Annotated in this window: 110 protein-coding genes and 6 pseudogenes (1 of these 116 running past the window's edge); 19 read left to right on the top strand and 97 right to left on the bottom strand. The window is 33.8% G+C overall.

Annotation, left to right across the window (positions count from 1 at the left end):
• The 6 genes from ACHUFV_RS20200 to ACHUFV_RS20225 form a co-directional block, all read right to left on the bottom strand.
• Positions 1 to 393: twin-arginine translocation signal domain-containing protein (locus ACHUFV_RS20200; RefSeq protein ID WP_394237283.1), on the bottom strand; the 393-nt coding region annotated here is incomplete at its 3' end.
• 957 nt (positions 394 to 1,350) lie between these two features.
• Complete coding sequence (locus ACHUFV_RS20205; RefSeq protein WP_394237285.1) at positions 1,351 to 1,467, bottom strand: FeoB-associated Cys-rich membrane protein; 117 nt, start codon at positions 1,465 to 1,467, stop codon at positions 1,351 to 1,353.
• 19 nt (positions 1,468 to 1,486) lie between these two features.
• On the bottom strand, positions 1,487 to 3,493 hold the full coding sequence (feoB, locus tag ACHUFV_RS20210) for a ferrous iron transport protein B (RefSeq protein ID WP_394237286.1): 2,007 nt from the start codon (positions 3,491 to 3,493) through the stop codon (positions 1,487 to 1,489).
• A 113-nt stretch (positions 3,494 to 3,606) separates the two neighbouring features.
• Positions 3,607 to 4,371, bottom strand: a complete 765-nt coding sequence (gene fdhD / locus ACHUFV_RS20215) for a formate dehydrogenase accessory sulfurtransferase FdhD (RefSeq protein ID WP_394237288.1) — start codon at positions 4,369 to 4,371, stop codon at positions 3,607 to 3,609.
• 166 nt (positions 4,372 to 4,537) lie between these two features.
• A complete protein-coding gene (locus ACHUFV_RS20220; RefSeq protein ID WP_394237290.1) occupies positions 4,538 to 5,275 on the bottom strand; it encodes an urease accessory protein UreH domain-containing protein in 738 nt (245 codons plus the stop codon).
• Between the two features lie 78 nt (positions 5,276 to 5,353).
• Positions 5,354 to 6,220 carry a C39 family peptidase gene (locus ACHUFV_RS20225; protein WP_394237292.1) on the bottom strand — a complete coding sequence of 289 codons (867 nt, stop codon included), beginning with the start codon at positions 6,218 to 6,220 and terminating at the stop codon, positions 5,354 to 5,356.
• A gap of 444 nt (positions 6,221 to 6,664) precedes the next feature.
• Between ACHUFV_RS20225 and ACHUFV_RS20230 the strand changes: the two genes are divergently transcribed.
• On the top strand, positions 6,665 to 6,982 hold the full coding sequence (locus ACHUFV_RS20230; RefSeq protein WP_394237293.1) for an AbrB/MazE/SpoVT family DNA-binding domain-containing protein: 318 nt from the start codon (positions 6,665 to 6,667) through the stop codon (positions 6,980 to 6,982).
• A 210-nt stretch (positions 6,983 to 7,192) separates the two neighbouring features.
• On the top strand, positions 7,193 to 8,440 hold the full coding sequence (locus ACHUFV_RS20235; RefSeq protein WP_394237295.1) for a hypothetical protein: 1,248 nt from the start codon (positions 7,193 to 7,195) through the stop codon (positions 8,438 to 8,440).
• 57 nt (positions 8,441 to 8,497) lie between these two features.
• Here ACHUFV_RS20235 and ACHUFV_RS20240 read toward each other — a convergent pair whose 3' ends face one another.
• From ACHUFV_RS20240 to ACHUFV_RS20260, 5 genes are all read right to left on the bottom strand, one after another.
• The gene (locus tag ACHUFV_RS20240) at positions 8,498 to 8,689 is read right to left on the bottom strand and encodes a DUF2933 domain-containing protein (RefSeq protein WP_394237297.1); all 192 of its coding nucleotides are present in this window, start codon (positions 8,687 to 8,689) and stop codon (positions 8,498 to 8,500) included.
• A gap of 169 nt (positions 8,690 to 8,858) precedes the next feature.
• A complete protein-coding gene (lgt, locus tag ACHUFV_RS20245) occupies positions 8,859 to 9,668 on the bottom strand; it encodes a prolipoprotein diacylglyceryl transferase (protein ID WP_394237299.1) in 810 nt (269 codons plus the stop codon).
• Between the two features lie 171 nt (positions 9,669 to 9,839).
• Positions 9,840 to 10,049 (bottom strand): DUF2933 domain-containing protein, encoded by a 210-nt coding sequence (locus ACHUFV_RS20250; protein WP_394237300.1) that lies wholly within the window; start codon positions 10,047 to 10,049, stop codon positions 9,840 to 9,842.
• Between the two features lie 67 nt (positions 10,050 to 10,116).
• Positions 10,117 to 11,217 carry a YncE family protein gene (locus ACHUFV_RS20255; RefSeq protein WP_394237302.1) on the bottom strand — a complete coding sequence of 367 codons (1,101 nt, stop codon included), beginning with the start codon at positions 11,215 to 11,217 and terminating at the stop codon, positions 10,117 to 10,119.
• Positions 11,218 to 11,557: 340 nt separating this feature from the next.
• Positions 11,558 to 12,859, bottom strand: a complete 1,302-nt coding sequence (locus ACHUFV_RS20260) for a methyl-accepting chemotaxis protein (protein WP_394237304.1) — start codon at positions 12,857 to 12,859, stop codon at positions 11,558 to 11,560.
• 249 nt (positions 12,860 to 13,108) lie between these two features.
• Here ACHUFV_RS20260 and ACHUFV_RS20265 point away from each other — a divergent pair, with 249 nt between their 5' ends.
• The gene (locus ACHUFV_RS20265) at positions 13,109 to 14,713 is read left to right on the top strand and encodes a multicopper oxidase family protein (RefSeq protein ID WP_394237306.1); all 1,605 of its coding nucleotides are present in this window, start codon (positions 13,109 to 13,111) and stop codon (positions 14,711 to 14,713) included.
• Between the two features lie 283 nt (positions 14,714 to 14,996).
• Positions 14,997 to 15,521: a thiol-disulfide oxidoreductase ResA gene (gene resA / locus ACHUFV_RS20270; protein ID WP_394237307.1), complete on the top strand. Its 525-nt coding sequence runs from the start codon at positions 14,997 to 14,999 to the stop codon at positions 15,519 to 15,521.
• A 451-nt stretch (positions 15,522 to 15,972) separates the two neighbouring features.
• Here the strand turns inward: resA (ACHUFV_RS20270) and tnpB are convergent, their stop codons facing one another.
• The 3 genes from tnpB to ACHUFV_RS20285 all read right to left on the bottom strand — a co-directional run bounded on the left by tnpB (position 15,973) and on the right by ACHUFV_RS20285 (position 19,962).
• On the bottom strand, positions 15,973 to 17,151 hold the full coding sequence (gene tnpB, locus ACHUFV_RS20275; RefSeq protein ID WP_394237309.1) for an IS200/IS605 family element RNA-guided endonuclease TnpB: 1,179 nt from the start codon (positions 17,149 to 17,151) through the stop codon (positions 15,973 to 15,975).
• 207 nt (positions 17,152 to 17,358) lie between these two features.
• Positions 17,359 to 18,522 (bottom strand): murein hydrolase activator EnvC family protein, encoded by a 1,164-nt coding sequence (locus ACHUFV_RS20280; RefSeq protein WP_394237311.1) that lies wholly within the window; start codon positions 18,520 to 18,522, stop codon positions 17,359 to 17,361.
• Between the two features lie 906 nt (positions 18,523 to 19,428).
• Positions 19,429 to 19,962, bottom strand: a complete 534-nt coding sequence (locus tag ACHUFV_RS20285; protein ID WP_394237312.1) for a hypothetical protein — start codon at positions 19,960 to 19,962, stop codon at positions 19,429 to 19,431.
• 363 nt (positions 19,963 to 20,325) lie between these two features.
• On the opposite strand from ACHUFV_RS20285, the gene ACHUFV_RS20290 reads away from it, so the two are divergent.
• Complete coding sequence (locus ACHUFV_RS20290) at positions 20,326 to 21,318, top strand: DoxX family membrane protein (RefSeq protein ID WP_394237314.1); 993 nt, start codon at positions 20,326 to 20,328, stop codon at positions 21,316 to 21,318.
• Between the two features lie 482 nt (positions 21,319 to 21,800).
• Here ACHUFV_RS20290 and ACHUFV_RS20295 read toward each other — a convergent pair whose 3' ends face one another.
• The 12 genes and pseudogenes from ACHUFV_RS20295 to ACHUFV_RS20350 form a co-directional block, all read right to left on the bottom strand.
• Positions 21,801 to 22,739: a F510_1955 family glycosylhydrolase gene (locus tag ACHUFV_RS20295; RefSeq protein WP_394237316.1), complete on the bottom strand. Its 939-nt coding sequence runs from the start codon at positions 22,737 to 22,739 to the stop codon at positions 21,801 to 21,803.
• Positions 22,740 to 23,290: 551 nt separating this feature from the next.
• Positions 23,291 to 24,544, bottom strand: a complete 1,254-nt coding sequence (locus tag ACHUFV_RS20300; RefSeq protein ID WP_394237317.1) for a murein hydrolase activator EnvC family protein — start codon at positions 24,542 to 24,544, stop codon at positions 23,291 to 23,293.
• Between the two features lie 444 nt (positions 24,545 to 24,988).
• Positions 24,989 to 25,585: a lipoprotein heptaprenylglyceryl N-acetyltransferase LhaT gene (gene lhaT, locus ACHUFV_RS20305; protein ID WP_394237319.1), complete on the bottom strand. Its 597-nt coding sequence runs from the start codon at positions 25,583 to 25,585 to the stop codon at positions 24,989 to 24,991.
• Between the two features lie 170 nt (positions 25,586 to 25,755).
• Positions 25,756 to 25,953, bottom strand: a complete 198-nt coding sequence (locus ACHUFV_RS20310; RefSeq protein WP_394237321.1) for a hypothetical protein — start codon at positions 25,951 to 25,953, stop codon at positions 25,756 to 25,758.
• A 94-nt stretch (positions 25,954 to 26,047) separates the two neighbouring features.
• Positions 26,048 to 26,290 (bottom strand): spermine/spermidine synthase domain-containing protein, encoded by a 243-nt coding sequence (locus ACHUFV_RS20315; RefSeq protein ID WP_394237617.1) that lies wholly within the window; start codon positions 26,288 to 26,290, stop codon positions 26,048 to 26,050.
• A 641-nt stretch (positions 26,291 to 26,931) separates the two neighbouring features.
• Positions 26,932 to 27,057, bottom strand: a complete 126-nt coding sequence (locus ACHUFV_RS20320; protein WP_394237323.1) for a hypothetical protein — start codon at positions 27,055 to 27,057, stop codon at positions 26,932 to 26,934.
• 443 nt (positions 27,058 to 27,500) lie between these two features.
• Entirely contained in the window at positions 27,501 to 29,474 is a 1,974-nt protein-coding gene (gene ltaS, locus ACHUFV_RS20325) for a lipoteichoic acid synthase (protein ID WP_394237325.1), read from the bottom strand.
• A 672-nt stretch (positions 29,475 to 30,146) separates the two neighbouring features.
• A complete protein-coding gene (gene ccsB / locus ACHUFV_RS20330; RefSeq protein WP_394237327.1) occupies positions 30,147 to 31,340 on the bottom strand; it encodes a c-type cytochrome biogenesis protein CcsB in 1,194 nt (397 codons plus the stop codon).
• On the bottom strand, positions 31,341 to 32,978 hold the full coding sequence (gene resB, locus ACHUFV_RS20335) for a cytochrome c biogenesis protein ResB (protein WP_394237329.1): 1,638 nt from the start codon (positions 32,976 to 32,978) through the stop codon (positions 31,341 to 31,343).
• A gap of 15 nt (positions 32,979 to 32,993) precedes the next feature.
• Positions 32,994 to 33,518 (bottom strand): thiol-disulfide oxidoreductase ResA, encoded by a 525-nt coding sequence (resA, locus tag ACHUFV_RS20340; RefSeq protein WP_394237331.1) that lies wholly within the window; start codon positions 33,516 to 33,518, stop codon positions 32,994 to 32,996.
• A gap of 61 nt (positions 33,519 to 33,579) precedes the next feature.
• Positions 33,580 to 34,287 carry a cytochrome c biogenesis CcdA family protein gene (locus ACHUFV_RS20345; RefSeq protein ID WP_394237333.1) on the bottom strand — a complete coding sequence of 236 codons (708 nt, stop codon included), beginning with the start codon at positions 34,285 to 34,287 and terminating at the stop codon, positions 33,580 to 33,582.
• Positions 34,288 to 34,765: 478 nt separating this feature from the next.
• A pseudogene (locus ACHUFV_RS20350) lies at positions 34,766 to 35,062 on the bottom strand (zinc ribbon domain-containing protein); the annotation flags it as partial.
• Positions 35,063 to 35,485: 423 nt separating this feature from the next.
• Between ACHUFV_RS20350 and ACHUFV_RS20355 the strand changes: the two are divergent.
• A complete protein-coding gene (locus tag ACHUFV_RS20355) occupies positions 35,486 to 35,725 on the top strand; it encodes a hypothetical protein (RefSeq protein ID WP_394237335.1) in 240 nt (79 codons plus the stop codon).
• 100 nt (positions 35,726 to 35,825) lie between these two features.
• The gene (locus ACHUFV_RS20360; RefSeq protein WP_394237337.1) at positions 35,826 to 36,386 is read left to right on the top strand and encodes a TVP38/TMEM64 family protein; all 561 of its coding nucleotides are present in this window, start codon (positions 35,826 to 35,828) and stop codon (positions 36,384 to 36,386) included.
• Between the two features lie 213 nt (positions 36,387 to 36,599).
• On the opposite strand, the gene ACHUFV_RS20365 is transcribed toward ACHUFV_RS20360, so the two are convergent.
• Positions 36,600 to 37,544, bottom strand: a complete 945-nt coding sequence (locus ACHUFV_RS20365) for a metal ABC transporter solute-binding protein, Zn/Mn family (RefSeq protein ID WP_394237338.1) — start codon at positions 37,542 to 37,544, stop codon at positions 36,600 to 36,602.
• Positions 37,545 to 37,914: 370 nt separating this feature from the next.
• Between ACHUFV_RS20365 and ACHUFV_RS20370 the strand changes: the two are divergent.
• Positions 37,915 to 38,058: pseudogene (locus ACHUFV_RS20370) on the top strand (hypothetical protein); the annotation flags it as partial.
• A 29-nt stretch (positions 38,059 to 38,087) separates the two neighbouring features.
• On the opposite strand, the gene ACHUFV_RS20375 reads toward ACHUFV_RS20370, so the two are convergent.
• The 8 genes and pseudogenes from ACHUFV_RS20375 to ACHUFV_RS20410 all read right to left on the bottom strand — a co-directional run bounded on the left by ACHUFV_RS20375 (position 38,088) and on the right by ACHUFV_RS20410 (position 43,799).
• Positions 38,088 to 38,225, bottom strand: coding sequence for a hypothetical protein (locus ACHUFV_RS20375; protein ID WP_394237340.1), 138 nt, complete (start codon positions 38,223 to 38,225; stop codon positions 38,088 to 38,090).
• A 201-nt stretch (positions 38,226 to 38,426) separates the two neighbouring features.
• Complete coding sequence (locus ACHUFV_RS20380; protein ID WP_394237342.1) at positions 38,427 to 39,158, bottom strand: YwmB family TATA-box binding protein; 732 nt, start codon at positions 39,156 to 39,158, stop codon at positions 38,427 to 38,429.
• Between the two features lie 271 nt (positions 39,159 to 39,429).
• A complete protein-coding gene (locus ACHUFV_RS20385; protein WP_394237344.1) occupies positions 39,430 to 40,059 on the bottom strand; it encodes a nitrite reductase in 630 nt (209 codons plus the stop codon).
• A 243-nt stretch (positions 40,060 to 40,302) separates the two neighbouring features.
• Complete coding sequence (locus ACHUFV_RS20390; RefSeq protein WP_394237346.1) at positions 40,303 to 40,620, bottom strand: GNAT family N-acetyltransferase; 318 nt, start codon at positions 40,618 to 40,620, stop codon at positions 40,303 to 40,305.
• Positions 40,621 to 41,078: 458 nt separating this feature from the next.
• A complete protein-coding gene (locus ACHUFV_RS20395) occupies positions 41,079 to 42,167 on the bottom strand; it encodes a C40 family peptidase (protein ID WP_394237619.1) in 1,089 nt (362 codons plus the stop codon).
• Between the two features lie 285 nt (positions 42,168 to 42,452).
• Positions 42,453 to 42,664: pseudogene (locus tag ACHUFV_RS20400) on the bottom strand (hypothetical protein); the annotation flags it as partial.
• A gap of 554 nt (positions 42,665 to 43,218) precedes the next feature.
• Entirely contained in the window at positions 43,219 to 43,608 is a 390-nt protein-coding gene (locus ACHUFV_RS20405) for a DUF302 domain-containing protein (RefSeq protein ID WP_394237348.1), read from the bottom strand.
• Positions 43,609 to 43,667: 59 nt separating this feature from the next.
• A complete protein-coding gene (locus ACHUFV_RS20410) occupies positions 43,668 to 43,799 on the bottom strand; it encodes a hypothetical protein (RefSeq protein ID WP_394237350.1) in 132 nt (43 codons plus the stop codon).
• Between the two features lie 207 nt (positions 43,800 to 44,006).
• Between ACHUFV_RS20410 and ACHUFV_RS20415 the strand changes: the two genes are divergently transcribed.
• Together ACHUFV_RS20415 and ACHUFV_RS20420 are read left to right on the top strand one after the other, a co-directional pair.
• Positions 44,007 to 45,479: a multicopper oxidase family protein gene (locus tag ACHUFV_RS20415; protein WP_394237352.1), complete on the top strand. Its 1,473-nt coding sequence runs from the start codon at positions 44,007 to 44,009 to the stop codon at positions 45,477 to 45,479.
• 182 nt (positions 45,480 to 45,661) lie between these two features.
• Complete coding sequence (locus ACHUFV_RS20420) at positions 45,662 to 45,991, top strand: four-helix bundle copper-binding protein (RefSeq protein WP_394237353.1); 330 nt, start codon at positions 45,662 to 45,664, stop codon at positions 45,989 to 45,991.
• A 153-nt stretch (positions 45,992 to 46,144) separates the two neighbouring features.
• Here the strand turns inward: ACHUFV_RS20420 and ACHUFV_RS20425 are convergent, their stop codons facing one another.
• The 10 genes from ACHUFV_RS20425 to ACHUFV_RS20470 form a co-directional block, all read right to left on the bottom strand.
• Positions 46,145 to 46,375 carry an SHOCT domain-containing protein gene (locus tag ACHUFV_RS20425; protein ID WP_394237355.1) on the bottom strand — a complete coding sequence of 77 codons (231 nt, stop codon included), beginning with the start codon at positions 46,373 to 46,375 and terminating at the stop codon, positions 46,145 to 46,147.
• 9 nt (positions 46,376 to 46,384) lie between these two features.
• Positions 46,385 to 46,699, bottom strand: a complete 315-nt coding sequence (locus ACHUFV_RS20430) for an SHOCT domain-containing protein (protein WP_394237357.1) — start codon at positions 46,697 to 46,699, stop codon at positions 46,385 to 46,387.
• A 40-nt stretch (positions 46,700 to 46,739) separates the two neighbouring features.
• The gene (locus ACHUFV_RS20435) at positions 46,740 to 46,928 is read right to left on the bottom strand and encodes an SHOCT domain-containing protein (protein WP_394237359.1); all 189 of its coding nucleotides are present in this window, start codon (positions 46,926 to 46,928) and stop codon (positions 46,740 to 46,742) included.
• Between the two features lie 71 nt (positions 46,929 to 46,999).
• Entirely contained in the window at positions 47,000 to 47,380 is a 381-nt protein-coding gene (locus ACHUFV_RS20440) for a hypothetical protein (RefSeq protein WP_394237361.1), read from the bottom strand.
• A gap of 50 nt (positions 47,381 to 47,430) precedes the next feature.
• Positions 47,431 to 47,673, bottom strand: a complete 243-nt coding sequence (locus ACHUFV_RS20445; protein WP_394237363.1) for an SHOCT domain-containing protein — start codon at positions 47,671 to 47,673, stop codon at positions 47,431 to 47,433.
• Positions 47,674 to 47,841: 168 nt separating this feature from the next.
• Positions 47,842 to 48,036 (bottom strand): hypothetical protein, encoded by a 195-nt coding sequence (locus tag ACHUFV_RS20450; RefSeq protein WP_394237365.1) that lies wholly within the window; start codon positions 48,034 to 48,036, stop codon positions 47,842 to 47,844.
• 328 nt (positions 48,037 to 48,364) lie between these two features.
• Positions 48,365 to 49,732, bottom strand: coding sequence for a sensor histidine kinase (locus tag ACHUFV_RS20455; protein WP_394237367.1), 1,368 nt, complete (start codon positions 49,730 to 49,732; stop codon positions 48,365 to 48,367).
• Positions 49,716 to 50,423 carry a response regulator transcription factor gene (locus ACHUFV_RS20460; RefSeq protein WP_394237369.1) on the bottom strand — a complete coding sequence of 236 codons (708 nt, stop codon included), beginning with the start codon at positions 50,421 to 50,423 and terminating at the stop codon, positions 49,716 to 49,718. The genes ACHUFV_RS20455 and ACHUFV_RS20460 overlap by 17 nt, the downstream gene beginning before the upstream one ends.
• A gap of 147 nt (positions 50,424 to 50,570) precedes the next feature.
• The gene (locus ACHUFV_RS20465) at positions 50,571 to 50,981 is read right to left on the bottom strand and encodes a helix-turn-helix domain-containing protein (RefSeq protein WP_394237371.1); all 411 of its coding nucleotides are present in this window, start codon (positions 50,979 to 50,981) and stop codon (positions 50,571 to 50,573) included.
• Between the two features lie 3,934 nt (positions 50,982 to 54,915).
• Positions 54,916 to 56,004, bottom strand: a complete 1,089-nt coding sequence (locus tag ACHUFV_RS20470) for a PIN/TRAM domain-containing protein (RefSeq protein WP_394237372.1) — start codon at positions 56,002 to 56,004, stop codon at positions 54,916 to 54,918.
• Positions 56,005 to 56,854: 850 nt separating this feature from the next.
• Here ACHUFV_RS20470 and ACHUFV_RS20475 point away from each other — a divergent pair.
• The gene (locus ACHUFV_RS20475; protein WP_394237374.1) at positions 56,855 to 57,967 is read left to right on the top strand and encodes a D-alanyl-D-alanine carboxypeptidase family protein; all 1,113 of its coding nucleotides are present in this window, start codon (positions 56,855 to 56,857) and stop codon (positions 57,965 to 57,967) included.
• A gap of 416 nt (positions 57,968 to 58,383) precedes the next feature.
• On the top strand, positions 58,384 to 58,521 hold the full coding sequence (locus ACHUFV_RS20480) for a hypothetical protein (RefSeq protein ID WP_394237376.1): 138 nt from the start codon (positions 58,384 to 58,386) through the stop codon (positions 58,519 to 58,521).
• Between the two features lie 940 nt (positions 58,522 to 59,461).
• Here ACHUFV_RS20480 and ACHUFV_RS20485 read toward each other — a convergent pair.
• From ACHUFV_RS20485 to ACHUFV_RS20495, 3 genes are read right to left on the bottom strand one after another with little or no spacing between them, the layout of a single operon-like run.
• Positions 59,462 to 60,760 (bottom strand): acetyl-CoA hydrolase/transferase family protein, encoded by a 1,299-nt coding sequence (locus tag ACHUFV_RS20485; protein WP_394237378.1) that lies wholly within the window; start codon positions 60,758 to 60,760, stop codon positions 59,462 to 59,464.
• Between the two features lies 1 nt (position 60,761).
• Positions 60,762 to 61,202, bottom strand: a complete 441-nt coding sequence (locus ACHUFV_RS20490; protein ID WP_394237380.1) for a MaoC family dehydratase — start codon at positions 61,200 to 61,202, stop codon at positions 60,762 to 60,764.
• A gap of 17 nt (positions 61,203 to 61,219) precedes the next feature.
• Positions 61,220 to 62,014, bottom strand: a complete 795-nt coding sequence (locus tag ACHUFV_RS20495; protein WP_394237382.1) for an enoyl-ACP reductase FabI — start codon at positions 62,012 to 62,014, stop codon at positions 61,220 to 61,222.
• A 977-nt stretch (positions 62,015 to 62,991) separates the two neighbouring features.
• Between ACHUFV_RS20495 and ACHUFV_RS20500 the strand changes: the two genes are divergently transcribed.
• The gene (locus tag ACHUFV_RS20500; RefSeq protein WP_394237383.1) at positions 62,992 to 63,219 is read left to right on the top strand and encodes a hypothetical protein; all 228 of its coding nucleotides are present in this window, start codon (positions 62,992 to 62,994) and stop codon (positions 63,217 to 63,219) included.
• Between the two features lie 112 nt (positions 63,220 to 63,331).
• Here the strand turns inward: ACHUFV_RS20500 and ACHUFV_RS20505 are convergent, their stop codons facing one another.
• The 3 genes and pseudogenes from ACHUFV_RS20505 to ACHUFV_RS20515 all read right to left on the bottom strand — a co-directional run bounded on the left by ACHUFV_RS20505 (position 63,332) and on the right by ACHUFV_RS20515 (position 64,780).
• Positions 63,332 to 63,829, bottom strand: coding sequence for a DoxX family protein (locus tag ACHUFV_RS20505; protein WP_394237621.1), 498 nt, complete (start codon positions 63,827 to 63,829; stop codon positions 63,332 to 63,334).
• 195 nt (positions 63,830 to 64,024) lie between these two features.
• Positions 64,025 to 64,186: pseudogene (locus ACHUFV_RS20510) on the bottom strand (IS5/IS1182 family transposase); the annotation flags it as partial.
• 231 nt (positions 64,187 to 64,417) lie between these two features.
• Positions 64,418 to 64,780: a response regulator transcription factor gene (locus tag ACHUFV_RS20515; RefSeq protein WP_394237385.1), complete on the bottom strand. Its 363-nt coding sequence runs from the start codon at positions 64,778 to 64,780 to the stop codon at positions 64,418 to 64,420.
• Between the two features lie 1,181 nt (positions 64,781 to 65,961).
• Here ACHUFV_RS20515 and ACHUFV_RS20520 point away from each other — a divergent pair.
• Positions 65,962 to 67,437 (top strand): YVTN family beta-propeller repeat protein, encoded by a 1,476-nt coding sequence (locus tag ACHUFV_RS20520; protein WP_394237387.1) that lies wholly within the window; start codon positions 65,962 to 65,964, stop codon positions 67,435 to 67,437.
• A gap of 455 nt (positions 67,438 to 67,892) precedes the next feature.
• On the opposite strand, the gene ACHUFV_RS20525 is transcribed toward ACHUFV_RS20520, so the two are convergent.
• From ACHUFV_RS20525 to ACHUFV_RS20545, 5 genes and pseudogenes are all read right to left on the bottom strand, one after another.
• Complete coding sequence (locus ACHUFV_RS20525) at positions 67,893 to 68,906, bottom strand: polymer-forming cytoskeletal protein (protein ID WP_394237388.1); 1,014 nt, start codon at positions 68,904 to 68,906, stop codon at positions 67,893 to 67,895.
• 508 nt (positions 68,907 to 69,414) lie between these two features.
• A complete protein-coding gene (locus tag ACHUFV_RS20530; protein ID WP_394237389.1) occupies positions 69,415 to 69,555 on the bottom strand; it encodes a hypothetical protein in 141 nt (46 codons plus the stop codon).
• Between the two features lie 233 nt (positions 69,556 to 69,788).
• Positions 69,789 to 70,004: a hypothetical protein gene (locus ACHUFV_RS20535; RefSeq protein WP_394237391.1), complete on the bottom strand. Its 216-nt coding sequence runs from the start codon at positions 70,002 to 70,004 to the stop codon at positions 69,789 to 69,791.
• Between the two features lie 9 nt (positions 70,005 to 70,013).
• Positions 70,014 to 70,414 (bottom strand): annotated as a pseudogene (merR, locus tag ACHUFV_RS20540) (Hg(II)-responsive transcriptional regulator).
• Between the two features lie 466 nt (positions 70,415 to 70,880).
• Positions 70,881 to 71,873, bottom strand: coding sequence for a helix-turn-helix domain-containing protein (locus ACHUFV_RS20545; protein ID WP_394237393.1), 993 nt, complete (start codon positions 71,871 to 71,873; stop codon positions 70,881 to 70,883).
• A 403-nt stretch (positions 71,874 to 72,276) separates the two neighbouring features.
• On the opposite strand from ACHUFV_RS20545, the gene ACHUFV_RS20550 reads away from it, so the two are divergent.
• On the top strand, positions 72,277 to 73,425 hold the full coding sequence (locus tag ACHUFV_RS20550; RefSeq protein WP_394237395.1) for a tyrosine-type recombinase/integrase: 1,149 nt from the start codon (positions 72,277 to 72,279) through the stop codon (positions 73,423 to 73,425).
• 148 nt (positions 73,426 to 73,573) lie between these two features.
• On the opposite strand, the pseudogene ACHUFV_RS20555 reads toward ACHUFV_RS20550, so the two are convergent.
• Together ACHUFV_RS20555 and ACHUFV_RS20560 are read right to left on the bottom strand one after the other, a co-directional pair.
• Positions 73,574 to 73,732 (bottom strand): annotated as a pseudogene (locus ACHUFV_RS20555) (tyrosine-type recombinase/integrase); the annotation flags it as partial.
• A 59-nt stretch (positions 73,733 to 73,791) separates the two neighbouring features.
• Positions 73,792 to 74,067: a hypothetical protein gene (locus ACHUFV_RS20560; protein WP_394237397.1), complete on the bottom strand. Its 276-nt coding sequence runs from the start codon at positions 74,065 to 74,067 to the stop codon at positions 73,792 to 73,794.
• A gap of 532 nt (positions 74,068 to 74,599) precedes the next feature.
• On the opposite strand from ACHUFV_RS20560, the gene ACHUFV_RS20565 reads away from it, so the two are divergent.
• Both ACHUFV_RS20565 and ACHUFV_RS20570 read left to right on the top strand, forming a co-directional pair.
• Positions 74,600 to 74,959 carry a hypothetical protein gene (locus tag ACHUFV_RS20565; RefSeq protein WP_394237399.1) on the top strand — a complete coding sequence of 120 codons (360 nt, stop codon included), beginning with the start codon at positions 74,600 to 74,602 and terminating at the stop codon, positions 74,957 to 74,959.
• Entirely contained in the window at positions 74,952 to 75,521 is a 570-nt protein-coding gene (locus ACHUFV_RS20570) for a hypothetical protein (protein WP_394237401.1), read from the top strand. The genes ACHUFV_RS20565 and ACHUFV_RS20570 overlap by 8 nt, the downstream gene beginning before the upstream one ends.
• A gap of 677 nt (positions 75,522 to 76,198) precedes the next feature.
• Here ACHUFV_RS20570 and ACHUFV_RS20575 read toward each other — a convergent pair.
• The 4 genes from ACHUFV_RS20575 to ACHUFV_RS20590 form a co-directional block, all read right to left on the bottom strand.
• Positions 76,199 to 77,683 carry a VWA domain-containing protein gene (locus ACHUFV_RS20575; RefSeq protein WP_394237403.1) on the bottom strand — a complete coding sequence of 495 codons (1,485 nt, stop codon included), beginning with the start codon at positions 77,681 to 77,683 and terminating at the stop codon, positions 76,199 to 76,201.
• Between the two features lie 75 nt (positions 77,684 to 77,758).
• A complete protein-coding gene (locus ACHUFV_RS20580) occupies positions 77,759 to 78,856 on the bottom strand; it encodes an AAA family ATPase (protein ID WP_394237405.1) in 1,098 nt (365 codons plus the stop codon).
• Between the two features lie 121 nt (positions 78,857 to 78,977).
• Positions 78,978 to 79,922, bottom strand: a complete 945-nt coding sequence (locus tag ACHUFV_RS20585; RefSeq protein ID WP_394237407.1) for a DUF6744 family protein — start codon at positions 79,920 to 79,922, stop codon at positions 78,978 to 78,980.
• A 469-nt stretch (positions 79,923 to 80,391) separates the two neighbouring features.
• Positions 80,392 to 82,167, bottom strand: a complete 1,776-nt coding sequence (locus ACHUFV_RS20590) for a competence protein CoiA family protein (protein WP_394237409.1) — start codon at positions 82,165 to 82,167, stop codon at positions 80,392 to 80,394.
• Between the two features lie 491 nt (positions 82,168 to 82,658).
• On the opposite strand from ACHUFV_RS20590, the gene ACHUFV_RS20595 reads away from it, so the two are divergent.
• Complete coding sequence (locus ACHUFV_RS20595) at positions 82,659 to 83,522, top strand: J domain-containing protein (protein WP_394237411.1); 864 nt, start codon at positions 82,659 to 82,661, stop codon at positions 83,520 to 83,522.
• A 232-nt stretch (positions 83,523 to 83,754) separates the two neighbouring features.
• On the opposite strand, the gene ACHUFV_RS20600 is transcribed toward ACHUFV_RS20595, so the two are convergent.
• From ACHUFV_RS20600 to ACHUFV_RS20640, 9 genes are all read right to left on the bottom strand, one after another.
• Positions 83,755 to 84,192: a JAB domain-containing protein gene (locus tag ACHUFV_RS20600; protein ID WP_394237413.1), complete on the bottom strand. Its 438-nt coding sequence runs from the start codon at positions 84,190 to 84,192 to the stop codon at positions 83,755 to 83,757.
• 87 nt (positions 84,193 to 84,279) lie between these two features.
• Positions 84,280 to 84,648 carry a hypothetical protein gene (locus ACHUFV_RS20605; protein ID WP_394237414.1) on the bottom strand — a complete coding sequence of 123 codons (369 nt, stop codon included), beginning with the start codon at positions 84,646 to 84,648 and terminating at the stop codon, positions 84,280 to 84,282.
• A gap of 18 nt (positions 84,649 to 84,666) precedes the next feature.
• On the bottom strand, positions 84,667 to 84,999 hold the full coding sequence (locus ACHUFV_RS20610) for a hypothetical protein (RefSeq protein ID WP_394237416.1): 333 nt from the start codon (positions 84,997 to 84,999) through the stop codon (positions 84,667 to 84,669).
• A 16-nt stretch (positions 85,000 to 85,015) separates the two neighbouring features.
• Positions 85,016 to 85,711, bottom strand: a complete 696-nt coding sequence (locus ACHUFV_RS20615) for a PD-(D/E)XK nuclease family protein (RefSeq protein ID WP_394237418.1) — start codon at positions 85,709 to 85,711, stop codon at positions 85,016 to 85,018.
• Positions 85,712 to 85,723: 12 nt separating this feature from the next.
• Entirely contained in the window at positions 85,724 to 86,218 is a 495-nt protein-coding gene (locus tag ACHUFV_RS20620) for a single-stranded DNA-binding protein (RefSeq protein WP_394237420.1), read from the bottom strand.
• Positions 86,219 to 86,932, bottom strand: coding sequence for a CHC2 zinc finger domain-containing protein (locus ACHUFV_RS20625; RefSeq protein ID WP_394237422.1), 714 nt, complete (start codon positions 86,930 to 86,932; stop codon positions 86,219 to 86,221).
• 11 nt (positions 86,933 to 86,943) lie between these two features.
• On the bottom strand, positions 86,944 to 87,267 hold the full coding sequence (locus ACHUFV_RS20630; RefSeq protein WP_394237424.1) for a hypothetical protein: 324 nt from the start codon (positions 87,265 to 87,267) through the stop codon (positions 86,944 to 86,946).
• The gene (locus ACHUFV_RS20635) at positions 87,260 to 88,345 is read right to left on the bottom strand and encodes a RecT family recombinase (protein ID WP_394237425.1); all 1,086 of its coding nucleotides are present in this window, start codon (positions 88,343 to 88,345) and stop codon (positions 87,260 to 87,262) included. The genes ACHUFV_RS20630 and ACHUFV_RS20635 overlap by 8 nt, the downstream gene beginning before the upstream one ends.
• A gap of 105 nt (positions 88,346 to 88,450) precedes the next feature.
• Entirely contained in the window at positions 88,451 to 88,666 is a 216-nt protein-coding gene (locus ACHUFV_RS20640; RefSeq protein WP_394237427.1) for a hypothetical protein, read from the bottom strand.
• 919 nt (positions 88,667 to 89,585) lie between these two features.
• Here ACHUFV_RS20640 and ACHUFV_RS20645 point away from each other — a divergent pair.
• On the top strand, positions 89,586 to 90,224 hold the full coding sequence (locus ACHUFV_RS20645; protein WP_394237428.1) for an RsfA family transcriptional regulator: 639 nt from the start codon (positions 89,586 to 89,588) through the stop codon (positions 90,222 to 90,224).
• 497 nt (positions 90,225 to 90,721) lie between these two features.
• On the opposite strand, the gene ACHUFV_RS20650 is transcribed toward ACHUFV_RS20645, so the two are convergent.
• From ACHUFV_RS20650 to ACHUFV_RS20775, 26 genes are all read right to left on the bottom strand, one after another.
• The gene (locus ACHUFV_RS20650; protein ID WP_394237430.1) at positions 90,722 to 91,615 is read right to left on the bottom strand and encodes an IS200/IS605 family accessory protein TnpB-related protein; all 894 of its coding nucleotides are present in this window, start codon (positions 91,613 to 91,615) and stop codon (positions 90,722 to 90,724) included.
• A 297-nt stretch (positions 91,616 to 91,912) separates the two neighbouring features.
• Entirely contained in the window at positions 91,913 to 92,023 is a 111-nt protein-coding gene (locus ACHUFV_RS20655; protein ID WP_463516479.1) for a zinc ribbon domain-containing protein, read from the bottom strand.
• Positions 92,024 to 92,076: 53 nt separating this feature from the next.
• Positions 92,077 to 92,667 (bottom strand): RNA-guided endonuclease InsQ/TnpB family protein, encoded by a 591-nt coding sequence (locus ACHUFV_RS20660; RefSeq protein ID WP_394237432.1) that lies wholly within the window; start codon positions 92,665 to 92,667, stop codon positions 92,077 to 92,079.
• A gap of 6 nt (positions 92,668 to 92,673) precedes the next feature.
• Positions 92,674 to 93,141: a helix-turn-helix domain-containing protein gene (locus tag ACHUFV_RS20665; RefSeq protein WP_394237434.1), complete on the bottom strand. Its 468-nt coding sequence runs from the start codon at positions 93,139 to 93,141 to the stop codon at positions 92,674 to 92,676.
• A 433-nt stretch (positions 93,142 to 93,574) separates the two neighbouring features.
• Positions 93,575 to 93,850: an iron-sulfur cluster assembly accessory protein gene (locus tag ACHUFV_RS20670; RefSeq protein WP_394237435.1), complete on the bottom strand. Its 276-nt coding sequence runs from the start codon at positions 93,848 to 93,850 to the stop codon at positions 93,575 to 93,577.
• Between the two features lie 23 nt (positions 93,851 to 93,873).
• Entirely contained in the window at positions 93,874 to 94,302 is a 429-nt protein-coding gene (locus ACHUFV_RS20675; RefSeq protein ID WP_394237437.1) for a protein-tyrosine phosphatase family protein, read from the bottom strand.
• Positions 94,303 to 94,320: 18 nt separating this feature from the next.
• Positions 94,321 to 96,087, bottom strand: coding sequence for an arsenical pump-driving ATPase (arsA, locus tag ACHUFV_RS20680; protein WP_394237439.1), 1,767 nt, complete (start codon positions 96,085 to 96,087; stop codon positions 94,321 to 94,323).
• Between the two features lie 20 nt (positions 96,088 to 96,107).
• The gene (gene arsD / locus ACHUFV_RS20685; protein WP_394237441.1) at positions 96,108 to 96,467 is read right to left on the bottom strand and encodes an arsenite efflux transporter metallochaperone ArsD; all 360 of its coding nucleotides are present in this window, start codon (positions 96,465 to 96,467) and stop codon (positions 96,108 to 96,110) included.
• 93 nt (positions 96,468 to 96,560) lie between these two features.
• Entirely contained in the window at positions 96,561 to 96,980 is a 420-nt protein-coding gene (gene arsC / locus ACHUFV_RS20690) for an arsenate reductase (thioredoxin) (RefSeq protein WP_394237443.1), read from the bottom strand.
• Between the two features lie 15 nt (positions 96,981 to 96,995).
• On the bottom strand, positions 96,996 to 98,291 hold the full coding sequence (locus ACHUFV_RS20695; protein ID WP_394237445.1) for an arsenic transporter: 1,296 nt from the start codon (positions 98,289 to 98,291) through the stop codon (positions 96,996 to 96,998).
• A 14-nt stretch (positions 98,292 to 98,305) separates the two neighbouring features.
• A complete protein-coding gene (locus ACHUFV_RS20700; RefSeq protein WP_394237446.1) occupies positions 98,306 to 98,650 on the bottom strand; it encodes an ArsR/SmtB family transcription factor in 345 nt (114 codons plus the stop codon).
• 405 nt (positions 98,651 to 99,055) lie between these two features.
• Positions 99,056 to 99,811 (bottom strand): hypothetical protein, encoded by a 756-nt coding sequence (locus ACHUFV_RS20705; RefSeq protein ID WP_394237448.1) that lies wholly within the window; start codon positions 99,809 to 99,811, stop codon positions 99,056 to 99,058.
• Positions 99,808 to 100,674 (bottom strand): 30S ribosomal protein S1, encoded by an 867-nt coding sequence (locus ACHUFV_RS20710; protein ID WP_394237450.1) that lies wholly within the window; start codon positions 100,672 to 100,674, stop codon positions 99,808 to 99,810. Before ACHUFV_RS20710 ends, ACHUFV_RS20705 begins: the two co-directional genes overlap by 4 nt.
• Before the next feature lie 105 nt (positions 100,675 to 100,779).
• Positions 100,780 to 102,738: a type IV secretory system conjugative DNA transfer family protein gene (locus ACHUFV_RS20715; RefSeq protein ID WP_394237452.1), complete on the bottom strand. Its 1,959-nt coding sequence runs from the start codon at positions 102,736 to 102,738 to the stop codon at positions 100,780 to 100,782.
• A gap of 494 nt (positions 102,739 to 103,232) precedes the next feature.
• Positions 103,233 to 103,652: a hypothetical protein gene (locus ACHUFV_RS20720; RefSeq protein ID WP_394237454.1), complete on the bottom strand. Its 420-nt coding sequence runs from the start codon at positions 103,650 to 103,652 to the stop codon at positions 103,233 to 103,235.
• A 788-nt stretch (positions 103,653 to 104,440) separates the two neighbouring features.
• Positions 104,441 to 104,614, bottom strand: coding sequence for a hypothetical protein (locus ACHUFV_RS20725; RefSeq protein WP_394237456.1), 174 nt, complete (start codon positions 104,612 to 104,614; stop codon positions 104,441 to 104,443).
• A 196-nt stretch (positions 104,615 to 104,810) separates the two neighbouring features.
• A complete protein-coding gene (locus tag ACHUFV_RS20730; protein WP_394237458.1) occupies positions 104,811 to 105,308 on the bottom strand; it encodes a hypothetical protein in 498 nt (165 codons plus the stop codon).
• Positions 105,309 to 105,533: 225 nt separating this feature from the next.
• Complete coding sequence (locus ACHUFV_RS20735; RefSeq protein ID WP_394237460.1) at positions 105,534 to 106,619, bottom strand: replication-relaxation family protein; 1,086 nt, start codon at positions 106,617 to 106,619, stop codon at positions 105,534 to 105,536.
• Positions 106,620 to 106,930: 311 nt separating this feature from the next.
• Positions 106,931 to 107,467 carry a RusA family crossover junction endodeoxyribonuclease gene (locus ACHUFV_RS20740; protein ID WP_394237461.1) on the bottom strand — a complete coding sequence of 179 codons (537 nt, stop codon included), beginning with the start codon at positions 107,465 to 107,467 and terminating at the stop codon, positions 106,931 to 106,933.
• A 173-nt stretch (positions 107,468 to 107,640) separates the two neighbouring features.
• Positions 107,641 to 108,741, bottom strand: a complete 1,101-nt coding sequence (locus ACHUFV_RS20745) for a peptidoglycan DD-metalloendopeptidase family protein (protein WP_394237463.1) — start codon at positions 108,739 to 108,741, stop codon at positions 107,641 to 107,643.
• A 12-nt stretch (positions 108,742 to 108,753) separates the two neighbouring features.
• Positions 108,754 to 109,443: a hypothetical protein gene (locus tag ACHUFV_RS20750; protein ID WP_394237464.1), complete on the bottom strand. Its 690-nt coding sequence runs from the start codon at positions 109,441 to 109,443 to the stop codon at positions 108,754 to 108,756.
• 28 nt (positions 109,444 to 109,471) lie between these two features.
• Positions 109,472 to 111,574 (bottom strand): glycine zipper family protein, encoded by a 2,103-nt coding sequence (locus ACHUFV_RS20755; protein WP_394237468.1) that lies wholly within the window; start codon positions 111,572 to 111,574, stop codon positions 109,472 to 109,474.
• 19 nt (positions 111,575 to 111,593) lie between these two features.
• Positions 111,594 to 112,082, bottom strand: coding sequence for a hypothetical protein (locus ACHUFV_RS20760; RefSeq protein WP_394237470.1), 489 nt, complete (start codon positions 112,080 to 112,082; stop codon positions 111,594 to 111,596).
• Between the two features lie 25 nt (positions 112,083 to 112,107).
• The gene (locus tag ACHUFV_RS20765; RefSeq protein WP_394237472.1) at positions 112,108 to 114,771 is read right to left on the bottom strand and encodes an ATP-binding protein; all 2,664 of its coding nucleotides are present in this window, start codon (positions 114,769 to 114,771) and stop codon (positions 112,108 to 112,110) included.
• Positions 114,755 to 115,270, bottom strand: a complete 516-nt coding sequence (locus ACHUFV_RS20770) for a TcpE family conjugal transfer membrane protein (protein WP_394237474.1) — start codon at positions 115,268 to 115,270, stop codon at positions 114,755 to 114,757. Before ACHUFV_RS20770 ends, ACHUFV_RS20765 begins: the two co-directional genes overlap by 17 nt.
• A gap of 28 nt (positions 115,271 to 115,298) precedes the next feature.
• Positions 115,299 to 115,343, bottom strand: partial view of a hypothetical protein gene (locus ACHUFV_RS20775; protein WP_394237476.1) — the final stretch only. Its footprint extends 177 nt past the window's final position; 45 of the gene's 222 nt are visible here — the last part of the coding sequence; the start codon falls outside the window, past its right edge; the stop codon is at positions 115,299 to 115,301.

Below are 115,343 nucleotides of genomic sequence, written 5' to 3' on the forward strand. Positions count from 1 at the left end.
CTTCATATTTTTTGCAATTTTTTCTATCGCCCAATCCCACTCGACATCTTCCCATTTATCACTTCCAGGAGCACGATACTTCGGTGTTTCTACCCGTTTTTCAGATGTATAGATTTGTCTAATCGTTGTTCCTTTACTACAAAGCGTTCCTTCGTTAATGGGATGATCAGGATCTCCCTCCGAGTAAATGACATCACTGTTACTTGCATACACTAAAACTCCACAGCCAACAGCACAAAAAGGACAAATGGTTGGTGTAGGAGTTAATTCGGAAATTTTAAATCCACTTGATTTTGCCTTTGCGGTTTTATCATCAAAACCAAGTTCAACTACTGCTAAAGTTGCTGCCATAGCACCAGAAATTTTCAAAAACTGTCTTCTGGTCACTCCCATGTTGCTTTCCCCCTTAACTTAAGATAAATTCTTTTAAACATTAACTTTTGGATGTGTATCCATATGGTAATCCTAAAAAGGTTGTACCATTAGTGATTATTGAAAACGCTTTTATCACTGTTTTTCATAATTCTTTTAACAATCATTTATTAAAATAGTAACTATTACTTTCATAATAAATAAGTATTCTTAGAAGTAGATGAAATGAAGATGAGATTAACATAAGAATTATCGAATATACGTTCGCTTTTGCTCAGCTTCCTCAAAAAGAAAAATCCCATCAGTTTCAACCGAGGGATTAGTCATCTTCCGTATTAATTAATTTAATCTAAAACACATAAGCAGGACCACTATTGTTACTCTTTGAACGAATAAATCTATCTTTCTTCGTTATAAATCCTTAAGTTCTGCAAATTTATTTATTAATATACTTTTGTAACATATGCTATATGTTACCCCTAACTTGATGATAGGCGCTTCCCCAAGCGCCTATTTATTAACTGCACACACATTTAGGTATATACTGTTATATTATGTAATGTTATTTTCATTTATGGACTAAATGCTCTATTCATTTTTTATATTTTTTGGAGAAAATCCTTAATTTCTGCAAATATCTTTCTTATTCTTAGATAAGAAGTTAATTACCCTTTGAAATTAATCTATTCTTAACTGGAGAGGCGCCTATTTTAGGCGCTTTTTTTGTTCTTTATTAAATTTCTTGTTAGTAATTACAGGTTAGATGTAATCCCTTTCCTCCAAATTGTTTTATTTGGAATTATGGGTTTGAAAGATGCTAATACATTTCCCGGTTTAAAGTATAGTAATGACTTTTCCATGTAAACGTGATATTTATACAAAAGTATCACTCAACTCTGTATATTAAGGTATCTAGATTTACATAAAATAAGGTGGGTTTACTTTTTCTCAATTATTGGTTTTATAATTACCAGTTCCTTAAGATTCTTTATTACACGCAGCACACTTACCCTTTTTAGATTTTTTTATGTATCGAATGAATGCCCATCCCGCATAGCCAAAAATAGCTAAACCTATTAAAATATTTGTCATCATTACACTATACCTCTTTCCTCTATGTTAATCCTAATAATCTTCCACCTTGATACACAATCAGTGATAATATATAGGCCAATGTGAGTGAATACACGATTGTAAAAACAGTCCACTTTTTTGATCCCGTTTCTTTATAAATCGTGGCGGTTGTTGCTAAACAGGGGATATACAATAAAATAAAAACGATAAAGCTATATGCAGCTAGTGGTGTATATTGAGAAGCAAGTAAACCCTGCAACGTAGCTTCATCTGGTACAAAATAAACAATATTCATCGTTGAAATAATAGCTTCTTTAGCTAGGAATCCAGTTAATAATGAAGAGGCTGCTTGCCATGTACCAAATCCAAGGGGAGCAAAAAGTGGTGCTATGATACCACTAATAGCAGCTAAAAAACTTTGATCCATCTCTACGTTCAAACCAGCAGTCCCCATGTAAGATAATATCCAAATAAGGACTGAACCAGCAAAAATGAATGTACTTGCTTTTTTTAGAAACCCCTTTCCTTTTTCCCAAGTACTTCTCCATAATGTTTGTCCTTGTGGTAAACGATAAGGTGGCAGTTCAATAACAAAAAGCGAATGTTCTCCTTTTAAAATGGTTGTTGAGAATATTTTTGCTAACACTAATGCAAGAACAATTCCAAGTACATATAACGACAAAACGATCAATGCTTTATTTTTAGTAAAAAATGCGCCTACAAACAATGTATATACAGGAAGTCGTGCAGAGCAGGACATTAATGGGGTCAAAAGGATTGTTAACAATCTTTCTTTTGGTGTTTCAATTGTTCTAGCCGCCATTATTCCTGGAACATTACAGCCGAACCCGATAATCATTGGAATAAATGCTTTACCGTTTAAGCCAACACCTTCCATAATTCGATCCATAACAAGTGCTACTCTAGCCATATAACCTGAGTCCTCTAAAAGCGAAATAAAAAAAAATAAAATAATCATTTGGGGAATAAACACTAATACGCCGCCAACACCGGCAATTATTCCATCTATGATTAAGTCATGTATAAAATCTGAAACATTTAAAATAGATAATAAAGATTTAACACCTGCTGTAATAGGACCTGAAATAATACCATTCAATAAATCCGATAACGGAAATCCAATCCAATCAAACGTTAACATAAACATGATATACATCATGAATAAAAAGATTGGAATTCCTAATATGCGGTTTGTTACAATTTGATCGATTTTATCAGTTAACGTTACCTTTCTATGTTCCAATCCTATAACTGAATTTCGGAGCAAATCATCTATAAATTCCTGTCTTTTTTGATAAATAAATTGATCAACTGATTTGACCCCATATATTTGCTTTATTTTAACCTCAACTTCATGATAAAAGTGATTTAGAACCTCTTCTTCTATAAAATCTGTTAAATATGTCTTAACATATTGATTTCCTTCCAACAATTGGATTGTCAGCCATTCAATCGAAAAAGCACTATTTTTTTGAAGCAACCTTTTCATCTTAATTGTGGCTTCCTCTATTACTTTTCCATATTTAATAAGATTTTCATGAGAATAATTATCATATTCATTCGTAATCAGACCTGATAACTGGTCACATCCCTTTCCTGATCTAGCAATTACAGGTATTACTTTAACACCAAGAAGTGACGAAAGTTTCTCAACATCAATTTGAATTCCCCTTTGCTCTGCAACATCTATCATGTTCAAACCGACAGCAACCGGCTTTCCATATTCTATAATTTGAATGGTTAAGTGCAAATTCCTTTTTAATTGTGATGCATCGAGAATATTTAAAATTTTATCTACATTGTCATATAGAAAAAAGTGAGAGACAATCCCTTCATCTCTTGAAAGCGGGCTTAAAGTATAAATACCTGGTAAATCTATAAGTTTATCAATTTTATTTTTTAACAAGCCCACTTTCTTTTCAACTGTAACACCACTCCAATTACCTACATATTCATATGAACCTGTTAAATAATTAAATAACGATGTTTTTCCTGTGTTTGGATTCCCAAGAAGCGCTATTTCCATTATTTTCTCTCCACTTCTGTCTTTAAAGGCACCCTTAAACGAATACCCATATTATTAGACATTGGATATAATCATGTTAGAATCTGCATGATCCACTTATTATTGTGAAACACTTATAATCGTTGAATTTCAAATTCGGAGTCGCCTATATCATTGATAATCCTTCCTTTGCCTGTATAATTAACAGCCATTTTTCCCCGTAAATATCCAACCATCTCTATGTTTAAATATTTTGCTAGTTGGATAGCTTGCTTCGTTGCAGCTGTCCTCGATCCAATAACTGAAAAACCAAATTTAGCTGCCTTTGAAAGCATCTCATATGAAATTCTTCCTGTAGTCAACAGTAAGAGAGAATTTGGATTTAACCCTTGTCGCACAGCATGGCCAATTACTTTATCAACTGCATTATGTCGACCAATATCTTCTCGTATCACTATATCGCCTGATTCCTTGACAATACATGCTCCATGCATTCCTCCAGTTTCCAGGTACAATGGGGAGTTTTTAGCAAACTCCGAACGTTTTTCCAATAAATAGCTAAGCCTATAAGTCTTTTGATTTTCAACTTTATTAAATTGTTTTACATCTGTCATAGAAAAGAAGGTAATCCCTCTTCCGCACCCTGCAGTATAATACTTTTTTTGTGAAAATGTTCTTTGAATGTCTATTTCATTATTTATAATGGATTGAATTTCCCCACATTCAGGATCAAAATGAACCGATTGAATTTCTTCTTTTTTTGTTATCAGTCCTTCAGAAAACATATAACCATAGGTCCAGTCCGTCAAATCTTGATTTGTTAACTGAAATACTGCAACTTCATACCCATTCACTTTCAGTGTGATTGGGTACTCTTCCGGACAACTTTTTCTCTTCATTTAAATCAACACCCCTTCATTTTGGTTTGAATGACTTCACCCGTATAAATTTCAGCTCTCCTAATCATTTAAATGAAAGAATGATTAAAGAAACTTATACATATAAAACAGTTATCTTACACCCTCATAATAATCAATAAAACTCAAGTTAGCGAAAGGATTGATTTCAAATTTCCCAATAAGTGATTGTATCTAAAATTCCCAAAATAACCATAATAATTCCAGCCGACCTTTGTACAAATAACCCTATCTTTCTACCCTTCTTTTTCATCAACTTTCCACTTAGCCCAAAATACCATAGAAGACATATAGCAAGTAGAAGTGGTAAAGAAGTCCCGATTGCAAAAACGCCAGGAAGAACTGCTCCATAGGAAACAGACAATGCCATCGGCATCAGGGTAATAAAAAATAATACAAACATGGTAGGACAAAATCCTAATGTAAAACTCACACCCATAAGCAAGGCCCCTAGATTCCCTTTCTTTAATAAACGTTCAGGGATGCTGCCAAAGGATATAGACTTATAGAATTTGATAATATTAAGCATAAAAAGTCCAATTACTATTAATATTGGTCCTACTATTTTTCTAATCCAAGGAAAATACAGAGTAAGAATTGATTTTACTTCGCTTCCCAACATCCAGACAATCAAGCCAAGGAAAGAAAAAACAATGATTTTACCAAGAATGAAAAATAATATTTCAGTCCATGCCATTTGTTTTTGTACCGACTTATTTCCATAGACCATCAAGGCACCTAAATTCCCTGTAAATTGACATGGTGCCAATGCACCAACAATACCCAGCACTAAGGCAAATAAAATAGGAACCCCTTCCGCACTACTGACCATATTTAAGAACGGTAAGCTCAGAAAATTGCTAATTCGGCTAAAGAATTCATACATTTTTTTATTACCCCTTTTATTTCATTAGCTCCTAATTTATATTAGTGTTGTTTCTATTAATAAACTATCTATTAAATTCTACTCAGGTAAATATGTAACTGCTTGGTTACCCATTTGCTTCCACGCCTCAATAAAATCTTCTTTAATCACTTTTTTATTTTTCTCTCCACTTATGGGATCATTAAAATAGATATTTTGTTCATCATAACCAGTAATTAATACAGAGTGTTCTTTATACGTAATCTTTAATTCTCCATCTGGTGTTTGCCACGTTTCGAAAAGGTTGTCCGGAAGTTTTTTATATGTAGTATTTATTATGATCCATACGGGAATATCTTGTGAGAGAAATATCTTCAACTCTTCAAAATCTTTTCCTGTAAGATCAACAATTTGCCCTGGAAGAAATTTCTCTGCCAATTCTTTTATTGGGTTATGATACACACCATAACCTGGATTACTGTACGAATACATATCCCCAATAAAACCATTATTAGGACTTCCCCAATAAATCATTCCATTTTCTTTTTTTAAAGGCGTAGAATCCTTTTTTACTTTTTCTGCAAGTTCCATCTTATCTGTCTGTATCCCTTTATATTGTAATAACATTGCTAAACTCGTTACTTCACAGCCTCGCGGCAGTTCAGGGAATTGATTTATAATAGGAGCATCTAATAAAACTCTATCCTTAATTGGAATAACGTTTACTATCCTCTTACTTATTTTTTCTGCATATGCTTTCTCAATTTTCGTATTGCTGTCCAAAAACCGTTGCTGAATAAATTTTAGGCCTCCTTCATTGAGAACCATGTAAATTAAAAAGGAATAGATAATAAAGTTAATGAATAGCACAATATATATCCATTTTTTCAATGATCGGAACTTATATAATGAAAAAATAAAAAAGCACAACATGACAGTTCCAAGTAAAATAAAAACAGCTATCATATTGCAAAATACTCCCTCTCAAAATTATTCTTTATAAACATTACTATTTATTTTAATACTCAAATTTGAAGAAGATGTGCAGATGTGTAAAAAATTCCAATAATTTATAGATGGGGTAATCAGAGTGGAATTCCGGATAGGTTTCCTGATTCCGGACGTTTTATATTTGTTATTTTATACTTGTTACTATAATTCATTTTTAAGGCCTAACCTCACATTTCCAATTAAATTATCCATCAAATTTCATATTATCTGCATACTATTACTTTACAATTAAATCATTCTTCAAGTTATTTATTAAAAAAGTTATTATTCTGGATTAAACTACTTTTTATATAATATAAATTATTTTATTTTTTTCGGTTTATTTTATAAAATATCTATTTTCGTTCATTTAATTACTGGAATGTTATATAACAAACAAGAAAAAGGTGGAAACCATAGATGGTATTTATTAATAAATTACTAAAAACAGGCCAAGTAAGAATTCCTATAAAGGCTCAAAGAATTTTAGGTTTTAAGGAAGGACAGAATCTTTTTATTTACCATTCTCAAGGAAAAATCTTTATTGTTAGAAAGCATGATAATTACACGCTAAATCAATGCATTTTTCGAAATGGACGAATTTCTATTCCTGCTGAGATTCGTAGACTTTTAAGAATATCTCCTGACGCACTGTTAGAAATGCAAGTTAATCATGGGAAAGATAAACTAATCATAAAAAATGTAGAACAAGGATTCCTTAAAAAAGTATCCATCTAATTTAATAATTTTTAAAAGTTTTATTAAACTCCTTAAAATCTGCAAATCTTTATTTTATTATATGTATAAAGTAAAGTAGCTTGACCTCTCCTTACTTTTATATGGGACGCCTTATTGGGCGTCTTTTTTGTTTTTATAAACTGCACAAAAATTGCAAACTTTTGATTTAAGATATATATATAACTTTGTATCCATTAAGGAGAATTTATCATGCAAAACTTTTTCCAAAAACTAATTGAAAACTATCGAGCTGATGTTGAGTCGGTTTACCAGACTTGGTTTATAAATAATGATGAACGTTTAAAGGCATTTCGTACAATTCGCAAGGGTATTATGGAGGTAATTGAGGAAATTGAAAATAACCATTTTGGTAATGATTTTAAAGGATCTTCATTGGAGGTGGTTGTCACGGCAATTGCTGAACAAAAGCAGGTCTTTCAAGGGGCTGCTCATGCTTTTTTCTGGAAACCGAAACTTCGAATTCCTGATATATATGAGAATGAAGAAAACAAAAAATCATTTGCCCGGTTCCTTAATAACTGCCTTCAAACTACAAATGAAAATCAATTAATAGAGGAAGTTATAAAACTTCACGAAAAGAACATTAAAGGACTAGGTCCAGCTGTGGGCAATATACTATATTTTCTTCATCCCACTATTTTCCCACCATTCAATACAGCAATTGTAAATGGCTTTAACGCTCTTTTTAACGAAAAAGTAAAGCTTGGATCATGGATGGAATATCTACGGATGCGAGAAATCATTTTGGATTATAATAAAGATTATAGCCCCTTACTTTCAAAAGATCTTGGTGCTATTGGCGGCTTATTCTTTGAAATCGGTATTGGAAGACTTGTTATCAAGGAAAATCACGAGTTAATCCTTAAACAAATAGATAAGCGTGAAAAAACCAATCAGAAGAGACATTTAGAAGTCATTAATGATGTAATTGAAAACAATGATCACACAGAAATGCAATACCATTTATCTAAATTAGGCCGTTCTCTTGGCTACCATGTTTGGATTGCAAGAAATGACCATAAACGAGAATGGAATAATCAGAAACTTGGTGAATCTTCACTTCGTCAATTAGAACTACATGATATTCCGCCCCAAGTAAAAGATACAATATCCCTAATCGATGTTTTATGGCTAGATAAAGATGGTAAGATTATATGTGCCTTTGAAGTAGAAAAGAGCACTTCCATTTACTCAGGTATTTTAAGACTCTATGATTTAGCACTAACAATGAATGGGCAGGATTGTAGGTTTTATTTAGTTGCTCCTAATAAAAGAGAAAAAGAGATTAAAGCACAGCTGTTAAGACCTTCCTTTCAACACAACCAGATGTGTAGAATTTCCTATATACTTTTCTCCGATCTCCGATGTGATTGCGATGCTATGTGTAAATTTGGAACAGATTCCAGTGTATTGGACAAAATTTCAATTGGTATCTAAGAGCTATAATAAGACAATCAAAAGCCGTTACCTTATTAAAGGAAACGGCTTTTGATTTTATGATTCTTTTTTTACCAAAGCTGATAGAGTATCTAATTCATTTCTTAGTTTTTTATTTTCTAGCTCCAAATTGGACATTTTTAAATCCATACCTTTTGAAGAATTTTGCTCCTTATGACCATGTCCCTTCATTCCAAACATCATAAAAATCATCATAAGAGGGCATATTAGCAACAATAACCATTCCATTTCATTCACTCCTTGAAATATATATTAATAATAAGAATAAAGTTTTTTAGGATAACAAAAGCTACTTTTATTATCTTATAGCATTTGTTATTTGATATATTTTGATAATATCAATTGCTTGATGTTGTTCAGGACTAAAAAATGGCTTTTTCCTAGCCAAGAAAATCTCTTAGCTTTCTGCATATCGATATTTTGCGTAGCCTTTCGAACGTCTAAACCAAATTAGAAGTATTGATACTCCAATTAATAGTAATGAAATGACCTGAGCTATTCTTAAGGAGTCTGTCAACATCAAACTATCTGTTCTAAAACCTTCTACAAAGAATCTTCCAATTGAATACCAAATCACATAGAAAAGGAAGAGTTCTCCACGCTTCATATTCAATTTTCTTAAAATAAGTAACAATACAAATCCCGCTAAATTCCAAAGTGATTCATATAAGAAGGTAGGATGGTAATAAGCTCCATCTATATACATTTGATTGATAATAAAGTCCGGTAGTTTTAGTTTTTCTAAGAAAGACCTTGTTACTTCAGTTCCGTGAGCCTCTTGATTCATGAAGTTTCCCCAGCGACCAATTGCTTGACCAAGAATAATACTTGGCGCAACAATATCAGCTAGTTTCCAAAATGAAATTCCTTTCTTTTTTACAAATAAAATCGCGGTTATCGTTCCTCCAATTAAAGCACCATGTATAGCGATTCCACCTTCCCATATAGCAATAATTTCTCCTGGATTTTGAGAATAATAACCCCATTTAAAAAATACATAATATATTCTAGCACTAATAATTGAAATCGGGATCGCCCAAAGCAACAGATCTGAAATAGTATCTTGGGGAAGTCCTAATCTCTTTGACTCTCTTGTTGCTAGTATCCATCCTAATAATATTCCCATCCCAATAATAATACCGTACCAATATACTGTGAATGGTCCTATTTCAATGGCCACTCTATTTAAAGGTTGTATATTCTCCATTTAATACCCTCACCTCTTTACATTTCTGAATAAATAGTTCAACAACTATAACTTACACCAATAATATCGAGATTTTATGCAGAACTAGTTAATTTAAATAAATTATTTATAATTACTTGCTCTTTATTAAGATAAAAGCCGCTGCCTTTTCAATAGGCAACGGCTTTTGTTTTAGGATCCCTTTTTCACCATTGATGAAAGAGCCTCTATTTCATTTCGAAGCTTTTCATTCTCAAACTCCAGTTTGGACATTTTTGTATTCGTATCCTCTGAACAATGTGATTCGTGATCCTTATGCTTATGACCGTGTCCATGACCTTTCATACAGAAAATCATCATCAATGGACAAATCAACAACACCAAATATTGTAACCATTCCAAGAATATCACTCCTTATCATTTTCTATATCATACTAAGAAAAAATGGAGATTTTATGGAGATACAAAATTATTTATTACTTTTCATTATGGTAATTCCATTTGGTGTTTCACCCACATCAATGGTATTAATTACTTTTGTTTGTGCTATATCAATAACAGAGACTGTATTTTCAAACATATTCGTTACATATAACCATTTGTTATCAGGGCTCGTCACCACTCCGTGTGAACCTTTCCCTGTTTCAATCGTTGAAGTTACCTTTCCTGAAGCTAACTCAACAACTGAAACTGAATTGGATGGTGATTCTTCAGTACCTTGATTCGCCACAAACGCAAATTGATTTTTAGCATCAATATACACTTGAGCAGGCCCAATGCCAACTGGCACCTTCTCTACTTGATCAGTCTCTAAGTCAACGATTGCAAGCATATTTTCTGCATTTAAAGTAACAACAAGTGTTTTACCATCTGATGTAATCGCTGTAGTAACTGGAGTAGAACCAACTGTTATTTTCTTTTCTTCCTTCATTGCTTTTAAATCTAATACACTGACAGTATCTTCACCCATATTTGCAATATAAGCCTTTTGACTATCTGCAGAAATCCTAAAACCATGTGGTCCTTTTCCTGTATTAATTGTTTGAGTTACCTCAAAGTTTTCCGTATCTATAACAGTAACATTGTTATCTTCATTGTTTGTAACTAAAGAATATTTTCCATCTTCTGTAAACACTATATGTGCTGGATGATTACCAACTTCAACAGTTTTTAAAAGTTCATTTGAATTACTGTCATAGAACAATGCTAGTCCTTTCATTTCCATTGAATCACTGCCATGATTCATTTCTGGTACAACGGTTGCACCAAGGATTTTCCCATCAGGGGATACCTGAACATTGTGAACAGCACCTTCTACGTCAATTTGATCAACTACTGCATTAGAAGTTGCATCGATTTTCGAGATGCTTCCTCCCTCATTAGCTGTGAAATAATACTGAATACTTGGATTCTCTGATTGTTTATCCTCTGTCGCTTCGGTTGAAGGGGAATTTTCTTCTTTTTTATTTTCCGTTGATTCAGAGTCCTGATTCGAACCAGTGCTGCAACCTGCTAGAAATACCCCCAGTATGATAAATAATGTAACTAAGTTTAATTTCAGTTTTTTCATTTTTTGTTCCTCCTTTTAGATTAATTCTTATCATAAGGACTCAAATGGATTATTTGTGTGAGCTACTTCACATCTAAAAAAAAGAAAAAGCATCTCGCAACATTTTGTGACAATCCATAAAAACTGCATAATTTACTATTAGAATATAATACATTTATGAACTTAAAAGACAAACAAACAGACCTAATTATAAGTTTAGTCTGTTTGTTATACACTTATGGTATTTATCATTTCCTCATTTTATTTCTTGATACATAACAAACCGCCTTTTTCTAAAGGAAAAAGGCATGAAATTTGTAATATACATATTAAAAGTAATTAGATATCTCAATAATAGCTTTTATTCTATAATGAAATTTTGAGTTAACATTTTTAAATCATTTGCAATTGAAGATAATGACTTTGTCGATAAATGAACTTCTTCAATTGATGCCAGTTGTTCTTGGGTAGAAGCAGAAACAACGAGGGATGCTTGATTATTTTCTTTTGCAATTGAAGTGATATGTGCAATGGAATCTGAAACTTCTCCAGCATTTAGAGATATTTTCTTTGTAGCTGACATAATATTTTTCATTTCATCATCATTTTCAGTTGTTGATTTTGAAATCACTGAAAATTTTTCTTTTGTATCACGAGCAATAAATATCCCTTTTTTAACCTCTTCTATTACTGTTCGCATCATTAATACAGAACTATCTGTTGCTTTTTGAATATGGTCTACTAGTAGGGAAATTTGTTCGGTAGAGTGGTTAGATTGTTCAGCCAACTTCCTAACCTCAGTTGCTACAACAGCAAATCCTTTCCCAGCTTCACCAGCTCTAGCTGCTTCAATCGCTGCATTTAAAGCAAGCAAGTTTGTTTGATTAGCTATATTGGAGATAACATTCAATATTTGTTCAATTTCACGAGAACGTTCATAAAGCAGCTGAATAGCTTGATCAGACCCGCGTACTGAATTTTGTATTAGAATCATTTGCTCTACAGTCTTTTCTACAGCTTCCTCCCCCGCTCCGGCATAACCAATAGTTTGTTGTGAAAGTCTAGATACCTTTTCAGTGTTAACAGCAATTTTATTAATTTCATGATGCATATCAGCTATTGCACCAACTATTTTATCTAATCCACTAGTTTGATCTTCCGTCCCAACCGCAACTTCCTGAATTGAGCTTGAAATTTGAGCAGAAACTAAATTAGCTTCATTAGCATTAAGCGCAAGTTGCTCAGCCGATAACGCCACTTTAGAAGACGTATCATTAATCTTTCCTACCAAATCCTTGAGATTTCTAATCATTATCTCAAAGGAATTTATCAATTGGCCAATCTCATCATTCGTTTTCTTTGGTATTTTCACGTTTAAATTTCCATTAGCTACGTCCATTGTTGCAGTAAGTAGTGACTTTAGTGGTGAAATGACGATCAAACGAATAAAGATTGAAACAATCATTGTTGTAATAATAAGACTTATTGCTGTATTTACGTAAAGGGCATAATCTTCGTGGATATTATGACTAATCAATGAGTTTAGATAATTTGTTAGTGGCATACTAATCGAAAGAGATAGCGCTATTACAAAAATCATTTTAACTGTTAGGCTATAATATTTAGATTTTTTCAATAAATTTAATTCCTTATTTATTCCCATTTATTATCTCCTTTTCATATTCATTCATTTGATTCTAATTAATATAGTCCATAAGTATGCAGATTTAATGAAACTCTTGTTTGTATAGAGTTGCATAAATGAGCAATTTTGAACTTTTTATGAATCAAACCTTCTCCCCAAAGATAAGTGATATTAATCATTTATTTTTTATTTTCGCCATAAAATCCATCATTTCTGCAAATTTGCCAACTATAATGATTTTTGAAAATAATTTTTGGGGGTATTATAATGAAGCTCAAATTTACAGCATTATTAGTATTTATGGTTCTTTTATTGGCAGCTTGTTCCTCAAATGAAAGTAAGAAAGTGAATAATGAGGAAAGCACCCAAGAAAAAACGAAAGTTACTGAAGAGGCATCAAACTTAAATGGGATTCAAACAGTTGATACTAAAATATTGACAGGCAATGAATTTACAATTGTAGCAAAAGAAGCTAAACATCAAATAAACAGCAAGGTAACAGTTAATGCATGGACATTTAACGGTTCTGTTCCAGGCTCACAAATCCGTGTCAAAGAGGGAGAAAAGGTTAAGATTAATTTTAAAAATGAATTACCTGAACCTACATCCATTCACTGGCACGGCATAACTGTACCGAATGAAATGGATGGAATACCAGGTGTGACACAAAATGCTGTTCAACCAGGGGAAACCTTTACGTATGAATTTACTGCTTCCGTTCCTGGAACCTATATGTATCATACCCATCAAAACGCAGTGAATCAGTTGGATAAGGGGCTTTACGGTTCAGTTATTGTCGAACCCAAAGAAAAAACATATGACCGGGATTACACTCTTATGCTGGATGAGTGGATGAGTAATCCAGAAAAATCCATGAGCAATATGGAAGGCATGGACCAAAGTAATATGGGAAATATGGAAGGTATGGACCATAGTAATATGAGTACCACCGATGCTGACACAAGTGCAGAAGACCAAGAAAACAGTAATAATAACATGGGACATAACATGAGTAATTATGACATTTTTACCATAAACGGCAGGAGCGGAGATGCTATTGAACCTTTAAAAGTAAAAGAGGGCGAAACTGTTCGGATACGCTTAGCCAATATTGGATATTTATCTCACAATATTCACCTTCATGGACATAACTTTAAAGTAGTAGCTATAGACGGCCAAGAATTGAATGCACCACAGGAAATCAAAGATCAGTTAATCTCTATTGCTCCCGGCGAACGCTATGACATAGAGTTTACAGCAAATAATCCTGGAGAATGGTACCTTGAGTGTCACGGAGATATGGAAGGCTCAGACGGAATGAAAACAAAAATTCAATATGAAGGAAATAATGATTCAAAAGATGAATCTAACCAGAACGAAAGTTTACCTATTTTTAATTATACTAACTATGGAAGTACACAAAACGAAGGATTTACTCTTGACCAAGACTATGATGTTGAGTACACAATGGATCTTAACGGGAATAATACGGATAATATTTGGACCATCAATGGGAAATCATTCCCAGATATTGACGGCCTTACTATCAAAAAGGGTGATTTGGTCAAAGTAAAATTGGTCAATAACTCTCCTACAGGAGTTAATCACCCAATGCATTTACACGGCCACTCATTCCAAATATTAAGTAAAAATGGAAGGCCATTAGATGGTTCTCCAATTGTGAAAGATACAATTAATTTAGAGCCTGGTGATGAATACGTTGTTGCATTTGAAGCAGATAATCCTGGTAATTGGTTATTCCACTGCCATGATTTACATCATGCAACAGCAGGTATGGTCGATATTATCAAGTATGATGGGTTTCAACCAAATTTTACAGTTGACCCAAATGCCAATAATAAACCTGAGTAACAACAAAAACAAGTTTTAAAAAAATGAGGTAGCTATATAAAAACAGCTACCTCATTCCTATGTCAATTTGTCTTAGCTTTTCGGGAGGATATCCTTTGATTTAAATTTACCGTTAGCCACGGAATTTTATCAGCATACATTCCTAGAATTAATCGTAATTGTCTGTTGAACTTAGTTTAGCTCTATGTTTACCATTATGTAGATTTACAGGCCTTGTATACAGGGATTGATGGTATTAGTTAACTAGTACAATTATTTAAACGACTAGCAAAGGGGTATATATATGAAGAAACGACGTTTTTGGATAAGGACAGTTATCCTATCCTTGTTGGTTAGCGCAGTCGGTTTTTCCTTGTATGCTAATTTTAAAAAAGATAAAGTCCAAAAGGTAGAGGTCGGAGAGATAGCACCAGATTTTACTCTTGTTGATTTAAACGGTGAAAAACATCAACTATCAGATTATAGGGGTCAAGGAGTATTTTTGAATTTCTGGGGTACGTTTTGCAAACCTTGCGAGGAAGAATTTCCATATATTGACAATCAATACAAACACTTTAAAGACAAAGGCGTTCAAGTATTGGCTGTAAATGTCGGAGAAACCGAATTTGCAGTTAAAAAATTTGTTGAACGACTTGAACTCACCTTTCCTGTTGTTATCGATAAAACAGGGGAGGTACAAACTACCTATGGTATCAATCCGTTACCTATTTCTTTTTTAATTGATAAAAACGGGAAAGTTTTAAAGGCACATACAGGTCAATTGACTGAAGAAGTGATTCAAGAGTATATGAAACAGATTCAACCTTGAGGTAGAAGAGAATTTAAAAGGCTCTGAACTTTTTAAGAAAAGTCCATCGTTTCTGCATATGTTTTAATTATACTAAAGTTCCTAGGATACTTCCTCTTAATAGATACAAATGGAAGCACACTTCTAAAAAGGTGCTTCCATTTGTATTTAAAAATCAAATTACTAATAAATCTTTGATGCAGACTTACTTATTAGGTCTTAGTACAGTTTTCCCCATGAACCGAACCTCTTCCTAGTTTCCGAACCTGCAAGCTTTATATTCTTTAAAATTTCCGGTTTAATATTTACTCCCCACTGGCGAAGTTGTATCGGATTTTGCAACTTTATAGCTGACCAAAACGCCAATTGTAACTTCAGTAACTACAAAATTTGAACTACTCACCCCTTAACGACCTTACGGTCTGTTTGAAGGGGGAGATTCCTACGAAAACCGAAGTATCCTTCAGTTGTATTAGTAGGCTATCCCCGTCGCACCGACGGTTAGAAGTCTTAGAGCTTCATTTTTTACATTTAATCCTGCGTTAATATCCCTTTGGTGGTGGACATGGCACTTAGGACATTCCCATTCACGCAATCCAAGATTTTTAACGTCTTTATTTTGATGGCCACAGAAGGAACAGAGCTGACTGGAAGGGAAGTTTTTCGCCACTGTTACCACTTGTTTGCCATACCATTTCGCTTTGTATTCGATCATGTTTTTGAATAGTGACCATGATACTTCGCTGATCGCTTTGGCAAGGTGGTGATTTTTTACCAGATTGCATACAGATAGATCTTCCATACCGATAATGTCGTGATTTTTGACAATTCCGGTGGAGATTTTGACCAAGTAATCCTTTCTTTTATTCATAATTTTTTCATGGATACGCGCGACTTTCCTTTTAGCTTTGTACCAGTTTTCACTACCTAATGTTCGTCTACTCAACATACGTTGTGTTTTAGCTAATTTTTCTTCTAAGGTGCGGAAAAATTTCCGATTGGGGTAAGTTGTGCCATTGGAGAGAATAGCAAAGTCTTTGATACCTACATCAATTCCAATAGCAGAAGTGGTTTTCGACAGTACTGCTACTTTTGCTTCAGTCGCTATAGAAACAAAGTATTTGCCTGAAGGATTCCGTCTGATTGTAGCATTTAAAATCCTACCTTCAACTTCACGACTTTTGGCAAAACGAACAAGACCAAGTTTAGGCAGTTTAATATACTTGTCTATTACAGTTATATTTCCATTTGTATACTTTGTTGTGTAAGATTGAACTGGATTCTTTTTGGACTTAAAACGAGGTGCTTTATTTTGTTTTTTGTAATATCGATCATAGGAATCAGCCAGATTTTCGACTGATTTTTGCAAAGCAATACTATCGACTTCTTTCAAAAATGAATAATGCTTTTTAAGTTCGGGGAGTGATTTTATTGTTTCATACTTATTTAAACACTTGCCTTTCCAACTATTATTTGGAAGCTGACCATTTTGAACCATTTCTTCGACGATGTACCAATAAGCATCTTTTTCTTTTTGTTTTCCAAGAAAAAGGTTATATACAAATCTCGAACAACCAATCGTCTTATTGATAAGTTCAATCTGTTTTTTGTTTGGAAAGATGCGGAATTTATATGCTTTGTTAACGATCATGTTTTCACCTCACTCCAAAAGGAACGTTCGTTCCTATTATAACATAGTGAGATGACTTTGGCTAACGCCAACCGACATTCATCTCCCTCTTACTCATTGGGCTACGCCCTTCACATTCCTTGAAGTGGGAGTCTTCTGTCGTGAAATGATAAAGTTAAAAAATGAGGCAGCTATTTATGTAGCTACCTCATTCCTATGTAAATTTTTTTAGCGTCCTGGGAGTACATCCATTGGATTTAGTAATTTACCATTATTATAAACTTCAAAATCTAGATGTATTCCGGTTGAGCGGCCAGTACTACCCATAACTCCAATCTTACTTCCTTGAGAAACAGATTGTCCTACTGCTACATTTATGGAAGCTAAATGTGCATATTGAGTTGTATATCCATTACTATGTTGAATTTTAATTGTATTTCCATAACCATTTATCCACCCAGCATATGTAACAGTTCCGCTGCTAGCAGCTAAAATAGAGTAATCAGCTGGTCTTGCGATATCAATCCCTTTATGAAAACTGCCCCAACGCATTCCTTGGTAAGTTGTTATAGTTCCTCCTATTGTCGGCCAAATAAATAAGCCATTTTCTACAACTTGCGAAGATCCTTGACTTATTGCACTTTCTATTTGTGGTGCTGTATTAGTCTGCAGAGATACTTGATTGTTGTTTAATGCATTTTTTTCACTTTCTAATGCACTTACTTTCACCTTTGCATCCTTTTCCTGTTCTTTTAATTTTTCTATTAAGTCATTTTGTTCTGTTTTCTTTATATTTAAATCCTCTTCCATTGTCTTCATTTCAGTAATCATCAATTCTAATGAAGTGAGTTCTATTTTTAAATCTGATTGGGATTTATCTAAATTATCCTTATCTGTTTGATAACTCTCCAAAATGTCACGATCAGCTTCAAGGAAAGTTACTACTGCCTCAGTTCTATTAATAAAATCACTAAAACTTTGTGAATTTAGCAAAACTTCTAAATAACTAATGTTTCCACCAGACTCTTGTAATGAACGGGCTCTATCTTTTAATAAACCATCCCTTGCTTCTATTCGTTTTATTAATTCATTTATTTCTGTTTGTAGTTTTTCTATTTTATTTTTTGCATCTGTAATTTGTTGTTCTTTTTCATTAATTTTTGCCTGTGTATTACTTATCTCATTACTAATCTTTTCATAATTCAATTGGGCTGATTCCAATTCAGTTTGTATATCGCTGATTTTATTATTAGCCAACTTTAACTTTGACTCAATATCTGATTGTGTGTATTCTAAATTAGTTTCTGCAGCTTTAACAGGGGCACCCTCTCCGATGATACCTCCTACTCCTAAAGTCGCTATCAATGATAATGTTATAAAAGTTTTTTTCACGTTTAGATTCTCCCTCTCTATCTATGTATCTTTTAAAAAATTCATTTTAATTTCGCTATATTATTTTCCTTCACATGGAAAAGCTAGCTTCGAATAGGAACTTAACAATGTATTTATTTTTTTCACCTTGTTAGAATAACGTCGAAATATGGAGAATTTTAGTATTTTTCATTTCAATTATGTAACAAATTATTTTTAGATTCATAAACCGATAAATACAAAGGTAACCGAAAAAGTGGATAACATGAGTTTATGGTTAGGACGGTTCATTGGAAACGATTAAAGAGAGGATTGTATGATAAGGATCAGTGGATTAATTCTTATATAAAGTAAATATACAAGTAAACGCAAAAATGACCCCTACCAAAGATGGGGATAATTTTTACGTATCACTTGCGTTTTTTTATTTTTAACCGTAGGGGAATTCTCGAATTAACTGTTTGTTATTTTTAATTAAAACTATAAATTATTCACTTCAATATAGACCGCCCATTCCTCTCTATCAATCACTGTAGTTGCTATCAAATTCTTCGTTTACTATATATATTTCAATCTATTTGTGCATTGTTGTTTCCGGCATTTAAATAATATATTCATTAATCATTTTGAATTATTACTCAAGGCAGAATTGTATAGAGTCTTATATTTATACATAATAGCCTAGCCATGCTTAAATATAGATACTTCCCATCAGGTGTAAGATCAATCCCGAAAGTGTTCTATTTTTAATGGTTTTAACAACTTTATCTTTATATATATTCATAACAGATATCGTCCCATCATTTACATTCGGTATATAAGCCAATGAGAATTCCTTTGTTGATACGTAAATAATGGCGGCTAATAAAAATAAACCAATCAGTACTTAACCAAATTTTCCCACAATTACATTCCTTACTTATCTGTTTAGCTCGCTTTTGAAATCCAAGGCTGCTCCCATTCAAATGTCCTTGAAGGAATGTTATCAATATTATTTATTTTTAAGATGATATTGTCCTCAATAACTGACCCTTTCCACTTCAAGTAGCCAACCAAATGATGAGAATCATCATTCGTTAATTCCCACTTAAATTCTCCTGATGGATTTTCAATTGAACTAAATGAAAGCCGCGCTAACTCATCTAGTGGATATTGTAGTAAATCAATAGAATGTGTATTCATTACAATTTGAAAAATCAACTCATTTGATGAACTACGTTCGGGTAGAATAGTAGCTTCAACTCCTACGGCACCCTGAGAATCCATTCTTGTTAAATCAAATCCACTAATTTCATCAGTTTTTGAATTCATTAACTTTGCATTGTCATTTTGTGTAGAAGTGATATTTTCAATAAATTCAGGTTCAAGTGGAAACGACCCTAATTGTCCAAAATAAAACCAAGCAATAAAAAGAATAATAGCAATAGCTCCGAGTATCATTAATATTTTTTTAAAATACATTCGAGAGCACCCTCCTTTCCATCTGTATACATAAAATAATCTCAAAAATATATGCAGATTTAATTGAAATGATATGAATTTTTCATGACCAATATAAAAAAGTTAGAATCCTAATTTAATCTACTAAAAATATGCTAGTAATAACTAATTTGGAAACCATTTATGGGATAGTTTGGTTTTTAGAGCTAGATCCGCAAACATGAAAAACCAAGCTCCTTTTAGAAAGCCCATGGCTTCTTATTTATCCTTTTATTCACTTTTCTAGATATTAGTGGTTTAAGGGCTTATGTGTAAAATGCATAATTCACATATTTCATCACATAATACCCCTAATAAACTATTTAAAGAAGGGAGTATTTATTATTGAAAGTAAGACTAATTATTCTTTTATTTGGTTTAATTGCAACACCACTTGTAACAAGTGCACATGTTAAATGGTTTACGAAATTAGAACCTAAAAAATTACCTATCGAACAAATTTTATCATCTGAATTTATTTTTATTTCTTTATTCATTGCCCTTTTATTAGCGTTGTTATCACAACTTATACCTAAATTAATGGATATACCTGGTGTATCAAAAATCGATAGGAAACTTGATAGTTATCGTAAATATTCTCGTTACATACTAAAATATGGAACAGCTGTAGCATTTATCTTACAATTGCTGAATGCAACCATGTTTGCCCCAGAATTTACAATTAATCGTACTTGGCAAACAATTATTATGTGGATTATCATCATAGCGTTACTAATTCCTCATCATATTGCTTCAAAAATAGCCGCACTAGTAATGCTAGGATTATTCGTGAATATTTGGAGTCATGCTGGATGGTTTCATATGTTGGACTATGGTTTCTATCTGGCCATTATCGGGGTTTTATTAGTTGGAAAAACAGGCTTAGATACATTTAGTTTTCCATTTCTATACTTAGGTACTGGATTAAGCTTATGTTGGGTTGCAGTGGAAAAATGGGTTTATCCAATGATGACTACTGATATTATTTACGACCATCATGTCCCTACATTTGGTTTTGACCCCGAACTATTTGTTGTCTTGGCTGCTTTTATTGAATTTGTTGTTGGATATTTACTCGTAGTAGGTATTCTAAATAGAGTATTGGCAGTTGTAGTCACAATTTTATTTATTCTTACAACCACAATATTTGGATATACAGAAGTTGTCGGACACGGGATGATCCATATTGTACTCATTATCTTTATCATTGAGGGGATATCTTTCTACCATCCGCCAATTAAAATGCATAAAACTCGAATTGACCAAATGATTTTCGTCTTTTTAAACTTCTTATTTGTTTTAAGTACTTTTCTACTAATTTATTATCGTTTCGCTTAATTAAACAATAAAAGAGGCTGACTCAAAAGGTCTTAAATACAGAGTCTTTTGAATCAGCTTTCTAGGATTTTAGATAAATTAAAGATCCCCAGAAGATAAATTTTCTCTAATCGAAGTAGCTAAGGATTAACATCCAGAACGTTAAGCAAGTGCTAAACCTCCCTCTGCCATTTCAATCGCCGGGTGTGAGAAATGGCCAGAAACTTACTGCTAACAAAAGCATTCAGCATGCTGTCTAAAAATTCTCGATTCACTTTTTAGTAGTAAAAACAAGATGTTCTTAATATGGTCATCCCACAGGTAAAGGGGTTTGAATTACTAAACGGGATTCAAAATCTGTTATTTCGGCACCTCAACATTCAACTAATTACTCAGGCTCTCAATCAACCCTCGTTTTAAAAAAAGTTTATGCAGGCTAGTAACTTCTTAACTTGAGAAGGTATTTAATAACAAGAAACCAAAACTGCCTCTTTTTTGATAGATCATTTCTCGGTTTGCCCAGCTCCTGTCTTAACAACCTGATCCCAATTCTTACCACTATCATTACTTATATATATATTCATCTGATCAGTAGCAAATGCTAATTCATCTTTGTTACTATAGTTATAGCTAATAAATGTAATATTTCCATCCACATCATTTGGTAATTCATAGTTTGTTTTTGTATTATTTACAAGGTCTAGTTTTATTAATTCTTTATCATTGGTATTGATTCCGACAATTATCTCATCACTACTAGAGAAGACTGCGGAGCTAACATATGATTCATCTAAGAGTAACTCAAAGGATTCACCGTAATTATCGGAAATATACAGTCCTTGGTCAGTTCCAATTGCTATTACTCCTTTTTTCGTAGGATGTGCAATAATTGCAGTGGGCGTGCCTGAAATTCCATTCATTTTCATCTGATTCCAAGTCTTCGCTTGATCTTCTGAATAATAAAATCCTGGCTCCTTCATTTTTGAATTCGCTTCTGGAGTAAAGACGTAGATATCCTCTGTTTCATATCCCACGGACAAAGCATGGAAATCCACTTCACCATGTAGGTCGACAATATCAACAGATTTACCATTGTCGGTACTTTTCACAATTCCGAGCGGGTTCTTCAGATTTGATCCTTGGCCAGGGTGTCCACTACTATAAAATCCATCTTTTGTAGGAGAATAACCCATATAATCATTTTTTTCTACATCGGGTATTGACCATTCCCCTTTTGAAAATTCCCTTAATCCATCATGAACAGCAGCGACTAATTTTGTACCATCTGCAGAATAGCTTAAACCATGTAAATCCGGAAAGTTGACCTTTTCTGTCTCATTTTTTGGAATAAGTATAATAGCAATAAACACTCCTAAAATACCTATCAGTAACCAACCTAATCCGAACTTTAGACTCTTTTGTTGCCTTTTCCTTTTAGACATTAATTTTACCTCCTAAAATCTTCACACTTAAAAACACTAATGATACAGAAGAATTATGCATTTTCCGTGAATAATCTAATTATATTAAAAAATTAAATCATTTAATATAATCTTGTATATGGTATCGTGCATTTATTTTACTATTCTTTTATGAAAATATTTTTCAAAACAAAAGAACACCAATTAGTGTATTAGTTGGTGTTCTGAGTCAATATAGAAATTTTATATTCCCTTACGATCCTTATCATCATCAACTAAAGCCGTTCCCTCCCTATTTCACCAATTTTTTACTTTTTCTTTGTTTTTGCGTTGTTATAAAAATTGCTCATGTGTCAGTACTTTTCTTGTCATATTTAATTCTCTACTTAAGATATGCTTTCAATTATTTACCTTTTGTTTGAGAGTTGCTGCTACGCTTCTTAGAGCCTTTTTATTACTGATTGACATGAATAAAACTTAAAAAACAGCTTAGTAATTAATGACTAAGCTGTTTGAATTTATATAAGTACCTCTATGAATTTTTAGAAGGTATTATTTAAAAATAAGTCCTTTTATAATGGAACAATTCCAACTGGGTTGATTGCATTAGTTTTACCGGCATTCCATGATCCTTTATGAAGTTCAAAATGTAAGTGTTGTCCATATGACTGGCCCGTATTCCCCTGATAGCCAATTTGCTGACCTTTTGAAACAACTTCACCTTCACTTACTGTACGACTACTCATATGGGCGTAAACAGTTGTATAGATTTGACCATCAATGGAATGAGAGACAAAGACAACATTACCATAGCTCGATGAGTAATAAGAGCGGATAACTACGCCATCTGCTGCAGAAACAATTGGAACGGTTCCTTTTTCAGCGATATCCACACCATAGTGGGTTCCGCCACTTCTACCACCGAATCCAGAAGTTACAGTACCACTAGTTGGTCTAGTAAAATTCCCACTAGAAACTTGGGGAGTCGAAACGGAAGCAACACCCCCACCGCCTAAATTATTGCTTGCTTGTTGTGCTTGACGTCGTTGTTCCAACTCAATAGCATTTTGCATAGCAGACTGCTGGGATGATAATAGCCGATCTTCTTCCTCAAGTTCCATTTTATTCTTTTCAATTTCTTCTTCTTCAAGTTGTAAAGAAGCCATTAAATTATCCTTTTCCGCTTTCTGAGTGTCTAAGTTTTGTTTTAATATCTCTAATTCACCGAGCATCGTTTGAAGGCTGTCTAGCTTCCCCTCTACATCCTTTTGTTTATTCTCTAACAGTTCTTTATCTGCTTGGTGTTCACGAAGAATATCTTGGTCCGCTTCCATAATCGTAGCAACGAGCCCAACACGGCCAATGAAGTCACTGAAATTGCTAGCCCCGACTAACACATCAATATAGCTAACCATACTTCCATTCTCCTGAAAGGAACGGGCACGATCTTTTAAAAGCTCATTGCGTTTTACAATCCTTTCCTCAAGTATTTTTATTTCCTCTTTTAATTTTGCAATCTCGGTTTCCGTTTCTTTAATTTCCTCCTGCTTCTGAAGCATTTTTCCTTCCGCCTCAGCGATGGATAAGTCTAATTGCTTTATCTCTTCATCTAATTTAGCTTGTTCATCTTGTAATCCATCAATCTTTTGTTCAGCCTCACTAATTTCAGATTCGACTGTGGAACGTTTATTGTCAAGCTCACTCTTTTGATCGTTTAACTCCTGTATGTTTGAAGTCTCAGCTGCTACTTTGATGGGCAATCCCGAAAGTGTTAAACTGAGCCCTAATACAGTAGCGGCCGAAATTGTTAATATTGATTTTTTCAATTTAATATCTCCCTTTAATAACCTATGTGTAACATAATCACAGTTCAAAGTTTCTATAAGTAAATTTCTCAATAAATTAATGAAAATGAATGACAACTATAAAACTATATCTCCATTCTGATAATAAAATTGCAACTTGCCCTATAGAATGCTGTTAGTAAATTGATAATTTTGTCGTTTATTGCGCTAAATACTATTTTATCATCTGTTTATGTCGAATTAACTTTAATTTTATTACAGTTTCTTTTCAAAACCTGACCTTATTTCCATTGTCTTCTATAAATTTTCGGAAACTAATAATATAAGAAAAAATTTTATAGGTATCTTATAAATAATTCTAGTGTAGACACTCTTTTATATATAAAAGAGCCAAGACCATTTGAACGGTCTTGGCTCTTTATTTCTAAGTTGTAGAATCTTACACTGTAACTCTAGGATAATATCCTACCAATTCAAGGACAAATCCTTGTTTTTTTTCAATTTAAATCCTATTAAATATGCAATTGCAATGGAGATTATACTTAACCAAAACGTGAAATAACCAATTTGTGGCAAGTAGTTGGCTAACACTCCATACCAAGGCATCATAGAAAACACATAATCTATTACATCGTTATGAAGCGTCCAAATTGCAGCTACAATCAACTGCCAGAACTTAATTCGATAATAAGGTGCGTACAATAATCCTTGAATTGCCATGGCAGCATGTGAAACGATCAACATATAACCTGTCCAATGAAGAGAGCCTGTCACAATATATGTAAGGATATTCATGATAACAGCCCATACTCCGTACTTAAACAAAGTAATAACTGCTAGTGCCTCAAAAAGAGGCCAATTTCTTTTCAATAGAAATGCCCCTAAAACAAAAACAAAAAACAAGCTAGCTGTAGGACTATCTGGTACAAAAATTAAAAATTCAGGAGGTGTTTCTACAAGTTGATATTTATACCAAATGTATCCGTAGACTGTTCCAAGTACATTAATGATAAAAAGTATCCAAATAACCCATCTTTTTTCTATAAGGTTTAGAAAATTCATACATTCCCCACTTTCTTTAGCCTTTTGATTATTAAATCTTTGAATTTTTTTAAAAACCTTTTAATAAAAAGAATAGATAATAAAGTCATCAATCTGCTTTACACCGCTTATATCCAGCAGAACTACCTTTGAAACTAATGCTTTTTAGCTAATATATTTTCCTAGTTTAATTAATTTAAATTTCGGATTTTTGTATCCCCGTCTAAAATTAACTCCCCTTCATTTACTTTTACAATATGTTGTCCAATTACCTTTTTATAATCAAGAGATTTTTTGCTTCCAACAATAGTTAGGTTTTGTAATCCATGCTTTTCTCCTTTTGTAAATACATATACATAGGGATAGACACTTTTTAATGTGGTGTCCATGGATTCTTACTATATCTTTTTTCGGATTTCCAATTGCATTAATGATTAAAATCCAATCATCATTCAATTTTCCACTTGTTAAAGATAAGAATTCTTACGAAATTAAATGAAAAGGTATTTGGTATGTTTTGTTATATGCATCCAATACAATTACATCTTTTTTGTCAGTTCTTTCTTTTAAAATTTCTGTTCCATCTCCAATTTCTACACTGTTACCCTTGTATTGAAAATAATTCTGGCTGCCCTCTAAAACCCCCCTGTCTATTTCCGCAACTTTTACTTTTTTATTCTCTTGTTCAAATTTTCTAGTCAGTGTACCTATACCCTGACCGATAATAAATACATTTCACTTTCAGGTGCAAAAGCTTCAGAAACCTCCCATACACTTTTTGCATAATCTAGTACCGAGTTGTCGGGTTGATCCAAATCAATCATTCCTTGAATGGTTGTCTTATTTCCAAATGTAAGATATCTAAAAATTCCATCTTTTCCATTTTAATAATCAGATTGATATACATAGATGTCATGATAAAGACTCGTTGTCTCGTAAAGTATTTTAGAGGTTTTCAATTTATTCGAAAAAAGAGGTAAAAAAATGAAAACAATGGATATTACCATTAATATAATTTGTGAATTGGTTTTCACTTCAAAATAAAATAAGTAAGCTAAAAATAGCAAACAGGCAAATACAGTAATAACCAAATTAATGTATGTTAAAGGAATAAGAAAAAAAGTAGTCACCAATGTTCCCAATACACTCCCCATTGCTGATGAAGTATGGAGATTTCCAATTATTCTTCCGCTTACTTTGTCTTCAATATAATCCAAACATCCCTATACCGAACGATAAATCCTATTTCTAATATTTTTCCATACACTAGTAAAGTATGGAATTAATACATATCAACCTGCTTACACTTCTATATTCTTCAGAATCACCTTATATTTACTATCTAACATATTTTCTTCTTGTTTGTTTTAAGTAGAAATGCTTAGGTGGCCAAGAACATAAAGACAAAGATGGATATATAGCTTCAAAGCCCTTATCGTCCCTTCAGTAGATTCCACCTTTGCTGTTCCTGTTTCGTCTTCCCTAGCCTTCATCTATTTCAACTGGATGGGGATGAGTAATACCCAATCTTCGTCCAATATTTCTAACATCCCGTGCATTATCACCTTGGTGACATTTTTAACGAGTTTTGTAAAGTAATAATCCTTCGTTGTGGTATACACGCTCCCTTACTATTGAATGTAGTACCTTTTGGAAATCCCCTATATAACCCAGGCACACATCAGTGAAAAATCACTTTCTGTTATATTGCTCAAAATTACAGCTGTTCCCAAGCCAACACTGCATTATAATCTATAAATGTTAAGAAACTATGGAGAATTATGAAAACATGATTCTTTGCAAATGAAAAGTGTCACGTAAGCAGTTTCATATGTATGTGTGGACTTTGGAGACTTTTATAAAAAAATAAAAAAGACAAACCCATTTTCAAATCAATAATTTGAAAAGCGGATTTGTCCACTCTACTAGGAGGAATCTATTTCGCCTCCTTCACCTCTATTTGGTCTTCCCGCTTGTAGTCTTCATTCAAATGTCCTGCCTTTGAATAATCCAGCTTTGAACGGTCTATATTTTTAATTTCTTCGAGACTATGAAAGCGAAGCAAATCCCCATATACCACTTTATCCGACATCTCCAACTCACTTTTCACAAGCTCAGCATACTTTTTGTAAGGACCTTTTGCCTCTACTTCTTGGCCTGTGCTGTTATCATAAATTTTTCCTTTTACTGAAGTCACTTGATCCGTTACAAAGTCTCCATTCCTGAAAGCTACAATTTCATCTCTTTGCTTGGATAATAAATCAGCTCCAAATGAGACTTGATGTTCTGTGTCAATACCTAAAAGGTGTAAAACAGTAGGTCGGACATCGATTTGACCACCATATGTTTCACTCACAAAACCTTTTAAACCCGGTGCATAGATGATAAGAGGAACCCTTTGCAATTGAGCCTGCTCGAAATCATCTATTTCTTTGCCTATTACCTTTGACATAGCAGGCTTTCGGTTTTCAGAATTTCCATAATGATCCCCGTACATGACTACCATTGTATTTTTATCAAGTCCAGTTGCCTTTAAATCATCAAAAAACAATTTTAATGCTTCATCAAGATAACGTGCCGTTTGGAAATAGCCATCAACCGTTTTGTCACCTGTTTCAGCCGGAGGAATTGATTGATCCTCTTTATCTAATGGATATGGAAAATGGTTCGACAGCGTAATTAATTTTGTATAGAACGGCTGAGGCAAACTTGTTAAATAAGGAATCGTTTCTTTAAAAAACGGTTTATCTTCCAATCCATAGTTCAACACATTTCCTTCTGTCATATTATAATACTCGGAATCATAAAACATATCATATCCAAAAGACTTGTACATTTCTTCCCTATTCCAAAATGTCTTGGAATTCCCATGAAAAACAGCAGAATAATATCCTTTATCTTTTAGTATAGCTGGCAGTGCTTGATACATATTTTGCGCTTTAGTCGTAAATACCGCCCCCTGTGGAAGAGGGTATAGAGAGTTTTCCATTAAAAATTCTGCATCAGATGTTTTGCCCTGGGCTGTCTGATGGAAAAAGTTTTTAAAATATAAAGTATTAGGATTTCTTGTCAATGAATTTAAAAATGGTGTAACTTCTTCACCGTTTAGCTTATAGTCGATTAAAAAATTTTGAAACGACTCCAACGAAATATAAATCACATTCATTCCTTGGGCCGCTCCAAAGTAATCCGGATTCGGACTGGTATAATTCGCACTTGTGTAGTTTTCAGCAACAGCTATATCACTACTATCAGCTAAAATCCGCTGAGCAGACGACCTTGAATTTTGAATGATATCATATATCGTATAATTATAAGCTCCCAGATATTTCACAAGATAATTCCTGTCAAATGCACGAGTCAACAATTGCGGGCGATCCATTTCTGCAAGAGCTACATTTGTGCTAAGGATTAGAAAACCAGAAATAAATACCGTTGCTAAAGATCGTTTGGATACCCTTTCTGAAGCTTTTACTCGTTTCATAACGACCAATGCAACGAGTAAAAGAGTATCAATAAAGTAAAGAATATCATATGGCTTAAGAACGGCTCCTACACTACTGCTGACCTGTCCGAAATTTTGTGTCTGGGATAGAACTGGTACGGTAATAAAATCATTAAAAAACCGATAGTATGCAACATTTGCATACAATAAAAAGGACAAAAATGCATTTATAGATAGAAGCATCCATTGTTGTTTTCGGCCTTTAAATAATAAAGAGATACCTAAAAATAGGATCGCAGAACTAACTGGATTTATAAACAATAGAAATTCCTGCATTTCATTGTTAACTCCTAAGTTAAACTCTATGCGATAAACAAAATAAGTTTTTAACCAGAATAAGATCACAACTAAAAAATAAAGTTTGAGTGTTTTATATGAAAATAGGTTTAAAACTTTTTTTAGCAACGAACTAACCTCCTCGATTTTGCTATTCTTATATAATTAATAATCTAAATCTATTAGAAATAAGGGTCATTTTATACCGAAAAGGAAAAAAATGCAACCTCGAATATAGTTCCTAAACAAGGCCCAAAAAGAGTAGCAGCCCTTACTTTTTATAACCACATATAAAGTTTATACCACTAAATTGGATTTGATTTCAAAGAGACAATTAGAGCAGGACGATAAAAAAGGATAGGAAGATAAATAGAAAATTTTTTGTGTCATTGATAAACTTTGTTGAAACACAGTCTTCAGGTCTATAGCCAGCGAGTGCTGACCCATTCACTAGAAGGGATTCCTGTATTATTTATAACTTGTTTATAACTACAAGTGCTGGAAATGCCCTTAACCAATGAAATAGTTGGTCAAGGGCATTCCCATCTGTCGTATCTATATTGGTAACTTCTCAAATAGATAGCGAAGATATAATATGGATTTTTCATGCATTTTCTTTAACTGTAAGTAAGGACACTTGATTTCGCACCTGTGGGGGAAAATAGAGTAGAAAGGTGACAATAATAGGCATTTGTGAACCAGAATACAATGAAAAAATGGCTCGCTTAATAATTGACTTATTTTGCTTCTTAGTTTATTTTCCTTGAAGCATCCATTGATTTCGTAATTTCCGCCACTTCATCATGCGTATGAATGCAAACCGGCAATTACAAGGTTAACAACAATTAGATTGAATATGATTATAATGAAACCAATTACTGCAAGCCACGCAGTCTTCTCACCGTGCCAACCTTTTGAAAGCCGTAAATGGAGAAATACAGCATAAAATAAAAAGGTGATTAACGCCCAAACTTCTTTTGGATCCCAGCCCCAGAAGCGGGTCCAAGCAATTTGCGCCCAGATCATCGCAAATATTAGCCCTCCAAGTGAAAAGACAGGAAAGCCGATTATAACGGATCTGTAGCCGATTTCATCTACAAGATCTAAGTCTACTTTTTTGACAATCGGCTGCAATATGGTGCTAACCCGCCTTCTAGTTAAAAGTCGAATAGCCAAATAAAGGATTGTTCCTGAGAACAGGGACCAGATTACAGTGTTCAATTTTTGTGCATGAATGATGGCCGGCATGTCGACGACAATTGGACTAAATTTATCCGGCGTCAGCATTTCTCCTTCATTTGGTCCTACAAGTGCAGGCAGTTTATAATTCATGATTTTTTCAGTACCAGTCTTGTCAGTCCATTCAAAGTCAACTTTGTAATCAGCGATAGAAAAGGCGGAAGAAATCGTGATAAAACCAATAACACAAACGATGCTGAACATGATGGCTTCAAGCCAGAAAGATCTTTTGTTTTTAGTAAGCGGGTCTATTGATTTAAGAAGATAGATTAAACCTGCTACAAAGCTAATAGATAGAATAGCCTGACCGGTTGCCGTGGTCGATACATGTATAAATAGCCAATCACTTTGCAATGCAGGAATGAGCGGATTGATTTCACGCGGAAACATACTTCCGAATGCAATCAATATAACCGATACTGCCAATGCAAATATCCCTAACACATTTAATCTATAAATAAAGTAAATGAGAATGAACGCTCCCACTAGCATCATTCCAAAGAATGAAATAAATTCAAACATATTACTAATTGGGGCGTGACCTCCAGCCATCCAGCGAGTAATAAAAGAGCAGATTTGGGAAATAAACCCGGTTATTGCTAAAGTAATTCCTATTTTCCCCCACCTATTATTTCCTGTTTCATGCTCCCTTCCTTTTTTTTCTCGAATTGCTCCAGCAAAAAATAATATGGCAATTAAATAAAACACAAATGCAGCATATAATAAATTACTGCTTATTTGCAGAAAGTTTGACATTTATTTTTCTCCTTTTTCTATATTCTTGACCTCTTGCTGATCCGTTGGTGTTGGTATTGACGTGTTTTTTACAATATCGACAATCTCTCGTTTCAAGCCGTACCAATTTTTATTTGTATGGCCAGCAATAAGTATATCCCCATTCAATTTCTGCAGCCAAATACGGCGATGATTCCAATACGATCCTTGAATAACACCAATCATAAAAATAGCTCCGCCAATTCCAATTATCCAAATTGTAAGATCTTTTCTGACTGTCAGTGCAGTGACGTTACGAGTTGATGCACCTGAAAATTTCATTTTATATTCCGTTTCTCCGAGCGGTTCAACCGTTTGCCTAATAGCAGTAAAGCTGACTTCACCACCGGGATGCTCGGGTGAAATCATATTAAATAGGAAGGCAGGATTATCTGGTATAGATGATTTTGTTTGCGGTTCACCATTTTCTAAACCTGAAAAATTAGGATAATAACCAAGTAATTCAATTTTAAAACCATTGCCGAGATCATACACATCTTTCGGGTCAAATAAATCAATTGTCAATTCCCCTTTAACGGTATTAGTTTCTTTATCCCGGAAAGAAAAAGACATCGTACTTAATTCGTTGAGTTTATAGTCCACTTGGTAGGCTGCAAACTTATCAAACTTCAACGGTTCATTTACTCGTATTTCATGTTCCTTCACTTTGGTAAGCTTTTTATCCTCACCAATTATTTGTTCCGTATCGCGCTTATAAAGAACAACATCAGTCTGAAAGTTTTTTATCACGGGACCTACTCTGTTAAGCGCATCTTCAAACAATTCATTATCTTTTTCCGTATCGTATAATTCCCGTTTAAATCCTTTGCTTTCCAAAACATATTCTTCATTTGTTCCCGGGATGATCTTTGTTTCGCCATCACGGAGCCATAGCACTTCGTCAACATACATACCGGGTACGAACCGCAGCATTCCCCCAATTAAAAAGATTATTAGTCCAATATGATTAACATAAGGACCCCAGCGGGAAAAACGGCCTTTTTCTGCTAATATACTGTCATTTTCTTCTCTAATATGGTATCTCTTTTCTTTCAGTCTTTTCTTAATCACTGCAAGATCTCTATCTGGTTGAATGGCAGCCGTTCGATTAAATAATCTTTGTCTTTTTAGGAAACCCTCATGGCGACTTACTCGTTGCTTATTTAGCGCCCTGTATAGAGGTATTACACGGTCGAGGCTGCATATTACTAATGAAATGCCAATTGAAGCGATTAAGATTAAATACCACCACGAACTATATAAATTGTTAAAGCCCAAAATGTAGAAAGTCTTTCCGAAAACTCCATATTGCTCCTCATAATAATCGGCAGGGTCAGCAATTGGCGGAATATACATTTCTTGTGGCAATACCGTCCCAACTGCCGAAGCAATTAAAGTGATAACAATCAGCCATACTCCCGCTTTTACAGAGGAAAAGAAGTTCCATATTTTATCGATTGCCGTCTTGTTGTATGTCTGGGATCTACGAGCACTGCCTTCGTAACGCATATCATGAAGTTTTTCGCTCTTTGCTTCTTCAGTTAAAGCTCTGCCACATGCTTCGCACAATATTGTCCCGATTGGATTAATATGACCGCATTCGCATTTTACTTCTTTCATACTTAATACCCCCTATTAAGGCCTGATGCTTTCCATCATCTCTTTTATCCGAAATTCTGACAGTTCACCTGTTTCTATTGCTACGATAGTTCCTGTAGGATCAACCAACATGGTCGTAGGTAAAGGTTTAATACTATATAAAGTCAATACATTTTTGTTGCTGTCTTTGAGGATAGGAAAAACAAGCTTATGTTTTTGTACAAATTTATTGATAGAGAAGTCGGGCTCCCCTACATTTACAGCCAAAATTTCTACACCCTGGTCTTTGTACACCTTATACTGATTATTCATATAAGGCATTTCTCTTTCACATGGCTTACACCATGTTCCCCAAAAGTTTAAGAATACCCCTTTGCCTTGATAATCAGATAATTGATGTTTGTTGCCTTCCATATCGGAAAGGACAAAATCTGGTGCTTTATCCCCAACTTTTAAATCACCTGCAGTATCTTTTGTAAAGTTCGCATAAAGTGTGTAGATTACAGCAACAAACATTATGCCTAAAATTAGACTACGTATGATTAGTCGTTTCTTTTTCATATTTCTACCTCCACCAACAAAATTAATAAATCAAGGAAATTTCCAAGTATTAAAAGTCTTTTTAAAATCCAGTAAAGCCACCGAAAAGCGGGATTAATATGGAAATGATGATAATCATCCAGTCAAAATATAATAGAACTCCCATTATGATCATTAATACCCCGCCAAATATCATAAAATGATTTCCATGTTTTTTTAAGAAAGTCATTTTGTCGATAAAGAAAGTCATGACTAAAAACGGAATTGAAAATCCTAAAACATAAAAAGACATATAGAGAAGACCCATCCCAGGATTTGCAACACCTAGTGCAATGACTCCAGCTAGAATCGGTCCTGTGCAGGGAGTCCATCCAGCTGCAAACCCTAAACCGATCAGTAATGATCCTAAATAACCGGAAGGCCTAGTTTGAAATTGGATTTTTTTATCTGCGAGTAGAAATCTAAACCTAAGAACTCCCGTAAGAACCAATCCAAAAAACACCATTAAAATCGCGCCCAATTGCCTCAATAAAATTTGATAATCTACAAAAAATGATCCGATGAGAGATGTCGACAATCCAAGTGCTAAAAAGATAACTGAGAATCCCATTAAAAATAGGATTGTATGTATAAAGGCTTTTTTTCTTAAAATGCCTCTTTCTTCCTTCAATTCATTGATTGTCATCCCTGTAATATAGGAGAGAAACGCTGGATATAAAGGAAGGGCACAAGGGGATATAAATGATAAAAAACCTGCACCGAATGCTAGAAATAAGTTTACTTCTTCCAAAATAGATCACCGCCCTTTTTCGTGTTTTACACATAAATACCGTAATAATAGGACATAATTATCAAGAAACTATGCAGTTTAGTTGAAATAACATAAATGACGCAAATTGTTCACAAAATATTCAAATTTTACACACAGTTACTAATAATTAAGCGATAATAATAAAAACCTGTATAGTTTAAAAACTACACAGGTTTTCAAAACTTTTATTAGATTTTCTTCCACTACTGCTGCATAAATTTACCTTATTATTAAAAACATCCCTAGTATTAAATATGACAAAAAAAAGGTCCTTAATAATGGATAAGTTAGGTGGTAAACCATCCAAATCAACTAAAAAAGGACCAACAAATGGACGAGTTTACACGAAAACCTCATTTGGACAATGGTTTTCACTCTTGAACTACTCACCCCTTAACGACCTTACGGTCTGTTTAAAGGGGGGGTCCTACGAACACCGAAGTATCCTTCCGTTATATTAGTGGGCTATCCCCGTCGCACCGACGGTTAGAAGTCTTAGAGCTTCATTTTTTAGATTTAATCCTGCGTTAATATCCCTTTGGTGGTGGGCATTACACTTAGGGCATTCCCCTTCACGCAATCCAAGATTTTTAACGTCTTTATTTCGATGGCCACAGAAGGAACAGACCTGACTAGAAGGGAAGCTCTTCGCCACTGTAACCACTTGTTTGCCCTACCATGTCACTTTGTATTCGATCATGTTTTTGAATAGTGACCATGATACTTCGATGATCGCTTTGGCTAGATAATGATTGGAATCAGCCAGATTTTCGATTGATTTAAATCCCAAAATTGGTAGAAACTAAAAACTACGGTAATATTTACCCAACAATAGTGAGCAAATAGATTTCTATTCAAGACATCTCTAAAATCCCTTCAAAAACTACATTGTATTTTTATCTACATAAAAACTTTAATAAGTGTATACTTATTGCAATTATAATAAAAGGTGAGTATATAAAAATCTTTCAGTTAAAATTAGGATTTTGCTTTTTTATAATTATTCATGGCTTAAATTACATTTTGTTCTTCTTTTCCACGGAGGGATTTTGGATTCTAGGGTGATGAAGAGCTTACTGCTCTTCATTCGGTAGTATATTCTCACAGGGCCATTCTTGAAAAACAATTTAATACCTAAGCGATTGATCAAGTTGTTTTAATAGCGTCTGAATCAAGTATGGATGTAGTAATCACTGATAAAACCGGTAAGATAGTAGACTCAGCTCAGATTAACCCGTTTAAACAATATCTAGACACACCTTCTTCTAATATTCCTAAAAAAGAGCAAATAGTAGAAGAGAATTGGAGTGAAGGACCATTTATGGTTAGTCCTGTTCAGTCTGGTGGACAGTTTACTGGTTTGTATAATGTTCCTAGATACAGCATCTGCTCATTCCTTGATTCATCGGTTGAATGAACACTTCAAAGTAGCAGGTTGGATTACCATTAGACTTACAATTATTATTATTTTTCTATCAAAAGGAGTCGGATATAAATGGGCTGGAAAGGAATAAGTAGTGAATAACCTATTCATTGATTGGCCATCTATAAACCCAATTCTTGCAGCTCTATTGAGTATAGGGCTAAATATAGCCATCGCTATAACAGGAATACTACCAAGTGCCTTTATTACTGTTGGTACCGTTGGAATTTTCGGCTTAAATATAGGATTGATCATTTTAATTGTTGGAGAAGCAGCGGGAGCTATTGTTAGCTTTATTCTTTATCGTAAGGGTCTTCACAAAATTACTTCCTATTCGAAATTCAACAATATAGACAATAAATTTTTGCAAATATTAAAAAACAATAATGGAATAGATGCATTTTTAATGGTGATTCTCTTAAGAATTCTACCTTTTGTGCCTTCTGGTATTGTAACCCTTACAGCAGCTTTTAGTAAAATGAGTCTCCTTTCCTTCAGTTTCGCTAGTACTTTTGGGAAAATTCCAGCTTTGTTTTTTGAGGCTTACTCAGTAGCTTATGTTCTTGAATTAGAAACCGAATGGCAACTAGGAATAATTACTTTTGTCGGGATCATTTTACTTATCTATTTACTAAGGAAACGGTTAAAAAGTTAAGAAATTAAGATCCGTATCCATTGGCTATTGGTCTTAATTTTTTCAATTCACTGAAAGGCAAGTTCATTTTCGACATTTTCAAATAAATAGCAATAGCCGCCCTCTTATCCAGACCTTTTTCCTTTAGGGATTAGAAATGAGCTACGAACCATGATTTTGCAAAAAATAAAAGGTGCCAACCTCGCTTTCTAATGCGGAATTGACACCCCTAGTTTATTTTAAAACCTGTTTAATCGTTTCAATATTCTTCTTCATGATTGAAATATAATCTTCATTATTTCTAATATCTTCTTCATTTAATGATTCAAGATTATGAAGAGTCAGTGTGTCTGCCCCGATTTCTTCTTTAATTACTTCGGCCACCCGATTTTCTACATTTTGTTCAAATAAAACATAATTTATGTTTGATGTTTCAGCAATTTTTATTATTTCCATCAGACTTTTTTGGGAAGGTTCATCACTCGGAGAAAGGCCACTTATTCCAATTTGATTTAGTCCATAAGCATCCTCCCAATATCCGTATGCTGAATGGGCAACAATAAAAGTGTTATTTGGAGAATTTTCAACCATCGTTTTGAAGGATAGATCGAGTTCCTCCAACTCTTCTTTGAGTCTATTATAATTTTCTTCAAAATATTCTTTTTGGTCTGGTTTTATCTCAACTAAGGCATTCTTTATATTCTTAGCCAGTTGGATTGATCTTTCAGGATCTAGCCATACATGGGGATCATAGTCACCCTCTTCATCACCAGCATTTCCAGCTTCTTCAGAAGGCTCAGATGATTTTATTAGACTGATGCCTTCTGAAGCTTTAACTATTCTCGTATCTTCATTTTTAATTGCATTGATAACAGCATCAGTAAATCCCTCTATCCCAGTTCCTAAATAAATGAATGCGTCACCTTCAGCGATTTTAATCATCGTTTTAGTTGTTGGTTCAAAGGAATGAGCCTCAGTTCCTGTTGGAACAATATTTTCCACCTGAACAAACTTGCCGCCAATTTTTTCTGAGAAATCCTGAATTGGAAAGATAGTTGTATATACTTGAATTGTTTCCTTTTTAGCTTCTAAGCTTTTATCATTTTCGGAAGATGATTGACTACATCCTCCCAGAATGACAACTAGAAAAACGATCAAGGATAAGTATCTTTTAATCATAAAATCCTCCTAAACTTTATTTATATTTATTTAAATAGTAACGGTTACGATTTAAATTTTAGAGAAATTCACAAGATAATTCAATACAAATTTTAAATATGTAGAAAATATGAATCCGTATGTCTTTTAAAATTACATTACTTAATTCAAATGTAACATGACTTTTCCTTCATCAAGATATACTTTTACAGTTTCAACAGCATTTAGTATACCTACATTTCACACAATGCAGTTACATAGACACTTCTTCCATGTGCAAAATGGTAAGCCAGTAGTGGGATCACCGACTATGAAAGATACATACGATTTTTAGAACCTGGTGGGTGATGAATAAGTTGTTGCTTTTAAAGCAGAAAACCCTGGTAATTGGCTTTTCCACTGCCATGATTTACACCATGCTTCAGCAGCTATTGTAAATATGTTAAATTATGAAGGATCCCAACCAAACTTTATCGGATTTCCGACAGAAGACTCCCACTTCAAGGAACCTGAAGGGCGACAGCCCAGTGAGTAAGTGGGAGATGAATGTCGGTAGGCGTTAGCCTAAGCTTGCTTTTTGAGGTATTCCATTACTAACTTTTCAATAATCTTACTAGCGTCAGTACCTTCTCTCACAGCTTGCATTTTAAGTTGTGGAATAACATTTTCGTCTAATGAGGTCGTAAACTTTTTTCTAGCCACTGCCATTACCCTCTTTGAGTAAATACGTTGTTACGTATACAATAACAATTAAGGAGGTGATAATCAATGCTAGTAAACAAAGCTTAATAATAAGCCGGATTAACCCTTCTCCTTTTTTCCATAAAATAGATTGCGCAGTTTATCAACGGCAGTATTGTATTTTAGTGAAAAAATCAGCTCTATAGTCATTTACATTGATTCTTAATACTCAGTTGTTATAATAGGATTACCAATTGTAACATCTATTAAATTACTTTTTTGATTTTTCCTAAGACCTATTTGAAGATTAATTTTCTTGTCATTAACCATTAATGTGTTCGACTCTAAAAGATTAGTATATGCAGATAATGAAATGAAGTTATCTTCCATTAACCCTTCGACAAAAGTACCTGAGAATTCACTTAAAAGTTGATCGCCCTGTTGTCTTAATTCCAAATTACCTTTCATTGTACCAGTAAGAGTATAAAAGACATCATTTTCATTCATTTCTTTATTAAATTTAGTATTAATATATTTCCATATATCTTTACTCCAATTCCCACCTTTAATTTCATAAAAATGGTATAATCTGTACTTATTCCCTACAAGAAATGCAGAAATCTTAACCTGTATTTCTATATGTTTTGATTCAACTTGTTTGTTACCAACTACAATATAGTGATGTTCTTCTTTTTCATCATGCATAATATCCCATTTATACCCTTCTTCATTTCTTTTAATCTTCTCTATTTCTTTTTGGATATCTTTTTCACTATTTACATCTATAACTGTTTTCGTTAAATAGATTTTCCATGAATCTATATTTATCTTTTCCTTTTGAGCAATTTCTATTAACTCCAATAATTCATTATCATTGGTTTGACTATTAACTTTACTGTTTGTATAGAAGCCTAATAACATCAAAAATAGTAAAAAGATTTTAATAGATTTCATAAAAAACTCACCTCAGTATTTATCTTTACCTGTTCGTGAGATGAGTATACATTTATTTTTAACTATTCTTTAAATTGTTAGATTGCGTATAATTCATAAGTAATTTGAACTTCTTGGTTCTCATTGATCTTGAACAAAAAGCCCTGGTTTCAAATCTTATGAAATGAAAACAGGATGGAAGCAAGCTTTCTGGTATAACTTCTGGAAAATCCATTGGGGATAACCTCCACATGAAGGCTCCGAAAGAAATGGTTGTTTTGCAATCAGTTCTTTAATCGACTATTTGATTTTTAAGGTTATCTAATCCAAAACGATTAATAAATTTAAAAAATGATTCTCTCTTCTTTCCGTGTTCAGCATAGATATCAATGATTTTTTCGATAACATCATAAAGTCTTTCAGGAACAAGCTGTTCCATTATTAAGGTACCCGTCTGGGCATCCATTCCTTTTGCCTTTCCGCCAATATATAAATCATATCCCTCTCTTACTTTCATTACTCCGATATCATTGACTAGAGGTTCACCGCATCCAATCGGACATCCGGTATAAGCTGGACGAAGTGTAAAGGGGACTGGTGTCCCAGCTATTCGTTTATTTAGCTCAATTGCAACCGGCATACCCTCTTCTTCTTCTCCTTTACAAAAATTACAGGTTCTTAGACTCTTTACAAAATTCCCTACCGGGTAACAGGACAATCCCACTTCCTTACATTTTTCTTTGACTAATTCCACTTTACTTTCAAGCACCTCAATGTAAAGTTGTTGAAAAGTTGTCAACTCCAGTTCATCACCATCATCCATGTACTCAGCAATTACAGTCAGTTGTTTGGAATTTAGCTTTGAACCAAATGTTATTCCGCCATTAATGGCTAATTTGACCACCCTATCAGTTTTTCCCATATTTGATTCTACCTCCGTAATGCTTATGCGAAATATTGATTCACTTAAAGGAAAGAGTACCCCATGTAAACTTGATGTTAAAAAGATTTCCTCTATCTTCATTATAGTATACCTATGTACCCTATATAGAAACTAAATTTATTTATAATAAAATTGAATATGTAACTGACTATAAGCTAGGTCTGGGGTTTATGTTTATTTTAAGAAATGTTGACCATATATTTGTTTGCTAAATACTTACCATTATTTAATAGATAATTGAAAAGCTTTTACAATGATTCCGTCATTAGCAGGTTGAAAATCAAATTGTGGTATTCGCACAAAGCCCATACGAGTATATAACCGCATAGCATTTTTCATAAAATCAGCAGTATGTAAACCGATGTATTGGTAGCCTTTTGCTTTTGATATACGAATGCATTCTTTTATTAGTGCTTCAGCAATACCTTGTCCCTTATATTTCTTATTAACTGCGAGCATTCTTATTTCGGGATAAACTAACATATCAATAAACCCTTTATAGGCATCTGACTTTGAAGGGAATAAAGCAACACTACCCACCACTTCCCCATCTACTTTAGCGACAAAGATTTCAACACCTGACTGTTCATCAGCATCAGATAATATAGCATTCTTAAGAGCATTCCAATGCCCTTCAGGAATGTTTTTGCATGTACCTCGTAAGCCCTCATTCTGTTCTCTAGATATAGTACTCTTTCCTTATAAAAATACACTACATAAAATTTCGTCTCGCTCTAATAAAAACTGTTTGAATCTACTCATTTAAAGTAAAAACTATTAGCTAACTTAAATGGCTCTGCAGTAAGCTTTTTTACTTCCATCTCTTTTGGAAAAAAAAAGCACCAATCAAAGGGTACTTTTTCTTTAGGAAGGTACTATAAAATGTCCTAGTAATCCTTATATTATCATCAATATATGATGAATTTATGAAATATTGATAGAACTTTTATCATACTAATTATTTAGATTTAAATAGTTTTATAGTTAAATATACTTGTTTAATAAAATCTCTTATAACTATCAAAATGAGATTTCCAATAGGAATTACTTAGATTTTTAATTGTAACACTCTCACTTGCTGAAGAAATAAACTGATTATTTCCAAGGTAAATTCCAACATCAGAAATACCTTTTTTATAAGTATTTTCAAAGAAAATTAGATCCCCCGGCTGCGGATTATCTACATAATAGGAACGATCATAATAACCTGCTGCACTTAGTCGGCTGATATCCATACCGGCTTGATTATATACATAGTAAACAAATCCACTGCAATCAAATCCAGACGGCGTAGTGCCACCCCAAGCATATGGAGTGCCTACTAAACTCTTTGCTATACTGATTAATTTATTAGCATCATAATCTGCATCACTAGTTAAAGTTGAACCGGTCGAACCTGCTGGAGATTCACTTGCAACAGTCTCACCGTTTACTTTTAATGTTTGACCGACATAAATAATATCCGAATTTAAGTTGTTCCATGCCTTTAAACTAGATACAGAGACTTTATATTTTTGAGAAATTTTCAATAAGGTATCCCCAGCTATTACTTTATATATACTAGAATTCTCGGAAACTGATGCATTACTTGAACTATTTCCGGGTGTAGTAGTTGTAGTTGTAGTTGTAGTTGTAGTTGTAGTTGTAGTTGTAGCGTTTACCTTTAATGTTTGTCCAACATATATGATGTCGGAACTTAAGTTATTCCAATTCTTTAAGTTAGAAACAGACACATTAAATTGTTGACCAATTTCCCATAATGTGTCACCCGTTTTTACTATGTATTGCTTACTTTCATTATTTACATTGTTTGTTGAAGAAGGGACAGTATTTAAATTGTATGTAGATGATGGGACGGTTGATAAATTTGAACCTACTTCAAGTAATTGATTAGGATAAATATATGCACTTGTTAAATTGTTTTCTTCTTTTAATTTCGAGATTGTAGTACCGTATTTTTGGGAAATCGACCATAGCGAATCCCCTTTTTGGACTGTATAGGTAGCAGCTTCTGTATTTAGATTCCCAAACATTAAAGATGTAAGGGCTATACCGGCAGACGCAGATAAAATCTTCTTTTTGCTCATCAAGATGTAAAACTCCTTTTTTTAAGCGAATAGTGAAAAAGATGTATATTCTGTTATTACTATAATAGATAAAATTAAAATAAGAAAAATCACCCATCAATGCTGTGTAAAAGAGGGAAATAAATTTATCTTGATGTTACTATAAAAATTTGCAGAAATTATTACTTTTCTATAACAAATATATTTCAAATTTAAGTGAAATTCATAAATATGTCCATTAATACCTAGTTTCCTGAATAACCGTTTAGTATGTACATTTATGAGGCGGATCCAATTGTGAAACACAGCAACCCCAATAATGACATTAATTGTGCTCTTTAGTGAATCTGTTAGCATCAAACTATCAGTATACTTAAACCTACTACAAATAACCTGTCATTTGAATACCATATCATATATGGCAAATTCATATTTTCCAAAAGTTCTTCTTGTGCTTTCTGATTCATAAAATTTCCCCATCGTCCAATTGCTTGACCTAGAATAGGTGATTTTAAATCCATTGCTAGAGAACAATAAGTGACACAACACATTTATTATGTTGTTTTAATCATTTAGTAAAAGATCTACTAAATGACTGTAAAAGAGAATTGAAAAGACTTTGAACTTTTTAAGAAAAACGCACGGTTTCTGCATATGTTTTAATTATACTAAAGTTCCTAGGATACTTCCTTTTAAAAAATACAATGGAAGCACACTTCTGAAAAGGTGCTTCCATTCGTATTTAAAAATCTAATTACTAACAAATCTCTGATGCAGACTTACTTATAAGGACTTAAAGTTATCTTTAGTACAATTGTCCCCATGAACTAGACTTCTTCTTACTTCTCCATACCAGCAAGCTTCATATTCTATAAAATTTCCCGTTAATATTTGAAATTCCCTCTGTTTAATTGATTGGGTAAATGCTATGATAGTAACCTTATGTGTGGTACAAATAACATGAAACCGAGGAATTAGCCTGTTTTATTCAGAATCTTCATTAGTACATAAAAAAGATAACAAAAACAAAAAACAGATTTGCGATCACCCACAATCCTGTTTTTATCTTCTTTTATTTACTTTTTTCTAACACATTGATTAGAATTTCTTCAATATTTTCAGCAATGGCTTTCAATTGGGGATCATTTAACAAACCAATCATAGCAGTTGGTTTTGGAAGTCCAATTATAGTCTCCCCTTCACTTTCATAGACTGTTATCTTACAAGGCAAGAAATATCCAACTAATGGATTGTGACCGAGTACCCGTGCAGCTTCTACTGGATTGCAAACTTCAAGTATACGATAAGGAGAAGTATAACTATTTACTCCTTTTTTCTGTAGGGTAGCAGTTAAATCAAGTTGCCATAGGATTCCAAATTTATTTTCTTTTAAATTTTGTTCGATTGATGATATAGCTTCATCAATGGTTTTATTGGTTAGAACTGTATAATGAAATTCCATAAAAATCCTCCACCTATTTTATAGTTTTAAATCTCAAAAAGAATTTATTCTTGGATCATCTATTTACCCCTTAATGCTAATTTAACAGCAATATAGACAACAGCACCCATGACAAGCAGATTAATGAACCATCCTAAAAGGCCAAAACCCCAATAACTGCCCATCATACCGTTTCCGGGAAAACCCATCATTGCTTTTTCCTCCTTTTTACCATGACTTCTAATACAAACAATAAAAAATTTTACGTATAATACTGATAATTAAATTCTACTATGGAAAGCTAAAAATAAATCTGTTTATATATTGATGTTCTCTTAGTATTTTTATAAAAAAGGAAATTTTATGTACGTAATAAAATTAGTTAAGTTCCTGCCACTATATGAACAGGAGGAAAAGTAATGAGAGCAAATTACGGCATCTTAATTGCAGGATTCATAATTGTCTTAGGAGGACTCTTTCTCTTTTTCGTACAAGGTCGGGATATGCCCGGACAATTACCTGATTTATCAATGAATCAGCCATCTGATAACACTGATAATCAATCTATTGTAACAACAGAATCCGCCCTTCCTATTCCTCCGTTATTAAAAGATGAAAATCCCGATCCAAATAAAGCGAAATTTCAAATAACCGCTCAAAACTCTACAAAAAAGTTTATTACAGGAAAAGAGACAAAGACTATGGGGTATAATGGTGATTATTTAGGTCCAGTTATTCGGGTTCGAAAAGGTGAAGAGGTATCCGTAAACGTAAAGAATAATCTAGATGGTGACATAACAACCATTCACTGGCACGGTCTTGAAGTAGATGGAGATAAGGATGGTGGACCACATTCAGGGATTCAACCGGGAGAATCATGGTCTCCCAAATTTAAGATAGAACAGCCAGCAGCTACTTTGTGGTTTCATCCCCATCCTGAGCAGCAAACAGGAAGGCAAGTATATAATGGATTAGCAGGATTATTCTTTATTGAGGATGAAGTTTCTAATCGTTTAGGTATTCCGAAAGAATATGGAGTGAATGATGTTCCACTTATCATTCAAGATAAAAGATTTAATGCGGACGGAAGTTTTCAATATGAGTTGGGAATGCACGATGTTATGAACGGGCTACAGGGTAACACCATGCTTGTAAATGGAGCTGTTAATCCATTTTTGGAAGTACCGAGGGGTATGGTGAGACTTCGTTTATTAAATGGTTCCAATGCAAGCGTTTATGATTTAAATCTCAGCAATAACCAAACCTTCTATCAAATTGCTAGTGATGGCGGGTTCCTTGAAAAGCCATCAGAAATGAACAATATCGTTCTTGGCCCTGCAGAAAGAGCAGAAATCCTTGTTGACTTTTCAGATTTAAAAAAGGGAGAAACGGTTCAATTATTGAATCAAGGATCAGCGTTTATAAAGTTTGTTATAAAAAGTGAAAGTCCAAAAGAATATACCATTCCAGAAAAGTTAACTACCATTGAAAAAATAAACCCTGAAAGTGCAGTAAAAACAAGACAATTTGTTTTTCAGGGGATGGGACCAAGTGTAAATATCAATGGTAAACAGATGGATATGGACCGGATTGATGAAGAGGTAAATCTGAATGACACAGAAATCTGGGAAATTTCCAATGAAAGTGGGATGGGGATGATGGGTGGAATGGCTCATCCATTTCACGCTCATGGCGTACAATTTCAAATTCTAGATCGTGATGGAGACCCACCGCCTAAAAACGAAACAGGATGGAAAGACACCATTCTCGTTTATCCGGGAGAAAAAGTTAGAGCCATTGCAACCTTTAATCATTCTGGTGTATTTATGTATCATTGTCATATTCTTGAACATGAAGATGCTGGAATGATGGGTCAATTTAAAGTTGAATGAGATTATTTAGTTCATTTAATATTGATTGAACCTTTGCGGATGTTTTTCAGAGTACTTGAAGCAGAAGCAGGAATATTCAACAACCATATGACAGCATTAAAATTTATGATTTAAAAAATCCTTTCATACTTTTGCTTTTTAAGGAGATGATAATACGGTATTAATGTAAGGAGGATTTTGATATGCAAATGACCTATGAAGAATGTATCAAGGCATGTCTTGAATGTATGGAGGCATGTAATGGTTGTTATGATGCCTGTTTAAAAGAAGATGATGTAAAAATGATGGCGGAATGTATTCGTTATAACAGAGAGTGTGCTGATATTTGTGCATTAGCAGCCCAAGCAATGCAATCTGACAGTCCTTTAGCAAAACAAATCTGCCAATTTTGTGCTGAAATATGTGATGCTTGCGGAAAAATTTGTGAGCAACATGGACATGCTGAGCATTGTAGAAATTGTGCAGAATCCTGCCGCAAATGTGCAGAAATTTGTAGAAAAATGGCTTCTTAATCTGAGATGCAAAAGAAAAATTAAATGTGGCGACCTTTTATTCGGTCGCCACATTTAATAGTATTAAGTTGGGTTTATCAAGATAAATACTTGAATAATTCAACCAATAATCAATGAATCTCCATCAACCCTTACTCTATTGTACTTTGTATATTATAAATTCTTTACAATTTGTTCATATTCTCCTTTGTCAATTTCTCCACGAACATAACGTATCTTTAAAACCTCTAAAGGATTATTGTAACCTTTGTTATTATGTTTTTCCTTTTTAAAGACAATTAAGAAGTCAAGAATAAGGTTTTTGGCTATTTTTATTAATTTGAATAGATCACCTGTCTTCACTAAATAATACAAGATTATAATGGATAAGATTACGTTTAACACTCATTTCACCTACTTTTTAATCGTTTGTAAAATGGATTGAAATTCATCATGTGAAATTTCTCCACGGGCATAGCGCAACTTTGCAACCTCTACTGCCTCAATAACTGTGGTATTATCCATTTTAAAAGTTGAGACTCTAGTTTGTTGTTTTTTATTCCTAAGTAGTAAAAATAGAACCAGCCCAATCAGAGCAAACAATAAAATAGTCATAAAAGACCCATTAAACATCATATCAAACGAGTTAAATCCAGATGGCATTCCATTATAACCGTAAAATCCTCCATTACTACCTCCAAAGGATCCCATATGTCCTCCGTTCATCATGTTTATTTCTCCTTTCCTGTGTATAATTAGTTTGTGTGATTTATAATAATTCTTTTAGTTTATTATATTCATCAGCTGAAATTTGGCCGGATGCATATCTATAATCGATAACCTCTTTTAGTTCATTTGAGCTGTTCGTTCCTTTCGGTTGAATATGACTAAGTAATTTTTGTAATTCGCCTGTTTTATACAGATAAAAACCAATAGCCAAAATTAGTAATAAGAACATATCTTAGTTTCCTCCAATATTTATATTATTTTAGGGAAGCAGGTAATCGATCGACCTGCTTATAATGATAGTTATAGACTTCCCATCCCTTTAAAATTACTGCTTTGAGAGGAACCTCCGGTTCCATGCATTCCCTTGTACATTCCTTCGAGTTGTTGATTGTCTAAATTAGGATGCATTTCACTCATATATGGTTTCATTTGACCAAAATTCATATTTCCTTCTTCCATGAGCTTTTGCATCTCGTCAGAATTCATATTCCCTTCTCCCATGTACTTTTGCATACTTTCAACATCGCCAGTCTCCATCATTTCTACCATTTGATCATAATCAGTTCCTTCCTCTTGGCTCACTGTATTTTGAGTTGGAGTATCTTTATCTGAAAATAAAGCTAAACCAGTTCCTCCAGTAAAAGCTAATGATGCTGCTAGAATTCCATTAATAATATTCATATCTATTCAATCTCCTTTTAATAGTAGTTAATTTTTTAAAATAGTTATTCTTATAAAATATTTTTCTTGATTTGCTCAAACTCTTCAAAAGAAATTTCACCTTGAGCGAGTCTAGACTTAGCAATTTCTAGTGCGTTTGAACTTGTTACTTGCTGGTTCCTATTTTGAGTACCTATTTTTTGATTGTTCATTCCCAAATAGAAAAGGTAACCTATAAGCAAAACGACTAAAATCATCATAATCGATCCACCTCCCATACCAAACATTCCAAAACCATGACCAAATCCCATCATTGTTTTATCCTTCCTTTCATATTCTTATCTTAATTCTCACTAATGTAGAATTTATGAGCGACTTGTGTGAAAGTTGTGGAGAAAGTTCTCTCCTAATTAATAGGTTGTTAACATCCAATACTGACTTTTATACAATTTCTACAACAAATGATTATTTTTGTTTTAAGATTAGACACTCAGAGAAACATCATAGCAACGGAAATTTCCATATTTATCAAAATGAAGCCACATTATATCCTCATCTTCATAACTGAAAACCCCTTCTCCTAGCTCCCACGATTGACAGTTGCCTGTCATATATGGTGTAGAATCTAATATAAATTGATATTTTCCCAATAATCCTTGATCAACTTTTTTGTACATTTTTAAAACTCCTTTACTTTTTTATTCACTATGATCAATAGACACAATTATTCGATTTTCATCCTTAATTGGTATCAACTAAGAAATTTATTAAAGCAGTTGGTTTGATCTTTTAAGGTTCATAATGGATGAAGCATCTAACGCCTCCTAATTTTTTCTTGTAAAGTTTTATGTTGTTTTCTTTACTTGCTCTTATCATAAGCAATACTTGTAAAGAACTTATGAGTAAGTTATGGAGAACTTATGTGGATGAAAGATAGCTATTTTCCTTCTCAAAAAAGACAATAAAATACGCAAAAAAAAGGATTAAGTCAAGTGACCTAATCCCTTACTGCTTTGGAATACTTACCTCTACAGTTGTTCCTACATTTAATTGACTCTCTATCTTAATCTCTCCGTGATGGGCATCTACAAGGGCCTTTACGATAGATAACCCGATCCCAATTCCTCCTGTTTTCCTATCACGTGATTTATCACCCCGATAGAATCTTTCAAATAGAAACGGGAGATCATCCTCGCTAATTCCCTCTCCTTCGTCTTTAATGATAAAACAAATTTGATCGTTTTTTTCCTCTATATCAATCAATACTTGTTTTCCTTGCGGTGTATATTGGAGAGCATTATTGACGATATTCGTTAATATTTGAATAATTTTATCACGATCTCCTAAAAACCAATGCTGCTTTTCGGGTTGTTGAATCTTTAATTCAACTCCTTTTTTCATAAACAATGGACTGAATTGATTGTTTATGAAAGATAAAAGTTTTCCGGTTTCTAGCTTTGTTTTATCCAATCTAATCTGTGGATTTTCGGCGGCCATTAATTTTTCTAACTCATTAACTAGCCGAACTAACCGCATTAATTCTTCATGACATTGAACTAATCTCTTTGAATTAGGTTCCCAAATTCCGTCTTGAAAAGCTTCAATATGACTTCTTAATGTTGCAAGTGGCGTTCTAAGTTCATGAGCAAAATTAGCTGTAAATTGTTTTCGTAGTGATTCTTCTTTTGCTAAGGATTCTGCAAGCTGATTAAAGGATTCCCCTAAAGGCTTCATTTCTACTGTCAGTTCATCAATAGGGACTTGAGTTCGCCATTGATGATTACGCAACTCAACAATCGCATTGATTAGTTTTCTAAAACCTGATGTTAGTCGTTTAGAAAATAATAAACTAAATAAGAACGATAAAATGACTGTAACCAATACGGCAAAATAAATGTTTCTCTTAATTGATTTAAGAAAGCTAGAATCTTCATCCATTAATTTCTCTGAGTAAAATACTGTTAATTTGCCGACTAATTTATTATTGGTTTTCAATGGATAAGAAGTTGATTGATAATCATTAGAATCTAGTGAGGAATGATTCCCTTCCATCATTCCCATCATAGAACGCCCCGATGTTGTATCAATCAATAAGTTACCATCAGCATCATAAAGTTTATAGAATAAATTTTCCGTCATTGCCTGTTCATGTATCTTATAACTCAAATTTTGATTAATGAGTTCTCCTGTCTCATTAAATTGTTGCAATGCATCCTTTTTTATTGATTCGATACTTTCTTCTCTATTTTTTTGGAGATAATCGGAAAATTGATTTTCAACGCCAAAAAAAATAGTAAAACTTGTAATGAAAATGCCACTAAGAGAAACAACTAAGAGATAGATTAAAATCCTTGACCTAAGCGTGAGATTCATCCTTTTCTCCCCCAAACTTATAGCCCATCCCGAACACAGTAATCACAAATTCAGGGTGACGAGAATCGGTTTCAATTTTTTTTCGCAAATTTTTTATATGTGTATCAATACTTCTTTCGTATCCTTCAAAATAGATACCATCTTCTTGAATTTTTTCTAATAAGTCAGCCCTGCTATAGACTCTTCCCGGATAACTTGCCAGCGTCATTAATAGCTTATATTCATTTGGGGTTAGCGCAAGTATATCACCATTAAGCTTTACTTCCTTTTTCACATGATCAATCATAAGTTTATGGTTATTAAAACTGATTTGATTTATATTCTCTATCTTTTGTGTTCTTCTTAATAAGGCTTTTACCCTTACAACCACTTCTCTAGGACTAAATGGTTTTGTCACATAGTCATCAGCACCAATGACAATTCCGTTAATTAAATCATCCTCAGCCGACTTTGCGGTAAGCATAATTATGGGAATATCATTTTCTTTTCTCACTAACCTGCACACCTCTTCACCTGAAATATCAGGTAACATCAAATCTAATACAATAAGGTCAGGACTCTCATCCTTCACTTTTTTTAAAGCTTCAATTCCATTGGTAGCAAAGGAAATATCCCAACTTTCCTTTTCAAAGTAAGCCTCTAACACTTCAAGAATAACCTTTTCATCATCTACCACTAGGATTTTTGTCATAAAATAATCACCTCTTATTAGCATATTATCATCTTATTTACGAAAAAAATTATTATCCATAATTTCCACACAACTTCAACAAAATTACAAATCAGGTGTAAGCGTCAAATAGGCCCCAACTATTAATAGGTGGGGCCTATTTGACGCTTACCTTAAAACAATTTCGATTAACTTTTTTATCTTTATTTTATCTATTTTGGTAAGACGCCTGCCCTTGAAACAAAAACCATATTCAGAACTTAATAAATAATTAAGATCATTAGATTGCATTTGAGGTAATGAGCGGATTTCAACTTTTTCTTGTAAAAGTCCCTTTATATCTTCTTTATCCCCCACTTTTCCAATAGGAAAATCCCCTGCAAGCATTAGTAAATCAAGATATGGAATATTAAGTCCGCATGCAATTTTTTCAAGCATCTCTACTTTTGGGATTCGTCGTTTACCTGTTTCTACTTGAGACAGGTAAGAAGGTGCGACTCCTGCTAATTCACTTAGTTTTCTAAGAGATAGCCCTTTTTCCTTCCTTAACAGTCTTAGTTTTTCTCCAAATTCGGTCATGTTTATATTCCTCTTTTATTTGTATATATTTTTTTAGTTAGAAGGTTAATCCGTTTTAAGAAACACGAAGGCAACTTCCCCATGTAAGCGAAGCTAATTATAAACTCACACTCAAGATAAAAAGACATTTAAAATATCCCTTTCCATCAAACTAGCTTAAAAAACAAATGGAATATGACGCTAACTTTTATTATAGAAATTGTTAGGCTTACTAAAAAATATAAGCAAGATTGATACGGTGGTCCATTCCTTCTGGTTTGTAGTGTATCAATAAAGTTTGCAGATTTTGTGTATTTTTCCTATTTACACTTTGAAGAAGTTGGAAATACAACAAAAGGCAATTTAATGTGTAATTTGTAGTTACAGATAAGAAGAGGTATTCAGGGTTATCTCCATTCTAGTTTGATTTTTTTTAAACATTGGATAATTGTTAGCTTGTGTACTTAATTAATTTAGAAAAAGAAAAGGCACATTAATTAAAGCAACTAGAAGATTTTCGTTCCACTCACTTAAATAACCGTAATTTATTGATAAATACAAAGAGAAAAAGATTCATTATACGGGTTAATTAGCACGTATCAGTCTTTTGATGAAGAAAATGAGGATGATAAATAGAAAAAGAGCAGTATATCAATCGTTGTTCTATAAATGTTGTAAAGTTAATTCGCTTCCAGAAACATGAAGGCAACTCCCCCAAGGGTTAGTTGCCTTCTATTAAAATGAGTTGCGAGATACATTTAGATGCTCTTATGCAGAAACATATCGATATAATGGTTACTTTTGTATAAGAGCTTTTTTAATTGCTCTTTCTACCCACTGGCTCATAGTAATGTTATCCTGTCCAGCTGATTTCCTTACAGAATCCAACATGTTTATGGGTAACTCTAATTTAGTTATTCGGTAAGCACTTCGGACGATAAATAACCCGTTAACAATCTCAATTGTTCCTAGTCAGCTTTTTATGATTAGACTTTTTTTGTCATATTTGAACAACAAACGAAAGAAAAAAACAATGAGTGAAATCTCCTCATCTCATGGCATTCATGTGAATCAAATCCGTCAAGTGTGGTATACATTATTTGAGCAAATGCCTCACTTCTAGCACATTTGAAATTAAAATTCCGGATCGTAACCTACTTTAACATCTACTCATTTTGTATCTAATTGTTTCTGGTATTTAATTTGGCAGTATGTTTATTAATCACTTTGAATCATTACCAAACGCAAAATTGAATAGGGTTTGTACATGAAGGATCACCAGCTAATCATTATAAAATTGATATACGACACTTGAAAAATAAAGTAACAATAAGAGATAAAGGCAATCAGCAAATCTATTTAAAAATGGACAGAAAGCCATTTTTATCGTTGAGCAAAACTTTAATATCCTTGTTTTTGAAAAAAATAATTGGCAATATATGCTTGGCATTGATAATCGGATAGCAAACAAAGCAACACCAGAAATATTAATTGAAATCGCTAATTCAATTGATTACTAAACTATAGGGTGCTTTAAACACAATAAGGAATAAAATAAAAGAGCCTAAAATATACAAGTCATGCACTATTTGCGTTTATTGGCTCTTTTTATATTCAAAAAAGATACTGCCATTGATAGCATTTTTAAATTGTCAAAATACATCTAGTTTTATGGGTCTATTATATTGCTTCTCCTTCATTTCTTTCTCTTTTCTTTGTTCCAGATTTCCATTTCGAAAAATAGACCTCCAATAGTAATATATACAAAACCTATTGAATCAAGAAGATTTATTAATGATGACCCTTCTTTAATTTCTTGTATTGATACCAAAACACCCAGTAAGATTAAAATGACTCCTAAAATGATATTTATCTTTCTAACAAGGAATAAGTTCTCCATACAATAAAACAAACCTCACTTCCAAGAGTTTATTTACTACACCAGTTGAAACAATCTGGATTTAAATTAAATAACTTCATTTGAATTTGAGGGTAAAAGGTAAAATCAAATTCCATATCCAAACATAGGAGGTTTTCCAAATCTCGCTCTCTTTAGCCAGCGAGTAATTCGAAGGAGAGGTTTCTATAAATAAGCCTCTATGATTTAACCCTTACCATCAAGAATCACAACTGCCAATTTTATTTCGTTGCACCAAATAAACAAGAAAAGAAATTATAACAAAGCTGTTAAGACCCTATTTTCAATACGATCAAATGTACAGTACTTCCTAAATTCTTTTCTCCTCCTTCGATGTGATTGCGATGTTATGTCAAAGGTGGGTACAATCCCTTGGATAAAATCTCTTTTAACATTCAAGTTCTATATGATATTTAAAAAACCAGATTAAGGATTATCAAGAATAAACTTATCATTACTCTTTTTTATACTCTTAAAGTTTTTCCATTAAACAGCATAATTATCAAACCTTTAAGTTCACTAATAAAAATTTGACTAAATTAATAGAAGCATACTTTATTAATCCAAAACATTGAAAATTCAGAAATATCGGCATCTTCTTCTTTAAGTGTAAAAAAAGTGCTATATCAAACGCAAACACATCATTTTCCAATAAAGAAATGAACTTTCCAGTTTGTTACTTTTTTCAAAATTAACACCCCTTTTTCCCTTTGGATATTAACCGACCTTCAATTTTATATAACTAAGGCTCTGTTTACCTACTAACTCTTTTGCCAAAATAACAAAATAGAACAAGAACTTCTGTAATATACCATTAACTCTCGTTCTATCAATGCACTCGTATAATAAGATGATTAAAGGTATAATGACCAGTCCGTTTAAGTAGTGCTCCCACACTTCCGCTTACTTGCCCAAAATTCTATGTTTGAGAAAGGACCGGGACCGTAATAAAGCCTTTAAAGCACCTTTAAAACCCGACGTTGGCATAAAATAAAAATGACAGAAATGCATTTTTTAGAAAGAAAAAAATATCTATTGCTGCTTTCCACCTAAAAAACAAGGTAATTCCCAAAAAGTCTGAAAATAACACACGGACAAATCGATCCTAAGCATTCGCTGGCGGGGCCCCTTCGCCTTCCATCGGCTGCTAAGAATAAGACGCTACAGTCAATGGCAAGCAGCTTCACTGTGGCTGAATCAATTGTCAAGATAGTGGCTCTTTTAATCCGTGACAAGTGTTCATATTTCAAGAAGGTGGCTCAATCTAAACAAATATTCACTCTCCGAAGAAAACCTGAAATGTTTTAAAAACACTTTAGATTCACCCCTTATTAGAGACTATTTGTATATACTCTCTATTTTTTAATAGAACATTTAAAGTAAGTTTCCCTTCTTTGAAAGAAAAAGCACCCATTAAATAATGGGCGCTTCTTTTTAGAATAAAGGGGAACTTTAAATGTCCTAGTAAGCATAATATTAACATCAACATATGCAGAAATTATGAATTTTTGTTATCAATGTTCCGTTTATTTAATCCAATTTTTTTAATAAATTAGACCATTAAGAGTCTATTCGTTCAAATCTATAAATGAAATAGCTTATAGTGTAAGTACTTACTTTATAAAAAAATCAATAAAAGCTATTGCTCCAATTAAAAGTGACCATCCAATGAGAAAAATGACATTAGTAACCTTTTTATTTTTTCCATTATTGCCACTGCAACATCCCATCTTACATTCTCCTTTCAGTTAATCCTTTACTTCTCTTGATTATACTGGCGTTAGAATCTGTGAATATATATATTTTTCCTATTAAAAATACGGTTGAACATGGATAGATTATGAATACTATCAATGTTAAGGTTCTTTATCTAAATTAAATTGGATAGCTAAACTTTGGGCCTCTCTGAGTACGATGTTTCTAGAAGGGATAAAACAGTTTTCATTAGCGAACAGTCTTTCATACCAATATTAATAAAGAACGTAGTCACTAATATAGACCGGATCATTTTGACTGTTACTATCTTGATAGTTTGGCTCAAAATAGTCCATTCTCAAGAATTTTTGTTTTAGCAAAAATCATTCGGCCAGCTGATTTTTGCAATACACTTTTGACAAGAACATCAATCTGTTTTCCAATATAATCTTGACCCCCCTCTATGACAATAATAGTACCATCATCCAAGTAACCAATACCTTGATTTTTCTCTTTTCCGTATTGTATTACTTGAACATTAATTTCTTCTCCTGGTACAACAACTGGTTTTAGCGCATTAGCTAGGTCATTTATATTTAGAACCGATATATTTTGTAATTTACAAACTTTATTCAAATTAAAATCATTCGTAACTACCACGCCGTTAGTTAACTTAGCAAGTTTTACAAGCTTACTATCAACCTCTTGCATCTCTACAAAATCATCTTCAAAAATTTCTATATTAATAGAAAATTCCTTCTGTATATGGTTTAAAATATCTAGCCCTCTACGACCACGATTGCGCTTTATAACATCAGATGAATCTGCAATATGTTGCAATTCCAATAACACAAATTGCGGAATCATTATTCTCCCTTCCAAAAAACCAGCTTGACATATATCAGCGATTCTTCCATCAATTATCACACTCGTATCTAATATTTTTGGAACATTTTGAAACTCAACCTTTTCTAGCTTCTTATCTCTAGGCTTATTTTTGTTTTTTGAAAATAAACTAAATAATTCATCTCGCTTTTTTAAACCTACTTCAAATCCTAAATAACCAAACAATAAAGTTAATAGAATTGGAGCAACTGTATTAATAATCGGTAAATGAATAGTATAAAATGCAGACCCTACTAAAAAAGCAATCGCCAAACCAAACATCAAACCAACGCTTCCCAAAATAAGATCTTTAACAGGAGTGTTAATAAGAAATTCCTCTACCCTTTTTATAAAATCAATAAAATAAGTTATTAACCAAGAAGTAATAAGATAAAAAATAAGTGCACCAAGAATAGAAAACACGTATGAGTTATATAGAAGATGAACATTGCCTATACCAATTAAGGTAAATAAACTAGGGAGTATAAACATACCTAATGTCCCCCCGGTTAATAAAATACAAGCTTGAATAATTCGTTTTAACATTCTTTGACCTCCTATCTATTTATGATAATTAAATTGTATAATTTAAAATCTACTTACAGTTTTAAAATCTATCTTTTTAACTTTTGAGCACTGGACAAAGGATGAAAAGTAGACAAATTCCTTAGCTAGATTTTCTAAATCCCGATATAATCCATGGCCATAACATTTAATGAAGCTTTTACCATCCAACATAATCAAATCTCATTATCAATTTACCATAAACATATGAAGAAATTATGAAATTCCATTCAATTATTAAAGGTTAAAACATTCAAGTGCACAAAGGTCAACCCTCTTTCAAAAAAAGGTTGAGTTGTCTTAATGAAACCTTATATTAATCTAATATTCCTCTTTTTTTATAGTATAAAATAAATTAAGGTTCTAATAACATTCTCCTTTCTACTAGAAAGAAAAGAACCCATCAATGGGCTCTCTTCAATAAAATAAGGGGGAATTTTTATTGTCCTAGTATGGATAATACTACTATCAACATATGCAGAAATTATGAATTTTTACCTTATATCAAAATACTTCAATTTTATTAGTTAATTTAATTTAGCTTGATCAGTTGTCCTTAAAATATGCAAAACAATTAATCAAAATTCAAAAAGAAGATATAATAGAAATTCCATATACGTATTGCAATCCACTTCTTCTCCAAAGGGAACAAAGTAGAATTAAGTTTCTTCTAAATTTAGAGATTTAAAATTCATATATTTCTTTCTTCTACATACAGATTTACTATTAAAAGAAAATGTAATACGTAAGATTAAGAGTTCTAACCGCTATTTAAATTCAGCAATCCTAATATTCATAGCTTCTAAAAAATATCAAATTTGGGAGAAAAGAATTGAAAAATTATATTATTTACAGATCGTTGATTGTAATTACACTTATGTTTTTATTGTGGTTTGGACCGATTATTCAAAGAGTTGAAGCCAAAGAAAACCTAAACCAGGGGATAAATGCAGATGCCTATATAGTGATCGATAGTAAAACGGGAGAAATTATCCTAGAGAAGAATAAAAATAAACGGCATTATCCTGCAAGTATAACAAAAATCGTGACAGCTATTATTGCCATCGAGGAACGGGAATTAAATGAAATAGTGACAATTTCCCAACATGCACAAAATACGGAAGGAAGTAGTCTTTCTTTAATAGCTGGTGATAAAATCAGTTTAAAAGACCTTCTATATGGAATTATGCTACATTCTGGTAATGATGGCGCGGTAGCAATTGCTGAACATATTTCAAATAATGAAACGGAATTTTCACAGAAAATGACATTTTTCGCTAAGTCAATCGGGGCAAATAATACCCAATTTATTAATGCTAGTGGTCTACCTAATGACAAGCACTATACAACTGCAAATGATATGGCAATTATTGCTCGTTATGCCATGAAAAACAAAGTATTTAAAGAAATGGTCCAACATAAACAGTATACCTATGATAGTCGTTTATGGAGAGATGAATTAATGGAACATGAAAAAACGGAGGCTGCTAAATTCGGGGTACCTTGGGAAGGAATCCCAAAAATTATTAATCATAATGGTTTACTTGGTATTTATGACGGAGCTACCGGGGTAAAAAATGGTTTCACTCATGAAGCAAGATATACCTTAGTAGGTTCTGCAGAAAAAAATGGAACAGAAATAATTGTTGTACTTTTAAGATCTGAAAACTCTGATACAGCATACAAGGACATGCTCACTCTGTTAGATGAAGGATTTAAATTAAATAATGAGAAAGCAAATAAATTGATTGCGAACAAGAAGAAAGAATTAGAAAGCGCGAAAGAATGGAGTAATAAAGAAGAGGAAATAGCAAGGGAACAAAATAATCCATTTAAAACCTTGGACAAATTTGAATACATGTTACTACCAGGAGGGATATTTTCAGTTGTATTATTTATTTTCTTGATAGTAATCTTTATAGTGAAGATAAAGCAAAAAAGGTAGATCTTTTTTGCTTTATCTTATATTTTTTACCGAAAATAAATCATAATTGGAGTAACACTAGGGCTGCTATTTCCTAACCCATCCTCACCCCATATAGTTTTCGAAATTATGTTAAAATAGCTCAAATGGTTTGATGAAAGAATCTATGAATTAAACTAACTTAGCACAAGCAAATAATCTGCTTTCTAGTCTTCATAAAAAAATGGTGAATCGCATGATGAATTTTTCAATGTCCATGTAATTGAGGTTCCAAAAGGGGAAACTTACACACCGTATGAAATCACAGTTGTGGCTGTATTGCAGGAGTTATCCGAAGTCTTCGCGTGAAATATTGAAATTAAAAGAAATAACCCAACAAGCTAATTTAATCAATCAAGTTGAATAGGATGGTAATTCAATCTCGATGATTCGTACGATTGAAACAGCGAAGCAGCTATGAGAGCGACTTAATCATCTTAAGACGTTTGCAAATTCTAAAAAACGGGAATACAATTTTCATCACCACTCAGGTTGGAATAATAGAACAAATTGCTTTATTTGACCCTCCTGAATAAAAAAACAGGTGACAAACTAACTCGTCAAGTTGAATTATTATCTAGCCGGATTGATAAAATGAATAATAAAGTTGAAATATTACTATTTTTCCCTGTAATGTTGGAAATCTTCACAACATGTTAATTTTCTTAGTATATATGTTCGTAATCTACACATAATATCACTAACTTCATACTGTTTTCTCTTTTTGAGGAAATTGGTCAAAAGAAGCTACTGCGGAAACAGTGGCTTCTTTTTAAATAATCTTCTTTATAAATTCAAAAATTTACCATAAAAATATAGATAGGGTTATTCACGAAAATGACCCTATACATAAAGAAAGAGCTCAAAGCCAAAAGTATCATCTAATATTGGTTCCTACCCACTAGTGCTTAAGTTTCCTTTTAGTTCGAGGCTCAACGCATGTGAATGGCCAATCTAGATTTTTCGCAACTAATAATCCTTATATTACACGCAATCACAGGGTGGGAGAACCCGTGATTATTCGAATTCTAAATGCCGGGTTGACTATGCACCCCCTACATATTCATGATAATCACGTCTAAGTAACTGTTCAACAGAATCCCTTGAATCTTCCTCATATAGATGTTTGCTTAGAATGTCGGATGATATGGGTACCAGTAATAGCGGAGGAGATGCCAGCTCTAGCATATGCATGTCTTACAGTTCCTCGAATTTGTTCTCGTCCCATGGGTTCACCATTTCGATGAGATAACCGAACAAATAATGGACGACTTGATGATGTTTTCTGTCGTGAAATTTGAAGATATCTCACGATTACTCTCCGTATATTAATCTCCTTTAAAATATGTAATTTAACTTTTTAGCAGTTTGAAATTTTTATTGCTAATAAAAATTGTCTTCTTCAATTCCCAAAGAGATTATCTATATGAAACTAAACACTTATTTCTATTCCAATAATGATTGAGATTACTATTTTCAGGTAATAAACCCCAAACGTTTTGCCTCATGTGTTAATTCATCTCGAAACTTTGGATGTGCAATTTGGATTAAAGCCTTTGATCGTTGTGAGATACTTTTGCCACGCAACTCGGCAACGCCATATTCTGTCACGATACGGTCTACATCATTTTTAGAAGTTGTAACAATAGAACCGGCAGTTAGGTGAGGACGGATTCTTGAGATTAAACCATCTTTTGTCGTAGAGTGGAGGCAAATAAAGCCTTTTCCTTTTTTAGCAAGACTTGCTCCTTGAGCAAAATCAGCTTGTCCACCTGTTGAACTATAATAGTTCCCACCGATTGTTTCCGATGCACATTGTCCAAAAAAATCAACTTCTGTTGTTGCATTAATTGAAATCATTTGGTCCTCTTTGGCAATTTCTCGCGGATCATTAACAACTTCAACAGGAAGGAATTCAACAGCTGGATTCTCGTGAAGAAAATCATATAGCTTTTGTGTCCCTAAGGCAAATGTTGTTACTATTTTACCGGGATATGTCTTTTTCTCGATTCCGTTCACTACCCCAGATTCCACCAGGTCGATTACTCCATCAGACAGCAGCTCTGTATGAATCCCAAGGTTTTTATGTCCGCCTACTAAACTAATGACGGCATTTGGAATTGCCCCAATGCCAGCTTGAATAGTTGCTCCGTCCTCAATTTGCTCCGCAATAAGGGATCCGATACATCGATCTGTATCGGTAACATGAGGCATCAGAACTTCATGTAACGGATAATCTACTGTAACATATCCTTCTATTTGACTTATATGTATCTGATTTGCTCCAAATGTACGGGGCATCTTCCTATTAACTTCCAGGAAAAAAGGAACTTTCCCTATAAAAGAAGAAACATAGTCTGCTTGAGTTCCTAAAGAGAAGTACCCGTGTTCATCTATCGGAGACGCCGCAGCTAGTACAAGAGAAGTTTTTGTTGATTCTCGCAAAATACGAGGAACTTGGCGAAAATGGTTTGGAACGAGCTCACACTGCCCCTGTAAAAAGGCCCTTCGTGAAGCACCACTTAAAAAATAAGAAACGTGGGAAAGTGACGGTTTCCTTCTCCCTTGAATATATGCTCTTTCCTTTACCGCATGCATTTGGTGAATCCTTACATTCTGAAATTTATCAGCGTTTTCCTCTAGTATATCTATTAGTACTTGTGGTTCTCCGTTTGCAAGTGGAAGAATTAGATCATCTCCATTCTGAATGAGAGCTAATATATCTTCCGGCTGTTTTTTTTTGACATTTATCCATTGTTCAAACCGTTTCTCCATTCTATTCCCCTTTTGTCATCCCTAAATATTTCTTCATGACCAACGCTTCACCATCTACTACCATTTCTTTACGCTGATTCCAGACCTGTGTTTTTAATTTAATTAATTTCTTATCATCCCATTTTTCTATTACTTCCACAGTTGCTTTAATCGTATCTCCAACTTTGACCGGCGCTATAAATTTAAAGTTTTGAGACAAGTAGATGGAATTAGGTCCAGGAAGCTTCATTCCAAGAACAGTTGAAATAAAACTTCCTGTTAAAAGACCATGCGCAATTCTGTCCTTGAAAATAGTCGTATCTGCAAACTCTTCATCTATGTGCATCGGGTTAAAATCACCCGTAATTCCTGCAAATTGATAAATATCAAATTCTGAAATGGTTTTAGAAAAAACAGCTGTATCCCCTATTTGAATATCTTCATACATCAACTCTTTCTGCATAATACGTGCATTCCCCTTTACCCTTTATTAATGGTTTCTCCTTTAACACTATAGCCAGCATCTACATAAATGATTTGACCTGTTACCCCTGTACTCAAGTCACTTAAAAGAAAAAGTGATGAGTTTGCGATTTCTTCCAGTGTTGCATTTCTCTTAAGAGGGGAATGTTGACTTGTATACTCACATAACTGATCAAATTCACCAATACCACTTGCTGCACGTGTTTTTAGCGTTCCCGGTGATAAAGTATTTACACGAATGCCATATTCTCCTAAATCTGCAGCTAAGTACCGCACACTGCTTTCAAGCGCTGCTTTTGCTAGCCCCATTACATTGTAGTTTTTAATCACTTTTTCAGATCCATAATATGATAATGTAATGATAGAAGCGTTACGCCCTTCCATCATGTTAAATGTCCTTTTTACAATATCTGTAAGAGAATAAACACTAATCACCATCGAGTTGACAAAACCTTCTAAAGAAACATTCATATACTTTCCTGACAATTCCCCTTTTTTAGGTCCTCCTGCAACAGCATGAACAATAAAATCAAGCTCTCCATTAAAATGTTTATATAGCTTTTCAATCAGGGTTGATACATCTTCTGGATTCGTTAAATCAACTCTCTCATAAAATTGACTATTAATCGATTGAAACAATGGTGTTACATAGGAACCTGTCTTTTCACCATGGTACGTAAAAGCAAGCTCTGCCCCTTCATCCGCCAAACGCTTCGAAATCGCCCATGCTATACTATGCTCATTTGCTACTCCAAGAACTAACCCTTTTTTGCCTTTCATTAACTTCTCCATCTTATCTCCTTTTCAATGCGAGTGTATTTGTTCTATTAACTATACAATAATAAAATGACTAAAATATTAAAAATAATCAGTCATCTATAAAAACACTAACCTGAAACTTATATAAAGTCGGATATCACAAATGCATGCCAGTACTATATTGTTAGGATTTAGAGCCGACTATTTCATGAGTGTTTCTCTTCCTAATTTTACAATAAAAATAGGAATTTTTGTAAATTTATTAAACTTTACTAATAAAATATTCAAAAGTTAAATAAGGCTATTGCGTTGTTTTATTAAATAAAAATGGCGGGTAAATGAAATCCTCCAAAATCTGTTAGTGTTTATGCTGTATAAGATAGCAAAAATACTGACTATTATTTTGAATAACCATAGAATTACAATTGCCATCGGAATACTTCTCAGCATTTTGAATATGGCCTATACGTGTTCTTAATTGTTGAACCCCCAGTTGCCTATAATCCGTCTGATGGCAAAAATGTAGGCGGTTACTTGAGTCGGAAGGCAGCAAACCTTAGCCAATTTACTGAATTTTTCAGATTTAAAAGTGGTGATTTGGAAAGAGGTGTTCCACATAAGATGACGGTTTATGAATGTTGAAACACTATGGGTAATCGATGACATTGATTCTGTTTGAAGTGAATAGGCTGATAATGCACGTAATACTCTTGCTGTCCACGGGGATTAAGGCAGGAGTACCGATGAGTTTCATAAGGTACCAGGAAGTAATCGATTCTTCTCCTTTCATGATTACAACTCTGACTATTTTTTATTTAAAAATTATTAAAATAAGTTTCGAAAAGACCCGAAAAAACACAAAATACTCTTTGGCTAAATGTAAAAGTGTACAGATACCGATAAATCCTAATTTGGACTTTTACTATTTGTACCTTTTTTACTTTTCTATAATGTAAATCCATAGAAAAATAATGATTCTTAATATATATTATATTAAAGGGGGGATAAAGATGGTTCGTATGACAGTCGCTGGTATCGGGGGATTTTTCCTCGTTTTTATTGAGGCATACATAGTCTTAATTTTAACAGACTATCACTCCATCGATTTTGATGGTATCCGCCCAATTGTCTCTATCTGGTCCATGAACTTTTTCCTTTTGTTTTCCATTTTCACTAGTATCAAACCTTGGATTGTTGAAAGAATGACAACAAAACAAGAATCTTCGGTAAAAAGATAATTTGTAAACTTTTAAATAGAACAAATTATAATACCAAGACAGCCTACTATACATTTGAAAAACCAAAAAGCCTTATTCCTTTTGTCAGAAAGGAGTAAGGCTTTTTATGAATTTATCTTTTTGAAGGAACCGTATCATCATTCACTTTCTTGGTCATGATTTGACGTACATAAGGTAAAACCCAACGATCTAATCCATATTTGCCTGCATTAGCACCAGCTACAAGAATAAATACTATTATTAACGCCATCAAGGAATTAGGGTTTGCTACTCCAGAAAATAAGAAAGAAAAGTTCATAACTACTCCAAAAAAGGCGGCTGCTGTTGTTAAGCATCCTAGGATTAATCCAAGTCCAACTAAAACTTCACCCCATGGAACTAGTAAGTTAAAAAGATCGATATTAGGGAGTGCAACACCTTCTAGAAAAGAAGCCCACCAGCCTTCTACTCCCGGATTTTTAATCGCACCTTGAAGGAAACCAGAAGCATCAAATCCACCAGCGCTAACTTTTTGCCATCCATGGCTTAAAAAGGTATAACCTACGTACAATCTAAATAATAAAAGTATGATAGCAGATACATTGCTTTCTCTTAACCATTTAACCATGATACCAACTCCCTTTATGTTAATTACTTCACAATTAGATTGTACTACATTATCCTTAATTAAAAATATTTTAACTAAACATTTCACTGTTTCGAAATACTTCTGTGACAACTTTGTTAAATATAGATTGTGTCTATTGATTTTTCACCTTACATTATCCATTAAATAAAGGTAAGTTTAATTAGAATCTAAGGATCTTGGACGACCTACTTCAGAGTATGTATCCTTCACCAAATCATAAATAAAAGAGAAATCAATAGCTACCTCCAATTTTCGTACTAAATGATTTTCAGATACCAACTTATCAATAGCAATCATTACAACCTGATCACGTTGTATAGGATTATGTTTCGAAAACATCTTCAGCACTTCAAGTATTATTCTATTAGAATTTTAAAGACTGCAGTGAAACTCAATATTTATCGAGTTATCTACAGTCTGAAGTACTCATAATTGAATGCTTTTCCTTTTAGTATCTTATTAAAAGGGGTACTAATAGTGTCTTAGAACCTTTTCTTATAGTAAAAATTTGAATAAATTATAAAATTTTAATTAATTTATACATAATAAACATGATTAATACACTTTCGATTATTTAGCCGTTTTAGATAAAATAAGAATTTTTTTTATTAATTCCCCAAATTGAATTGGCTTGATCAAATACCCATCTGCACCAGAATCTAATCCCTTTCTTTTATCTTCAAGTCCATCTTTGGAAGTAAGCATAATAATAGCTCCATGATAGCCATTTTTTCGAAGACGCAGACAAACCTCTACACCATCTAATTTAGGCATCATCCAATCTAAAATTAACAAATCATAAGTCATTCGAGAAGCAAAATCATAAGCAGCGATTCCATCTGTTACCCAATCTACATGAGAAAACTCATTTTTCAACATAGAATGAGTAAGCATCCCTAATCTATTATTATCTTCAGCATATAGAATTTTCATAACTCAATACCTCCTTTAAATGAATATTGTAAAACAATTATCTGAAATTAAAATGAAATTACTTGAGTAACTAAAATAATAAATTCAATTTTTTATATGGTTACAACTCCAAAACACAATTAATTGTGAATAAATATAACATTAACACTTACTTAAAAATTCGAGAAAAGATGGTATAAGCCAATCTTAAAGGGTAGGAACTAACACGCCTCCATCAAAATTTTCAGATGAAGGCATGTAACAGAATCATTATTATACCATTCACTAACTCAATGATTATGGCAATGGACATGGTTTAGAGCTAAGTCATTGTCATTACGACATAAAACAGTATTTTCGTGAGTATAGTCCTTTTTTTCTATTTGAACAGTCATGGCCTATTCCTATATGTTGTAATTCGTGCTCTATCGAATGTAATATTTTTTAGATTTCTTGATGACGAGTCTAATAGATTTAAAATCATTATTAAAAGTTTATATTTTTTATATTACGAGATGAGTATAATAAGATGAATATGATCTAATTTAAAAGTAAGTGGCAAATCATACACATTGCCACCAATACATTTGTATAAATCACAAACGATTTAAATACAGAATACTCATTACCATATTACATTTACATACAGAAAATATTTCCAAGAAACTTAGGATCGGACAAACTACAGTTAAATCTAAAAAATCCTCATCTTCTGAATTTCATATTCCCATAAGGATAATCCTTCTTCTAGCTCATCCATCGCTTTTCAAGATGCCCATCATAGTCGTAATAAATCTTTATTCCAAGATTCACTGTACTACATAATTGGATATCTTCGTTCACACCAAATACCTTTTAATTTTTCAAGTTAAATAATTTTAAAATTATCCTTCCATATATATATAAATCCTAAATCTATATCAGGCTCCAAAAAACTATGCATAAACAATTAAAACCTCAAGGAACAAACATCGGATACGATTTATGCATTCCCTGTTTCACTGGTCAAAATAAGAAATATATATATCCAAAAATACTGCAGACTAAGAAAAAGCGGGCAAAAGCCACGCGGTCTTTCAATTGATAATTAGAAAATCCAATACACTTTCTCGATAGTTTCTGCAAAGTTTCGCTTTATACTAAATTTAATTAGATTATGTTCAACAACTAATAAAAATGAATATAGAAGGGATTTTGGAGAAATGAAAAAGTTCGCTTTATTGGGAATTGTGGGTATTTCGTTAGTAATTGCCGGTTGCGGTAATGGAAAAGACGTGGCAAATCAAGCTGAACCAGCAACTCAAAAGGAGGTAAAAATGCAACAAGGCCTAATCTATGTTCCTAATGCCGGAGAAGGTACTGTATCGGTTATTGACCCAAATGAAAACAAAGTAGTTGATACATTAACTTTAGGAACTAAGCAAGCATCACATGGTATTGCTTTGAGCCTTGATGGCAAGAAATTATATACTGGAACTGGCTTTGAAGGAAAATCCCTAATTGTTTTAGATACTGAAACTAAGGAGACAATGAATGAAGTCAAATTTAATGAAGGCGTCCATGGTATTGATATAAGTGCAGATGGACAATATCTATATGTTTCCCTAAATCCAGGATTAGGTCAGGAGGGTAAGGGTGGCCTTGCAATCTTCAAAACAGATACTATGGAAAAAATTGCAGAAGTTGAGACGGATAATGGTCCAGCTCATGGTGCTGTTACACCTGATGGTTCACAAGTTTGGGTGGCAAATGTAAATGCAGACACTGTCTCGGTAATTGATACAAAAACGAATACATTAGTAAAAACAATTAAAGTAGGTGACGTACCAAATGAGGTTGCTGTTTCTCCAGATAGTAAATGGGTATTTGTCGCAAACGTTGAATCAGATTTAGTATCTGTAATTGAGATTGAAACTTTACAAGTTGTTAAAACAGTACAAACAGGTGATGGACCACATGGTGTTACTGTATCTCCAAACGGTACTGAACTATGGGTATCTAGCAGAAATTCAAATGATATAACGATTATTAATACTGAAACACTTGAGCAAAAAGCAATCATACCAACTGGAGGTTCTGCAAACCATGTTGCCTTTTCTCAAAATGGCGAGTGGGCTTACGTAACAAATCAACGGTCAAACGATGTTGTAAAAATCGATGTAGGTAAAAAGGAAGTTGTAGCTAAAATTCCAGTTGGAATAGATCCACATGAAATATCACTAGAAGATTATGTTAGTACCAGCTCCGAAAATATAAACTATACATTTGCCAATCAAGGTTCTAAAACAGTAGCTTCTATTCCAACGAATTCAGAAAACGACGATATGAACAAACGATTAAAAAGCACAAGCATAAATGGAATTGGCATTGATGTACTCCGAATAGCTTCTACTGATAGTAAAGTTTATGAACAGGCAAAAGTTGATTTAGATAAATACGATGCTTTTCAAATTAGTTTAACAACACACTCTGGAGATTTAACGTCACTGCCACTAGATCAAAATACGTATCTTATTGTAAACAATGGTGAAAAAGTGAAACCAGTTGAATGGATTGTTCAAAGTAATGATTCACATCATCCTTCATTTTTAGTTATTTTTCCTAAACAAGAGGCTGGACAAGTAACTCTTGAGATAGGGGAACTTAGCGACGATCCAATTCAATTGTCATGGGAGTAAGACCGTTAAATTTACTAATATCGATTTAAATTCTAGAATTACAATTATGAAGTGCTCCCACTTATGATATCTAGAAGTGGGAGTTTCTGCTTTTTATTTACCTTCAATCGTTTACATTCTCAATCTCCTACAATTCACAAATAAAATTAATTAACAGAAACAAAATGTCTTCCCCTTTTGGAATTTGAAGGAAGACAATAAGAAAGATAGAAGCCCAGTATTATAGAATTGAATGTGGTTTATTTTGTATAACAATTTATTGCCCACCCGCATAGCAGGTGGTTTTATGTTTCGTCCTATTTTAGCAAAGAGAACTAAAGTCTATAGTAAAATAATCCCTATCAAATGATAGGGATTATGCTTACACCTCATATATTACATTATTGGTGGACTCTCAAACTGAAGGGTAAGTTTAGATTATATATCTATTATTGTTATTTTACTTTTACATTTTATTATTTTACTTCTTGTGCACCAGTTATTGTACCTTCGATAACTGCAGATTTTTGGAATTCTTCACTAGCAAAATATACATTTCCATCAATAGTAGTGTCTTTAGCAAGAGTAAAGCCATTTGTTTCCACGTATACGTCACCTTTAACTGTACCGTTTTGGATTTTGAAGTTTTCACTTTGTACTGTTAGTTTAGGTACTGTTAATGTGTAAGCAGCTTTTACATTGCGCTCTCCATCTTGTGAGTATAAACCTAATTTCCGGTAGATACCTTGAGCTTTGTCATTTTTATTGTAGAACTCACCTGCTACTACAAGTTCTTTATCCAAGGTTAAATCACCAAGAATTGTAAAAATCCAATTTCCTTCTTTACTAGCTGCTTTTATTAATGCGTCTTCATCATACACGATAGAAGCTGATGATACTACATCTTCTACACCAGATTCCGGACCTACGCCAGTAACTGTACCTTCAACAACTGCAGTTTCCTTCGCCTCTTCATTAGCAAAGAACAGATTTCCATCAATAGTAGTATTTTCTTTTAAAGTAAATCCTTTTGCTTCTACTATTACATCACCTTTCACTGTACCATTTACGATTGTAAAGTTTTCACTTTGAACAATGATTTTAGGTACTGTTAGTGTGAAAGTACCAGTAACATTACGTTGTTCATCCTGTGTATATAATGCTAATTTACGATAAATAGGATTTGCTGCCTCACCTTTATCATGAAACTCACCATTTACAACTAATTCTTCGTCAAGTGTTAAATCCTTTGTTGCTGCAACAATCCAATTTCCTTCTTCACTTAGTGCTTTTGCAAAAACAGCTGGATCATCTGTAATAGAAGCAGTTGCAACCGCATCAGTTTTCTCTTCAGGTTGTGCTACAGTAGACTGCCCAGCTGTTTGTTCTGTTTCTGCTTCTTTTTTTGGCTCTTCAGCTTCTTCATCTGCTCCACAAGCTGCTAGAATCCCAACTAACAATGTTGGTACTATTAATGCTTTTAATTTCATGATGTGTTTCCTCCAATAAATTTGTCTGACCTTTTATAATAATTTCTTTAATGTAGGTGAAGTCTTGATTCTGTGCTTCTGATATCTTAGAAGTATTGAATCCCTCACAATCATTTTTAATATGTACAGTGATTAATCAAAATTATTTTTAAATCATCCCCTTCCAGATTTAGATAGACTTTTAGTTTAAATTAACATCCTTCAAGTCTAGTCTTTTGTAATTTTTTCAATATCCTCCTTTCTATCCCATATAATCTAGATATTCTCAAAAAAATGTGCAGATATAATTGAAAAGATATGAATTATTTATGACGATTTAATCTTAAAATTATATTTATGTTTTTTCCCAGGCACCCTTGTCTACCCAAAAAGGAGGAGCTGTTATACTTTTGGAATAATTCTTCACTAACCTGTCCTATAATTGATTAAAAGTAAAAAATGAACTACTAAATCAGTCCATCATTGTTCAAGTCTTCTGCCCGTTAACTGTACTACAACATTTTCTTTTTCACAAAAAACCATGGAAAAAATAAGCTACTATGACGGAAAGAGCAGCAAAGATAAGCAGTTTTAGATAAGAAATTTTTAAAGCCCAGAGACCATGTTCTTCAGGATTAATTCTATACATTGACCACCACTGATCTTCCATTCCTTTGAATTATTCAACTCTTTCCCTCCGATATTAACCTAATATTTTCATTCTACATAATTTTATCTATTCCCTTGAAACACTAAACTTCCTTTTCTTGAATAAGCAAAAAAGCGATCCTTCTCTTTTGAAGCATCGCACCCGATTTATGAAAGATCATTGCTGAAAGAAGGCAGTTTCGTTGAACAAGATGATTATAAGGAAGTAACCTACTCCTTTTTAGCTAACATTTGTCATCCACCTTCTACACAAGTAGCAGTTGAACTTCCGACAGCAACATTTAATTTAGTAAGAAGATTATGAAGAATATTGGAATCAATAAAACTTTCTAATGTCTTATCAGTTAACGGTATATTAAATTTCGTAAAAATAGTTGCTGTTTCTTTCCAAACTTCAACAATGGCTTTTGGAGACATATTAGATTGAATAACCATACTAAAGACCTCCATTTTTGTTATTTATTTCTCTTCAATCATTATTGTTTCAATAATAGGGCATTTGTATAAAGCTTTGTCGTCTGGACAACATTCTTTTAAATTGAGAAGCATTTGTTCAATCCTTTTTAAATCACTAATTCTCGTATGTACTTCTTTGATTTTATAGACAACAAAGTTATACATATCATTACATCGTTCATCGTCTTTATCTACGACTCCGAGCAATATAGAAATTTCAGCTAAAGTAAATCCCAGTTCTTTAATCCTTTAATAAATTTTATACGATTAACGCTTTCTTCTGAAAACATCCTATAACCAGCATTCGTTCGAAAAGGTTCTTTAATTAAACCTACTCTTTCGTAGTATCTTATTGTTTCTTTATTGATACCACACTTTTCAGCAAGCTCACCAATCCGATACATAACTAATTCACCTCAAATAAATTATAAACCCTGTACTATAGTACAGGGTCAAGAAAAGTATTGTTTACTAATGGATCTACTTTCTTAGAATTTTTTCAATAAGTTCTCTTCCAAAATCTGGATCTTTAACTGAGTAACATTACAGAGTTTCATTAAAATCAACACTAAAACAATTTTTTTGATAGTGAGCGTATTCCCTTCAATTGTATTTAAGGGATATATCCACTCTAGCGATAACTTTTCAAATAAACTTTTTACAGGATATTTTCGTAATGAGCGTTTACTATCTAGGAGCGCATTTTGATCAATTTATTCGAACATACAATCTTAATCCTCATAGGGAATTGAGTTTCTTCCGATTATATATGTTTTATAATCATGATTCTATATTACCTGATTTTAAATCCATAATCGTGTATTCCTATATTCCTATACTATCGTTCAAAAGTTGCAACAAATCCTGTCTCTAGGATTCTTCTATTTGTAAAGCTTGATGAATGACTTTCTCTACCCATTGACTCATGGTGATATTCTCTTGTTCTGCTAATTCCTTTACCTTATCCAACATCTTAATCGGCAACTCTAAATTGGTTTTTCTATAAGCGCTACGAACGATTAAAAAATCCCCAGCGATTTCAACCGTTCCTTCCTGTATGAAAGGAAGCAACTGACTTAAAGAAAAGGGAATCGAATTAGAAAGAGGAATTTCTCCTGCTTTCATAGAAATATAAACACTCTGTTCTTGCTCACGGATCCCCATATTCTCAATTCCCCACGTTTCATAAATGAAATCGATAAAGGGATACAAAATATCCTCCCCTTTTGGAATTTGCAAGTGGACATATCCTTTATAATCGAATGAATCGGCATGAATACTATAACAAGGTTCCAACCCATATTTTTCAATACCCTCATTATATTCAACCCATTTTTGATAGTACGGAAGATAAAATCCCCAGTTTAACTCTTCGTCTTTCATCACCCTCGCAGCTGTGCTATCTTGAGATTGAAAGTACTGAAATAGCGCTATGTCATAGTTAGAATCATAGTATTCATTTTTCCGAACACGCTCAAATTCCAAGGACTGAAACAATTCCTTTGCCTCCAAGAAAGCCTCCTTTGAAATCACATAATTTGTTCGTTCATCACCAAAAGGTACCTCTACAGCTTTAATGGTCCTATCCTTAATATATTTATAAATACTTTGAACAGATAATCCTAACTGTTTTGCCACTTCTGAAGGGCGCATACCTGTTGGATACTGTTCTCTCTCACTCGCTAAACGGTCCACCTCCTCTTTATAATATCGAGCTTCACGGTGCAGCCGGTGAGGATCTGCTATTTTTCTTATTTTTCCTTGTTTTGCATAATGATAGACAGTTGCCTTTGAAACACCTAACAGTTCAGCCACTTGTTTTTGTGTATACCATTCATTTATCTCCGCACTTCCCACTTCCACGACAAAAATCTCCCTTCTATGTTTTATTGTTACTTTTTATCCTATACATATATTTTCTCTTTATCTTAAATATTAATAAAAGAAATAAATAATTATCATTAATCTAAAATTAATAGATATTTAATAATAAAATAAATTAAACTATATATTCTTATATACTTTATCGATTTAATTCTAAAGTATATATTTTTAAATATCAATTAGTATATAGATATTATCAAAATCTAATAATATATATATTCAATCTAACATAAACAAAGGGAATATTTTTTTATGTTGATAAGAATATCTATGTATTTTAGTATTTGTTATAATTTAATTAACTTAATATAATAATAGTAATTGAAAAATCTATAATTATTAGACCTTATTTTTGAGAATATAAAAAGAAGGTGAATTAAATATGAATAATTTAAAGTTGAATAATAAAAACCTTCAAGTAAGTGAATGGAAAAATGAGATTCAAGACAGTTCTTCTCTTCATCTTTTACAAGAGCGATTAGATCTGGCAGAAAAAAACCAGGAAAAGCAATTTGCGGATTTTTCGGATGTAGAAATGATTCAGTGGTTTTTATACCGGAAAGAACATCTGGATCGGCAGCATAATAAATCCATGAGAACGATAAAAGAATATGAACGGGAGCTCACACAATTCGTAGAGCAACTAGTTCAGTACTCTCAAGAAATTGATATCGATATGGACTATATAATAGAAGGTTCTTTATTCAAGTCACTTTCCCCACGCCATATTAGGCGATACCAGGAATGGCTGGCAGAAAGAAGCCCTTATGTTCAAAAGAAAGGAACTTACTCCTCAGCAACCTTAGCCAGAAAAACAACGATTATTAAAAACTTCCTGGAATTCATGTATGAAGTTGAGTATGTTCAGGAAACGTTGCATAAAGGATTGTTAACAGCAACAGTAAGAAAAGATGATCGGCCTAATCGTGACCTTGGACCACAAGAGGTAATTCAACTGCTCGATTATTTTCGTAGAATTAATCATCCCGTGGCCTTTGCGATGGTTCACATTCTAACTACAACGGGTTTAAGAAATGAAGAGTTTTGTAAGTTAAAGGTCGGAGATCTTCAATATGATTCAATAAGTGGAGGCCATTATCTTAACGTATTAGGAAAAGGGAACAAGAGGAGACAGATTCCTTTAAGGAAAAAAAGCGTGAAAAGCATCCATTTGTTTCGGAATACCAGGGGGCTTGAAGACTTATCTGATGCAAAAAAAGAAAGTCCATTAATCACAACCAATACTGGAAAAGCCTATTCACCTTCCTACTTATCGCAATATCTAACAAAATCTATAAAAGAATCCAACCTTCCTTTTCTGTTGAATCGTTCATCTCCTGTAGGTCCACATACTTTTCGCCACGCATTTGCGATTATCTCACATATTAGTAAGGTGGATGTTTATCAAATTATGCGCTCACTAGGTCATGAGAAAATTGAAACGACGATGATCTATCTAGAGAAACTTTTTGAGAAGGAACGACATGCTATTCATGCTTGGAAACCTGAAGTTTTTGGAGAATATATATAATAGAAGAATCTTGGGAAAATTAAAAGAAATCTATGCCAGCAAGAGTACTTTTTACGAAGAAATATTGGATGTTCATATTTTAATCCATAGAAAGAAAGGCATACTTATTCAATCCGACATTATCACTAATGGCTTTTGAGTAATCATTTCAATATGACTTTGCCAAATCACTATATAAATCTTTTAAGTATTTACTAGTTGTCGTAATACTGCTATGACCGACTAGTCTCCTAACCTTCTCAATATCATTATTAGTAGCTCTTAACATCCACTTACAGAAGGTATGCAGGAACATATGTGGAGTTAGATTTTAGGACATGCCGACGCAAAAAAAGGCCCCGAGGATTGCATCGGAGCTTTCGTTTTTTATGTATTAACAACCGTATGTACCGTACTTAGAAACCTCTTTATCTCTTTGCGATTGGGGAACGTTACTTCTTTGAGCTTGCGATCAATATAAAAAGTCTTGTCCGTCGGATCGTAACTAAGGCGGTAAAATGATAACGGAATATCTTTGTGTCCGCTTTTTGGACTACTGATTAGCATAGATTGATTGAAATCATACTCGTAAATTAATTTTAACTCAATCTTATTTTCTGCGAGCCATTCGTTTTTCAGCATAAGTCCTACTTTTTCGTTCACTGCTTCACCCCTAATATCTTAATATGTTATACTTGTTTATCTTAATGTGGAAACGGTTACATTCTACATAGCATTTATGACAATTTTGTTAATTATTTCACAATCAAAAAATACGAGGTTTTGCCTCGGAGCTTTCGTTATACAACCGCACCCATAATTATTATAATTAATATATTGAGAATATTGGAATTATACAGAAGGGGCTGATGCCTGGGATAAGTTCAACTTAATTAAAAAATCACTTATTTCAACTTGGTTGGACTATTCGATAAAGACAAAAAAATAGCTGGCTAAAGGGGTGTACGAGTCTCTAAACTCGACTAAATATACAGTAACTATTAATTTAATAAAATCCCAAATCATTTAACTGCAAGGAGACTTAAATATTGAACATTATCTATATATCTAATAATATCTCTCCTGAACAACAAAAGTCCCTTATCACTTTCTTTGACACCAAAGCACAAAAAAGAAAGTTTTTTCTCATTTACTTTTATTAGGAAGATAAATCTCTTAAAGGGAGAAATTACGCATGGCTCGAAAATTAACTTATGATTTTGTACGGCAGGAATTTGAAAAGGAAAATTATAAATTAATTTCTAACAAATATGTTAATGCAAAAACGATGTTGCAATTTGTTTGTGATGTAGGCCATAAAGATGAAATAACATATGATAAATTTAAACGTGGTCAAAGATGTGCTAAGTGTGCAGGTAGGTTTAAATACGAAGATGTAAAAGAATACTTTCGAAATAATAACTGTAAATTGGTTAGTAATAAATATACAGCTATCAACCAAGAGTTAAGATACTTATGTTCCTGCGGTAAAGAAGATACTAATACCTTTTCTAATTTTAGAAAAGGTATACGATGTAGATGGTGTTATGGTTAAACAAAAATTAACCTATGAATTTGTCTTTGAGTTCTTTAAGGAAAAAGGTTGCCAATTGTTAAGTAAAGAATATACCTGTGCCAAACAAAAACTTAAATATACATGTTCGTGTGGTAATCCGAGTGAAATTGCATTTCATCACTTTCGTGACGGTCATAGGTGTTCAAAATGTGGAGGGACTGAAAAATTACAATACGAATATATAAAGAGTTACTTTGAGGAGAAAGGATGTAAACTCCTTTCGAAAAGGTATGACAATTCAAACAGCAAATTAAAATATATATGTTCGTGTGGTAATCCGTCTTCTATTACGTTTCATAATTTTAAATATGGTTACCGTTGTAAAAAGTGTGGTGATGAAAGAACAGCAAATCACCACCGTCATGAATATAATTTCGTTAAAAAATACTTTGAAGAACATGATTGTAACTTATTGACTAAAAAATATATTAATAATGAGCAAATACTTGATTTTATATGTTCATGTGGGAATCCTTCAAAAATAAGATTCTCTTCTTTCCAACAAGGACAAAGGTGTAAAAAGTGTTTTAACGCAACGTGAGGGAATTGAAATTGAAAAGAGTCATGGAAAGTTTAAGGGCGGAACAAAGAAGTACCATGCCGGGGCGACTGAAAAAGATAAAATCATTTATGATCTGATTGTCTAGTTGCTTGCGTTTTATAAGAAATACCAAGGATATATTGTGGATGAGGATAAGAGGTTTATCTTTCTAGAACCAAAAATAAAGTGCCGGGTTAAGTTCAGGAACTACACCAAATCAGGTTTACTTAGAATTCCTTCTTTTGTTGAATATATATCTTAAAGTCTATCTTTTTGGGTATACTTTTTTTGTGTTCGAATAAATAGAAGTTTAATAAATGAACAAAATTTTATAACTAGACTACAGAGAGAATGGGTATTTTAAAACCGAACATCATATAATATTGGTCTGGTGTAGTAGCAGGCCTAGGTGTAATTAAATTACTTTCCTTCATTCAACAATATGAGGTCTTGTAGGATTACTGCTAAGAATTCTACTGATAATCTCTATTGTTTAGCTACTTAAATAAGGAGGCTTCTTTTCGTATTGGGCCATTTTCAAGCTAACGATGTTCGAAAGATCATTTAAAACAATAATTTTCTATTAACTTATTTTCAATTAAATAATATATAAAGACCTCGGGTAATACCGAAGTCTTTATATATTCTGAAAGGGTTTTAAACATTTTTAATATGTCTTAAATGCTAAATGCTTCATCGGCTGTCATAAAGTCATCAGTGCTAATCACTCGATTAGAGAGTTTTTGTACTGTTTGAAAATCAGCCTCTCCCCCAATTAAAACCGAAAGACATTCAAACTTCATTTTAACCTTTGTATGTTTGAATTCTTCGACGAAATCATCCGGTAGGTTGGCCTGCCCATCTGTCACAAACACAATGTCAGCTTGTTTAAAACGACTTTCTTTAATAAGTGACAATGATTTTTTCAACGGATCATAAAAGTTTGTTCCACCGCCTAAAAAACTTCCAGCTAATAGGATTAAGTCATCTGTGGTACTTTTCCCATTTTGAAACACTTGAACTTTTGCACTTGTAGAAAATGTAATCAATGCAAAATCCCTTTTTTGCTTTTTAGCAATACTCATCATAGCAAGAGCGAACCCTTTACTTTGAGTATCAAGTTTCCTCATAGAACCGGATTGGTCCAAACATAATATAATGGGTCCCTTTCCCAATGTATCCTTACCTTTTTTATCGTAGATCATGGTCTGCCCTTCTGCAAATCGTCTAATAAAATCAACTTTTGCTTGTGATATGGCGAGATTGGAAAGCTCCGTTGGAAGTAGACGTTCCACTTCATTACCAATTGTTAACCCACTGCGTTCAATAGAGTTACTGTGCAGATGCTTCTGCTTGGCACGAGCAACCTCCTTAAATCGGCCGGCCCAATCAGCAATCTCTTTCATATTTGGATTTTTTTGTAACATTTCAGCTAATTCAAATTGTTCCTTAACTGGAACTTTTTCCAGTTCACTTTTACCATTGCCTTGTCCCATTCCACTAATGAGCTTTTCCATATTATCCTTACTTTCCCTTGCTTCAGCCACTGAATCTTCTAACATAGACTGTAGTTGATGGCTTGAACTATTTAGTTTCTTTTGCAGTTGTTCGGATAGCTGTTGCATGCTTTGTTTCATTTGTTGTTCAGCTTTTTCCTGCTCCTTTTTTTGCTGGTCTGACTGATTCCGATCAGACTGTTGTTCTATTATTTTCTGTTGATGTTGAGCCTTAAAAGCTTGATGAATAGCTTTATTAAAATTTTTATCTTCAAGTTGCTGGTTTTGAATCCAATCCAAAACTTTATTGCCAAAAGAGATGGTTGAAAGGGCTGAAGAAATTTCATCAAACCTTGTATTTTTCCTGCACTCCTCAAATTCTTCATTTTTCATGATTGTTTGTAAATAGGCTTGGTTTGATGTCAATTCTTCTGGTATTTCTTCTAACAATTGTGGTTGGTTTTTATAAAAAGTGCTCCATATATCCCCCATTAGTTGGGAATACAACGGAAACACAATATCCCCCTTACTTTTCAATTCCTGTAGTCCTTTAGATTTATTTAGCAAACTATTAAACTGCCTTTTATCGAATGAATCAGCATTGACCGTCGGATTTTTATATACTCTATCTCTTCGATTTAAATTCTTAATACTCGTAAAATCCATTTATTATCTTCCCTTTCTAAATTTATTTTAAAAAACAGCCAGAGAAATTCTGATCCCTGGCTGTTTTATTGTTTTTCATACATTCAGAATATTATTGGCTATTTCATCTGCAAATCCCCGGATATTAGAGCTTAATTCCGGTATCATTGGATGTTGCTGCTGTTTATTAATTTCATCCAACTCACTTTGGATTGCCAAAAGCTTATTCCGAACTTCTATCCTTACTTCTACTGAAGAATCTCTATCGATAGAAGCTTGTAATTCATTCACTTCCTGCTTTCTTTCCTCTATCAACTTTTGAAGCTTGTCCTGTGAATTCTCCCTCACGATTTGTACTGTTACGTCTTTTTGTTCAATGGTTTCCCATAACGTGTTTTGTAACAGCATAATATCGCTGCGCATCACTTGTTGCCTTCCCTCCATAAAAGCTCTCGCTTTCAAGAGTGACAAACTCTGTTTAAACCGCCGATCAGAGGGTCTAATTCCTTCTCCTTCGAGATCCATGCGAATTTCAGCTAAAGTCTGATAAACCTCGTTTGGAATATACATCATGTCTGTCATAAATTGATACTCCAACAATTCATTCATGGTCATAGAAGGAATCTCTATGTGATCGGTGTTTCCCTGAAGCATGGAAATGAAATTTTGGGTATCATTCACATACTTCACTTCAAAACGCAGCAAGAACCTATCAAACAACGCTTCCAATCCTTCTCCCTCGTCTGGATACTCATTTGAGGAGCCGATAACAGACATCAAAGGAGATTTTATAGGTATTTCACCGTTATAGAATAAACGCTCGTTAATTAACGTTAGTAAACTATTCAAAATGGCTGAATTCGCTTTAAAAATTTCATCTAAAAAGACAAAGTGAGCCTCAGGTAGTTTACTAGTTGTATTACGTTTATATATACCTTTTTCTAACTCAGCCAGGCTAAGTACACCGAACAATTCCTCCGGAGTAGAAAAGCGAGTGAGAAGCCACTGAAAATAGTTACAATCCTTAATAATTTTGGAAAGCTCGGCTGAAAGGGCTGACTTACCTGTTCCAGCTGGACCGATTAAAAGCACATGCTGCCTCGCAAGAATAGCCGTCAACATGGCTTCAATTTCATTTTCTCTTTCATAATATTTTTTGTTCAATGCCTTCTTAATTTCTTGGATTTTATTCATAAACAATCTCTCCTTTGGATTTAAATGAACTTCTTTAAAAAAAGAAAGAGATCACATTGGCATAAAAAATATCCAAGCGATCTCTTTCCTGTGATTTTTAATAATAATAACTTTCCGTTTTTCACTTTACTTTTTGCATTACTGCTATCGATAAGTTTTTTAATTCACTCAAGCTGTCACTCAATAACTCAAGGTCCAGATTAACCACACTTCGATATTCATTGAATGTTTTTACTACCCGACGAGCTTCATGAAGAGTATCCGTAATTTGGGCTTTTCGTGGATCCGGAAAATGAATAAGAGATCTGCATCTAGAGATAGCAGAAATTATATCATCACGGAGCTTTTTGTTCACCATTCCCCTATTACTTTTTGTATCAAATAAAGGGACAGAAAAAGCTTCTGAACTATCAAGACGATTTACTAAGTTCACAACAGCGTCTAAGCTGTCCTGGTGATTTCGTGGAACGAAATATACACCACCGTTTGGACGGACTGCTGTGGGTGACATGGAATCAAGAATGTTTTTGACCATGATCCGCAGTGTTTGAGCATCATAGTTTTTAGAATACGTTTCAAAAAGATCTTTGGCCTCATAAGCCAAACTTTTAGCCTTTTGTTCCCCTTCATCTCTACTTCCACTTGTAGTAATGGAGATCGTACCATCATCTTTATGAAATTCAATGATTGTAGCTGTCGAATTATATTCCAACGACTTCCCTTTCTTATCAACCTTTTCAATCACAATGTTCCGTTGGACCCTTTTATGGTCATAGTAAACCTCCCTAATCAGGAAGTTCAGGAAGGTTGTCGGATCATTGGTCGGCACTTTCTTTTGTTTTTTCTGGATTTCCCCGGTCGCTCTCCTAAATGCATCAGAAATTCGAATGGGATTTGGCAGCCATTTGTGATGCATGTTGGCTTCATCAAATTTCTGTTTTAAGTCCTCACGGGTGATCAACTGGTTGCTGATGGAATACCAAAAGAGATCCCCTAGTTTATTATCTCCTTCTTGATTTGAAGCAACAATATTATGTTGTCTTAGTCCATCCATTACTCTTGTCATTTAAATCTCTCCTTTTGGGGTTTTTATAAATAAAAAAAGACGATTGTATCTCCGAAATGGGAAAACAATCGTCTTTTAATATATCAATCTTAAATTTTTTAATAGATTACAGGTAAAATTAGGCATACTTCACCTAAGGAAAAGTCATGCTGAAATCATGTCTCATAGTGGGTATTCCACCGCAATTGCTAAGAATAGCAAGAGCATAAAAGGGTTTCTTACCGAATATTTTCAGACGTATTGAAACGAATGAAATCTGACGGTGACTTCTAGAGAGAAGAAGTATACATAAGTTTATAAAGATATATTTTATTATAGCATAATGGAATATTTCCCCTCAACTAAACTTCTAATGCTTTATTTGTTTCATAATCGCGCCCTTCGTTGAATAAAAAAACTAATATCTGTTTTATTATTAACCAAGGCAAATGAGATTGACATAAATAATTTAAAGTGATACAGATACTTTTTAGAATAAAGAAAACTGTACCATTTTTTGATAATGAGTTGATACACTATGATGTGTTTTTTTTATGTCGTTTAACTTATTCTTTCGTAATTTCTCAATATCTTCCACAATATTTAATCCTGTTTCCTTTTGCATTCTATCAATTTCTTTACATAATGTATCTTTCTGTTTATCTTCATACAATTGTTCTTGGCTACTTTTATTGCTTAAAGACTGTCTCTCAACACTTTCATTGCACCCTTTTTTCAGTAGCCGGGATTTTTCTTCTTGATGTGAACTCTTTTTTTCTAATATTACCTTTTTCAATAGCAAGTCTATTTCAACAGCTTCAATATTAGGAACGTCATCATAATTAATATCTAATTCAGTATTGTTTTTATGTAGGATAAATCCTTTTAATTTATCAACTATATAATCATACAGCGGTCTTTCAATATACGGAATATCTTGGGATGCGAAGGGGGTTAATTGTGCTAAACTTCTTCCTTTAAAGTGTCTTTCGACTTCTGCCAACAATAGTTTTTTCACCAGTTTTTCAGTGTTAAAATCTCTTTGTAATGTTTCCTCTAGTTCTTCTGTCCGTTTAATTTTACCTACCTTGTTTTTTGATTCTATTTTTTCCTGTTGTTTCTCCAACTGAATTCTTAGACTATCATAAATTTCCTGGGTTTTATTATATATTTCCTTCAATTGAACGATCTGATCATCGAGACTATCCATAATAAGATTTTTCTTGGCTTTCTGAAGCTCTCTTTTCTTTGTTTCTTCAATTATTTGAAGGATATCTAAAGGATCTTCATTTTTTAATTGTTCCTGTTCCTCTTCAAAAGCCTTTTTAAAATCAATACCAAGCAATATTTCTCCTTCGTACTCTCTTTCCTCAAAGTGATCATATTCCCTAGGTTGAAATTCATAATCAAGCTTTTTATTTACTTTATTTTCTGATCTATAGTTTAATATTTTAATATCAGTTGCTAGAAGAACCTCTACTACTTTTTCCTGTTCTATACGATATATTTCTAATGAAAAGTCAATTAAATTGGCTCTTCTAATGACAAAAAAATGTCCATCATGATTCACAGAAATTACGTATTTATAAGTATCTAATAAAAATAAAAAACTTTTTGGAATATCTCCTCGTACAATAAAGGGTGTAGGAGTTGAGTAGGGTAATAATCTTTCTTTATAACTTGATGTACCATCCTCATGCTTTACCAATACTTCTATCTTAGTAGATGTGAAATTACCTTCCCCGAAAAATGAATCTAGCACAATTACCCATGCGGTTGGTATGTTTAAATCTGCATAAACATTTGTTCTTTCAGCAATGGTAGAAAGATTAATGGAGGGACTTGCTTGCACCTCAATAGCCAAAATATCATTCTTTTCCTTAACTGCTATATCTGTACGAACACGTTTGCCTCTAGCACTAAAACTTCGTTCTACCTCTACTTTATAGCCTCTTTCCTTGAACTTATCGTATAAATGTTTCTTTACAGATGCATGGGCTAAACTCTCTGCCTCAAAGCAGTTTTTTCTGCTAATATGCGCAAAATGTTGATGGCGGTTATTTGGTTTAACAAATTTCATTTTAGAATCACAAGAAAAACAATACAGGTTGTCTTTAAATACTTTTTTTATTAATAAGTATTCCTCATCCGTAATAGTCGTTGAATCCACTTTTAAAACCTTTCTATCCTCATATTCATCTATTTCGACATTAGATAAATACTCTTCATAACTAGTATTGAAAGGTAAATAAGCATACCTAGCCATTAATTAACCTCCTATTAATTTCAAACTTATTATTAATAGTCTCGAATTTATGGTAAATTTGAACTGATTAAATAGTCCTTATATTTATGTAAAAAAAATTTATTAAATGGTCTTAATTTCGATATAATTAATACAATACAAAATAGTTTTGTACCATCATATCATTTGGAATGTTTGGTAATAAAAGTATATCATATTTTCCATCTTCACTTGCCTAAATTGGTTAGTAGTATCTACCTAATTAAATGGACCAAATATGAAAATAAGCACTGTTCCTTGTTTCAGGAAAACGCCCATTACATTAATTATCAGTCTTTATTTTAAAAAATCGGACTTTGTTTAAATAATCAATCTTTTTTATAAAAATACACTAAAAACAATCTTTTTTATTTCCATAGTCGACTATTAAATTATTATTAGATAATTAGTTCAGCTATTTATTATAAGGTAAAATAAATGTTGAGGAACCTATTTTATGGAGGGTTAATTCAATGGATTCATTTGTTAATTATTATGATATTTTGGGAGTCAAGTCGTCTGCTACAATGGAAGAAATTAAAAAGGCCTATAGAAAAAGGTCGAAAGAAACCCATCCAGATAGAAAGGGTGGAAGCTCTGCGTTATTTATATTGGTTCAAGAAGCATATGAAGTTCTTTCGGACGAACATAAAAGAGTCGAGTATGATTTATATTTGGAAGAATACATAAAAACTCATAGTTTGATGAAGACTGCCGCATACTCGGATCGTAAATTTACTGGCCCCCTCCCTAAAATGAAAAATAAAAGTTTGAGAAGAAACATAATAGCAACTTTATGTTCTATCGTCCTGTTAATTGTCATTGCCTTTGGGGTATTGAAATACCAATCTGATATTCAAGAAATCAAAGAATTAAAGAAACAGATTTCTACCATCCAAAAAGAGAATGAATCAGTTGCAGAAATAGATACTTCTTCAGATGAGCAAGCTCCTGACATTTATAGTGTTAAACAACCTATTAAAGAATCCGCATCAGAAACAGTATATTATAAAGCAAATGCTGATCCGTCATTCATTGCGTTCTATGAGGATATCAAACCGGTTTACGACACCTTAATAGAGGAGTTTAACAAAGTGGAAAACAGGGATTTTAAAGAAACCCAAGTTTTATTGAATACTGCGGAAGAACTGAGGGTGTTAGTCAGCAATCATATTCTTAATGGTCAATATGAATATGCTAGGTTTGGAATGGTAGAGGGTTTAGAAAAATTAATTTCCGATATATCTGTAAACAGTCCACCCTATGAGCTACTTAACGATATGGGAGACATTCAGTTAAATTATCGTGACATATTATCAGTTACACTCGAACAATGAAACACCCCTTTAGATCATATCTAAAGGGGTAGAACATCGCGTTTTTATAAAGATCGTAACTTTATTCTAAATCCACAACACAACAATATTAAATTAAAAATTGGTGATATAAATAGACTCTTCCAATCAATACAGAGCACATTGAAACTCTTGTTCAGTAATTATCTATCTTGAAATTCAAAAAGACTCTACCTGCAAATAAAACTAATGCAGATAGAGCTTTCTCTAACTCTTAAATATGTCCCTTTTCTTTCAAGCTAAGAAACTTACTTCCTCCAATAATTAAATGATCTAAAACGGCAATATCGAGCATCTTCCCAACCTCTGCTAGACGAGCAGTAACATTAATGTCCTCACGAGAAGGTGACGGATCCATTGAGGGATGTTGATGACAAACGATGATAGAAGCTGCATTATTCAGTATTGCTGCTTTAAATACGTCAGCCGGTCTTACTAAGCTTGCATTAAGTGAGCCTACGTGTGCACGATGAACAGCAACTACTTTATTTTTGGTGTTTAAACACATCACAAAAAAGACCTCTCTATCATCATCTCCAATGAATTTCCTTGCTATTTGAGCACCATCCTCAGGTGTCCTTACAATATTTTTATCCGCTGTTTCTTCCATAACTACTTGTCTAATTCGTTGTACTTCATAAATGGTTTCCATAAAATATCCCTCCCTTTTGATTTTTAAATAACTTTCAAATAAAAAAGGGAAGCTGCCAAAAACAGCAGTTTCCCTCTGATTGGTTTTCTATTTTTTCTTTGAAGCAAACCGTTTGATCACTTTCTTTTCACCATATTGCTTCAAGATATCATCATTCCAGCCCAGCTTATCCAATGAACGTTTAGAAAGACTAATCATTTCCCAGGGATTGTATCCGTCTAATGCAATCATGGTCATGATCTCTTTCAACTTATCTCCAGGAAAATTCCAAGATATACTTTCATTGAAATCCCAAACCTGATCTTTGGTTTCAACTGAACCATTCTTCTCCACGTAGACTTTCAATTGGTTTTTAAGTTCCTTAGCCACTGCTTCAATCCTGACAATTTCATCTGCCATTGCTACAGCTTCTGCTTGGGTCATTGGTTTCTCTATCACTGAAGTATTTTTAATCATTATTCTTCTCTCCCTTTTTTAGTTCATAAATTGAACAGGTATTTTTTCCGATTCCTCGAATGAACCAGTTTCAAAGATTGACAATGCAGAAAGAATGTCATAATTCCCCCTTTTAATATTTGCTAATAAGGAATACAACACCAAATCATGCAATTGAAAGTTTTGATTAAGTGATATCAAATAGAAATTGCCGGAATCCTGCAGATTACTCCGTTTAAAAATCAACCGATATTCTGCTTGATTACAATTTGATTTGATAATAATCTCCGATCTAATAGTTCGAGCTTTTAAGAAACCTGTCTTCCATCTTTTAACGACTTGAAAAATCTCTCTCAAAGGTAAGATTTCCATAGTAACTCCCCTCAAACTAAATTTTATTATCTCGGAAACAGTACAATACAAAGGGACAATGCCCACATGCACCGGAAGGCGTATAAGAGAAAATCTCATTTACCTTCTCTGGCATGATGTCCAGCAGCACTAATTTAGATTTGATTTCTTCTGCCAGACGCAACGCCCATATTTTTGCTTGTTCCATTTCTAATGGACTAAAGAAATACTTCCTTTCCTGCTTGTACCGCAAGAAATAAATACTACCTTCTATCCATTCTTTCTTCTGGATTTTTGATAAAGCCCATGCATACAAGCCAACTTGGTGGTTACCAAGTATGTCATAGGTTTTCCGATTTGTTTTCCAATCCACGAGTCTCCCATCTTGTACAAGGTCAATATAACCCTGTAATTGAGGTGAATTTGGTGAATCGGAAAGAGGACAACGAAAATAAACTTCTGTTTCCCCCATGTTTTTAACAACAGGTGCATTTTCTACTAACTTAAAAATCTCTTTAAAAGAGACTTCCCGGTGAAAATCACACGCAGCATAACCATCTAGAATGGCATTTTTATAATCAGACCCTTTGATCAAGGACTCAATCGACTGATGGACTGCTTTACCAAGTGCCAGCGGTGCTGTCACACACTCTGGTAAACCCAAAATGTATTTATAATAGAATCGTAGTGGACATGTTTCATAAAGGTTCAATCGACTGTATGAAAATAGCATAAGACATCATCCTTAAAACGGAAGATCACCCTCACTAACACCGACTGGTTCACCTTGTCCACCGAATGGATTGGATGAATAACCAGCTCCATTACCATTCGGATTAAATTGATTTCTATTTTCGTATGGATTAGATGGTATACTGCTACCGTCAGTGCCGTTTTGACTATTATTTTGAGCATTGTTGTTTGGTGTGCTTAAAAATCGCACATTATCACAAACAACTTCCGTCATATATACTCGTTTTCCATCTCTTCCATAAAAATTAGAGGTTTGAATACGGCCTGTTACAGCTACTTGAGTGCCTTTTTGGCAATAGTTAGCCACATTTTCAGCAGTTTTTTTCCATACGACACAATTAATGAAATCAGCTTCTCTTTTACCGGAATCCTTGTCTTTAAATAGACGTTCCACTGCGAGGGTGAACCTAGTGATGGCTACTCCATTTTGGGAATATCTCATCTCAGGCTCTTTTGTCATCCGTCCAATCAGGTTTATATTATTCAATTAGATCCTCTCCTTTTTTGTTTTCAGTTCAAGCGCGGCGATTAAATTATCGATATTCTCGTAGAAAGGGTGTTTTCGATTGCATACAGATGCAATGAATTCTTCCCCTTCTAGTTCTTCCACGCATCTTTCAGCACTAGATAATTTTTTAATAGCCTTATCCAATAAAGAGATATTCAACTCTTTTTCATCTTTCTCGATTTGCTTCACAGTCTGCTGGAATTTCCCCGAAAGAAGTCCGATATACAGCTGCTGATATGCAAAATCCTGTTTATACTCCACGAAATTAAGCCATTTTTGGTACACATAGTTCCTAAAATGCTTATACATTTCAACGTCATATTCCCGATTTTTAATCCAGTCAATCTTTTCATAACCGATCATTTTTAATTGACTTCGTGTCAACCTCTCTGCCGGATGCTTTTGATAATTGAATCCATTGCTTTCCCGTAACTGTTCAATAACTTCCTGTTCAGATTTATTCTCTAGAAAAGAAATCAGTCTCAATACACCACCGGATTCCTGGCATGACCAGCACTTAAATACATTCTTACCCTCATTAATGGATAAGAAGTATTTTCGGGATTTGTTCGCATCCGCATGGCAAAAAGGGCACTTGAAACGTGTTTCTTTCTTACCAATGGTTTTGCGATCTGCTTCCAAATTGTACTGTTCTGCTACACCGAGAATATTCGGAAGAATGGTTGTTTGCATTTTTACCTCTCCTAAGAGTATTTAAGGTCTGAAAGACAAGGGATAGGAATTGAATTCATGCCCTTATGAATCTCAGCCCTTTTTTGAACTATCTTGTATTGGAGAAAACGTTGCTTCCAATAAATCATCAAGAGATACAATGCTTTTTTGACGTACGGACAATTTCTATGACCATACACTCTGCATAAAAAGCATGTATGCTGCACAATTGCCAAATCATCCTTCTCCATCGATTTTCCACATAAAACTAATTCGTGACCTCCATGAATTGAAGGGAATACTACTGTGAGTGTTCCGAAAAGTTCTAGTGTTGCAATCGGCTTGATATCAGGCATGTGCAGTCACCCCTTTCAGAAAATGGAATCCGTTTTCTTCAACGATTTCTATATTGACCACATCCCCTTGCTTTAGGGTTTTGGCCATTGCAACGTGATCTTCTCCTTTGGCCAGCAGCATTAGCTTTTGCCCACTGTTTTTAATGATGAATACTTTGGCAAACGGAATTCCAGAATTACTTGTTCCGATGTCCACTCTATCAATCTCAACTTCTTCCCCATTCACCTTCTGTGCAGTTGGTTGATATGGTTGTTCAGACTGACCACTTTCAGTTTGAGATTGTTGATATCGTGCAATTGGAAATTCCCTAATTTCCCCATGTTTATCATTTAAAACACTTTCCCCTTGATTTTTATGATTGGCAACGTTATTTGAATTTTTTACTCCAGTTTCTGTTTCTTCCTGTTTAGAAATTTGTTTTGAAGTTACCTGCTGTTGTACATGGTCTACTGGTTGCTTAGGTGGATCTTGCATATCTATTTGGACAGTGATATTGTGATCCAATCCCATTTCTTCCTCAGTTGTAAGACCTCCAACAATAGGAAATTGCCGTTTTAGTGCAAAAACTTCAGCAACCTTTTCAATCATGGCAGTAGGATATTGATCCCAAATATAAGACCTACCATTTTGTGATTTTGCATTTGCACTAAAATATTCTGCAAAGTCCGCCCAGCAAGCAAATGGTCTGTATTGTTTGTGATACAGAACTGCATATGCGCCAATGATCCTTCCTCTTTTTTGACCAAACTTATGAATGACTGAGCCTTCTGCAGGAAGGAATTCAAAATGATCCCCCTCGCGAACAACATTAGAAATCGGTGGCCCTACATAATTCTCATCACGTACTGCCACACGCATTAACCCATCACGAGTAGTAACAAATGTTGTTCTTGGCCCTTGTTTGGTCTCAAATTTTTGAAAAATGACATCTCCCAATAGAGGATTTAACCCGAGCGTTTCACAGTATGAAACAAAGTGTAACGCTTCTTCAGTTGAACCATTGGCTGGTGCAACGAATCGGTTAAAGATCAAACTTTTTTCCTCTTGTGTAAATGTGATTACCTTTTCTTTAGTCATATAAAATCTCTCCTTTTTGGTTTTTAATAAGAATTAAAAAATAAAAAAAGAAACTCGAATCCGATACAAGAATTGTCCGGAACAAGTTTCTTTCTTAATTTTTAATCAGCTATTATTAATTTTTATTTGGAGCTCCTTCTCTTTGAAATCCAACTCCCTCTCTCTCAACGCGAGTTCTCTTTGTCGAAACATCAATTCATCAGCTTTGAGTTGAATCAATATTTCATTATCCTTATGCAAATTTTTCAGAGCCTTGACCAATTCAGGAACTGTCCATTCAAAAAAATTCCTTCCCAACATTGTTTCATGTAGATTTGGCATACTATCTACTCCTTTCAAATGGTTTTTTTATATAAAAAAAGACAATCGTATCCCATGTAAAATTACATAGAAAAACAATTGTCTTTTTATACATCTATCGAAATTTTTAATTTCAAACGTTATTTAGGGAAAAATACATACTTCACCTAGGAGATTTTCAATAATAAAAAAGGGTTTTTGTGACAGATTTACTGCCGCACTTATCCAATAAGGATCAAGAGCATGTACGAGGTTAATGCCAAGCTTTTCAAGACGTTTTTCACTAAAGAAAGAACGAATGGAATCTGATGGCTACTTCTAAGGATATGAAGTATAAATAGTTGTAAAATATAAATTAATTATAACCAAAGTCAAAATCCCTTTCAAGAAATGAATTTAGAATAGTTAGAAAAGTTCTGAAAAGGTCTAAGAAAAAAGGATGTCAACTTGGCATTCACCTTTAAGGATCACAGTCAACTGTTTTTATTCATTTTATTTATCTCATTCAAATTTAACAATTTCTCCTTTGATATTAAAATAAACTAATAATATCATTCTATGTTGATATTAAACTAGAAATTGGTTCTTCTATTTATATGAATCCAACATCTGTAACTCTTTCCCCAGATCGTACTGTTTTGACAGTTCAACACACAACATATGAGCTAGCTTGAAAAGCCGACACGATTTGGGTTGACGGTGAAGTTTCGGTCGAATTTAATTACATGAACTAATTCTTTCAAAAGGGGGCTGTTCAATACGTCCCTAAATAGGAGCAGGATGGAAAACGATCAGTTTTTCCATCCTGCCGTTTTGTATAAATGAAAAATAACTTAAATTTATAAAGTTCAAGCAATCACTAAAATCTAAGATGATGTCAGTCTATCTTTTCTAGTAGAAGCATATGTATGAATAAAAAACACTAGGAGGGATTTTTCAAATGTCAAATACACGACAGGATTCTTGGACACAAGATGAGGATTTGCTTCTTGCTGAGGTTGTACTTCGTAATATTCGTGAAGGTGGGACGCAGCTTCAAGCTTTCGAGGAGGTTGGAAAAAAACTGTCTAGAACAGCCGCGGCATGTGGGTTTCGCTGGAATTCATCCATTAGAAAACAGTATAAATCCGATATTGAACTTGCAAAAAAACAACGTAAAGATGCCAAGAGAAGTCCTATCGTTAAAAATGATGTCAGCGTTCCGGAAATGGAATCTTCCTTTGACCCTCCTGTAAAGACAGAAGAAACATCCCTGTCAATTGTTAAGGAAATACCATTTGAAGATTTAATAGACTATTTGAACAAACTGTATGATCGAGCGCAAAATTCAACCAGCTATCAAGAAAGTCTTTCGATATATGAAGAAAAAATGAAAAAGCTTGAACGGAAAATACAAGATATAACATCAGAAAATAATCGCTTATCAAAGGAATTATATGCAATGGAGCATGATTATAAAGCGTTGATTGAAATTATGGAAAGAGCCCGAAAAATGGTTGTTTTAAAAGAAGAAGAATTTGCACAGAAGGTTCCCTTTCAAATGGATAAAAACAGGAATTTGGAAAAACTCGATAAATAAAAAAACAAGTGGTCAATGACCTTGAAATAAGCTTAAGACAGTCTTTACTAAATTCTTTTCACTCCTCTGTAAATTTCTTATTAAGCTCACTTTGGTAACTAAAAAAGACACATTCCTTATACAAAAATCGGATCATTATCCATACATAAGATAAGGGGCGCTTTTAATCTAATAGCATTATAGTCATTTTTACTCAAAAAAAGGCAATAACTCATTGTTATTACCGTTCGAAAATAAGTAGAACTAAGTATAAGCCCACTTAACGCAAGGGCAAGAACGATAGACCCCTTACGGTTCGCATGAGAGAATTTCACTCTCACATCAAAGGTGTAAAGCTACATCGCACAGATATCCAAGGACAACTGAGGACCAGTATCACTGCCTTGATGGGGAATCCAATACCTACTAGGTCTTGCGGCGTTGCATGTAAATCAACGATTTCATGGGCATGCTTTCTTCCTTACAGGTTCAACATGGCATTGCCACCGTACATGCAACTAGATTCGATTCAATAAATAAATTTTATTGTTAAAACTATATTTCTTCCACTGCTTACAAATCTCTTTCCACTGACTCAATCGGTCCATTTTTAAGATGGAGTCTTTCTTGTTCTTATTTAAAATGTGGTGTTGCGGAATCTTTTCTGTCCTTTTGAAGTTTAAACATCTTCTTCCAATTACGAGAGCTGCACTCTCATGTGAACTAATCCCGTACTTCTTCATAAATTTATGATGTCCAATTTGACTCGTATAGGCAGGATTTACTGAAATCAACTCAATACCCGCCATTTCACATTTGCACTGCAGCATTGATTGATAAGTTGAGTAAGCAAAACCACTTAACATTTTTGCTAAGTTAGATGCCATCAGCTTTAAACTTTGCTTTTTCTTTTTGAAATCTAAGTTTTCAAACCCAATTGGCTTTGCCTTTTCCACCGCATATTGGATGACCACTTTTAAAGCTTCGCTGAGGCTTTGTTTTGTTTGTTCACTTGTGCAATGAGTAGACTTATAGGGAACATCCTGCAAAAATATATCCAATGGCTTTAAATACTGAATCTGCTCTGTGACAATAATCATTCGGTCAGTAAATGATTTCCACTTCAATAACATTTGTAAATCCTTTGTATCTCCACGAGTACAGTAAACATATAAAAGATTTCCGTTGAGTTCCAATGCTCCTGTAAATGGCTTAGGAGCTATACTAATGATTGCTTTTTGATGTTTTAGCAAATCAAATAGCCGAAAGAACATAAACCTGTTTAAAACATCCTCAATTCGATACTCCACCCAATAATTTGAAACAAATCCCGAAACAATTTTCTCTGCACTGGTCGGCCCAAGCGTATAGAATGGGATGTCTTGTCCATTTTTCCTAATGAAATGTTTCATGACCAGATTAAAGCTTTCCATGCGTCTTATTGCGGTTTCTTTAGCTTAAATATCTGTTGCAACTGATTCCCTTCAATGAACCTCTCACGACTAAAGTAGCGAGTTTCTAACAGACCTACGGACTGAAAGGATTCGACTGTTTGACCTAAAGCTAGCCACGAAATTCCTGCTTCACAAAGAACGGCATCCCATTACGAACGTCTTACACTCCCTCCATTGTCCAAAAGCTCGACAAACAGCACACATGATGCTGACAGGCACACCCCACAGTTCCTGCGGTAAAAGGTAAAAATAGATTTATGCACTTGCTTGAGGATTTCGCAGTAAGCGAATACCTTCTTCTTTGATATTGTTCGCTGCGTTCACATCACGGTCGTGTTCCTCACCACATTTTGGGCATACCCAAATACGGTCAGAAAGAGATAATAAAGTATCTTCTCCTTACAACCATTACTTTGCTTCTAAGAAGCAAAGAAATGGTCAACGGGAACTACTTTTTTATTTTCCCAAGCAACTTTATACGTAACATATGTAACAAAAGTTGCCCAAGTCACATCCGCAATACTGCGTGCTAACTTTTTATTTTTAATCATACCTTTTACATTTAAATCTTCCAACACGATCACTTGGTTTTCGTTTACGAGTTTTCTAGATTGTTGATGTAAAAAGTCCTTGCGCGTATTCGCAATTTTTAAGTGAAGTTTCGCAATCTTTTGTTGTAGCTTTTTATAATTAGAAGAACCTTTCTTCTTGTTTTTCAACCCACGTTGTAATTTTGCCAATTTATATAAATAACTCTTAAGAGACTTAGGATTATCGATTTTATTACCATTAGAATCGATTAAAAAGTGGCTTAATCCAAGGTCACAACCAATGATTTTATCTGAAGGAATGGTGGTCCAATCGATTTCATTATGCAACGGAACGACTTCTTCCACTTTTAATGAAATATGCGTTTGACCACTACTATGAATAGAAATAGTAGCTCCTTTGATTTTACCTTTCACTCCGTTGTCTTTAAATAACTCTCGTTGCTTTTTAGAAAATTTCACTTTTACTCAACCTAATTTAGGTAATTGAATTTGCTGATTTTCAATATCCAATTTAATGTTTCCATTGGTTTCTTTTGTTGAATAACTTTGTTTAGACTTGTGTTTTGATTTGAACGTAGGATATCCATTTTGGCCTTTAAAAAATCGGTCAAATGCATCATCTACATGTTCCATTGCGCATTCCAAGGCAAACTTATCAGGTGATTTTAACCATTTAAATTCAGGATGGTATTTCAAACCAACGAATGCCGATTTAAACTCACCATAGTTTAATGTTAAGCCGGTTTCACGATAAACTTCTTGTTTTTCATTTAAGTAAAAATTATAAGTAAAGCGAGCACAACCAACGGACTGTACAATTAATTCGTGTTGTTTGGGTGTTGTTATGGCACGGACTTTGATACCATAGAGATGCAATTTTAAACCATCTTTAGCTAATTCTTTGTTACGTTGTTCTACTGTTTTTCTCACCATAACGAACACCTCCTTTACTTAATAGTTTTATTTTACCAAATAGAACTGATGTTTGCCATTAGATAGCGCTTTTACCTTGAAAAATACATATTGTGAACAAAAAAAACACCTGCACACTCACGACTGAAGTCACGAGTGTGCAGGTGTTGGTCATCAAATGATTGTGAATTAGCAAGAACATCGTGACATTGCAATTGAAATGACAATATAAATACTAATATGGAAGATAACAACAACCTAGCCATGAGATTATACCCATACCTCCATTTTTAGTTATTGTTATTTTTCTAATCTCTTATTGAATTAAATGCCACGTTAGCGAAAAAGCGACTGTTTTTATTGAACAATCGCCCCCGTTAATTTAAGTACATTTTTTCACAAATAAATGATCATTTTTTGATGTTCCTTTAAAAAACTATCTTGATAATTATTTTTAGCAACAGCTGCTAGCACCAATTAATACCAATCCAGACCCATTTTGGTTTTCTTCTTTATCTAATGTTAATTCCTCAGTACCCGTAACTTGTGAATCGAATGCTACCTTAATTCCGTTAATGGTTTCAATTTTATCAGATTCCTGAGGTGCATCTAAAGTGATCGCAAATTGTGGTCCGCAACAACCTGCCGTAGTAGTAAGACGAATGCCTTCTGCACCTTTTTCAGTTAAAAAGCTTTCTAAAAGCTGTTTAGCTCCATCTGTAATTTTCATTGTATTTCTCTCCCTCATTTTTACTATGCATTTGGATAGATTCTTTTTAACGCTTCTTTCATTTCTGGTTTAACATTAATCTTTGGTCTAGCTGTTTTAGCCATATTTTCTGCTTCTTCAATTGTACCGGCTTCACCTATAGCCAGTAACGTTCCTATTGCAACCGTTCCTGTACGGTTACTACCACCTTGGCAATGAAAGTACACCTTTTTCCCTTCATTATAAGAATTCACCACATGTTCAATGGATTTCTTAACAGATTTATCTTGGCGTTCTGCATCATCCACGATAGGGCTATGAACACGATTATATTTTGATTCCTCTGTTGGTGCCTCTGCTCTTAAATCAAATATAATATCTACTTTTTCATTTCCCATCATCTCTTCTACATCATCCGCACCTCCGATGTAAATACGGTCTTTTACTAATTCCTGATAATTCTTTGTTGGCATGTTTTATCCTCCTACCGATTAACGGATATAATCTTTTAGCTTGTCGTACCCGACTTTTTCCTCAGGTAACCAAGGAATAATGGCACACTTCTCAGCCTTGTTTTCATTTACCTCTTGAATCCATTCCTTTTCAGCCACGGCTTTCCCTTTTAATATAGGATCACTCGTATTTGTGGCAGATAAGCTTTGATTAATGATCCACCACTTTGGATTGATACTGGCACGTCTTAAGTCATCTTGTAATCTTGTCGCTTCTAAGACAGGTGTAGCTTCCGCAAGTGTGACAATCACAACAGCCGTTTCTCTTGGATTTCGAATTTGCGGCAACAGTTTTCTGGCACTTTCCGGTACTTCTCCTGTTGACCTTTCGATTTCTTTACTATAAGATTCTGATGCATCTAACAATAGTAAGGTATGCCCTGTCGGTGCTGTATCAATGACGACAATTTCATTTTCAGATTTAGCTACCACTTCTGCAAAGGCTTGAAAAATGGCAATTTCCTCTGTACAAGGTGATTCTAAATCCTCTTTTAAGTAGGCAAGACTAGCTTCATCTAAGTCCTTACTCGCCTTGGAAAGAACCTCAGCTTTGTATTTTTCAACCTCTTTTTTAGGATTAATGCTGCTAATGGTTAAATTCTGATTAAGGCGCTCATGTTGAAATTGATATTCTAGATGAGCTGCAGGATCTGTTGTGGTTAAATGAACACGATGTCCTTTTTCTACTAGACCAACTGCAATCGCAGATGCAACGGTTGTTTTCCCTACGCCACCCTTACCCATTGTAAAAATCAACTTTGTACCATTATCCGAAAAATCCTCGATGATGGCTTTTAATCCTGGAAGATTTACTGGTTGAATTCCCGTATTCAACTCAATGGTAGAAATCTCATATGGTTTAAATAGCTTTCGAAGATTTTCCACTCCTGTTAAAGAGTATGAAACATACGGTAGCGAGTACGTAGTGGCCCCTTTTAAATTGTCTGGCATTTGCTTTAATGCATCTCTTTGTCGATGATAAAAAGCAGATGAGATTTCATCGTCTTCATGGTGATGCTGAAAAAGACCATTTACAATAAGCATTTGGTTTTTAATCCCAATCTCTTTAAGCTCTTTTGAGGCACGATTTGCTTCTAAAAGGGCTGATACATCCGGTCTGGTTATTATTATAAGTGTTGTTTTAGTTGGATCGGAAAGAGCTGATACTGCACTTGAATAAAGGTCTTTTTTATCGGCCAATCCAGATAACGGTCCTAAACAGGAGGCACCATGCGTACTTTCCTCTAAAAACCCATTCCATGCAGTTGGTAGCTGTAAAAGCCGTAACGTATGACCTGTTGGAGCTGTATCAAAGATAATATGGTCATATTGATTGACAATTTCGCTATTGGTCAGAAAACTTGTAAATTCATCAAATGCAGCTATCTCGACTGTACAAGCACCTGATAATTGTTCTTCCATTGTTGCAACAACTGCTTCTGGAAATTTATCGCGATATGGACCGACAACACTTTCACGATATGCTTTTGCTGAAGACTCCGGATTGATATTACTTGTAAATAAATTTTCAACACTAGGAACAGCTTTTGGTGTGCTGGTTAATTCGATTCCAAACACATCTTGTAGATTCGAGGCAGGATCTGTACTAATCAGTAACACTCTTTTTCCACTATCAGCTAATGCGACTGCTGTTGCACAAGCCGTTGATGTTTTTCCTACCCCACCTTTACCTGTTAAAAATAAAAATTGTGTACCAATATGATTTGGACTGAATGATGGATACATGCTTTTTCCTTCTCTCCAAATTATTTAAGGTCTTTTAAATTGATTCGGACTCTCGGCTTTTCTGTTAATTCTTCTGGACTTACCTCAAACCATTCTGCGAATTCCTCATTGGTTGGATAGCTTCCTACTTTTACAGCTTTATCATTAACTAAAACGACTGGTAAAGCATCGGGACCCTTTTCTTGGAAAATACGAGTGATTTCAGCGTTTTCCGCAAATTTATCAGGATCGCTTGTTAGTTGGTATCGTTTAATATTAAACCCCTTTTTCTCCAAGGAATAAACCGCAGATGCTACTCTTGTTAACTCCGGATCAACACTTGGGCCACACACTCCAGTAGAACAACACATTGCAGGATCAAAAATTTCAACTTTAGTCATATAAAAACCTCCCATATATTATTAAATAAGCATTTGCTTATTTATCTCTAATAAAGAAAACCAAGAAGATACCCTCTTGGTTATTTAGTTTTGTTATTCTCCTGTTTCAGCAAAACGTTTAATTCTTTCGCCAATTTCATCACGAACACGCTGGAAGAATGCCCACTTTTCTTCATCTGTTCCTTCTGCCTTTGCTGGATCATCAAATCCCCAGTGTTCACGTTTAACGTGAGGTGGTGTCATAGGACATTTATCGGCAGCATCACCACATAAGGTAACGACTAAAGTGGCATTATTAAGAATCTCAGGATCGATGATATCGGATGTTTGATCAGATATATCAATACCAGCTTCCTTCATAGCCTTAACAGCATTAGGATTTAATCCATGTGCCTCGATACCGGCACTCTTTACTTCCCATTCATTACCTAGATATTTTTTTGCCCAACCTTCTGCCATTTGGCTTCTACAAGAATTACCTGTACATAAGAAATAGATTGTTTTTTTAGACACGATGAATTTCTCCTTTTAGTAAAGTAATAAAGCTAAATATAGACCTAGTAATGTGATAAATAGAATAGGAATCGTTAATACAATCCCTGTTTTAAAATAGGTTCCCCATGATATTTTAACCCCTTTTTGAGATAAAACATGGAGCCATACTAAAGTTGCCAATGAACCGATAGGTGTGATTTTTGGACCCAAGTCAGATCCAATGACATTGGCATAAATTAAAGCTTCTCGGATCGTACCGGATGTACTCGTTTCTGCAATCGCTAAAGCATCAATCATGACCGTTGGCATATTATTCATCAAGGATGATAAGAAAGCTGCAATAAAGCCCATTGATATAGTAGCAATGAACAAGCCTTGTTCGGCTGCTGTCTGAATAACACTAGCTAACGATTTTGTAAGCCACGCATTTCCTAATCCATATACCACTACATACATTCCGATTGAGAAAAATACGATATTCCATGGTGCACCCTTGATCACTGCTTTTGTGTTAACAGCATGACTTCTTCTTGCCATGAATAAAAAGAAAATCGCTACTATTCCCGCAATAATTGAAACTGGGATCTGAATGGCTTCACTAGTAAAATAACCAATTAGTAAAATCCCAAGCACATACCATGAAAGACGAAACATTTTTAGATCCTTAATGGCTTCCACTGGTTGTTTTAACTTAGACAAATCGTATGTTTTTGGAATGCTTTTTCTAAAATAAAATAATAATACCGTGATGGTTGCAATTAATGAAAACAGGTTCGGAATAATCATTCTAGAAGCATATTCCACGAATCCAATGTCAAAGAAATCGGCAGAGACAATGTTAACCAAGTTACTTACCACGAATGGCAACGAAGTGGTATCTGCAATAAATCCACTTGCCATAATAAACGGAAATATCATTTTTTCTTTAAAATTTAAGTTTCGAACCATTGCAAGTACGATTGGTGTCAAAATAAGAGCTGCCCCGTCATTGGCAAATAGTGCAGCCACGATGGCTCCTAAAATACTTACATAAACAAACATTTTAATCCCATTGCCTTTGGCAGCTCGAGCCATATGGAGAGCAGCCCATTCAAATAATCCAATCTCATCTAAAATCAAGGATATGAGGATAATTGCAACAAATGATAATGTTGCGTTCCAGGTAATGTCGATTACTTCTATGACATCACTAAATCCGACAACTCCTACTATAAGGGCAAGAATCGCTCCGCCACATGCGGACCAGCCAATGTTCAATCCTTTCGGCTGCCAGATCACTAAGATAAGTGTAGCTAAAAATATTACTGATGCTAATATTGCGGTTGTCACGGTACTAACCTCCATTAATCACACGAGATACGTAATCCCTGTTCTTCTAGTTCTTGTAGTTTAAAATCTTGGCTTGGAAGATGTTGCAGCAAGCTATGAACTAAAGGATAATAGTCGTTATCTCTATTTAATGAATAGATAATCCATTGTCCTCTTCTTGTTTCCTGCACCAATCCGTTATCTTTCAACTTACGAAGGTGTTGACTAATACCAGGCTGGCTCATTTTAAAGATTTCAACAAATTCACAAACACAATAATCATTTGTGTCCAACATTTTTACCATAGTTAATCTTGTTTTATCACCTAATAATTTTAAGATTGTTGCAGTCTTTTCCATTTTAACAGTTGATATTTGCACAAAAGCACCTCCTAGATTCAACTACTCAATATAATTATTTATTTATATAATTACTTAATTATATAATATTTCACTTATATATCGATTACAAGCATTAGTTTGTACATTTTTAATAAAAAATAACCTCAAACAAATAATCCATTAATTCCATCTAAAAATTATTTATCTTTTCATTAGTAATGTATTTCTTCCTTAACTAACCTGCCCGAGTTTAAGTGTAATCTTTCTCAATATCGATTACATTATTTATAAATATGGTTTACTTTCCTCAACAGTATGGCCTTTAACAGAATAACATTAATGACGATTTTAAACAGTATTATTGTTATTTAACATCAGCTTCCCCTTCAATCAATCCAACAAATGCCATTCAAAAAAATGAAAAAGTGAGCAATAACTGATTTGTCATTGCCCACTCGATTCCAACATCCATTCGAATACTTTATCTTCATTTTCCTTATACGTATAAAATTGAGGACTTTCTCTTAACAATTGCTCATCAGTTATCACCCTGACCTTCAGCTTCCTATCCTGTAAAAATATATCCAACGGCTTTAAATACTGAATATGCTCTGTAACAATAATCATTCGATCGGTAAATGGTTTCCACTTCAACAACATTTGTAAATCTTTCGTATCTCCACGAGTACAGTAAACATACAAAAGATTGCCGTTAAGTTCCAATGCCCCTGTGAATGGCTTGGGGGCAGTCCTTACATACGCCTTTTGATCTTTTAATAAATCATATAACCGAAAAAATATAAACCGATTGAGAACATCTTCAGCCCGATACTCCACCCAATAATTTGGAACAAACCTCGGTACAATTTTCTCTGCACTGGCCGGTCCAAGAGTATAGAATGGGATGTCCTGCCCATTTTTCCTAATGAAATGTTTCAGAATAAGATTAAAGCTTTCCATTCGTCTTATTTGCGGTTTCTTTAGCTTAAATATCTGTTGCAGTTGATTCCCTTCAATTAAACCAACACTTGCTATTCTCTCTAACGCTTTTCTTTCTTTTCTGGAATTTGTATCTAAAACCATTCCCGGCCGCTGCTTAGAAAGCTCTCGGGATGGAATTCTCCTCCATTTGAGTTCCCATTTGTGTTGGCTAGAAAAAGGGCTGATAGCATGTCTCATTTGCTCAGCCCTTCCATTCATGATAGAACCCTTATAATTCGTGCAGAAATGCGTTCCTTTTCTGCATCCAGACTCAATATCCGTACTAACACTTGATCTCCCTTTTGAACATTTTGAAACTTCAAGTGCCGAGCAAGGGAATCTACACCTTCCTCTAAATTAACGAAAATCCCGTACTCCTCAACTCCAGACACTGTACCAACGTATTCACCATTCTTTTTATACCTTTCTATGCATTCAAGGAAAGGATTTTCCATTAATGGTTTGGCTGATACCTTTACTTCTTGTTTTTCTTTATCAATTTTCATCACTTGCACTTCAATTACTTCACCGGGTTCATAACGATCTCTTAAATCCTCAACCCAACCATATGTCAATTCAAAAACAGGGATATGCACGTCAATACCGCCAATATCACCGACAACATGCCCCGGCTCTACTTCCCTAATAACACAATAGATGTTGTAGCCTTCATCAATTTTTCTTAAAGTGATCTCGGCCATTTGCTCTTTTGCCTGTTTTCGAGATGCAACGAAAATACCTGCTTCCTTATCAAAGTTTAAAACTTTATAGGCAACCTTTTTCCCAGTAAGAGCTCTAAATTGATTTAAAGCATTTGCATCTTCAATGTCAATTCCTGACTCCTTTAAAGGGATAATCCCTTTTATACCTGCACGACGTATAACTCCGCAAAGTTCCGTTTTCTTGCTGCTTCCTATTCGGATATTCTCTATACCAACCAGAACATCATTTAAAACAAGATCGTTTTGATAGGCAGATTGAATATCTCTCCATCGCAGTCCTTCATCAACCTTTTTACTTTTTTTCAGTTTACTCGGATCAAATCCCTCAATTAAAATATCTCTCATTTCTTCTACTGCCATCTCTCCTATCCCCTTCCTTAAATTAATAAATTTCCTTCAAAAGATTTTTATAACAAAGGTCTGCGCTCATGGAGACCTTCGATTAAACACATGTTATACAATGACTTACCAGAAAGAGTCCAAATTGTGCTCGACTTCTTTTTCCTCTTTTTCTTCAACAACTGTGTTTTCACGATTATTATTACTGTTATCAGCTTTCGAATTTATTAATTTCTGATTAACTTCCTGCTTCTCATCTATGTTATTTTTATTTTCCAATACATCACTAACTTTACTAACAGCTTTTTCAATTTTGTTGATTTTTCCTTTTGAATGTACATCGATATTAATAAAGTCATTAATATTGACATTTATATCATCATTAGGTTGTGGATGTTTGTTAACATTTGTATTGTCTGATTTATTGTTCGATTTGAATTGGGTATCTGTATGATTAATTTGATTGTCATGATGGACTGCTACCAAAATAGGTTCTGGGAGTTTCTCAGTTTCCCTAAAGGATTGGATAGGATCAGATATGGTATCTAATTCTATTTTTTCTACGGTGGCATTGCTTTTAGAGGGAATTGTGGGTGTATTTAATTTGGAAGCTGTTGGATCGGCTTCTTTCATTTGAGCTTTTTCTGTCATCTCGAGGTCACTGTTAGTCGTTGCTGCTTTATTGTATTTATTTGAAATCTGTTTAAAATTTTTATAAAAACGGTTAAATGTATTTATAATTTTGCTATCCTGGTCTTTTTTCTTTCGTCTTTTCCGCTCTTCTTTTGTTTCCCATTCTCTACGTTCCTTCCAATCTATTGGTACGAAACTCCCGATGGCTTCTATCGGCTTCTGTGGAGTTCCATCCTTCATTAGTCTAGCGATATAGTGAAAACGTGCCATCTGGTCTTGTAGATACGTATAATGAAAACGATATTCTTCTGACTCTGTATCCCGATAGCTGTCTGGGAATAATCTCGGAAGAAGAATCCTATTTTTATATGTTGATTGACGTATAATAATCTGGTCTTTTCCGAACTCCTCGGAAAATTCTTGTGCGTCTTTTGCTGACAAACCTCCAAAGGCAATCTTATTTCGGCAAGAGGTCATAATCGCTTGTTTCATGGCTCTACCATTTATTTTACCTGATTCAACTTCCAACTGACCTAAAGACTGTGTAGCGAATATACCGGCTACTCTATAACTTGCTGCAATTGAAAGAAACATCTCAACATCTGGGTTTATGTATCTACTATACTCATCAGCAATCAGAAAATGAGGTGTCCTTGTCCGTTCTTCACCTTTACGTCTGAATGTACCGGACTGCAAATGCATGATGATAAATTGACCAAATGCGTCACCAGCTTTCTTTAACTTACCTAGTGATGTGTTGACGATCAATACGCCACCTTGTTCAAAATGTTTATCGATATTGATGTCACTTTTTCCGGTTATAATGTATCTTAACTTATAGTTTCCAGTTATATTCTCTAATTGTGCCCGTAGCCCAATTACAAATTGCTGATATTTGTCTGCCATGGAACCAAGTAATTCATATTCAAAGAAATCTACCAGATCTGTTTGTCCTTGCTCCTGCTTCAACTGTTTCACTTTCTCTTCCAACAATTTTTGATCGCGCATGGCTTCTAATATATCTAGTAGGTCCATATCGTCGCCTTGAAGCTCTTTCAATAGTTTGGTAATATTACGGGCTGATAGCTCCTGAACGGTCTGGAAAAATGCCTCTTGTTTCCCGAAAAGACTTTGTAATACGGCTACGGTTGCTTCTGCCACATCGTCTGTGTCACCCTCCATAACATTGAAACGGTGTGTTTTTTCACTTTCCGGATCGATATAGATATAGGGAACTTCCATTTCATCGCAATATTCCTTTACATCTCGTGCAAGATCACCTTTGGGTTCTATCACAGATAACCCCAGCTTTTTCCCACGCTTTTTCTGTATTAGCAATTGATAAATCATCGGCTTCAAGACAGTAGCTGTTTTTCCACAACGGGTCGGTCCTATTGCTAGCATATGTGTAAAGGGATCATCCCCTCCCCAAATGACATCATCTGCAGCCATTCACACCCCTCCTTCCACTTTTAATTTTTTTGAAATTACCAATACATAAAATAAGAAATTGATATATTATTTTAATTTTATTGTAAAAATTATACTTTTCAGTAAATTATAATTACTTTTATCTACCTTTATTATACAAAACGTCTGTTTCATTTACTTTTCATTTACTTTTCATGTTTGTAAAAAAATAATTTTATTATTCCAGTTATTTCCTTAATAAATCAATTCCTAAATTCATATGAAAAAGAACAAAAAGAACAAACATTAAGTCAGTAATTAATTCTTGAACAAGGTTAACCTCTTGCACTTAAGAAAATAAGGTCTCACACTGTGTGCCCTTTTAATATTGCTACTCCCATTTTTCGGTTTCGATACTTATACGTTTTGGTTCTGTTTTGAATTGGGAACATCGGTATTTAGATAACACAAAAAGACCTACTGTATTCAAGTAGGATTTTTTTATTAATTGTTATGTATTAGTGTTTTTACATGTTTTATTGATTCCTAAAAATAAACATGCCTAAAAGCATAGGAACAATCATCAGAAGTCCTACTGTTAAAGTGGGAACTGGTAGCCTAGAGGAATAAATAGCCCCCATTTCTCCTAAATAGCCCGCAATCACAAAAGGAATAGCAGTTTTGGTTTTATCTGCACCTTTCTTCGCAAAATACCAGGCATCCCATATGGCATAGACATAGAATCCTGGATAAAACATCATACCATCATAAACAACGACCTCTAACGCCTTTTGATGAAAACCGTTGAAATCAAGCTGAATTGCTCTGTTTATATTTCCAATTATATTATCCAAGTGTTCAATTACAACAAAGATAATGCCCTTTAAAAATTGCCCATTATAGATTTGTCCAAACCCTGGCATAAGCATGGAGAATAATGCTGAAATGTTTCTCATATCAATATCCTTTTTACAAAAGTCATTCCTAATATTTCCCATTTTATACAGTTTGTTGCGTAACAATTATTATCAAATACATATTATTCCTTTGTGTTGTATAACAGGAATTCCTATTTATTTGTTAGCATAAATGAATAGCCAACATGCTTTTCCATCAAACTAAATCAATAGCCAAAAAAGATAAGTTCAAGGATGGAACTAACTAATGACAATGTTAGGGTGGTTATATGTAATTCGGTACCCATTAATAATTGCACTAGCCATATACGCTGAAAGATCAACTAAATAAAAGAGCAACATGACGATTCTCTGTGCAATTCAAGGTGTTTTCTTTAACAACGGAAGTGTTAACTAGGACAATAATAACATAGTTAATAGTAATCCCTTTTAATACTTTGGTTCTTTCTTCCAACAACCTCTTTTTTATTATCCATCGAGAATAATGTTCCTAAAAAGGGGAATAATATAAAATGGAATCAATTCCAAATTAATTCCTATCCAATAAAAAAGGCTAATTTTATATTAGCCTTTTTTATTTCACGTTTTTAGCTATAATGTGTACTTCCTCTGTTTTCACTAACTTAACATCACGATATGCAGACTTTACATTTTCCTTTTCAATTTCAATTCTACCGTTTTTATAATCATTTATAATTTTGATTATTGTAAACGACGGTTTTCCCTTTCATCCAGATATCACCTCATAAAATTTTTTACGGTCATATTGAATTATAATTTTGCCCCATAGGCCTTATTCGTTAAGTTATGTAATTTTATATTGCATACTATTCATTTTTATTTTTAAGTAAAAATACAAATTTACCTTCGTCCCTGGATTCCATAGAATCCACTTCAACAGTTTTGCCTTTTAAGTCAGCTATAAGAATATCATCTTCTAAAATTATACCTTCTTTCATTCCCGTTTCGATTACATATAAAAGTTCTTTTACGGTTATCATTTTGTTAGTCTCCTTGATATTTCATTTATCTATCAAATGTACATATTTTAGTTTAAATTTTGTTTAAAAGCAAAACCTTGTGAAAAAATAGCCCTTTTTTTAGAATAAAGGATAAATACAAGCTCGTCTTTACATTTTGCAATGAGTATGTCTTGCTGTATTACTACGCCATCTTGAAAAACCACATGTATTTCTACTAACCTTTCGGACTCTCATATATCTTCCCTAAAATAAGGTAAATATCATCCGATTCGTTTAACCTTCTCTTTTCTCTTTCAGATACTCGCCATTTAGTATTATGCTGCTGATTTCCTTTGACTTTTTTATATGAGGCTTCCGCTCGGATATAAATAACGATACTGTATAGTGCTAACACGCTGAACATAATAAGACTCAATTTCGTAATCTCTTGTTTATCAAAGATAAGATTCCACTTCCAGCTGTCATGAATAGTAACAGAAACTATTAATACAAGATAGATAGCTACTGTCGATAATAACATCATTTCCTTAAGCTTTTTATACTGCTTTTGACCAATATGGACTGCGAACAAACCGGCCGTCATCATCATTAAGATAAACAAAGTGAACTTGGTTGGGATAAACCAGTTTTGATACACACTTACAAGAAACATTAGTGAGGCCAAGGTCAAGGGAATCATTAAAATATATTGAATCCGTAAATTCCATTTCATTGCTGCACCACTTCCTTTCAATTGATACTTTTTTGAAACTCATTTGTGATACAACTCAACTAAATGCGATTATAGATATTGAACGGACAACTTTCACGGCCCCATTTACCATGCGCGTGCGGTGTTTTTTTCGTTTTGTAGCAAGTCGAAGCTTATAATCCAGTCCGACCATCAACTATTTATTGCCCATAAGCCACATATTCAGCCCATCCTATGCTCGATATATCATTGAAGCGTCTCAGGAAATAATAGCTTGGCAATATCCGAAAGATTCATGTCTAACTTCTCAATCAAGAATGGGTTGTCCTCAATTCTCTGATACTCTTTTAAGAAACTATAGTTGGTTACTAGGAGTTTACGTTTCTCCCATTGGTAGCTTTGGTTGCTGTAATTCTGAATATGGCGAATTTGGGTAATGTCTGAATCTAATAGGTCAACAAAATACATTTCTTCGTCTTTATATTTCACTACTATCGGAAATGACTGACGGAATTCATTTTCTGGGATGGTTTCATTAATTACTTCAAAACCTAGATGATTGGCAAGAGCATATATCCATTCGCTTTTTAATGGATATTTCTGTAGCAACCTTCTTCCTGTACGAGAAGAAACGACTTTCAAATCATAACCCGTATAAATAGGCTTCTGTTCAATTAATCGATTGGCTACTCTTTTATTTCGTGGATTGAAGCTATATTCCATAAACTGCTCATATGACCTCTGTCCTTTAGTGAAGATAATGAAGTTCTTAATTCGTGGGTAATTGTCTTTAATCTCCGCTTGAATCTTACCTATCGTCTGTATTGTGGAAGCTGAATCCAACACATAATAGCCAAAACGCTTTCCTTCTGGGTTGATTAGTAAGCCTGCAATTGTCATCTTCCTATCCAAGTTGAATTCTCTTTTCACCTTTCTTGAATCCCATACTTCCCATCCTGCAAGGGTAAGATCCACCATTACATCATTGGCCATCGTCAAGTAGTGCATTTGATTGGGTCTTATATACAACTGAGTGGACTGAACCTCAACACTCATTCCGTGCCTTGCCAGGCACTCCAATCCCGTTTCGGTCAATCTATGTACCGTATGTCCTTTTCTCCCCTTTCCTCTACTTCCTTTAAACACAGAACTCGTTATAATCTTCCTGTTCCGTAACCGATAAAGAGCCCTATCTACATAATACTTGCTATCTGAAAAATACTTTCTCTTAATCTGCTCTGTCGTTAATGAACGATAATTATATAAATCTTTCAGCACCTTTAGTTCCTTCTCAGATACAATCAAACCATCAAAAGTTACCTCTTCCATCATGCTCCATCACCCCTTATATCATAACTGTTTTATAAAAATCATTTTGTCTGTTATATAGAGTGTAATTAGACTGTTCGATGTGAGCTATTCTGCGTACCCTCGTATAGTTCTCACTTTATTTCGATTGTTAACCTTGATAAATCAGAAATATTTATATACCTACCAACATCAACAACGCCTTGATAATAAAGGATTTTTACGTATTACCTTCAGATTCTTATGAAAACTCATGTCAAAATTAGTGTCAAATTCAATGTCAAAATGGTGTTTTGATTTCTAAATCTATTTTGACATGAAAATTCAGGAACCTTTCACCAAAATGAGGTGAGTTTTTTCTCATTGTTATTGTCTTTTTCCTCAAACTGTATCAAATCTGTATTTTGTGGGTACACGATCTCATCAAAGGTCAATTCGCTCTGAAATCTTTCACTCATGTACTCTTGCATAAAGGCAGATGCCGAATGGTGGGGAACTAGGAATACTTCAATTTTTTCCTGTTCTGAATGATCCCCAAGAAGAAAAAGAGATATATTTTGCCAAGTATCATCAAAAAAAATTCCTGTTTTTCGCAAAGAATCAATTACAGGTTTATAAATATAGTTATCTAAATCTCTTCCTGTCTGATCTGGGAAGTAATGAACAATGAACATAGCTGCTTTCCGAAACCTTACATAAGGTTGATCAAAGTTATGTTGTTCAAAGGTTTTCTGATTAAAAAAGCTATTTATTCGTGTTCCATCAGCGAGAATCATGTTTTTTGCCCTTAAATCTTTATAAAAATTTCCTTTGTAAGAGAAATGATAATATGGAATATTCTTATTTTGTAGCTTAAAATCTTTTAAACTCATTATTTAATCTCCCCGGTTGTATATCTTCTTTCTTTATAGTGATCTGTACACAATCACCTGTGTGTAATCGCCCAAAAAACCTACCTGACCAATACCTTGAACCAGGTGTTAATATCCAAAAATCTATAAACAAATAGCCCTGAAAGTACTATATCACCTTCAAGGCAAATTTTTTATCCTCCTAACCATGGAGTTAAATATGGTGTAGGATCAATTCTGTTTCCATTCAACCAAACTTCAAAGTGTAAATGTGTTCCTTTCCCTGTGGAGGACCTTACGTTTCCCGTATGCCCCATTGTACCAACTACTTGACCTGCTGATATTTGTTGCCCTTCACGGACGCCTAGAGAGCTAAGATGCGCATAAACAGTTTTCAGTCCATTACTATGCTCCACCTGCACAACATTTCCCCAGCCACCATTCCAGCCTGTTCTAGAATAAACCACTGTTCCGTTTTTAAATGCAACAATAGGTTTCCCTAGATCAGCATCACCTGCTTGGTTAATATCAATACCTTCATGAATTGTTCCCCAGCGTGAACCATAAGGTGATGTAATATTTTTGGTATGAGGTACCGGCCACACAGTATCTCCTATCATACTTATTGGCACTTGATTATTCTCCTTTGCAATATAACCTGATGAATAAAGATTAAAATGCATAAAAACTTCATCAACATACCAGTCGGCATGGTTATATGCATATACAGCATTTTTTAAGGGATCCGAGTATTTCCCATCCGTTGACATATTAGCAGTAAGATATTTAGCAGCTGAAAAAATAGCATCTTCAATATCACTGGGGTCAGCTTTACCATCCCCGTTAGCATCTACGCCATAGCCTCCATATTTTGTTATTAATTCAGGATTTATTAAATCTCCATTGGACATATTTCCCTTTCCCAATCCTCCACAGGAAGGGTGTCCCCATCCCATCCAGGTACATGGCATAAATTGAACATGCCCCGTTGCCCCAACTGGTGATTCCATAACGCCAAGAGTTGAGAATCTGGTTTCTACTCTATGAATTGCTGCTAAAATAATCCACTGGTCTAGATTATATTGTTCTGCTGCTCTTTGATAAATTGGAATTAATTCTGAAGGAATTTCATTTTCCCCAATCGGTCCTAAAATCATCCCATCAAATTCAGGCTTATCATCATCAGTAAAGCTTGATAGTAAAGAAGTTCCCATCGCGAAAACTAGAATGACCAAGGTTATAATAATTGCTAACAAAGGAATAGATAAAATTAGAATCCATTTAGAAATTTTCATAGATTCATTACCCTAGTTAGTTAAGGTGATAATTGCATTTTTCACTTTAAACTTATCTTCATTTTCCTTTGTTATTATTAAACGATATTCTAAAACCTCATCCTTTGTTTTTTCACCTGCGTGATTATATACCGTTCCATTTATCCTTGACATCCACATAATCTCTTTACTGGATACATCGTATGGTTCATACAACTCAATACTTTTTACTTCCTTTCTAAATGTGGTTAAGGTTGATCTGGGAACCTCTTTAGATACTTGCTCATATAAATCTGTTGTCATATATTCTTTAACGTTTTCAATATGCGATAGTGGATCACCGCCGTCAAATGGATAATAGTTTTCAGAGAATTGCCTTGCTACTTCATTAGATGCCTTAATATCTTCTTCAGAAAAAAAATCTTTTAATTCTGCTATTTCTACTATTTCTCCTTTGGAGCCATCTTCTATCACATCAGCCAACTTTTCATTTGGTTCAATTTTTTGTAAGTCACCTGAATCTGTTGATTTAGTCTCTTTAGTTGTATTATCTTGGGGAGAAGGACTGGTAAAGAAGAAACCTTTGTCTTCTTGTAGTTGGGCTTCTTCTTTTTCTCTTTTCTCTGAATCCGTATTTTTCCCTTCTACAAAAGAAAAGATTAATAGCACAAAAGCTAATCCTATCATGCTATTAATCATATTGTTTTTTGTTTTGGGATCCATCATATATCACCCACTTTGTATAAGGAGTTTATTCACTTAGATTTTTTGTATCTAAATTTGTTTCTTCAAGACTAATAGATTGATCATCATTGTCCACAATATATTCTTTATTGGTTTGTTCAAAGTTGCTATCAAGTACAGGTCGTTGATTTTGTAGTGAAGAACTACCCATAGGCGTACTTTCAAATTTAGAGCTCTGCAACGGTGTTGATTGATCAGTCGGGATATCAACCATCTTGCTGTCTTGAATTGACGGTGAGGTTAAATTATTTGCTTTAATAGATTCTCCACTTAGTCCTAATTCAGTTCCTGCTTGCTCTAATTGTTGAGTTTCTTGATCCTTTGTTACTCCGATAATATTACTCTTTTTTATTTCCCCCGGGGTGGAATGGATCATTTCATTTGGTAAATGTTGTTGGGTTAAGTGAGCATTAGCTGCTTCATTATTTATTGGTGCTGAATCGCTTAAATTCACTTCGGATATGTTATTACCTGCTTCCGTTTGAACCTGTCGATTCATTCGGTCCATCATCATCATATTAATGGATGCCCCTCTTGTCATTTCTGACAAGTCAGACTCTCCTGTGATAGCATTGCCTAAAGAACCACCTATATTTGCTCCTAACAAAGCACCTTGGGGCCCAGCTGCTACTGCGCCAACTATAGCACCACCTGTGGTTAATGTATTACTCATACCTTTTTTCGCTGGATCGATAAATGTGGAATTCATCTGTTCCCTCATTATGCTGAGTTCTTTTGAACCCAATGAGAATACATTAAATATGCGTTTCCTCAAGAGGAATAATGTAAAAAGGATTAGACTTTGAAGAAGTGTTGTAATGATATACCCTTGTGTTCCTCCACCAAGTGTATCAATGTTGTATAGAACATCCGTAATACCGAAAATGACCAAAGCGATAACTGATAAGCCCATCTTTAATAAAAGCGGTATAGACATTTCAAAAAAATATCGTTTTAACACGCCAAATTGGTTTGGCATAGCGCTCCACAAAAATACAAATGGGGCAATTAGTGCAATCACTAGAAACCAGAATTGGAAAATGACGAGGAATAACGCTAATAAAAAGATAGGAATAGAACTAACCGCATTCGTAATTGTCATCACGCCTACAAATACAAGACGATTCATGACACCAGCATATGTAAGTGTCTCATTTCCGTTTTCCATTACTTCTTTGATAACAATATTTGTCCTTTCCTCACTTTTTTTTGTTGTTAACAATTCTTCTACCCGATTTGAACCAATATTTTCTTCAATGGTTGTTCCATATTGCAGCATAAGATATGGCTTATGAACAAACATAGTAAAGATATTATCGTTCATTTTTTCACGAACTGTTGTATTTTCGATAATCCCACTCGTATCATTAACATCTATATCGATACTTCCTGATAATAAAGCAGCTGATAGATCCGTCGATACACTATGAGCTCCTTTCAAAACATCTGCATAGTTACTGAAAAATAACAAAGCTAATGTTAGTGCAAATACCGACTGCAAAATACTGCTAAAGGCTGAAATAGACGCTTTTTTAACAATAAATTGATACAATGTAAAAAGAGCAGTCAATAATGAAACAAGTCCTAAAAAGCCGCCAAATAGACCCGAGTTTCCAAACTTCGTACCCGATATACCCGTAAAATTCTTAATTGTTTCTTCGATGTTGTCTATTAAAGCACTTATAATATTTGTGTTATAAGCGAAATTCAGAATAGCTAACATAACATTTGTCATAAACACATTAAGTTTGAAACTCATATCTACAACAAAAAATATTGAATAATGAAGTGTTTCGGATATTTTATCGTCTACAACTTGCAATGAAACAAAATCCCATGCATTACTGAAAAAACCCTTTTCTTCAAGTTCAGCTGGATTAGCAATATCAAGTGTATATTGGACTTTATCACCTTTATATGCTCCATAACTTGAACCATACATTGGATCTTCTGGGCCAAGTTCAATTTCTTGTTTTTCATTATTTTCAATAGTAGATTCAGATTCATCTATTCTTTCTGAGCCTTCAGCAAATGATTGAATAGAGGGAGAACTGATCAAGAATATTATGATTAGAGAAAATAAAATAATTATTTTATATTTTTTCCTCATAGTTATTTAATCCTCTCTCCTATTGAGACTCCACATATTTATGAACCGTATAGGATTGTTTGGGATACTTCTCAATTAATTTTGATAGATGACCATAATCGATGGAGCCGAGACTCTTTTTATTTTCATCTAACACTTGGTTCTTCAATGGATCATTTCTAAAGTGCTCTCCCTTTATTACAAAAATTGCATCCTCAGCTTTATATTCCCCATCTTTTTTTACAACACTTATCATATATAAACTATCTTTTTTAATTTCAGGATTATAGTAGGTTACTTGATATAACATTTGATTATACTTTTCTTCAAAACCATTAAATGCCACAAGTTCATATTTTTCTCCTGTTTCCTTTTTATCAATCAACATTTCATTCAGAAGATGTTCCTCAGCTGCTCGATCATATTCTTCATAACTTTTTTCAACCTGTGATACTTCCTTTTCAGAACATCCCACGAGAAATACAATAACTCCCATACACAGTAATACATTCCTTAATAATTGTTGCATGTAATCATTTGCCCCTTTCTGTGATTTATACAATGACTTCTTCTATCTCCTCCTCCTGTGGTGTTCCTTCTGTATTCGCAATTTCATCTGGTAATTGATTAACATAACCTCTCCGTTTTCTTTCTCTCTCCCGTTCTTCTTCAGTAGAAGTAGAGGAGTCAAACGCTTTTGCTAAGTCCGCAAAAACCGGATCAATTTGGATAATAGCCGAACGGCCATAAATATCTTGGAATAAACAATTTCCTTTGCTCATGTTACGGATTTTATTAATATTGGTATTGGTTTGTGGCAGATTCAGGAATTCGAGCATTTCCATAGCTTCTTGCTTAGTACGTAAACCAAAGCTAAATTTCATCCCTATATTTGCTACATCTTTATTATGATCTGTGGCATTTTGGGATCCTTTTAACAGAGTAGTGTTATAATATCGACCCATTCGTACAATAAAATTCATTAACTCTCGTCCAACAGGCGTATTATCAATAGCACTTGCCTCATCTTGCAAAATGACTTTGTGGCGACTTCTATCCTGCGTGAACATATATTGCTTTGTAAAGGCAGTAATTGAAATAAGAATTGCTTCCGATATTTTTTCAGATGGTCTTAACTTTTCTGATGAACCATCCGGTAAATTCAAATTTTGAACCATAAGAATTTGTATTGGTTTATCAATCTTCATAGTATTGTAGTCTTGACCAACTTCTCCAAATAGTAATAGAGATAGTGATTGTCGCTTCAAAGACACTAGTGTATTTTTGATTGTTTCTAGTGCAGTAAAGCGTTTTTCGGACATCTTTTCGTCTGGATTTTCATATTGATCTTCTAGATATGAGATAACGGCTCCGATACATGGATCTGGCATATTCTTCACCTGTTCAACAGCATCACTCAAAATGGTGTAGCCAATATCTTGAATATCCACACCTACAAGATAAGAAAGAATATCCAACGCATGAGATTTTCCTTCTTCCACATCAACACTTGTTCGGAAAGGATCAAGACAGCCTGCGTCTTTCCTATCTGCTCCCAATGTCCATTTTGAAATGAATTCAGAAGGAATCATAGGAAGGCTATTCCAACCTTTTCTATCTCCTTTTGGATCAATGATTAAAGCTTGCGAACCCGTTAACACTGATAAATACGTGTAAAGGTTCATAAAGAAGGATTTCCCTTTTCCAGTTGCCCCAGCCACAAGGGCTGAAATGGAGTCTTCAATATTATTTAGACCTTCAAATGATTTAGCAGCAAGATCTGGTTGGATAAATACAGGACGTTGCAGACGTTCAGTATAGCCAATAAAGAAGCCCCGATTATCGCCAATATTGGTGGTTGCGCCAAACATCATTCCCGACAATACGCCACTTTCCACTTCAATTTTGTAATCGTTATTAATTTGACGGCTGCCAGGCAGTTTTTCCATCATGAGATTTAATTGTTCCCCGTATGGTGCAACTATCTTAATCCCATATGTACTTAGCTCATCTTTTAGCCTTCTGGAGCGAATCTCTAATTCTTTTTCGCTTTCTGCAGATACTTTAAATACAAATGAGCATGAATATGCCGGAATTCCAGTTTTGCTAAATAAACTTTCTGCTTGTATGGTCCCTTTTTCCGATTGGTTCAAGCTTAAATCAGTTGAGCTGCCAGCCTTATTAGCCTCTTCTCGTTGGTCTTGATATTCTAAACGTTTATCGGACAGCTTCTTCAATATCAATTTATTTGACTGATAATAAGCTCTGATAGATACCGATACCGGAAATGGCACTTTTGACTGCAAATGATACAACCATTCAAATCCAGGAAAATAGTTCTCGGTATTCAATTGCTTGGCAACAAAATAACGAGTGTACAGCTTCTTTTCTTTATCCTCAATAATCTTGCTAATCAAAAGTGAGGTTGGCGATATTTCCTCAATATTAGCGTCCTGCAGCTCCACAAATCCCATCTCATGTGGTCGAACTGCTTCATGTTCCATACCCTCTTTATTCAATCCTTTTACTTTTTCGCCGAAAGTATAATTATGTCTGACTTCTACATCATTATTTGAGGGAGAAACAGATGTTTCCTTCTCAATTAAATAAATACATTCAGCCTGTGTTGCTGATTGAACTAGGCAGTTATAAGCTGAAGCTAGAGATTCTCTCACAATTTCAGCTTGTTGTTTCCAAGCAAGAATTTCATCAGTTAAAATGTCTGTTGCGTGCAACCCCACCGCTTTATTAACTGGAGAATTTAATCCCTTCAGAAATTCATTTATGATTTTGAAAGCAGAGGTTCCATAATTACTGTCTTCGTATCTATTGTTTTGTGGATTTAACTGAATTCCGATATATTGAATGTTTTCACTCGTTTCCGTAATGTTCTTTTGTTTAGAAATAGTTTCTTTCAAAACATTCAGATATCTAATCCCGTTTTGTCGTAATAAATAATCTTTTTCTTTAATTTCAGCAATCGTATTGTCAATTATCTCTTCAACATTGGTGGGAAAAGGTTCTAAAATAAAATGCAAATCGCTACTATTATTTTCTAAGAAAGATCGTTGCTTAATGAATGGAATGAACTTATCATCATGATCTAGAAAGTCATAGTTAAATCCAGAAATCCTATAATATGCCGTAACCGTTCCATCTTTTCCAAATACTAAATTTTGATCAATATGTTTAATTGGGAAATCAAGTACTGCTCTCATCGGCATGTTCCTTTCTCTTCCAATCCCTCCCGAGATTATAAGAAATCGAGATTTGAGGATTCATTTTTACCTTTCTTCCTTTGAACTTTTTCTGTTTTTCTACTTTTACTGTGGCATAACCAGAGAACACATAGTTAGTTGGCTTTTGAATTTCTCTTCCCCGACAATAAGTTACTTTTTTCATTTTCCTATATTGATAGAATAAAAAGGATCTTAAGAATGCCAATGGCATACGCCCTTCTGCTGGAATATCTGATAGCAGATAAGCCAAAAAGGCCGGTATAATTAAAAGAAACGATTCTGGTAACAAGTGAAGGGGTAATCCCAATACAGGGGTAAAGTACAGCACCACTTCTAAAACTAAGATGAATAAAAAGTAAAGTAATGTCTTTAATTTTAGGGGCCTTCCCAATTTCAATCCGAATAACTGATAAATTTTTCTATCAAACTTTAAAAAGTCATTTAAAACAAGCAACAATACTCGTTGATTTTTTTCCATGAGTATCCCTTTCTGGTCGTTAAGTTAATTAAGCACCCAGCTTTAGTTTTTCTCCAAACCATTCAGACAAATT

The organism is Niallia oryzisoli, from assembly GCF_043641075.1.
GTDB lineage: Bacteria > Bacillota > Bacilli > Bacillales > Cytobacillaceae > Bacillus_BD > Bacillus_BD oryzisoli_A.

Coding starts and splice junctions, on each gene's coding strand:
- ACHUFV_RS20205 (WP_394237285.1), bottom strand. CDS start 1,467: ATGATGACAAATATTTTAATAGGTTTAGCTATTTTTGGCTATGCGGGA.
- feoB (WP_394237286.1), bottom strand. CDS start 3,493: ATGGAAATAGCGCTTCTTGGGAATCCAAACACAGGAAAAACATCGTTA.
- fdhD (WP_394237288.1), bottom strand. CDS start 4,371: ATGAAGAGAAAAAGTTGTCCGGAAGAGTACCCAATCACACTGAAAGTG.
- ACHUFV_RS20220 (WP_394237290.1), bottom strand. CDS start 5,275: ATGTATGAATTCTTTAGCCGAATTAGCAATTTTCTGAGCTTACCGTTC.
- ACHUFV_RS20225 (WP_394237292.1), bottom strand. CDS start 6,220: ATGATAGCTGTTTTTATTTTACTTGGAACTGTCATGTTGTGCTTTTTT.
- ACHUFV_RS20230 (WP_394237293.1), top strand. CDS start 6,665: ATGGTATTTATTAATAAATTACTAAAAACAGGCCAAGTAAGAATTCCT.
- ACHUFV_RS20235 (WP_394237295.1), top strand. CDS start 7,193: ATGCAAAACTTTTTCCAAAAACTAATTGAAAACTATCGAGCTGATGTT.
- ACHUFV_RS20240 (WP_394237297.1), bottom strand. CDS start 8,689: ATGGAATGGTTATTGTTGCTAATATGCCCTCTTATGATGATTTTTATG.
- lgt (WP_394237299.1), bottom strand. CDS start 9,668: ATGGAGAATATACAACCTTTAAATAGAGTGGCCATTGAAATAGGACCA.
- ACHUFV_RS20255 (WP_394237302.1), bottom strand. CDS start 11,217: ATGAAAAAACTGAAATTAAACTTAGTTACATTATTTATCATACTGGGG.
- ACHUFV_RS20260 (WP_394237304.1), bottom strand. CDS start 12,859: ATGGGAATAAATAAGGAATTAAATTTATTGAAAAAATCTAAATATTAT.
- ACHUFV_RS20265 (WP_394237306.1), top strand. CDS start 13,109: ATGAAGCTCAAATTTACAGCATTATTAGTATTTATGGTTCTTTTATTG.
- resA (WP_394237307.1), top strand. CDS start 14,997: ATGAAGAAACGACGTTTTTGGATAAGGACAGTTATCCTATCCTTGTTG.
- tnpB (WP_394237309.1), bottom strand. CDS start 17,151: ATGATCGTTAACAAAGCATATAAATTCCGCATCTTTCCAAACAAAAAA.
- ACHUFV_RS20285 (WP_394237312.1), bottom strand. CDS start 19,962: ATGTATTTTAAAAAAATATTAATGATACTCGGAGCTATTGCTATTATT.
- ACHUFV_RS20295 (WP_394237316.1), bottom strand. CDS start 22,739: ATGTCTAAAAGGAAAAGGCAACAAAAGAGTCTAAAGTTCGGATTAGGT.
- lhaT (WP_394237319.1), bottom strand. CDS start 25,585: ATGAATTTTCTAAACCTTATAGAAAAAAGATGGGTTATTTGGATACTT.
- ACHUFV_RS20310 (WP_394237321.1), bottom strand. CDS start 25,953: ATGGACACCACATTAAAAAGTGTCTATCCCTATGTATATGTATTTACA.
- ACHUFV_RS20320 (WP_394237323.1), bottom strand. CDS start 27,057: ATGAAGGCTAGGGAAGACGAAACAGGAACAGCAAAGGTGGAATCTACT.
- ccsB (WP_394237327.1), bottom strand. CDS start 31,340: ATGTCAAACTTTCTGCAAATAAGCAGTAATTTATTATATGCTGCATTT.
- resB (WP_394237329.1), bottom strand. CDS start 32,978: ATGAAAGAAGTAAAATGCGAATGCGGTCATATTAATCCAATCGGGACA.
- resA (WP_394237331.1), bottom strand. CDS start 33,518: ATGAAAAAGAAACGACTAATCATACGTAGTCTAATTTTAGGCATAATG.
- ACHUFV_RS20355 (WP_394237335.1), top strand. CDS start 35,486: ATGGATGTAGTAATCACTGATAAAACCGGTAAGATAGTAGACTCAGCT.
- ACHUFV_RS20365 (WP_394237338.1), bottom strand. CDS start 37,544: ATGATTAAAAGATACTTATCCTTGATCGTTTTTCTAGTTGTCATTCTG.
- ACHUFV_RS20380 (WP_394237342.1), bottom strand. CDS start 39,158: ATGAAATCTATTAAAATCTTTTTACTATTTTTGATGTTATTAGGCTTC.
- ACHUFV_RS20385 (WP_394237344.1), bottom strand. CDS start 40,059: ATGGGAAAAACTGATAGGGTGGTCAAATTAGCCATTAATGGCGGAATA.
- ACHUFV_RS20395 (WP_394237619.1), bottom strand. CDS start 42,167: ATGAGCAAAAAGAAGATTTTATCTGCGTCTGCCGGTATAGCCCTTACA.
- ACHUFV_RS20405 (WP_394237348.1), bottom strand. CDS start 43,608: ATGGAATTTCATTATACAGTTCTAACCAATAAAACCATTGATGAAGCT.
- ACHUFV_RS20410 (WP_394237350.1), bottom strand. CDS start 43,799: ATGATGGGTTTTCCCGGAAACGGTATGATGGGCAGTTATTGGGGTTTT.
- ACHUFV_RS20415 (WP_394237352.1), top strand. CDS start 44,007: ATGAGAGCAAATTACGGCATCTTAATTGCAGGATTCATAATTGTCTTA.
- ACHUFV_RS20420 (WP_394237353.1), top strand. CDS start 45,662: ATGCAAATGACCTATGAAGAATGTATCAAGGCATGTCTTGAATGTATG.
- ACHUFV_RS20430 (WP_394237357.1), bottom strand. CDS start 46,699: ATGATGAACGGAGGACATATGGGATCCTTTGGAGGTAGTAATGGAGGA.
- ACHUFV_RS20435 (WP_394237359.1), bottom strand. CDS start 46,928: ATGTTCTTATTACTAATTTTGGCTATTGGTTTTTATCTGTATAAAACA.
- ACHUFV_RS20440 (WP_394237361.1), bottom strand. CDS start 47,380: ATGAATATTATTAATGGAATTCTAGCAGCATCATTAGCTTTTACTGGA.
- ACHUFV_RS20445 (WP_394237363.1), bottom strand. CDS start 47,673: ATGATGGGATTTGGTCATGGTTTTGGAATGTTTGGTATGGGAGGTGGA.
- ACHUFV_RS20450 (WP_394237365.1), bottom strand. CDS start 48,036: ATGTACAAAAAAGTTGATCAAGGATTATTGGGAAAATATCAATTTATA.
- ACHUFV_RS20455 (WP_394237367.1), bottom strand. CDS start 49,732: ATGAATCTCACGCTTAGGTCAAGGATTTTAATCTATCTCTTAGTTGTT.
- ACHUFV_RS20460 (WP_394237369.1), bottom strand. CDS start 50,423: ATGACAAAAATCCTAGTGGTAGATGATGAAAAGGTTATTCTTGAAGTG.
- ACHUFV_RS20465 (WP_394237371.1), bottom strand. CDS start 50,981: ATGACCGAATTTGGAGAAAAACTAAGACTGTTAAGGAAGGAAAAAGGG.
- ACHUFV_RS20470 (WP_394237372.1), bottom strand. CDS start 56,004: ATGTTAAAACGAATTATTCAAGCTTGTATTTTATTAACCGGGGGGACA.
- ACHUFV_RS20485 (WP_394237378.1), bottom strand. CDS start 60,760: ATGGAGAAACGGTTTGAACAATGGATAAATGTCAAAAAAAAACAGCCG.
- ACHUFV_RS20490 (WP_394237380.1), bottom strand. CDS start 61,202: ATGCAGAAAGAGTTGATGTATGAAGATATTCAAATAGGGGATACAGCT.
- ACHUFV_RS20495 (WP_394237382.1), bottom strand. CDS start 62,014: ATGGAGAAGTTAATGAAAGGCAAAAAAGGGTTAGTTCTTGGAGTAGCA.
- ACHUFV_RS20500 (WP_394237383.1), top strand. CDS start 62,992: ATGGTTCGTATGACAGTCGCTGGTATCGGGGGATTTTTCCTCGTTTTT.
- ACHUFV_RS20515 (WP_394237385.1), bottom strand. CDS start 64,780: ATGAAAATTCTATATGCTGAAGATAATAATAGATTAGGGATGCTTACT.
- ACHUFV_RS20520 (WP_394237387.1), top strand. CDS start 65,962: ATGAAAAAGTTCGCTTTATTGGGAATTGTGGGTATTTCGTTAGTAATT.
- ACHUFV_RS20525 (WP_394237388.1), bottom strand. CDS start 68,906: ATGAAATTAAAAGCATTAATAGTACCAACATTGTTAGTTGGGATTCTA.
- ACHUFV_RS20530 (WP_394237389.1), bottom strand. CDS start 69,555: ATGGAAGATCAGTGGTGGTCAATGTATAGAATTAATCCTGAAGAACAT.
- ACHUFV_RS20535 (WP_394237391.1), bottom strand. CDS start 70,004: ATGGAGGTCTTTAGTATGGTTATTCAATCTAATATGTCTCCAAAAGCC.
- ACHUFV_RS20550 (WP_394237395.1), top strand. CDS start 72,277: ATGAATAATTTAAAGTTGAATAATAAAAACCTTCAAGTAAGTGAATGG.
- ACHUFV_RS20565 (WP_394237399.1), top strand. CDS start 74,600: ATGGCTCGAAAATTAACTTATGATTTTGTACGGCAGGAATTTGAAAAG.
- ACHUFV_RS20570 (WP_394237401.1), top strand. CDS start 74,952: ATGGTTAAACAAAAATTAACCTATGAATTTGTCTTTGAGTTCTTTAAG.
- ACHUFV_RS20575 (WP_394237403.1), bottom strand. CDS start 77,683: ATGGATTTTACGAGTATTAAGAATTTAAATCGAAGAGATAGAGTATAT.
- ACHUFV_RS20580 (WP_394237405.1), bottom strand. CDS start 78,856: ATGAATAAAATCCAAGAAATTAAGAAGGCATTGAACAAAAAATATTAT.
- ACHUFV_RS20585 (WP_394237407.1), bottom strand. CDS start 79,922: ATGACAAGAGTAATGGATGGACTAAGACAACATAATATTGTTGCTTCA.
- ACHUFV_RS20590 (WP_394237409.1), bottom strand. CDS start 82,167: ATGGCTAGGTATGCTTATTTACCTTTCAATACTAGTTATGAAGAGTAT.
- ACHUFV_RS20595 (WP_394237411.1), top strand. CDS start 82,659: ATGGATTCATTTGTTAATTATTATGATATTTTGGGAGTCAAGTCGTCT.
- ACHUFV_RS20600 (WP_394237413.1), bottom strand. CDS start 84,192: ATGGAAACCATTTATGAAGTACAACGAATTAGACAAGTAGTTATGGAA.
- ACHUFV_RS20605 (WP_394237414.1), bottom strand. CDS start 84,648: ATGATTAAAAATACTTCAGTGATAGAGAAACCAATGACCCAAGCAGAA.
- ACHUFV_RS20610 (WP_394237416.1), bottom strand. CDS start 84,999: ATGGAAATCTTACCTTTGAGAGAGATTTTTCAAGTCGTTAAAAGATGG.
- ACHUFV_RS20615 (WP_394237418.1), bottom strand. CDS start 85,711: ATGCTATTTTCATACAGTCGATTGAACCTTTATGAAACATGTCCACTA.
- ACHUFV_RS20625 (WP_394237422.1), bottom strand. CDS start 86,932: ATGCAAACAACCATTCTTCCGAATATTCTCGGTGTAGCAGAACAGTAC.
- ACHUFV_RS20630 (WP_394237424.1), bottom strand. CDS start 87,267: ATGCCTGATATCAAGCCGATTGCAACACTAGAACTTTTCGGAACACTC.
- ACHUFV_RS20635 (WP_394237425.1), bottom strand. CDS start 88,345: ATGACTAAAGAAAAGGTAATCACATTTACACAAGAGGAAAAAAGTTTG.
- ACHUFV_RS20640 (WP_394237427.1), bottom strand. CDS start 88,666: ATGCCAAATCTACATGAAACAATGTTGGGAAGGAATTTTTTTGAATGG.
- ACHUFV_RS20645 (WP_394237428.1), top strand. CDS start 89,586: ATGTCAAATACACGACAGGATTCTTGGACACAAGATGAGGATTTGCTT.
- ACHUFV_RS20650 (WP_394237430.1), bottom strand. CDS start 91,615: ATGAAACATTTCATTAGGAAAAATGGACAAGACATCCCATTCTATACG.
- ACHUFV_RS20665 (WP_394237434.1), bottom strand. CDS start 93,141: ATGGTGAGAAAAACAGTAGAACAACGTAACAAAGAATTAGCTAAAGAT.
- ACHUFV_RS20670 (WP_394237435.1), bottom strand. CDS start 93,850: ATGAAAATTACAGATGGAGCTAAACAGCTTTTAGAAAGCTTTTTAACT.
- ACHUFV_RS20675 (WP_394237437.1), bottom strand. CDS start 94,302: ATGCCAACAAAGAATTATCAGGAATTAGTAAAAGACCGTATTTACATC.
- arsA (WP_394237439.1), bottom strand. CDS start 96,087: ATGTATCCATCATTCAGTCCAAATCATATTGGTACACAATTTTTATTT.
- arsD (WP_394237441.1), bottom strand. CDS start 96,467: ATGACTAAAGTTGAAATTTTTGATCCTGCAATGTGTTGTTCTACTGGA.
- ACHUFV_RS20705 (WP_394237448.1), bottom strand. CDS start 99,811: ATGAATGGAAGGGCTGAGCAAATGAGACATGCTATCAGCCCTTTTTCT.
- ACHUFV_RS20710 (WP_394237450.1), bottom strand. CDS start 100,674: ATGGCAGTAGAAGAAATGAGAGATATTTTAATTGAGGGATTTGATCCG.
- ACHUFV_RS20715 (WP_394237452.1), bottom strand. CDS start 102,738: ATGGCTGCAGATGATGTCATTTGGGGAGGGGATGATCCCTTTACACAT.
- ACHUFV_RS20720 (WP_394237454.1), bottom strand. CDS start 103,652: ATGAGAAACATTTCAGCATTATTCTCCATGCTTATGCCAGGGTTTGGA.
- ACHUFV_RS20725 (WP_394237456.1), bottom strand. CDS start 104,614: ATGATAACCGTAAAAGAACTTTTATATGTAATCGAAACGGGAATGAAA.
- ACHUFV_RS20730 (WP_394237458.1), bottom strand. CDS start 105,308: ATGAAATGGAATTTACGGATTCAATATATTTTAATGATTCCCTTGACC.
- ACHUFV_RS20735 (WP_394237460.1), bottom strand. CDS start 106,619: ATGATGGAAGAGGTAACTTTTGATGGTTTGATTGTATCTGAGAAGGAA.
- ACHUFV_RS20740 (WP_394237461.1), bottom strand. CDS start 107,467: ATGAGTTTAAAAGATTTTAAGCTACAAAATAAGAATATTCCATATTAT.
- ACHUFV_RS20745 (WP_394237463.1), bottom strand. CDS start 108,741: ATGAAAATTTCTAAATGGATTCTAATTTTATCTATTCCTTTGTTAGCA.
- ACHUFV_RS20750 (WP_394237464.1), bottom strand. CDS start 109,443: ATGGATCCCAAAACAAAAAACAATATGATTAATAGCATGATAGGATTA.
- ACHUFV_RS20755 (WP_394237468.1), bottom strand. CDS start 111,574: ATGAGGAAAAAATATAAAATAATTATTTTATTTTCTCTAATCATAATA.
- ACHUFV_RS20760 (WP_394237470.1), bottom strand. CDS start 112,082: ATGCAACAATTATTAAGGAATGTATTACTGTGTATGGGAGTTATTGTA.
- ACHUFV_RS20765 (WP_394237472.1), bottom strand. CDS start 114,771: ATGAGAGCAGTACTTGATTTCCCAATTAAACATATTGATCAAAATTTA.
- ACHUFV_RS20770 (WP_394237474.1), bottom strand. CDS start 115,270: ATGGAAAAAAATCAACGAGTATTGTTGCTTGTTTTAAATGACTTTTTA.